Origin of the sequence: Methylophilus sp. (genome assembly GCF_052437885.1) — a bacterium.
Classification (GTDB): Bacteria; Pseudomonadota; Gammaproteobacteria; order Burkholderiales; family Methylophilaceae; genus Methylophilus.
In genome coordinates, this window is sequence record NZ_JBQVPB010000012.1 from 1 (window position 1) to 96966 (window position 96966).

The window sequence follows — 96966 nt, forward strand, 5'->3', positions numbered from 1 at the left end:
GACAGAAAATCTGTAGCCTCATTGCGTGACTTGTACCAGGCCCAGCTTTTGATAATGATGATGGCCCACACCACCACCGACAGCACGCCCAGCAGATACAGCACTAAATCTACGATGTCAGGTACCAAGTCCACAAACCACTCCAATAGTCAAAAAATCAAGCCTTTTACCTACAAATACGAAAAATCGGGAAAAACACCCATTGACATGAGGAATATTTCCTTTTATCGCGCTTACATATATTCATCGCTGGCAAAGCAAAAAACCTCATGTTTTTAACTTATATTTACATTTAAGGCTGAAAAAGTGTCATATGGCCGCGGGTACACGGGCATGGCTGGTTAAAGATGACTAGATCAAGGATGACTGGGCAGTAAAGAACTGACTGCGCCGCTTAAAGCGGATTCTGGCCGGAGATGGCAGGCGGCATATAGACAAAATACCATTCGCCGTAATAGCGTTTGTTATTCAGATGCTGCAGCTCACCGCGGTAACCTTTGGTCTTGAACGGCGGCTTATCCGACAAACTGTATATGCCCATGATGCCGCCACTGGGGGCTTCAACGATGCCCCAGCCTTCACGCTGCGTGACCGGGTCCAGATATGGCCGGCGCAAATGGCGACGCGGGCTGGGAAAACGCGCATCATTTAGCAACAGCTCCAAGGTCTGCGGAAAGGTCTTCACCAACCCCGGTGTCTGGTTGTAATAACGGCCGATGGCGTCTCTGTAGGCCAGGCCGACGCGAATCAACTCCTGCTCCCTTTCGCGTAACACCTGGGTCTGCCAGCGCATGGCCGCCTGCGCCATGACCAGACCACTCAGCATCACCAGCATGAACATGCCTATGAGCACGAACCCCAGGCGCGCATGTTTACCAGATGGCATAAGGCGTACCATCGCCGGAAAGCTGGCTGGAACCACTGTGCACATCAAATACGCTGCCCTGTTCGTCTATATTGGGCGGCAAGGTGATCACCCAGGTATCGTTACGCTCGGTCATAGGGTCGGGCGGAATGGCCTTCAGGTACTGCCGCTCTACCAGCTCTTCGAGGACTTCCGGGTAACGGTTCTTATCACTGTAGAACTTGTCTATGGCGTCGCGCATGGTCAGCAGGTCATGGCGCAAGGTGGTTTCCTTGGAGCGCTGCAACATATGCATGAATTTAGGGCTGACGATAGTCAGCAGCATGGCCAGGATAGCCAGCACCACCAGCATCTCTATCAGGGTGAATCCGCGTCTCATCTGTTACCACTCACTGTATGGCTGCTGGTTGATGCCGATAGCACCCGAGCGGGAAGCCACGTCATAGACATCCTGGGCCATCTCGTCCACGCCACCGTCATAAGCGCGTATGTGCCAGGTCTGGGCGTTACTCAATGTGACATCAGGGGCGAACGGGTCGCGCGGGATGCGCCTTAAAAAAAACATTTTTTTCTTTTTCGTGTCTTTTGCATTTTCAACGCCGGTCACCAGTATCCTCAGGTTGGGCGGGTAGCCGCTACCGTCGGCAGTCTTCTTGATCAGGCCCTGGTCGACTGCGTCTTTATAGGCATCCAGCGCATCACGTATCTGCCACAAGGCGCGTTTCAGTTCGCGCTCTTTTTCGCGCTTGCTGTTCAGCTGCACCACCGGGCTGGCCGAAGTCACCAGCAAGGCCAGCAGCGCCAGCGTCACCAGCAACTCCACCAGTGTGAATCCCCTGCTGCTGCGTGGCACTGACATCATCATGCTGTTCACCGGCCTATGGCTGCACAGTGCCGGTATCGGTGCTGTTCATGATCTGCGCACCAAAGCCGCCATCTGTACGTGCATTAATGTTTTGCGTAGATTGCGGCGTGACCTGTGGTGGCGCCAGCGGTTCTGCCGCCTGCACCGTGCGCGCACCACCTGCAGACACCGGGTTGGCAGTGGCCGCCACCCCGGATGGGATCAGGCTATACACCGCATTGGCCGGGCTGATATTGTGCATGATGCGTGGCGTGATCAGCAGCACGATCTCGTTCTTGCGCTTGTCCTGATTATTGTTGCTGAACAGCTTGCCTATGAAGGGCAGGCTGCCCAGCCCCGGTACCCGGCGTTGCGTCTTCTGTTCGTCATCGCGGAACAGGCCAGCCAGGATCTGCGTCTCGTTATTGCGTAACTGCAAGGTGGTATTGGCGTTACGGCTGCCTATGGTGTAAGCCAGCACGCCGGTACTGGTGGTCACCTGGTCGGTGATATTGCTCACCTCCATGCCGACCTTGATGCTGACCTGATCCTGCATCTGTATCACAGGTTCTACATCGAGCTTGATGCCTACCTCAATATAGTTCACATTCTGGCTGACAAAGCCCTGAGCGCTGGCGACGCTGGTCAACACCGGGATCTTGTCGCCGACATGGATCTTCGCGCGGTCACGGTTTTTCACGCGTATCTTGGGGCTGGCCAGCAGGTTGGTATCGGTGTCCTGATGTAACAGGTTGAGCACGATGGCCGGGTCATTGATGGTGAATACGCCCAGGTTGCCATTAAAATTGCGCAGCTCTGTCAGCGACAGCTTGCCTGCCTGCGGCTGGGTGCCGTTGGTATTACCGAGGGCATTACCCTGCACGCCGACCCCGATCTGGCTGGGGTATTGTATGCCCAGGTTCTCCAGGTTGCGGCGGTTGATCTCCATCACCTCCACTTCCAGCATGACTTCAGGCTCGTTGAGGTCTTGCGAGGCGATCAGTTTCTCGGCGACCTTGATCCTGTCCATGGTATCGCGTATCACCAGCGTATTCAGTTTCTCATCTATATACAGGTCGCTGGCACGCAATACGGTCTTCATCAGGTTCAATGCCCGCTTGGCATCCATATGATTCAGGTAAAAACTGCGCACAAACAGTTCTTCATATTGCGCGGCTCGCGACAGCGGATAGATCAGCAAGGTGTTCTGATTCAGCACTTTCTTGCCTAGCTGGTGGCTGGTGAGTATGACGTCCAGCGCCTGCTCTATCGGTGTATCGCGCAAGAACACACTGACACGTATGCCTTCACTCAACTCCTGGTCGAACGAAAAATTCAGGTCGGCGGCTTTGCCCAGGTACTCGAAGGCATTTTTAACCGGCGTGTTCTTCAGCTCCAGCGTGATCTTCTTTTTCAGCGACGATTGCACCGGCCGCACTATGCCCACGCGCTCACTTTTTTTCTGTTCCAGTTGCTCGAACAGTTTGCGGGCTTCTACATGTGCAGGCTGCTCGGCCAGCACATTGCGTAACAAGAACTCGCCGCCGGCAAAGTCTTCTGCGGCAATGGCGGTTTTGACCAGCTCCATTTGTGCTGCATGTTTCTGCATGATGGCGACTTTTTGCAAGCCGTCACTGGCGGCGCGGTTGCCGGGCGCAGCCTGTAACACCTGCTGGTAGATCTCCGCTGCTGCCGGGTACTGTTGCGCCGCCAGCAGACTGTCGCCCTGTTGCAACTGCTTTTGCAGCTTTTTCTCTTGCAGCAGGGTGAGCCAGTTTTTATATTGCGGTTGCCGCGGGTTGGCCTCCACCAGCGGCTGCAACAGTTTGATCGCTTCATCATCCTGCCCGCGCGCGGCGTAGATCCTGGCCTGTTCCAGCGTGGCATCGCCGGGCGTGGCGGTGGGGAACAGATTGCTGCAACTGACCAGCAGCAAGGGGCTTAACCACAGGCAGAGCCTGGGCATGGGCCAGGGCCTGAACAGGGACAAGGGCTTGACCAGTGCGCTCAGCCAGCGCCCGCTATTTTTTCTATTTATGATCTGCTTATTCAAAACACCACCCCATTATCCAACCCATGATCCAACCTGATCTCAAAGCGCTCAGCCGCATGCTGCAAAATGACTTTCTGTTGATCCAGCACCGCCACCTTCCAGCCTTCAGCGAACTGGTCACCCTCATGTAATACATATTGTTGCCGGCCATCGGTCAAAAACACCGTCCAGCGCCCGTCTTCCTGCAGGCGGCCAGCATAGGTATACGGGCTGACCGGCACGGCGGCGACAGCCATCGGGGCTGTGTCTGCCACAGGTATCACCATCGCATCAAATAGATTCACGCCGTCCTGTTCCTCTGCCACTGGCAAGGCCTTGGCAGCGGCTGCCTGGTGTTCTGCCAGCAACTGCGGCATGGCCTGCGCCAAAGGCATGCGCGCTCGCACACGAGTAGCGACAGTGCTGCTGGCGACAGCCGCTGGCTGCTCTGCCTGCTCTACCCACCAGCAGGCCAGCAAGGTCAGCCCCAGGGCGCCCAGCATGATCCAGCGCCGCATCATGCCGGCTCCCGCCTGCGGGTATACAGACTGAATTCAATATAGGCTTCAACAGTTGTCTGCATCACATCGCTACGTTGCAGTTTGAACTGGCTTAACGCCAGACTGGGGTAGGCCTGCAATACCCGGTTGAGGAATTGTCGCACCTGCAGATAATCGCCTTTCAACGGCAGCTTGATGCGTTGTATCTGCAAAGTCGTATGCTCTATAGCGACAGATTGGAACTCGGCGCGCTCGAAGATCATGCCCAGGGCATCGGCCTGGGCCAGAATCTCGGCGCTGATGCGGTTGGCCTGCTCTTCTGGCGGCCATTGTTGCAGCGCCTGGGCGGCAGAAGCTGCCGCAGTGGCTGCCGGAGAGACTATCTGCGTGGCGCTGACCCTTGCAGCCACAGGCAGTTGCTGTAAGGCCTGCTGCAATTGATGGCGCTTAAACACAGCGTGACCCAATAGCGCCGCCAGTGCCAATACCACCACCAGCATGGCGCTCACCCAGCGCTGCCCCGAGCTGCCCTGCTGCCAGCGAAAAATCAAACGCTGCACCTGTAGTTTCAATAGCGCCATCCGGCCTCCAGCTGCAAGGTGGTCATCATTACTCCGTTCACATCGGTCGCTTCACTGGCATTCAGTTTCACGTCCGCCAGGCCGGATTGCTGCTTGAGGCGCTCAACCAATGCCCAGCCCTGCTGGCGATGCGGCGCCAGCACCGTCATGCGTATATGCTTGCGTTTGGCATCGGGTGCCAGTTGCATCCAGTACAGCTGTGGCTGCTGCACTTTTTCCAGCGTATTCAGCAGGGGTATCCAGGGGGTCTGTATATGTGATCGCGCTTCGGCAATCTCTGCGCTGCTCGCCTGCCTGCTGGCCAAATCTGGTTTGCTGATGGTCTCGCCTGCCGGGGAAATAATGGCCTGCCGCGCCTGCAGCTGCTTTTGCAAGGCTGCATTCTCACCTGCCAGCTGGCTATAAACACCCGCCAGCACGCCAGCCACCAGCAGCAATAGCAGCCCTGCCGCCAGCGTGCCTGGCCCCGGTGCCTGACCGCGCGCATGATTCAATGACAGCCGCCGCATCATGCCAGCCTCCTGCGCAATTGCTGGTGAAAAGCTGCACCCAGCCAGTGGCCAGGTTGCACATCCACCAGGCTGAATGGCGCCAGCGCGTCGGCGGTCACGCCACTCCATTGCGCCTGTGGCAGATATACCGGCAACGCGGCCCAGTCCGGGTGCATGACCTGTTCGCGCAACAAATACTGGCTCAGGCTGTCTCGCCATTGCCCATCGACCGGCAGATAGCGTACCTGTTGCCATTGCCCCTGCACCAGGCAGCCTATGGTCAGGCTGGCGGACTCGCGGCTGATGATCCAGCCTGCATCAGCCAGCTTTTGCTGACGCATGTGATGCAAGGCCTGGTTTACCGCCAGCATCCAGGCCGGTGCGATCACCCCCGGTGTCAAACGCAGTTCGGCAAACAATGCATGCAGCTGCTGTGCCAGCCCGGGCGGCATGGCACTGACCAGGGTGTTCTGCCCATAGCCGCCGGCCTGAGCCTGACTCTCCCACCCTTGCAGTTCCAGGCCGAAAGACTGCTGCAGGCCATGGCTGTAATAAGCCTGTTTTTCGGCGGCACTGCGTATCTGTTCTTGCCAGGGCAGCACCAGCCAGCGCGTATACTGGTCGGAAAGAGCTATTACCACATGCCAGCGCTGACCTGTGAGCGGGCCGAGCACCTCGCGCAAGGTCTGCCATAACGCTTCCGGCGGCAGTGCATCCTGCGCTTTGCCGGGCAAAGGGTAATGTTGATGGCTTAACAATGTGCGTGGGCCGCCCGGCCGCAGCTGGCGTTCAAAGCTGAATATCTCCAGCGCATCGCAACTCACCACCATCCTCAGCTCAGGCGCAAGCAGTGCCTGCCACCAGCGGCGGCTGTCAGCAAAATGGCAATCGATGCCGGGATCAGGATAATGCTGTAACACGGTTGATCTCCTGCAAGGTGGTTTCACCGGCCTGCACCAGGGCCATGCCTGCTTCACGCATGCTGCGGGTGCCTGATCTTGCCGCCAGCGCCTTGATCTGGCTGATAGGCGCTTTGGCGACTATCAATTCGCGCATGCCATCATCGAATAACAGCAATTCGGCGATGCCTTTACGCCCCTTGTAACCTGTGCCGTGGCACTGGCCGCAGCCCTGGCCTTTCTTAAACCTGAAGTGAGCACTGGCCTTGGCATCCAGGCCGGACTTTAACAGCAGGTCCGGCTCAGGCTGGTCGTCCACTTTGCAGAACGGGCAGATCACGCGTATCAGGCGCTGCGCAAGAATGACGTTCACCGCCGACACAAAGCTATAGGCATCCACCCCCATATTGGTAAAACGGCCTATCACGTCAAATACATTATTGGCATGCACGGTGGTCAGCACCAGGTGGCCGGTCAGCGCCGATTGCACGGCGATCTGCGCGGTTTCGCCATCGCGTATCTCGCCGACCATGATCTTGTCCGGGTCATGCCGCAAAATGGAGCGCAGGCCACGTGCAAAGGTGAGGCCTTTTTTCTCGTTGACCGGGATCTGCAGCACACCGGGCAGCTGGTATTCGACCGGGTCTTCAATGGTGACTATCTTGTCCTGGCCGGTATTGATCTCGGAGATCATGCCGTACAAAGTGGTGGTCTTGCCACTGCCGGTGGGGCCGGTCACCAGGAACATGCCATACGGCGCCTCGGCCTGCGTGCGTATCTGCGTGAGCATGGCCGGGGCAAACCCCAGCACTTCCAGGCTGATGCCCTGCGCTTCACTGAGTGCCTTGCGATCGAGTACACGCAGGACTGCATCCTCGCCTATCACGCTGGGCATGATAGAGACGCGCAGATCTATCTCGCGTCCCAGTGCATGCACTTTGCAGCGGCCATCCTGCGGGATGCGGCGTTCGGCGATATCCAGTTCCGACATCACCTTGATCCTGGAGATCGCCTGCTCTGCCTGCATGACACCGCTCAGACCACCGACTTCATTGAGTACGCCATCAATGCGATATTTCACGCGCAGGCCGTGTATGGTGGATTCGAGATGAATATCGCTGGCGCCGGCTTTGAGCGCGTCGTATAGCGTCGAACGCACAAAACGCACCACCGGGCTGCTGTCTTCGCTGATGGATTTAAGTGACAGCTGTTCTACCGGCACCTGGTCTTCACTGCCCGGCCCGTCTTCGGTGTGCATCTGGTCCAGCGCACGCATTTGCGATTCGTGGAACTGCAGACAGGTGGCGATATCGTTGCGGTGCGCCAGACACCATTGCACCGGCACGCGCACGCTATTCTGCAGGCGCAGCTGCAGGCCGTGATCAAACGGGTCTGCGATCACCAGCCTCACCTGGCCCTCCTGGTTCTGCATCAGCACCGCCTGCATGGCCACCGCTGCATTAAAGCTCAAGCGGTCGAACAGCGGCTGCATGGCATTCAGGTCCAGCGCAGTCACTGGCGGGTAGTGCATCAGGCGCGACAAAGCCAGCACAAATGCATCTGGCGATAATGTGGATAATTCTTCCAGCACTTCTATCAGCGGGCGCCCGCTCTGCGCAGCCAGGCGATTGGCTGCTGACAACATGTCTGCTGTCAGCGCATGCGCTTCTGTGCCGGCCAATGGCAGATCCTGCATATTCATTCCATGTTCCCCGGATCTTGCGTAGCCATCACGCTATTGCACTCCTGCCTGTGGGTTGCCTTCATGCGATGGCGCTCCTGATTTTGAGTAGCCATCATTCGATAGCGCCCCTGATTTTGAGGAGCCATCATTCGATGGTTCCTGCCAACTCAAAGATCGGCATATACATCAACACCACCACCAGGCCGACGATCAGTCCTATCAATACCATCAGGGCAGGTTCCAGCAACTTGCTCAGCCACTCGACCCGCCGTGCCGTATCCTCGTCATAAAAAACACCTATGCGGCCCAGCATCTCATCCATCTGCCCGGTGCGCTCGCCCACGCGCAGCATGCGGTTGGCGATAGAGGTCGTCAGGCCGTGCGCTTCCATAGAAGAAGAAAGTTGTTTGCCTTCGCGCACTTCACTGGTCACACGCTGCAGTACTTGCTGTAACTCTTGCGGCAGCAAAGATTGCACCATACCCAGTGCGGTGAGCAAGGGAATTCCTCCCTGCAACAGCATCCCCAGCGTGCGGTAGAACCGCGCCAGCTGGTAAATGCGCAAGGCCTCACCCAGGCTGGGGATACTCCAGACCCGCTGCATGACCCAGACCTTGCTGGCCGGGCGCGTAAAGATAAGCCACAGCAGCACGCTGATGCCCAGGGTGCCCATCAGCACCCATTCACCATGCCCCTGCAGCAACTGACCCCAGCGCAACAGCATGCGGCTGGCCCAGGGCAGGTTATCGCCGCCACTTTCGTAAATAGTGCTGAAACGTGGCACCACATAGCCGAGCAAGAACAGCACCACCATGCCGCCGACCACGATCAGCAACACCGGGTAGATAGAAGCAGAAATGATCTTCTTGCGGATGGCATCGACTTGCGCCTGATAGGCGACATGCCGGCGCAAGGCCTGCGCCATATCGCCGGTGCGCTCACTGGCACGTATCAATGCGACATACAGGGCGCTGAACACCTGCGGTTGCAGCGCCAGTGCCTGTGACAGTGGCAGGCCTTCGTAGAGCGAGACACTCAGCCGGGTCAGCACATGACGTGACTGCTCGTGCTGCTCTTTCTCGGCCAGGCCTTCTATCGCTTCGATCAGGCTGAGCCCGGATTCCAGCAATGCCAGCAGCTCCTGGCTGAACAGGCTCAGGTTAAAACTCTGCTTGTTGAATGGCCATTGCGGCAGCCAGCCAGCGCCATCGGCCTGGCGGATCTGCAAGATGCCATAGCCTTGTGCCTGCGCCTGCTGGCGCGCAGATTGCTGGTCAGCCGCCTCCAGCGACAGCCAGCTGACCTGCGTGCCTTGCATGACTTTAAGCTCGAATTTCATGCCTGCCTGCTTTCTTTACCGGCATGCTGCACCATGACAATTACAGCCTGACAACTACAGACTGCCATCACCAGTTACCGACATCACTATCCGCATCCTGCCCGCCGCTGACGCCGTCACTGCCCAGGCTCCACACATCATAATCGCCATGCTCGCCAGGGTAACGGTACTGATATTGCCTGCCCCACGGGTCGGCCGGCACGCCTTTGGCCAGGTAGGGGCCTTGCCATTTAGCCTCGTTGTCAGGGTTACGATTGAGCGCGGCCAGGCCCTGCTCGCTGCTCGGGTAATGGCCTACATCCAGGCGGTAAGTATCCAGCGCGCGTGACAGCGCTTCTATCTGTGCCTTGGCAGTCTTGGTTTCAGACTTGCCGATCTGGGCAAAGTATTTGGGCCCTACATAGCCTGCCAGCAAACCGATGATCACCATCACCACCAGTAATTCCAGCAGGGTGAAGCCCGTTTGTTTGATTGTTTTCATGACACTGATTTTTTTCATAAGATAGTCCCTGCGCTCACACTTTATTTTTTTGCTATAAATAACTGGCTGACCCGGCCTAATGTGTCCGGCGTCAGTAGCCCGCTGCTGAATTGCAGATTCACCCAGTCGCTGATCAGGCTGTAATATGCCTTGGTCAGCGACAGTTGATTGTTAAATAACTTCTGCTGCGCATCCAGCACTTCATGATTGGTTTTAAAGCCGGCCTGAAAGCCTTTTTGCGTGCCATCAAGCGCCACTTTTGCCGACTTTACCGCCTGCTGGTAAGCGGTGATGGATTGCTGCTGCGCGATCAGGTTCTGGTAATACTTGCGCACATTGAATTCGATCTCGCGCGACTTGGCGGTCAGGGTCTCTTCACTGGCGGTGAGGCGGCTGGCACTCTGACGCACATTGGCACTCACGTAGCCACCGGCAAATAAAGGCACATTCATTTGCAGGGCGATGGTGGAAGTATCAAAGCGCGAGCCCAGCGTATTGTTGCTGTCGTTCTGGCTGTATGAACGCACGCCGACCAGGTCCAGCGTCGGGTAATGGCCGGCCTGTTTTTTTTCCACATCTTTTCTGGCGACATCGATATCCAGGCTGGCAGCCATCAATGCCGGGTGATGCTGGCGCGCAGTCTCTATCCAGCGTTCTACACTGTGCTCGCTGCCGGAGAGGGTATTCAAGCCATCGACCATCAGCTCGGCTGACAGTGCAGGCGGTGTGCCGGTCAGTATCTGCATGCTTTGCTGGCTGGAAAGCAGGTCGTTGGCCGCCTGTATCTTCTCGACCCTGGCAATATCCAGGTTAGATTGCGCTTCATTCACCTCAACCACCGTGCCACTGCCGCGCTGATAGCGTTGCTCGGCCTGCCGCAATTGCTGGTTCACTGCCTCCAGCTTGCTGGTCTGCAAGGCCACCCGTTCTTGCGCATACAGGGTCTCCAGGTATACCGACACCAGTTTGAGGATAAGCTTGGCATTCTCCTGTTCCAGCAGTGACTCCTGCGCGGTGACATAGGATTTGGCACCGCTGTAAATGGCGAAGGTCTCCTTGTTGTATAAAGGCTGCCTGACTGTCAGGCTGTAGTTCTCAAGCTCGTAATTGATGTCAGAGTTGAGCGCGCCTATGCTGGTCTGCGTGGTGCGGTCGGTATTGCCGCGCCCTCTCATCAGCCCCAGTTGCACTTTGGGGTAAAACAGCGCTTTGGCCTTGGTCAGCTCTTCACGCTCGGCTTCGGTATTGGCGAGTGCGGCACGAAAATCGGCATTGTGGCTGACGGCCAGCTGATACAGGCCATTCAGGTCATCTTGCGCCTGCGCAGCTAATCCGCACATAAGCACGCACAGCAACAGGCCCAAACCAGATAACGCGTTTAATCGGTGACCCCAGGGCATTACTCTTCCTTCATTGAAGCGGCTAAACGTTTACTCAGTGGATGCAGCCAGTAATCCCATAGCGTACGTTCACCGGTTTTGATCACCACCTGCACCGGCATGCCGGGTTGCAACTGGCGGCCTTGCAGGGCTTTAGTGCCTTTTTCGGTCAGCACTATCCTGGCCAGGTAGTAGCTCTGGCTGCCTTCTACGGTCGCCGCAGGTTTGCTGAGCAAGTCTTTTGAAACCGATTTCAGCTGGCCTTCTGCCAGCAGTTGCGGGCTGTTGGCAAAAGTGGAGAAGCGAACGTCGGCGGCCTGGCCGGTGTGTATCTTGTCTATCAGATGCGGCGGGATCTGCGCATCAACGATCAATGCCTCACCAGAAGGCACGATATCCATCAGTTTCTGCCCGGGCTGGATCACGGCGCCGGTAGTGTGCACCTGCAAACCGACTACCTGGCCGGATGCCGGGGAACGGATCTCGGTACGGCCCAGCTCGTCGCGCAGCGCCAGCACCTTTTGCGCATCGGCTTCCACCTGCAGTTTCACCTGTGCCATTTCAGCGTCTATCTCTTTGCGTTCCAGCTGGTTGCGCTGATTGATCTGCTGTTGCAACTCCATGATCGCGCGCTGGGAACGGATGATATTCGCCTGCGTATTGGCTCGCTCGCCATGCAGCGCCGCCACACGCTGCTCAAGGTCGTTCTGCTGGTTGCGCGGCGCATAGCCTTCGGCGGTCAGGCCGCGCACCCCTTGCAACTGGTCTTCTAGCAGCCGCAGTTGTGACTCGTGGCTGGAAAGCATGCCCTGGTAACCCTGCACCATGGCCTGGTATCCGGCGATGGATTCGCGTTTGCCGGCAATGTCGGCGGCCAGGGCAGAAGTCCTGGCGGCCAGCAATTGTGTCTGATTGCGCATTTGCTGCTGTATCAAAGGGTCTTGCTGCTGCGCGAGCAGATCAGGGTGAAACGCGATCACGCTGTGCTGCGACTGCTCGGCGCGCAAGCGGTCTTCCTGCGCCCGCAGCCCGGCATAGCGCTGGCGCACTTCTTCGTAGCGCGCCTTGCTCGCCATATCATCCAGCTTGAATAACACATCGCCGGCCTGCACCTCTTGCCCTTCGTGCACCAGCAAGGCACTGACTATGCCGCCAGACAAGTGCTGCACCACTTTGTGGTTGCTCTCTATGCTGATCTGGCCTTCGGTAGGCACGCCTTCATCCAGCGGGGCGTAGGCGGCCCAGAGCACGAAACCGACCACACCGGCCAGCAGGATGGCAGCGCCTTTTCTGGTGTGACTGCTGTTTTGCGCATAGCTTTCAATGGCATGTACATTGCCAGGCCCGGTATCTGCGTGTGTAGGGTTCAACTGCATGGGATTTAACTGCATAGGGATACACTCATGTGGGTTGCGCGGTCATGTCAGAAGCAACTGCTTGTGGTGCAGCAGACTGCAATTGATTCAGATAGGCGATGGCGGCATCACGCGGGCCGTGATGTACCACTTCGCCACGTTTGAAGATCAGCAGGTCATCGGTGACTTTCAGCACGCCAGAGCGATGCGTCACCACCACTATGGTGGTCTGCAAGCCTTTCAAGGCTTGCAGCAATTCCATCAGCCGTGCCTCGCCAAACTCATCCAGACTGGCGTTAGGTTCATCCAGCACCAGCAAAGGCGGCTCTTTATAAATGGCGCGCGCCAGCCCCAGCAGCTGGCGCTGGCCGCCGGACAATGGCAGGCCTTGCTCATCCAGGCGGGTATCGTAACCATGCGACAAGCGCAGTATCGCTTCGTGCAGGCCTACGCGCTGGCAGGCCTGGATGATATGCTGGCTTTCGAGCGCGCCGAACCTGGCCACATTCTCGGCGATGCTGCCTTCCAGCAATGACACCTGCTGCGGCAGATAGCCTATGCCAGTCAGCAGTGTGCGGGCATTGCCGGCCTGTATGGCAGACTGGTTGATCTGGTAGCTGCCCGCATGCGGCGTGACCACCCCTACCAGCAAACGCGCCAGCGTGCTTTTGCCGGAACCGGAAGGCCCCATGATGCACAGCAAGCGGCCGGGCGAGATGCTCAGGTTGAGGTTATTGAGGATGCGCCGCGCTTGCAGCTCTACCGCCACGCCCTCCAGCTGCAGATGGTAAGGTCTCTGCAGCGGCTGTATGGCCGGCAGGGTTTGCAGATGCTGCTGGCGGCTTGCCAGCATGGCTTGCAGATCGCTGGCAGCGGCATTGGCCTGCAACCATTGCCGCCAGCTATGCACGATCACATCGAACGGCTGCAGTGCACGGGCAATGAGTACATTAGAAGCGATCATGGAACCGACGCTGATCTGGCCTTTGATAGTCAGCCAGGCGGCGATCGCCAGCATCAGCGATTGCATGGTGTAACGCACCCATTTATTAACGAACTGGCTACGGTCACTGGCGGCCAGCCACACGTTCTCAGCCTGCGACTGTTCGGCCAGCAAGGCCTGCCAGCGCTGGCGCAAGGTGTGCGACATGCCCAGCACATGGCTGGTCTGCAGATGACGTATCTTTTGCTGGATAAAGTTCTCGGTCTGCTGCTTGCTGTGTTGCGCCTGCCGGGCCGGGCCGGCGATCACTTGCTGGTTCCACCACGCCACCAGGCACTGGATCAGGCAAAACACGATAGCGGTCGCCCCCAGTACAGGGTGCAGCACAAACAGCACAGCGATATACACCACACTCCATGGCATATCCAGCATGGCAAACAAACCTTGCCCGGTCATAAACTGCCTGACTGTGGTCAGTTGTTGCAAAGACTGCACCGGCGACTGGCGTTGAGTGGTGCGGGTATCAAAAATGGCGGAGAAGACCTGCTTGCCATAAGTGAGATCGAACTGCACGCCGGTTTTGATCGCATACAGATTGCGCAACCAGTCCGCACCTGCCATCAGCAATAACAGACCGGCAGTCAGCGCGGTGACCGCCACCAGGGTCAGGGTGTTACGGCTTTGCATGACGCGGTCATACAATTGCAGCATGTACAGGGTAGGCACCAGCATCAGCACATTGGTCAACAGGCTGAGCCAGGCCATCTGCATGAATTGCCGGCGGAACGGCTTGATCAGCACCCACAATGAATATTGACTGACTGGTTTCATGGCTGCGCGACTTTCACTGCTTTTGCTGTGGCTGAACCTACTTTGGTTGCTTCGGCCTTGCCTGCTTCAGGCTTGACTGTTTCGGACTGAAAGCTCGCCAGCACATCATGCGGCTTGCCATAACGTATCATCTGCCCCTGGCGCATCACCAGCATAAAGTCAGCGCTATTCAGGATATGCTGCAGGTGGCTGATAATGATAAAGGTCGTACCCTGCTGTTTCAGGCGCGCGATAGCCAGCTGAAAAATGCGCTCGGCAGCGGTATCCAGATTGGCATTCGGTTCATCCAGCACCACGATGCGCGGCTTGCCATACAGTGCACGCGCCAGGCCAAGCAACTGCCGCTCACCACCAGACAGCGGCACGCCGGATTGCCCTATCAGGGTATCCAGTCCTTGCGGCAACTGAGCGATCCAGTCGGATAAACCCAGTAGCTCTATCACCTCGGACAAGGCCTGCGGGTCTGGGCTGTTAAAGCGGCAGATATTATCGACCATACGGCCATCGAACAGGTCTACTTCCTGCGCCAGATAACCCACATATGGCCCCAGCCGAGTTTTGTCCCAGCCATGCACATCTACGCCGTCGTAACGCACACGGCCACTGGTAGGCGCGACCAGCCCCACCAGCAATTTTGCCAAGGTGGTTTTGCCCGAGGCCGAAGCGCCGGCCACCACCAGCACCTGCCCGGCAGGCAAACTGAATTGCACCTGGCGGATAAACACTTCTGCTTGCACCTTACCTGCTTGCGGTTGCGCATAAGTCAGCTGGTCTACCGAGACTTCACCGCTAGGTGGCGGCAGCACCAGGCCTGCGCTTTTTTGCGCAGCGCCGGCAAACAGGCTTTCTATGCGCTGAAAAGCGGTCCAAGCCTGCTCATAGGTTTTCCAGTTGCCCACACACTGCACCAGCGGTGACAGCACGCGTGCCGCCAGGATAGAGGCGACTATCATCATGGCGCCGCCATTGAACAGTTCGCCGGCAATAAACAGGTAACACGCCAGGCCCAGGATCAGGCTGGTCTGCATGGTCTGCAACCAGCGCGAAGCCGCCGCATTCTTGCCTGCCAGCTCAGAAGCCTGCGCCTGTTGCCATAAAAAGCCATGCTGACTTTGCAACCAGCGCTGCTCCACCGGCACTATCATCTGCATGGCCTGCATCGCATCCGCATGCCGGCTGATGCTGGCAAAGTAGCGCTGCGATTCCATGGCGTGCTGATTGGCCTGCTTCATCATGGGCGCCACGCGCGCCTGGTTCTGCAGGGTCAACACCAGTTGCACCAATAGCCCTAACAAGGTGAGCACACCCAATGCCGGGTGGATCAGGAACACAGCCAGCAGAAAGATCAGGCAGAAAGGTGCATCCATCAGGCCTAGCAGGGCCGAAGAATGCAAGGTGCTTTTCAGGCTAGAAAAATCAGCAAACACTTGCTGTGCCGGAAACTCCGGCATGGATAATTTGGCGGTAAACACACGCTCGAATAAACGCTGTTGCAGTGATTGTTCAAAGTGGTGAGAGGCGGCTTGCAGCAGGCGGCGGCGTTGCCATTCCAGCGCTTCCATCACCAGGTAGGCAAAAGCTGCCATCAGGGTCAGCATCAATAATGTAGACACATTACGGCTGTTGATGACACGGTCATACACCTCCAGCATATACCAGGAGGGGACTAAAATCAGCAGGTTGGTGACGACGCCAAACAGCCACACTTTGCGCCAGGTGGGCCAAAGTTCGGACATGACTTGTTTGATGGTTTCGGATTGCGACAACATGTTCACCAGGGTATTTCTTTAACAAAAAACTGCGGATGCTAGGCCATCCACAGCTATCGCAATTAAACGATGATAAAGTCAGAAGTCGACAATGTATTCACACCAGTCAGAATCGCAATGTCTACCTTGGCGCCGCTACCATTACCGTCAGCGTCGTAGCTGAGTGTCTTGGTTGTGGTGTTGTAAACCAGGTAATCATTGGCATCCTGTGCAGTACCAGTCGCATTCACACGCAACATGCTGGCGTTAAAGCCAACCAGATTGCTGTACTGGTCAAGATGCAATTCCAGCTTGTCAGTACCACGGGTGAAGTCAGTGATGGTGTCTACACCAGTCAGGTTGAACGCAGTGTTGGTGTAAGTCTGCACAGTGGTTGCAGAACCTGTCACCACTTGCTCGTACACTTTGCCGAATACAAACTTGTCAGCACCGCCACCACCAGTCAGCGTATCGTTACCACCGTTGCCAACAAACACGTCAGCCTTGCTGGTACCGATAAAGGTCTGCTGGTTGGCATTACCTTCAAAACGCAGGCCATTGGTAGTCACGCCAGAAGCATCCACCACCACATTGTTGATAGTGCCGCCGTTGTTACCCAGGGTGTTGGAGAGGTCAGCCACTGTACCGTTGGCTTTAAAGTAGTAGTGGTCATTCAGCAGTTGCAAGTCTGTATTTTCTACATTCAAGCGACCAACCGTACCGCCCACCTGCACCACTTCCATAGACTTGAAGTTGTCGTTATTGAGCACAACAGTACCGTTCGCCTTGGTGTTGGCACCGATACCTGTAGTGATACGCAGCGTATCCACGCCATCACCACCCACAATCACATCATGCTTGGCGCCAGTAGCGATCCACTCTTTGTTACCGTCATCTGCCTTGGAAGTCGTGCCTTGCACACCACTACCAAAACCGCCGATCACAAAAATGTCATTGCCTTCGCCACCATCCAGGTAGTCAGCACCGCCATGACCGATCAGCAGGTCATTGCCGCCGTTACCGTAAGCAATGTCATCACCCAGACGCATGGTCGCATAATCAACACCTTCGCTACCGATCAAGGTCTCGCTGGCACCGGCTGACTCGTTAGCACCGTCCACACGGGTAAAGCTGCCTGCTACACCTTCGCTGGCGTCATAGATGATATCAACGTTATGGAACAGATTAGCAACAGAGTAATCGTCAAACTCGATAGACGCTTTGTCATACTCTACTTCAACCGCACCGACGATAGTGCTTGCAGGCTCAAACTCAGCCTCTTCAAACTCAAGCTCTATGGTCACTGTCTCAGCAGGGCCGCCTGCTACACCATAAATATGGGTACCTGGATTCAGGAAACCCAGACTTAATGATTCACCATTTGCTTCTAGTTGATCGGCTGATAAAGTAATGTTTACACCACTCGCCAGCTCGATCCGCTCAATGCCCAGGAAAGTGATGTTTTCATATTCCCCGGACTGAGTGAATGCCAGTGTATCAACCGCGTTGTAACCAGCAATAGTGGTCGCGAAGGTGCTGATGGCAGAAGAACCTGGGCGTGTCACAATGTTTAAACGAACATCAGTTTCAATCTCTTCCGACATTTCCTGATCTTCAATTTCAACATATTGATTAGTGACAGTATCAAAAACCAGCAACTCGCCCTCTTCCTCACCACCCTCCTCTTCTTCACCCTCTAGCTCGCTTACATTGATGTAGCGTGCGGCATCCCCATTATTGTCCAGTCCAGAAACACCACCTTTAATATATAAATTAACGGCATTTTCTTCTGAAGTAATGACGAAAGTATCATTACCTTCGGCACCGATCAAGAAATCATCACTGGTGGCCAAATACACATTGCCATCGATTGTTTCATCACCAGCAGATGCGCCTTGCCCTTCTATATAATCAGCGCCTGCACCGCCGGTTAATATGTCATCACCGCCGCCAGCAAAAATCGTGTCATCGCCTGCATTACCAGAGATCACATCATTACCATCACCCGCCGCGATGTAATCGTTACCAGCGCCACCATCCACGACATTATTGCCATTACCAGCATCGATCACATCATTGCCAGCGCCGCCAGAAATAATGTCATCGCCTTCTCCTCCCAGTAACAAGTCATCACCACTACCTGCAACAATCACATCATTACCATCACCGCCATCAATAAAATTCCCCAGATTATTGCCATAGATATAATCAGCATTAATGGTGCCTGTGTACTCGGTTTCTGTTGCGTTGAATATCTTAATAGCCATTTTGAACTCCTTAATTTAAGCGAACACGCTCTATTCGTTGGCAAGGCAAATCACTTGCCTTGCCAAGGGCTTTTTATATTTACTGACTCAATCAGAACGGTTGAGTATGTGCAGGTGCAGCAGCACCGCCCGGTGCAACAAAACCAGATACAGTCACTTCAATGAAGTTTTGATCTGCAGATGGATTTGAACCATCGGTACTTTGCTCCTGGAATGTCTGACGTAAACGAATCGCATCCGTCACGGTTGCTGGTGCTGCAGTAGTGCATGTAGTGCGAATATAGAACATGGCAGATGATGCAGTGGTGGAGGTATCATCGTCACGCGCATTGATGTCAGTCGTGAACTCTACCCAGTTATTATTCAAATCAGCGGTTTGCTGTGCAGCGGAAGCGCTACCTGGCCAAGAATTCAAGCCATTGATAGAAGGATTGCTACCCAGTCCAGTTTGTGGGATATCCTGGTCGCCAACGCGATGTTGAACAGATGTGTAAGCGCGTCCAGCACGGAATAAAACCTCTGATGTGCCTGTCATTCTGGCATAGGCGACCTCTACATCTCGTGCAACAGGTGTACTTGGGGTACTGACGTCAACAAAACCAGCTCTTGCGACTCCATTTGCCTCGAAGTATTGATTACCCACAGCTGTGGTGTTGTAATCATTTGCAGTTGCAGTGAATTTAGTGCCGTAGATGCACATCGGTGTAGGCGTAACTGGTGCTGTTGCTGCAGGCTTGCGCCAAACCACATCGAGTACAGTACCTATGCTCTTGTTTGTATTACCTGAGTAGATATTATTCAAAGTCACCGGGCGGCTTGCTGAAGTGACCAATCCATAGCCAGAAATAGGAGAAGAAAGATCACCGGCAGGATTCGGAGTTAAATAGCACTCATTTGAGGGAGCGGTAGTAGGATTGCGATTGCTCAAACCTGAACCAAAATCACCTGTATCGTTGCATCTGACATACGCGGTAGTCGCGCCTGACACTGTTGGATGCGGGAAAGGTGTTGTGGTGGGCAAAGCGGTAAATCCTGGCGCCGCTAAAGCAGCGACAGAATATGCAACACTGCCTAATACTGCTAATCTTAATGTTACATTTTTCATGTCTAACTCCTTGAAAAGAAGGTACAATTAGCAGGCATTTGTGGCTGCCTGCAACACCAATTAATTGCATCGTTAGTCCTTGCAAGTTCTAAACCGATAGCAATTGAATACGGGTTATTTATTGGCAGTCCACAAATGCCTCCTCAACATAATGAATTACCACCTATTAACTGCTGCACTAGATCCACTCAATCTCTCACGCTGCCGGAAGTGAAGTTCTCCCGGGCAAGGCATCTTTAATCCGGCACAAAATGCCAGTTCAAACTGAACCAGACACCGCGTGGAGCGCCTGGTGCAACAAAATTCGTGCTTAGCCAATCACCAGAATTATGGTTGTAGCCATCTGACCCTACGGCACCATTGATAGATGGAGAGAATGGATTCACACCCAAACGCCCTGCACTAAAATACTCTTTGTCAAACAGGTTGTTTACCAACAGCGTAGCCGTCCATTCCTTATTGAATCGATAGCTTGTTTGAAAGTTGAATACGGTATATCCCGGAATCTTTCCTGGATTGGACGAAGGCTGACGATAGACTGTCTGAAAACCATTAGGATTGAATGTTTGAATAATCACAGGCCTTGCTACCCCTGGCCGATGCTCATTGTTTTCATTGCCGCGCAAGTAAGACCAGGAATGCATTACCGCACTAAGGCCCACTCTCCAGTCGGGAGTCAGGTCATAGCTAAAGTTTGCATTAAGGTTATGTAGAGAGACGCCAGGAATACGATCTCCAGGCTCTACGGTAATTTCGCCAGAGGTCGTCTCGCCCGTACCTGCGATCACAATGGGTGTAGTTGCACTGCTGTTAGCATCGCCACCAGTGACAAAAGTACTTCTGAATTTGGCATCGGTTAATGCATAGTTGAGTCCAAACCGGGCTTTACCCGCCTCTCCACTCAGCCCCATTTCAATGCCTTGCCTGCGTGTTTTACCAATCGTGTCAAAAAAGTTCTGGTTACCAAAATAAGTGACCATGTAGATATCATTTTTCAACTCTGTGCGGTAATAGCCCAAGTTCCATTGCAGAGACTCGCCCCAGCGACCACGGGCACCGACATCGAATGTCTCAGCTCTTACCTGTGGCAGATAAGGGTCACCAGATAAGCCGCTAGGCAATTGGCAGGAACGCCCCAATGCAACACTTCTGGGCATGTAAATGATATTTCCGTTTGGATCGGTACCGAACCGGGTAGGCGTCTTATCCAATGCACATCCCAGTTCAACGACACTAGGCGTGCGAGTGCCCTGCGCCCAATTGGCATATAGATTCAAATCTTCCCTGGCTTGCCATGTCGCACCTAGTGATGGATTGAGAGAGTAGTAACTGAATTTCTCATGCTCTGCTGGAAGTACATATATCCCCGGAATGGCACTGGTATAGCCTGTTCCCGGGCAGATACCATTCTGGCAAAACCCGAATTGAGCCGGGTCATTCAGATATCTGTTTAAAGTGACTTCGGACTGCCCAAAATCACGCGCGGCTAAAGTTGTGCTCACTTGTGTTGCGTTATAACGCAGCGCCCCTGTCACATGGACAGTTTCTTTGGGGCTCCAGGTCTCACTCACATACAAGCTTTTAGTGATAGAGTTGCCATCAAAATTATTATTTCGAATATCAAAATCAGCGGCCGCAAACATATCTAATGCACGATCCGGCCCCAATGAACCATTACGTTTACTATCAAAGAATCCCAACCGTTGCGAGTTGTTATACTCCGCATAAGCACTGTCGATAGACGCGCCCACCATGAGCTTATGTTTTGCCAGATTCCAGTTGAATTGAACTGAAGCACCATCCACTTTTTGGTTGATATTATTATTGTTGATAACAGCTGTCGGGATACCATCAACTACACCAGTACCACCATCTGTAATACCGTCGATAGCCACCGGGCCATTGGGTCCTATCAGTGGGTTGTAGTATTTGGTGACTGCCGCGCCGGTCTGGGTAGCTAAACAGTTGGCACCATTTCTAGCTTCCTTAAACGCGACCAAATGCATGACACCATCTGGCGTATAAAAGTATGAGTGGGCAAGCGCGCCGAGAATGCTATAGCCAAATCCAACCCCAAAACTTCCAGGAGTCGAATCGACAGCAAACTCCTTTTCAAATACCTGCCCGGTGAATTGAGCAGAGGCAGAGAAATTGGAATATGGGGTTTCTGGCAGCGAGATATCCGGGCCATCTATATTCGCTTTAAGCAATGGAGATGGATTTGCCCAGTAGGCCAAATTGGATTGCGCCAGGGCTAAAAAAGCTGATCCTTCAGGCGTACCTGTAAGTGTTTGGTTAAACGCATCCGCATCCAGCAAACTGGTATCTACGTTACCGTTGAACAATTCACTTAAAAATGGGCTGCTGGACAGATCATTCGGGTCTGGTACATCGATCACCACATAGTCTGAAAGACCATATTGAGCTGCCTGACCAGTACTATCAAATAAACAAGTATATTCCTGGCCATTTGCAAAGTTCTGGCTAAGTGCCTGCCCTCTGTAGTCTGTATAAACATCAGCATTTTTTTGCTGGCGGCGGCTATTTCTTCGATAAACCTGACCGGTCACGGTAAAAGTATCATTGACAAAATAGTTGCCCGACAATTGAAACTGGGAAAGACGGTTTTTAGTTTCATCAGGGCTGGTAAATACACTACTGCGATCTTGCTCATAAAAATTAGTGGGAACGACACCGTTCCCGGTAAGGTCATTGCCAACTAATAATGTACTTAAATTAAGATCTAGTTTATCGCCACGGTAACTAGCCTTACCAAAAAACTGATTCACCTTACTGGGTGAGTTATCGCGCCAACCATCTTCCAGAAAAAAATTACCCGCACCAAATAACGCAACCGTGCCGTTATTCCAGCCTGCCTCGCCCTGCAGATACTTTCGTCCATAGGAACCAGCAAGAATAGTTGCGTCGGTGCCCGCATTATTAAACCCGTCTTTGGTTTTTACTGAAAATGCGCCACCTAAGGTACCCAACCCAAAAATAGGATTTGAGCCCGGGAATACATCGACGCTGGCCAAGGCATTCATAGGGATCATGTCCCAGTTCACGACGTCACCAAAGGGTTCATTCACCCGAATACCATCAAAGAACACAGACAGGCCTTGTGGTGTACCAATTTGCGGCCCGGCAGTAAACCCACGATACTGCACATCCATTTGAAACGGGTTGCCCTGGTAATCATTGACCGTGACCGACTGCAGTTTTCGGTTCATCAAGTCTGTGATACTTAATGAATGGGACTCTTTGATTTCCTTAGCCGAAATGCTTTGTACGTTGCCCGGTATTTCTTCTTTAGTTAAACCTAAGCCTGGCAATGGCCCAATTTCGTAAAATCGTTTGGCTCGAACTTCGACCTTGTCCAATTGAACATTCTTATCCTCAACTTTAGGCGCTTTCTGGATATAGACACTATCACCCTCTACTTTTGGAGCTAATCCTGTCTCAAGCAGCAATCGACGCAAGGCCTCTTGCCGCGTCATACGCCCCCGCACTTCTGGTGCAGTTTTGCCAGAAACCAGGTCATTGGGGAAAGAGATACTCATGCCGGTGGCTTTGCCTAATGCATGCAACGAATTAGCCAATGGCTGTTGCGGAATATCAATGTTGATAGGTACACTGAATGTCTCCTCCTGTTGTTTAGGCAACTGTTTGTTCAATGCTTCAGCACACGCGAGTTGTACTGAAAGCCCCCCCCAGACTGCAAACAATGTGTACATTGCACATTGTTTAAATTTTATGATCTGCATCACCTGAATCTCCCTCTATATAGACTCATCTCTGGGAGAGAGAAAAACCTGACGTCGTTTACCTATATTTACATTTATTGCCAAGCACATGATTTTTCCAGACCAGCTGTATCCAGCTTTTTGAAATATTGAGGGATAAAACTGACGCCCCACTGCCAAGCTTTTATGAGCCACGAATCAATGGTGGGGTTTATGACGTTCATACATACGCTTACTGTTGGGAAATAACAGGCACAAAAAAAAGTGCCCGCAGGCACCTTTAATTGGAATTGATTGCCGAGCTACCGGCTTTTAACCAGCGTGTATTGCGGTGTGTCCTTGATGGTGACCGGGGCGATATTTGGCAGGCCGCGCAGGAACTGGTCTACATCGCGGATATTGATATCTGCTGAAATATTACGGATATCCTTACCCAGTGAATGCACAGGCTTTTGGCGGTAACGAGAAACCGTGGTGGCGATCTCGTTGATATCCGCGCGGTCAAACACCAGCCGGCCATTGAGGAAAGAGAAGGCATCCGCTGCCGGGCGATTCACCAGCACAGTGGCATGGTTAGGGAAAACCTCTACCACCTGACCATTGGTGATCACGCGGGTCTCGGCTTCAATATTCAGTGTCTCCTGGACTTTGGGCTCTACTTTGACAGTGCCGTGGTCTACACTCACACGCACTAATTGCTGTAATTTATTGACGGCGAATCTGGTGCCTAGCACGGTGACACGCGCGGTGTCAGTCTCCACAACAAATGGGCGGTCCGGGTCTTTAGTCACTTCAAAAATGGCTTCACCTTCTTTAAGCAACACATGGCGCTGATGCCGGTAATAAGTCACTTCCATATCGCTCTTGGCGCTGAGGGTGACGCGTGTGCCATCATCCAGCGTTTTAAAGGCGATCTGCCCCACCGGGTTTTGCGCAGCCATTTGCATCACCGGGGTTGCCTGCCAATCCAGATATTGCTGGTGAAAGACAACACTCATGATGCACAGCAGGCTGACCAGAAACAATTGGCCGACACGGCGTTGCCTGTTTTTTCGGCGCGCTTCCTGCGCCAGAAACGCATGCTGCTCGGCTTCATCCGCCAGGGTAGAAAGTGACTCGGGCGAGCTCATTCTATGCATGGCGCGCGTGATACTTTCATACTCGGAAGCGTGCCTGGGGTCATCTGCCAGCCAACGTTCAAATGCATCACGCTCAGGAGTACCCTGAGAATGCTCGCGCATCCTTAGATACCATCGTGCTGCCATTTCACTGACTGTCATCGGTTTAAGCATGGTTAAGATTAATGTGCCATTTTTTGTTGGAATGCGCGGATATCTAGCATAGCACGAATGAGATGTTTTTCGACCATACTGGTACTAATCCCCAGGTGGGTAGAAATGTCGTTTTGTTTCATTTCATCCACATGGTACAGCCAGAACACCTGGCGACACTTTTTAGGCAGTAAATCGATGATGCGCTGCAGGTTATACAGCATCTGCCGCGTCTCATAGATCTGCTCAGGCGAGCATTCGAGGATCATCGCAGTTTCGTCTATCTGGTCTTCTTCGACAAAACGGGTGCGATAACGATATTCATCCACCATCAGGTGATTGACGATACCATTGAGAAAGGCTTCAGGGGCAGATTCGCGCGCTGGATTACTAGACACGGCAAAAAACACCAGCGCATCATGCAGAATATCTTTGGCGCGTTGCACGCAGGCCGTCCTGCGGCCTATGCGTCTGAGCTCCACTGTATAAGCCCACTTCAAATCGATTCCGCACCATGCAAGTGTGTCGCTCATATTCCCACCACTAAGATTTTACATTTGGATTTTTACATTTACGCAAACAACTGCAAAACGCGTGCCATTACATTTATTTGCAATAAGAGACTGATTCTCAATTATAAAAAACTTTACTAGGGAATTTTTCCCGACTTAATTCGGGTTGAATACAACCATTTTCACAAAAAATGGTTTTTTACAGCCAAATTAAACCAGTTTTGTAAAAACATTGTTATGAATCTTAGGTATGAACTTTATTTACATAAAGCATATGCCCCCCCACAAAAGCACATACACTTCCCTTTGAAACTTTGATTCAATTTATGAATCGATAAGTCGTATCAATTGCATATACTCTACTTATCGCGTCAGTAGTCAGAATGCGAAACCCCACACAACCCGTATCGCGAATAAGCCAGTAGAAAGTAAAGCCTATGTTGATAAGAGCACTCATTCCCCTGCTGGCTTTACTCGCTGGATCCTGCGCCCAGCAATCAATCACCACCACCAATACTTATGAAAAGGCCATGCCATTTTCTAAAGCCGAAATTAAAAAAGTGGAAGCTAATCAAGAAGGGGTATGTGCTAAATATTCAAGCAAAGCCAACATACGCATAAAGCGGATGAAAGCAATCAACGCAGCCATGAATGAGCCAGGCTTAACGCAAAAGCAGAAAAGTGAAAGATATGATTACTCGATGGCACATCTGAATGACGGGCTGGAAGATTCCGAACAGTTAAAAGATAAGTGTGACGCGTTGAATAAAAAACTGGATGAAATGTATCAGGCAAACCATATCGCTGGCGATAAATATTTAGATCAGCGCAAAGGTAAGTGACCAGAAGCTGCACATCTGCTTGAAATACAGTCTTTGGGCGGCCCTTAGCCAGGGTCGTTTTGAGAGATCCCAAAGTAAGATATGAAAAACCGCCTCAATGAAAGATTTTGTGGATTTCATACTTACTCGCCTGCATATTCAACTCTCTGAACTTCGAACTTGGCAGGATTAATAAAGGCACTTACCCCATGGTAGTAAAAATCAACTTGCCCCGTGACTCTTAAAATAGCATTCCGGTTCTTAGAAAAAGTGTCTTTTGGCATACGATCTAACCAAAGCTTCAATAGCTGATTTTTTTCAAAGACTTGCCCATCAACTTTAATATCGATAGCTTCATCTAACTTCAGTGCCTCATAAGAGACTAACCTTTCATTTACATCCAAACCTTCTGCCATGACAAACTTGCCAAGAAAAGTGACAGTTTTCCCTACCTCAATCATCTGCCTATCGCCAGCGTTGGCAATCATTGACATTGCGGAAAGAACAAACAGTAGCGCGAACTGAATTAGATTTTTCATTTTAAAATTGAACGGGAAGGTGTCTTTGCCATTGGTTAGTTATTGCACCGAGCCTTCATTGCTTTTCCGCCACTCTAGATTTTTCAAAGCATCCTCACTCAACACCTTATCCCATAGGAATATTTTTCCATCATCAACATTGATAAAAACAGAACTTACACCCGGATTATTCGCATAAAAATCCTCTGCGGAGAAATAAGAGTAGATCTTCGCTTTCTCAAGCCCTCCATCTCTTGGCACCCATAAGCCACCTTGATACTCAAAAGTCTTGCTGTGACTTTCTGGCATCGTAAAAACACATTTGCCTGGCCCACGGTAAAAAGTCCCCGCTTCGTCTTGCAGCTCGGCTTTATATATCCCTTCACGGAGGCCCTCTTTAAAGTTATAAAGTCCGCGCTTTCCTGAATATGTGAAATCCTGCTTAACGATCAAATGCTCTGCACTAGCGTATGGAGTAAAACTTTTAGGGTCTCTAGCAGTAGAGCAGCCAGCTAGAAGCAACAGTCCAAGTGAGGTAACAAGTAATTTTCTTACGGCTGTTCTGAATGAGAGCTTTGACATGTTTATTCTTTGTTATAGATTGAAATTGGCAATTAGTCAGTCGAGATACTACCTCATTTTGCCTTTTTCTATTTTTAGCACTTCGCAATGACTTACTCTGTGTAAGCTTTCGGGATCTATAGACGCAAAAAAGCCCGTAACTCATTGATTTACGGGCTAAGTTGGACGTTTTTTAACTTCTTTGGATGTATACATGGTGCCGGGAGCCGGAATCGAACCGGCACGCCTTGCGGCGCTGGATTTTGAGTCCAGTGCGTCTACCAGTTCCGCCATCCCGGCATGGGATATAATGTAGGACATCAAAGACCGCTATTATAACTGTAATTTTGATTTATGAGAACTCTAGATTTCGATTTTTATCTCCCGCCACACCTGATTGCACAACATCCGTTACCCAATCGCTCACAAAGTCGCCTGCTGGAAGTCAACGCGATTGACGAGACTATCCAGGACAATTTTTTCAGCCAGATCAGCGAGCATTTTGCAGCTGGTGACGTGCTGGTGCTCAATGATACCAAAGTGATCAAAGCACGATTGTTTGGACAAAAATCCACCGGCGGTAATATTGAGGTGATGATAGACCGTGTATTTGAGTTGCAGGAAGCCTATGCGCAGATCAAATCATCGCGCTCACCTAAAGCTGGCGGCGTGCTGCACCTGGCAGGGGGTTATCAGGCTGAGGTGCTGGGGCGCCATGCTGATATGTTCCATATCCGGCTGTTAGGTAATGATTCCTGGTATGACTTTCTGGAGCGTTATGGTCAGCTGCCATTGCCGCCTTATATTGAACATGCGGCGGATACTGCGGATGACACCCGCTACCAGACGGTGTTCGCCAGGCATGCCGGTGCAGTGGCGGCGCCGACTGCGGGGCTGCATTTTGATGAAGCATTGCTGAAGAAGCTCACCGACCAGGGCGTGCATGTACGCTACGTGACCCTGCATGTAGGGGCAGGTACTTTTCAGCCGGTGAAGGTAGACAATATCGCCGAGCATCATATGCATAGCGAGGTGTATCATCTGCCGGAAGAAACCATCACCGCCATACTGCACGCACGCTCAGCCGGCAAGCGCGTGACCGCAGTGGGGACGACCTCATTGCGCACGCTGGAAAGCGCTGCTCGTGCAGGAAAACTGTTTGCACACCATGGCGAGACCGATATTTTCATCACCCCCGGTTTTGAGTTTCAACTGGTAGACCGCCTGATCACCAATTTCCATTTACCTAAAAGCACCTTAATGATGTTAGTCTCGGCCTTTGGCGGCTATGATCTGCTTAAGCGCGCCTATGCGCATGCCATTCAGGAGTCGTACCGTTTCTTTAGTTATGGCGATGCCATGCTGATCACACGGCTACCTCTACAAAAAATTAAACCGGCACAAAAAATCAAGTAGCTTAAAACTTGTCGTTTAAAATAGCGTCTACACAGCACATATAAAAACAGGATCACGGAGATATGCAATTTAAAACAAACACACTGGGCGGGCTGGCACTGCTATGCCTGTCGCTCACCAGCCAGGCGGAGATTCTGCCGGAAGCTGAAGTCGGCATTAAGATCCCGCTCGTCAAAAAACCCACCACGCGGCCTATGACGGCGGCTTATTTGCCTAGCAACCAGCATTACTATATTGCTGATGGCGGCCTGGCGCCTTTGGGCACCGAGTTTGAAGCACCCATCTCAAAATCCGAGGTGCACGCTTATACCGCCAGCGGCCAATATGTGAATTCCGCGCGGCCGGGCTTTGATAACCGCTCGCTGTATTACAACGCCAATTCCGGCAAACTGGAAACCATCACTTATAACATTTCCACCGCTGCAGGTTTTTCACCTAACACCGGCATTTTCGGCCTGGAAGTGAACGAAAAAGGCGAAATCCTCACCAGTTCCAGCGATATCAGCCAGTTTAACCCTGCCTTTGGCGATGCCGGCACCATGCCAAGCTATGACCCTGCCAGCAAGCTTTATTATGCCAAGCAAGAACACGGCGACCTGGTGTTTGTGGTGGACAGCAATCAACGCGAAAAGCTCAAGCAGATCAAACTAGACTTCAGCAAGGCGCAGGTAGCACATGATGATGTCAGTGACCATTTTGTCGGCTTTACCGGCGTGGCAGGCAATGAGCTGGCTCTGCTCGACGTGGACCATAAAGCGGTACTGATTTTTGACCTGGCTGGCCAGTATGTCGGCAAAAGCGCCTTGCCAAAAACCATGAAGCTGCGCTCACACAACCATTACAACGGCGCCGGCTACAGCAACGGCATGCTCTTTGTTTACCACGAGAACGAAGGCGAGTTCGGCACTTATTACGGATTCAAAGTCGTGAAATAACAATGTCGCCAGCAACAAAAAACCGCGCAACGGCGCGGTTTTTTTTATGATCAAGCCAGTGCCTACTGGCTGGCGATATTCAGTTTTAACGGGGTATCGTAATGCCAGTGGTTGCGCCAGGCACCCACCACCAGATTAGGGTATTCCGGCTTGCCCAGGCTGCCGTTATAACGCCCTAGCGCACGGTAATAATCGCCACGCTCTATATCCAGATAGTGGCGCAAGATGGTGCAACCGTAACGCAGGTTCAGGCGCATATCAAACAGGTTATGCTCGTTGGCACCTATGCTTTTCACCCAGAACGGCATCACTTGCATATAGCCGCGGGCGCCTACACTGGAAAGTGCATATTTCTTGAAACCGCTTTCAACCTGTATCAGCCCCAGCACCAGTTGCGGGTCCAGCCCGGCACGTGTCGCCTCATAATACACAGATTTCAGAAAGTCTTCGCGGTATTGGCTATCCGGCATGCGTTTTGCCAGCCTGAGCGACATCTCCTGCAACCATTGTTGCGCCGTCTGCTCGCTGTCAAACAACAGGCGGGGTGCCGCCAGGTCAGTGACAGATTTTTGCATCAGCGATTTAACGCTGTTGGCTAAAGGCTCTTCTTGCTGGTTGCCGGCCATGGCCAGTGACGACCACAACAACAGGCCGGCCATCACTAGCGCAGAAGGTAACACACGGGTGCTATTCATCTTACCTATTCTATCCATTTCAGAAGCGGTTCAGACGTCAAACAGAATGACTAAAAGCTTCCAGTTATTGACCAAGTTTGTCACGTAAAAACGCAACACTGTCAGTCACTTGCAAGTTTTGTGCCTCAGTATCGGTGCGGCCCTTATATTCCACGTTTCCTTCAGCCAGGCCACGGTCACCGATCACGATACGGTGGGGGATACCGAGCAGGTCACTTTCGGCAAACATCACCCCCGGGCGCTCGCCCCTGTCATCCAGCAGCACATCGACACCGGCTTGCTGTAACTGCTGGTAGAGCGCGAATGCCGCCTGTTTGACCGCATCACTCTTATCCAGGCCTATAGGGCAGATCACCACATCAAACGGCGCCATGCTACGCGGGAAGATAATGCCTTTATCATCATGGCCCTGCTCGATCGCCGCACCGACGATACGTGACACGCCTATGCCATAACAGCCCATTTCCATCACTTGCGACTGACCGTTTTCGTCCAGATAAGTCGCCTGCATGGCCTCGGAATATTTGGTACGCAACTGGAAGATATGGCCGACTTCAATCCCGCGGCACAAACTCAGCGTGCCTTTGCCATCCGGGCTGGCATCGCCTTCCACTACATTACGGATATCGGCGACCAGCACAGGCTCAGGAAGATCGCGGCCAAAATTGACACCCGCCAGATGGAACTTCGGTTTATTGGCGCCACAGACAAAATCGCTTAACACGGCGACAGAGCGGTCTGCGATCACACGCACATTGGCATTGACAGCGACCGGGCCGATAAAGCCGGGAGGGCAGTTCAGGTTGGCGCGAATCTCTTCTTCAGTCGCCAGGCGGAAGTTCTGCACGCCAGGCACTTTACCGAACTTGACTTCATTCAACTGGTGATCACCACGCAGCAAGGCCAGCGTGAACACTTCATCCACTATCAGGGCCACCGATTTCACGGTTTTGCTCACGGCTATGTCCAGCAGCTTGGCCACATCCTCACAGGTGGTCTGCTTGGGCGTATCCACTTCACGCATGGTTTCGGCCGCCGCCGCGCGGCTACCCGTCGGCACACCCTCAGCCATCTCGACGTTGGCGGCGTAATCAGATTGCTCACAGTAAGCCAGGGCATCTTCGCCGCTATCTGCCAGCACATGAAACTCCTGCGAACCATCACCACCGATGGCACCAGAATCAGCTTTCACCGCGCGAAACTTGAGGCCCAGACGGGTGAACACATTGCTGTAAGCAGTGTGCATGCCGTTGTAGGTATTCACCAGGCAATCAACGCTGGTGTGGAAAGAATAAGCATCTTTCATCAGGAACTCGCGCGCGCGCATCACGCCAAAGCGCGGGCGGATCTCGTCACGGAATTTGGTCTGCACCTGGTAAAAATTCAGCGGCAACTGTTTGTAGCTGCTGATCTCTTTACGCGCGATGTCAGTGATCACTTCTTCATGGGTAGGGCCGAAACAGAAATCGCGCTCGTGCCTGTCCTTGATCTTCAACATCTGCGGACCAAACACCGCCCAGCGGCCGGTTTCTTCCCACAGTTCTTTCGGTTGCACGGCTGGCAGCAGCAATTCCAGGGCACCGGCTTTGTTCATTTCGTCGCGCACTATGTTTTCTACTTTGCGTAACACACGCAGGCCCAGCGGCATCCAGCTATATAAACCACTGCCCAGTTTTTTGATAAGGCCAGCCCGGACCATCAGTTTATGGCTGATCAGTTCGGCATCCGAAGGAGCTTCTTTTTGGGTAGCAATGAAAAATTGTGATGCGCGCATAAGAATGGAGTTCTAACAGGATTCTAAAGGCCGAATTTTAGCCTTTATTGCGGCGCTAGTCAGCAGTAAACAGGTCAGCAAGTAAACAAGTCAGCAAATAAGCTGGCTTTATTCGCGGTGACGGATAGGGCTGTCGGCGGGTATGTAGCCATCCTTCCATAGCGCCATCGGTACTATGGTCGCGGCATGGCCGTTGTCGTAAAACCAGCTATCGACCGCAAACTCTGCCTGGCTGTCATTTTCGCGTATCACCGCCGCGCTGTGCGGCCAGCCGGTAAAGAAGAATTTGCGGGTGCGCGTATCTGTAATCGTGTGTAAGCGTATCAGGCCTGCCTGTTGCATCAGGCGCATATAGGTGGTGCTGTTGATGGCCTCATCGTTACAGTCTTGCTGGTGCTGGTAATCGCTATTGTCAAAGGTGCCGGCGCGGTCTGCAGTGGTGCCTATCTTGGTGCCTATGATATCTTCGAGCATGCCTATCGCTTGTGCGATCTGCTGACGTTCCTGTTCAGCGTTTTCAGCCTGCGGGGTAAATATCTGCACCACGTTATCCCACTCGGGCGGGGTCAGTTGCAATTGATCAGAGCGGGTACAGCCGCCACCCTGGCAGATCTCGAATGCCTGCAGGCTGGGCTGGCTATGGTAGATGCGGGAGATATCTTTCAGATCTGCCTGGGCAGTGCTGCCCCAGGCAAACAGCAGGCTACAGCACCAGTACGTGATTGCAGAGCTCGTTGCGCGGCGTCGCTTCGGGAGGAAAGTGTGCAGCCAGGTGCTGGCCGATGGCAGTAATGCCGTGTGTGACGCCCTGTTCAAACTGCCCACTTCTAAACATCCCTTCCATTTGCTGGCAGATCTGCTGCCAGCCCGGCTCACGCACATGTTGATGTATGCCACGGTCGGCGACGATTTCTACATCTTTGTCCGCCAGCATCAGATAGACCAGCACGCCGTTGTTGTGTTCAGTATCCCAGATATTCAGCTGGCCGAACAGTTGTATCGCCCGTTGCCGCGGTGACATGCCCTGCAAGATGCAGGAAAGCGGCAAGCCTGACTCTATGACGACCCGCACCTCACCGGCGTGCAGATGTTCGCTGGCTGTGATCGCCTGCTCTATCTGCTGCAAAGCGGCCTGCGAGAAGTGTCGTTTGACCTGCCACGGATGACTGCTGAGATGACGCAGAAAGCGCCTGAAAGGATGTACCGGCTTCATTACCAATCTCCTGACGCGCCACCGCCACCAAAACCGCCACCGCCACCGCTGAATATATCGCGGCCACCGCCTCCACCAAAGCTGCCGGGAAATCCGCCGCCTATGGGCAAGCCACCCTGTCCACCACCCATGGCCAGGGTGAAGATGAATGCGGCCAGGCCTACCAGGCCCATGACCAGCAAGCCTGCGCCGAAGAAACCCGCCAGCACGGCAAGCGCACCCCCAGTCGCGGCACTGCCAAAAAAGGCACCAAACATGCCGCGCAGTATGGCGCCGCCTATGATGGCGGCAAACATCAGGATAGGTAACCAGTGCATCAGGCCCTGCTGTGCAGCGGCTGGCTGACGCTGGGCAGGTGCGGGCAACTGTTCACCCTGTATCAGTTTGATCAGCGTGTCTGTCGCCAGGTGCAGGCCCTGGTAAAACTGGCCTTGCTTGAATGCCGGCGAAAGCTGTTCGGCGATGATGCGCTTGGCGACCACATCGGGGATGGCACCTTCAAGACCGTAGCCGACTTCTATGCGCATTTTACGGTCTTGTTTGGCGATGATGACGATCACACCGTCATCCTCCTTTTCGCGGCCTATTTTCCAGGCATCCGCCAGGCGGATACCGAATTGCGCGATATCTTCCGGCTGTGTGCTGGGCAAGATCAATACCGCGATCTGCGAGCCTGTCTGTTGCGAGAATTGCGTCAACTTCTCGTTGAGTGCGGTCTGCTCTTCCGCCGAGAGTGTCTGTGTCAGGTCAGTGACGGCACTGGTGAGCGGCGGGATCTCCACCAGCCCGTTGGCGGCATGCGCACTCAGGCCTGCCAGCAGCAGGCCGCCTGTCACCAGCGTGCGCAGCCAGCCTGATACCATTGCTTTAACAGCCCTCATCAACCACGCATCCTATCGATTACTTGTCGCCAAAGTCTACTTTTGGCGCAGATGAGATCTCTTTTTCATTCTCTACGGTAAAGGACGGTTTCGGCTGGTAGTTAAACATCATGGCGGTCAGGTTATTCGGGAAACTGCGCACGGTGATGTTGTATTGTTTAACCGCCTCGATATAGCGGTTGCGCGCAACGGTGACGCGGTTCTCAGTACCTTCCAGTTGTGCCTGCAGATCACGGAAACTGGCATCGGCTTTCAGGTTAGGATAATTCTCTGACACTACCATCAACCGCGATAACGCGCTGGTCAACTGGCCTTGTGCCGCCTGGAATTTCGCAAACGCTTCCGGGTCATTCAGCAACTCCGGCGTCACCTGCATGCTGCCCACCTTGGCACGCGCTGCGGTCACTTCAGTCAGCACTTTTTCTTCATGGCTGGCATAGCCTTTCACGGTAGACACCAGGTTAGGCACCAGGTCGGCACGGCGCTGGTACTGGTTCAATACTTCTGCCCAGCTCGCCTTGGCTTCTTCATCCAGTGATTGAAACTGGTTATAGCCACAGCCGGACAGGGTCAACATACCAGCCAGCAGCACGATCTTGAAAAATTGACGCATCAGATATTCCTCTCAAATGGATGTCGTTTAGATGGGGGCTGGGCGATTCGCTTCAAGCAGCCCGATTTTTTTATTTTTCTGCCTGTATTATTGTGCAGACAGCAGCAGACACAGATCATGCCAGACCTGCTTTTTTAGTAAAGGGTTTTCCAGCATGGCCTGCGGATGGTGGGTGACCACATAGCTGACCTCTGCATGCGTCAGCAAGCTGCCTCTGAGAATGTTGATATCGGCATGACTGGTGCCGAGGAAAGTATTGGCAGCCTGCAGGCCGAACAGCACGCAAAAGCGGCTTTGCACCTGGCTGGCCTGCAACGCTTGCTCAGAAACATGTAGGGTTTCGGGCGGTAATTTCAAGGCCTGCACGATGTTTTGCAACAATTGGTTTTGCAGCAATTGCTGCGCAGCGGCATCAGCAGCTTGCGGGCACAGAACCAGCCAGGGGGTATCGATCAATGGCTGGGAAACGACTTCTTCAGGCTGATCTTCAGTAGTGACTACCGGCGGGGCCAGCTGCTCTTCAGCCGGTGCCAAGGCAACGCCAGGCTCGACCATCACAGGCTCGACCATCACAGGCTCAGCCGTGACAGGCGCAGCGACCACCGTCGTCGCAACCACGGCCTCAGGCACGACGTCTGCAGTCTGTGCTGGCTGAAGTTCAGCAATCGATGTGACTACTTCCGGCAAGCTATCAGCCTGTATCGGTGCGCGCAAACGCCACACCGGCAACAATTCCAGTTCGCGCAGCATATCTTCGCGTGCCAGACTCATGCCGTGCCTTTACCTATACTAGTCATAATGTGACCCACAGCGCGACTTCTCATAATGCCAGACCCATCAGCACGGCATCTTCGCGCCCCTGGCTGGTAGGATAATAATGGCGACGGATACCCATTTCACAAAAGCCCATCGCCTCGTACAAACTGATCGCTTTGCGATTGCTAGTGCGCACTTCGAGAAACATATTGCCGGCAAGCCGTTGCCTGGCAACTGTGATCATCTGCGCCAGCATAGACCGGCCCAGACCCTGGCCCTGATAGTGCTGGCTGACGCTGATATTCAGCAGATGTGCTTCATCCAGCACCATCATGAGCAGCGCATAAGCGACGATTTCGCCCGACATTTCCATCACCCAGGCGCAGTAGCCGGAATCCAGCGAATCCTTGAAGTTACCGTAAGTCCACGGGTGGCTGTAAATCGTCGGCTCGATACGGCAGACCGCGATCAGGTCCTCGTAGGACATCAGGCGAAATTGTGGCTGCTGTTGCGGTAGTGCACTCATGGTCAATGGTTTAAAAAAATCTGGCTCTACAAAAATTTGGCCTGGCCCTACAAAACCTGGCCTTGCGCGCGCTCGGCTGCGGTCAGCGCCACCCGGTTGCGAATATATAGCGGTGCAGCCTGCTCTGCCGACTGGGTGTCACCCGCGGCAAATCGCGGCGTGGCAAGCGTGAGCATGGCAGTTGCCGTCGGCATGATGTCTGCGCGCACCTGGCTGACCTGTGACTGATATTGCGCGCTCAGTGCTTCAGCAAATACCGCCCAGCCAGAACCGGCAGCTAGCCAGCTGTCGTCTTCTATGGCTGGCACCTCATGTGGTTTGCACACCATGGGCGGCGACACTTCCAGCCAGCCATGTTGCTGCCTGACCAATGCTGCATGATACACCTCGCCCATGCGGGCATCGAGACATACCAGTATCTTTTCTGCCTGCGTTTCAACCCAGGCTGCCTGCGCCACCGCCTGCACAGAGCTGATGCCCAGCACGGGCAAACCAGCGCCAAATGCCAGCCCCTGGGTGACGCCGACCGCTACCCGCACCCCGGTGAACGCCCCCGGACCAGTACCATAGACCAGGCCATCCAGCTCAGCCAGTTGCATGCCGGCTGCGGCCAGCAGGCGCTGTATCTCAGGCAGGATACGCTGTGAAGCGGCAGGGCCGGTGGCCTCATGAAATGCGCTGACACCGGCCGCAGTTTGCGCGGCCAGGGACAGGAATTCGGTAGAACATTCGATTGCCAGTAGTTTCATGATATTTAAGTTGCGTCGCAGACTAGCGCGGGGCACATGCTCCAGCCTTAATAACTGTGTTTAGCCGCAGGAAACTCGCCGCATTTGACCGCCTGCACATAGTTTAGCAGTGCCTGCGCTACATTGCCTGACTGGCCCAGAAAATCCTGGGCAAAGCGCGGCGCTTTGTATGCCTGCGGATCTGTTTCGGCCGGGCCGCTGTAAATACCCAGTAGATCGTGCAGCACCAGCACCTGGCCGCTACAGCCTGGCCCGGCACCAATGCCTATGGTGGGCACCGAGATTTGTTCTGTAATGCGGGTCGCCAGCGCGGCGGGCACCATTTCAAACAGCACCATGCTGGCACCTGCGTCGGCCATGGCCTGGGCATCTGCCAGCATGGCGCTGGCTGCCTGTTCGGTCTTGCCCTGTATCTTGTAGCCGCCTAGTTTTTCAACCGATTGTGGCGTGAACCCCAAGTGGGCACACACTGGGATACCGTGCGCGACCAGGTGGCGCGCGGTGTCTACCATATGGCCACCGCCCTCTATCTTGACGATATGTGCGCCTGCCTGCATCAGGGCCTGCGCATTGGCCAGCGCCAGCGCCAGGTCATGCTCATAACTATCTACCGGCATATCACTCATGATCACCGTCTGCGGCGCACCTCTGGCGACGATGCGGGTGTGGTAGAGCATATCCTGCATTTTCACTTCCAGCGTGCTAGCCGCGCCCTGTATCACCATGCCCAGCGAATCGCCGACCAGCAATACATCTACCCCGGCCAGCGCCATCAGCTTGGCAAAGGTAGCGTCGTAGCAAGTGAGCATGGCGATCTTTTCGCCGGCTTTTGCGCGTGTAAGGAGAGCATTCAGCATAGTGTCAGCAATGATAATGTGGCGCAGCAAATACGCAAAGCCGCCGCGGTGCGGCATGCAGGCATTTGCTAATGCGCTCAGAAATTGGGATTAAAGTACTCGCGGCTGCTTTTGATCTGGTTGATGCGCTCAATCAACAGATTGAAGGCTTCCGGGTCTTTAATGATATTGAGTTTTTCATTATTGACGATCAGCAGCGGCGAGGCGTCATAAGTATGGAAAAACTCACTATAGGCCTCGGCCAGGCGGGCGATATATTCGCGCGGCATGTCCTGCTCATAACTGATATTGCGCTCTTCGATACGGCCCACCAGCGCATCGATAGGGGTTTGCAGATACACCACCAGATCAGGCTTGGGTGCTTTCAGCTGCAGGTGGTGGTAGATCTGGTGATACAGGGAGTACTCTTCGTCATCCAGGTTCAGGCGCGCGAACAGCGGGTCTTTTTCGAGAAAGAAGTCAGACACCGTAGGCTGGCCGAACATGTCGCGCTGGGCCATATCTTCAATCTGGCGCGAACGCTGGAACAGGAAAAACAGCTGCGTCGGCAAGGCATACCGCTGGGCATCCTGGTAAAAGCGGGTCAGAAACGGATTAGATTCAGCTTTTTCCGACAGCAGTTCTACCGAGAACTTGTCTGCCAGCATACGCGCCAGCGTAGTTTTGCCACTGCCTATCGGGCCTTCGATTACAACATAAGGAAAACGGGTAAACATTGTTATTGCTCGTTCAGCTAATTTAATCAGTGATCCAGTTTTTGCGCGTCCAGTTTCCGCACATCAGCATGCGGGGATTCTGTTGCCCATTCTACAACAGTCTGCCCTTGCGGCAGTATAAAGTCAGGCACAATTTCAGCCAGCGGCAAAATAACGAAAGCGCGCTCATGCATGCGCGGGTGCGGCAATGTCAGTTGTTCTGTCGCCAGCTGCAGACCGGCATAATCGAGCAGGTCGAGGTCCAGGATACGCGGTGCATTGGGGAATGGCCGCTCACGGCCAAAGGTCTGCTCTATGTCCAGCAATAATTGCATCAGCTCGGGCGCCGGTATCTCGGTAACCACCTGTATCACCGCATTGATAAAGTCCGGCTGGTTGTCATAGCCGACCGGCGCAGTCGCATACAGGCTGGAAGCGTGCAGCAAGCGCAGGCCAGTCGTGGCCGCCAGCACCTGTATAGCTTTAGACACTTGTTGTTCAGGCTGCTGCAGATTGCTGCCCAACGCGATCAAGGCCAGGGCCATTATGCCGACTCACCATTGCCGGCTGCCGGTTTTTTCTTGCGCGGACGGCGGCGGCGCTTCGCCGGACCGCTGTCAGGCAGCAGCATATTGGTGCGTTCTTCAGTGCCGGCATCGGCAAAACGTGTCCACCAGGCACCCAGCTCTTCAGGCAACTCACCCGAAGCACAACGCAACAGCAGGAAGTCATAGCCGGCCCTATATTTCGGGTTAGTCAGCAAGGCGTATGGGCGCTTGCCGGAACGCTGCTCAAACCGCGGCTGCATGGCCCAGATCTCTTTCATGGTGGCAGTGTAGCGATTGTGTATCGCCATCTTTTCACCCTGCTTGTCTATGATCTCATTCATGGCCGCATGCAGCGCCGGGATCACAGACTCACCGCGCTTCTGGTTCTCTTCCCAGGCTTGCAGCACCTCATGCCAGAGCAAGGTGGCGAACAGGAAACTGGGGTTAGATGATTTGCCTGCGAGGATGCGATCATCGGTGTTTTTCAGCGCCAGCATGACGAATTTCTCGCCCAGCGGTTGCTCCAGCACCACATCCAGCAAAGGTAACAGCCCATGATGCAGATGCTGGGCGCGCAGTGCGCCTATGCTTTCAATGGCGTGGCCGGATAAAAACAGCTTCAGCATCTCGTCAAACAGGCGGCTGGGCGGCACATCTTCCAGCAGATCTGCCAGTTGGCGGATAGGCGCTTCTGTGGTCTGTTCGAGCTTGAGGCCCAGTTTGGCAGAAAGGCGCACCGCCCGCAGCATGCGCACCGGGTCTTCCTGATAGCGTTTGACCGGGTCACCGATGATGCGCAAGGTTTTGGCACGGATATCTGCCACGCCGTGATGGAAATCCAGCACCTCATGGCGCTTGGGGTCGTAATACAGCGCATTGGCGGTGAAATCGCGTCTGACCGAATCTTCTTCGATAGAGCCAAAAATATTGTCGCGTATGATACGGCCGCTATCGTTGGTCTCACCATCGCCTTCACTCTGGTGATGGCCGCGGAAAGTAGACACCTCTATGGTCTCCTGCCCCCACAGCACATGTACCAGGCGAAAGCGGCGGCCTATGATACGCGAGCGGCGAAACGTTTTATGCACCTGTTCCGGCGTGGCGTCGGTGGCGATATCAAAGTCTTTGGGCGGATGGTTGAGCAGCAGGTCGCGCACGGCGCCGCCGACGATATAAGCCTGGAAACCGGCTTTTTGCAGACCATCGCAGGTTTTCAATGCCGCCTGACTGATCAGCTTGTGGTTGATTTTATGTTTACTGGCAGGGATCACCAGCACAGCTGACGACTTGCCACGCCTGGCTGCCGGGTCTGAATCCTGGTCTGTAGACTGACCACGCTTGCCAAATACTTTTTGCAGAAATTGTTTAATCATTACTCAGTGCACACAGGCGCTAATCGCGCATTACAGTTTATGTTGGTTGTTCCACAGCACATCCGGTAGCCCGGCATGCCTGTTCAAGGTACGGCATAGTACAAACAGCAGGTCAGACAAGCGGTTCAGGTATTGCAGATTCACCGCTGTCACCGGCGATTGTGCGTGCAGGGCATGCAGCACACGCTCGGCGCGCCTGCAGACCGTGCGCGCCAGGTGGCACACCGCAGCGGCACGGCTGCCTCCCGGCAATATAAATTCTTTCAACGGACTCAGCTCGGCATTCCAGCCATCCAGGGTCTGCTCCAAAACAGCCACACGGCCTGCCTGCATAAAAACATGACCAGGCATGCTCAGTTCGCCACCCATATCAAACAGATCATGCTGGATAGCCTGCAAACTGTCACGTACATCCTCAGGCAAGTCTTCTGCCATCAACATGCCGAGTACGGCATTCAGCTCATCCACCTCGCCCATGGCCTGCACACGCAGGTCAGACTTGCTGACACGTGAGCCATCGCCCAGGCCAGTGGTGCCAGCATCTCCGGTACGTGTATAAATCCTGCTCAGCCGGTTGGCCATTCCTATAACCCGTTTGAAATCCTATATAATCCGCTCATTATAAATCATACCGTGCCATTTCGATGTGCCCAGCGATTGCAGTGAACGCCCCGGTCGGCGTGATGGATTCAGGCGTAGGCGGATTGACCGTCCTCAAACACCTCACACGCCAGCTTGCGCACGAGCATTTCATCTATTATGCCGATAGTGCCTATGCACCTTATGGCAATCAATCTGCGGTAAAAATCCAGCAGCGCTGTTTTGCCATCGCCGACATATTGATCGCGCAAGGCGCCAAAGCGCTGGTGGTCGCCTGCAATACAGCCACCGCCGCCGCCATCAGCCCGTTGCGTGAGCACTACTCCCTGTCTATCATAGGCATGGAGCCCGCCGTTAAACCCGCCGCTGCCGCCAGTAAAAACAGCATCATAGGCGTGCTCGCCACCACCGGCACCTTGAAAAGCGCACAGTTTGCCGCCTTGCTCGAACACTACGGCCACGGCGTACAAGTGGTGACGCAAGCCTGCGTCGGCCTGGTGGAGTGTATAGAGCAGGGGCAGCTGGACCAGGCACACACCCTCGCCCTGCTTGAAACTTATTGCCAGCCACTCATAGATGCGGGTGCTGACACCATCGTTCTCGGCTGCACCCACTACCCTTTTGTACGTGCGCATATCCAGAAGATCGTCGGGCCCCAGGTCACGCTGATCGATACCGGCGCCGCCGTTGCCAAGCGTTTACAGCAGATACTGGAAGAACAAAACCTGCTCAACCCGGCTACCAGTGCTGATGCGGGCAATGCACAACATGCAACAAGCAGTGTAAAACCGATATTCTTAACCAGCGGTTCACAAGAAACACAGCGGGTGATGCAGCAGCTCTGGCAAATACTTTAAACAATATAAACAAAACCCACGCCATGCGTGGGTTTGTTCTATGGATCAGGCTTTAGTGATGGTGCACCTGTGTGCCAGGCTTGAGCTTGAATTTGGTGCCGCAATAAGGGCAAGCCACTTGCCCGGTTTTTGCCACATCCAGAAATACCCGCGGATGCGAAGCCCATAAAGCCACTTCTTTGGTCGGGCAATGCAATGGCAGATCATGGCCATCGACTTCAAACTCTTTTACATCAGACATTCAGTTTCTCCCGCACACAGCCATTTAAAACAGAGACTTAAACCAAGGTCAGCCAGTGCTGATATTTGGCGTTTTTGCCTTTAACCACATCAAAGTACAGGCTTTGCAATTTTTCAGTGATAGGGCCGCGTGTACCTTCACCAATGGCACGGTTATCCAGTTCACGGATAGGGGTGACTTCAGCTGCGGTACCAGTAAAGAAAGCCTCGTCGGCACTGTAGACTTCATCGCGCGTGATGCGTTTTTCGATCACTTCCAGGCCCAGTTCGTCTTTCGCCAGTGTGATGATGGTGTCGCGGGTGATGCCTTCCAGCGCAGAAGTCAGGTCAGGCGTATAGAGCTTGCCGTTACGGATAATGAAAATGTTCTCGCCTGAACCTTCAGCCACGAAACCATCCACGTCCAGCAGCAGTGCTTCCTGGTAGCCATCTTGCGCCGCTTCCTGGTGCGCCAGTATGCTGTTCATGTAGTTGCCGTTTGCTTTGGCCTTACACATGGTGATGTTGACGTGATGGCGGGCAAACGACGAAGTCTTGACGCGTATGCCTTTGGTGATCGCCTCTTCACCCATATAAGCACCCCAGCTCCAGGCACCGACGATGACGTGGGTAGACAATGTCTTGGCAGAAATACCCATGGCCTCGGCACCATAAAACGCCATAGGACGCATATAAGCTGATTCGAGCTTGTTTTCACGCACGGCGGCTTTTTGCGCTTCAACCAGGGTCGCTTTATCAAACGGCATTTTCATGCCCAGGATATGCGCACTGCGGAACAAGCGGTCGGTATGCTCTTTCAAACGGAAGATAGCCGCGCCTTTGTCTGTTTTGTAAGCGCGCACGCCTTCAAATACGCCCATGCCATAATGCAGGGTGTGGGTTAATACATGGGTAGTGGCATCACGCCAGTTGACCATCTTGCCGTCGTACCAGATAACGCCGTCACGGTCTGCCATCGAACTCGGTATTGCCATTTAAACTCGCCTCTAATCCGTCTATCGTCAAAAACCATTATTGTAAACCAATCTGCACTCTTTTCGCCTATGCTAAAATCCAATTCAATGATGATTTACAAGGATTTTTGTATGCGCGCTCGTTTCTTGTGGCTTTGCTTTACCGCAGCATTGCTGACTGGCCTGCTCACAGGTTGTCAAGCTGACAAAACCGCCAGCTTTATCGGCACCGACCTCACCGGCACCCAATTCGGCAAACCACTGAGCCTGACTGACCACACCGGCAGATTGCGCAGCATAGATGACTTCAAAGGCAAAGTGATCGTACTGTTTTTTGGCTATACCCACTGCCCGGATGTCTGCCCTACCACCATGAGCGACCTCAAACAGACCATGAAACTGCTGGGTGACAAGGCCAATGATGTACAGGTATTGTTCGTCACCGTAGACCCCGAGCGTGACACGCAGGAGATCCTGGCGCAATTCGTGCCTGGGTTTGATGCCAGATTTATCGGCCTGCGCGGCACCCCGGCTGAAGTCGCCGCCAACCTGGCAGAATATAAAGTCTACGCCGCCAAGGTAGCCGAGGCTGGTAAATCCGGCTACACCATGGACCACAGCGCCGGACTGTATGTATTCGATAAAACCGGCGCCCCGCGCATCTACCTGGGTTATGGCGAAAAACCTGCCAATATCGCCCATGACCTGCAATTGCTCATGTAGCCGCATACGGGTGGTGAAATAGCGTCACACAGCGAAATCACGAACGATTCTTGTTTAGATTTTTATTTAAAAACTCATTTTAAATCAATAAGTTAACTAACAATTTCTATTGCATCGCCGGCATTTTCCTGTATCATGCACTGCATTAAAGTACACACAGGAGCCGATGATGAAAGGCGATAAGAAAATTGTAGATATCCTGAATGATTTACTGGCCGGCGAGTTAACAGCCACCGACCAGTATCTGATTCACGGTGAAATGTATGCTGACATGGGTTTGGGCGTGATCTCCCAGCGCATACTGCACGAATCGTTGCATGAACGCGAACACGCCCGCGCGCTGATTCAACGCATACTGTTTCTCGAAGGCACTCCCAATCTCGCCAAGCGTGACCCCATACACATCGGTAAAGACGTCAAATCCATGCTGGAATCTGACCTGGCCCTGGAATATGCCGTGGTCAAACACCTGAAAAAAGCCATGGAAGCCTGTGAGCAGGCGCAAGACTTTGTCACGCGTGAAATGCTGCTGGTGCAACTGGAAGACACGGAAATGGACCATGCCTACTGGCTGGAAAAACAATTAAGCCTGATCAAACTGATAGGCATAGAAAACTACTGCCAGAGCCAGATGGGCGATGGCCCGGTGGCCGTTTAAGGAGCCCGTATGAAAGGCGAAAAACACATTATCAGCACTTTGAACAAAGTGCTCAAAAACCAGCTGACCTCTATCAACCAGTATTTCCTGCATGCACGCATGTTCAGAAAATGGGGTCTGGAAAAACTCAACGATTACCAGTACAAACAATCTATCCGCGTCATGAAAGAAGCGGACGAAGTGATAGAACGTATCCTGTTTCTGGATGGCCTGCCTAACCTGCAAAACCTAGGCAAATTGCTGATAGGTGAAGAAGTGATAGAGTGCCTGCAAGGCGACCTCAGCTTTGAAAAAGATGTGCAGCATCCACAACTGGTAGAAGCGATCGCCGAGGCAGAAAAATTGCAGGATTACGTGACCCGTGACCTGCTGACCGAACTGCTGGAAGCCTGCGAAGAAGCCATAGACTGGCTGGAGACGCAACAGCGACTGATCGCAGATGTGACCTTGCCGAACTACCTGCAAACCCAGATAGAATCCGACTAGCCTCTGCCTGCTTGTTTGTACACCTGAACAAAGCCGCTTTTGCGGCTTTTTTCACGCCCTGGCGGAACCAATCTGACCTTGACAGAATCCCAATAAATGATAATAATTATCATTAGTAACTTAACTACTAGTAATTTCATTTGGGAACATATGTACGTTTGCGTGTGTAATGCAGTGACCGAGCGCCAGGTGCACCAGGCAGTCAGGCAAGGCGCCAAAACCGTTAAGCATTTGAAAGAACAGCTGGGTGTAGGTGCAGAATGCGGCAAATGTGTCAGCTGCGCTAAAGCGTGCCTGAAAGAAGCGCATGCCGAGCAGCATCCTGGCCTGGTCAAAAAACTGATACAGTTAACGCCGGTGCAATTGGGCGCAGTCTAGGCGTAGCTGTTACATCGAATATTGCTAAAGGGGCTTATCAGCCCCTTTTTGCATTTTATGGATTAGCGTTTGCAGCCGGCAGCGCGGGCACTTACAATCGCTTTCCTGTCATTCATATTAGCGACCCTGGCTTCACCCGACTAAAGACCGCCATGCCTGAGACCCCAGCCAGCCCATTACACGGGCGCATACTGATATTGTTATTACTGCCGCCGCTGTTCTGGGCGGGTAATTTTATTGCCGGACGTGCCATCAACGCCCTGGTGCCGCCGGTCACGCTCTCCCTGATACGCTGGAGCATCGCCGGCCTGTGCCTGCTGCCATTCGCCCTGAAGCCATTCTTGCGCGACCGCGTCCATTACTACAGCTATCGCTGGCATATTCTGGGCACCGCCATCACCGGCGTTGCTGCCTTCAATTTACTGGTGTACTGGGGCTTGCACACCACCAGCGCCACAAACGGCATCATCCTCAATTCATTCATCCCCTTTCTGGTGGCGATATTCGGTTTTTTGTTTTATCGGCAAAACCTGACTGCCAGCCAACTGCTAGGCCTGCTGGTGTCACTCAGCGGCGTATTGCTGGTGGTTTCGCATGGTGACTTGCAAGTACTGCTGACATTGGCTTTCGCCGAAGGCGATGTGATCATTTTTCTGGCGATGGTGTTCTGGGCCTTATATACCTTATGGGTGAAACAGATCCCCGCCACTATCGACCGCAGCGGGCTGATGCTATGTCAGGTGATGATCGCGCTGGTGCTGCTGTTGCCGCTGACCCTGTGGGAAAGCCAGACCAGCTCGGTGCACCTGGATGATACGCACACCTGGTGGATACTGGCCTATATCGGTATTTTTCCGTCCGTGATCGCATTGCTGGCTTATTCCCGAGCCGTGACACTGGTAGGCTCTGTGCGTGCCAGCGTGTTTATCCATGCCATGCCTATCTTTGGCTCCATACTTTCCAGCCTGCTGTTACGCGAAGCATTCCACTTGTATCAACTTATGGGTATGCTGACCATATTCACTGGCATCTGGCTGGCCAACAGGACCAGGCGGCCAACTGCCAGCACCCGTTAAATTCAAAGGAGAAGCGAGATGACTACTGCATTCAATCCGGAACTGGACCTTATCCTGGAACGCGAAGTCGATGCCTCTCCTGCAGAACTCTGGCAGGCGTGGACCACGCCTGAGCACCTCAAACAATGGTTCTGCCCGCAGCCATGGAAAACCGTGGAATGCGAGATCGAGCTCAAGCCCGGCGGGCGTTTTTACACCGTGATGCAATCGCCGGAAGGCCAGCAGTTCCCGAATACCGGCTGCTATCTTGAGATCATCCCCGGGCAGAAACTAAGCTGGACCAATGCCCTGCAACCCGGCTTCCGGCCGGTAAACAGCCCTGAGCTGTCGCCAGGCCACGAGTGTGCTGAACTGTTGATGACGGCCAGTATCACGCTGCAGGCCAGCGCTAAGGGTACGCGCTATACAGCGCTTGTGCAGCACCCGAATACGGCGTCAAAACAACGGCATGAGGCCATGGGCTTTGAGGCCGGCTGGAGCGCGGTACTGGACCAGCTGGTGGCGGCCATCAAGCAGTCACGCTGAACGCCGCAATCAGGTGATCGACAAAGGTGGTCAGCTTGGCTTGCGACTGGCGGTTACGCGGATACACCGCATGTATAGGCCTGGCCGGCGGTGTGTAAGCAGGCAGCAACTCCGTCAGCCGTCCCGCCTCTATATCTGCTTTTAACAAGGCCCTGGGCGTTAAAATGATCCCCAGCCCTTTGACTGCCGCCACCCGCAAGGCCTGGCTATTGTCTGACTCAAAACGCAGGGCCGCAGCAAGGTTCAAGTCGGGGCTGACCTGCTTCCAGCCGCCCTGACTATGCCAATTACTGAAACCCAGGCATTGATGCTGCAATAGATCCTCAGGGGTCTGCGGCACACCATGCTGCTGCAAATAGGCGGGAGCAGCACAAATGGCGACTTCAAACATGCTCAGCTTGCGCGCGATCAGTGACGAATCAGCCAGCTTGCCGATGCGGATAGCCACGTCATAGCCTTCATCGACAATATCCACATACCTGTCTGTCAGCGACAGCTGCAGATTCACCTCCGGGTAGGCGTGCAGGTAATCACACACCAGCGGCGCCAGTGTCAGCGAGCCGAACCAGACTGATGCACTCACGCGCAGCAGGCCTTGCGGCTGACTGCTCATGGCTTCGACACCGGCTTCAGCCGCCGCCAGCTGCGCCATGATCTGTTTGCACTGCTGGTAATAGGTTTGCCCGGCTTCGGTCAGATGCTGGCGCCGGGTGGTGCGCTGCAGCAATGGCGTGCCCAGCCGCTTTTCCAGGGCACTGATATGCTTGCTCACCATAGAGGGCGTCATCTTGAGCAAACTGGCCGAGACGGTAAAACTTCCGCTTTCCACCGCAGTCACAAAGACTTGCATGCTTAAAAACCTATCCATATTGATGACTTTAAAGAAAATATATTTTTAATATTACATGATTTATCTGCATTAATTAATCAAGCACAATGCCTGCACCTTATTATTCAGATGGAGTAACGTATGAAAATCTTACTTATCGGTGCCAACGGCACTATAGGCAAACTGGTAAAGCAGAATCTTGCACCGCGCCACGAGATCATTGAAGTCGGCAAAACCAGCGGCCAGTTCCAGGTGGATATCAGCAATGAGAGCAGTATCCGTCAACTATTCGCGCAGGTCGGCAAAGTGGATGCCATCGTGGTGACTGCCGGCGATGTGCATTTCGGCGCCATGAAAGACATGACCTCAGACCAGTTCAGCCTGGGCCTGAACAGCAAATTATTGGGCCAGGTGAATATCACCCTGATAGGCCAGCATTACCTGAACGAAGGCGGCTCCATTACTTTGACCAGCGGCAGCCTGAGCCACAACCCGACTTTTGGCGGCAGCAATTTCTCCACCGTGAATGCGGCAGTCGATGGCTTTGTCAAAGGCGCAGCGCTGGAGTTAAAACAAGACCGTCGTATCAATGTGGTCAGCCCTACGGTGCTGGAAGAATCATGGCATATCTATGGCGCGGCTTTCCCAGGGCTGGAAGCAGCGCCGGGTGCCAAAGTGGCGCTCGCCTACCAGAGAAGTGTGGAAGGGTTTGAGACCGGCCAGGAATATCGCGTCTGGTAATTTGCAGGCAGGCACGCATGGCGCGCGCCGTTGATCACGCGATGCGGTGCAAGATAGACGACAGTGACTTCAGTTCTTTTTCCGCCTGCTCATGATTGGGAAACAGGCTGGCCTGCACCGCATAGAACTTGGCAGAATGGTTCATCTCCCTGAGATGGGCCATTTCATGGCAGATCACATACTGGATGATGTGCGGTGGCGCCTGGATCAGGCGCCAGTTCAGGCGTATCTGCTTGCGGCTATTGCAACTGCCCCAGCGTGAACGCGCATTCGACAGCGCTACAGAATTCACTTTTTCACCCATCTGCGCCGCCACCAACTCTACCCGCCGCTTAAAATCCGGCAAGGCCTGCTGGGCGAACCACTGCAATACTTTGCGGGCGACAAACGCCGGCTGGTCTACCTGCGGCGAGCGCACCAGCAACTGGTTACCCTGCAGCACCACCGCTTTACTGGTGGCATGATGTTGCAGGGTGAGCACGATATCCTGGCCCATAAACAGCAAGGGTTCGCCATCCACCCACTGCATGGGGCTGACCTGGTTGACTTCCCGCAAGGCGAGTTTTTGCTGTATCCAGCGCGCTTTTTGCAGCAACACCTGTTGCAGCTGGCTGGCAGCTATGCGTTTCGGCGCATGCACCACCAGGCCCTGGGCAGTGATCTTAAGGCCTATGGTCCTGCGCACACGCAGGTCTAGCTGGTAGGGAATGGTTTGCCCATCAGGCAATTGCAGCAGCTGCTCTATCATACGGCGGCGGTCACAAAGACTGCATCTCGGTTTCTATCCAGTCTTCCACCAGTTTGTTGACCGCATCCGGCTTGAGGCCGCTGGTATCTATGGGCGCGCCTATCACCACCTGGATGACACCAGGATGTTTCAGCATAGAACTCTTGCGCCAGAAACGGCCGGCATTATGCGCCACCGGCACCACGCTGCTGTTGCTATGGCTGGCCAGCCAGGCGCCGCCGATATGGTATTTACCGCGTGACCCCGGCGGCGTGCGTGTGCCTTCAGGAAAAATAACCACCCATAAGCCGCGCTTCAGCCTGTTTTTGCCGTGATTAACCAGCTTTTTCAAAGCCTCGCGGCCTGAGCTGCGGTCTATGGGGATAGAGCCTACCGCCCACAACGCCCAGCCAAGAAATGGCAATAGCAGTAACTCTCTTTTCAGCACCCACACCTGGGGCGGGAAGATGCATTGCAGCGCGATGGTTTCCCATGCCGATTGATGTTTGCACAAAATGACTGCCGGTGTGGCAGGGATATGCTCGCGGCCTTTGACTTCATAGCGCAGATTGCAGGTGACTTTCAGCCACCACAACACCGCGTTTGCCCAAAGACTCACCCAGCGCGAGCGCGTCACGGCTGAAGGCAAGGGGAGCAATAGCAGCGCCAGCAGCGAGAATGGCACAGTCAGCGCGAACAGCCCGACATAAAACAACAGAGAACGTACGTACAGCAGTGCATGACGCATCATCTGTCTCCCGCAATGATATCCTGCACGGCTGCAGCCAGGTCGGCCACCACTATGGTATTAGGTGGCACAGTTGAAAGGTTGTTGGTTTCTTCGCCCTTGCCGGTGCGCACCAGGTATGGCTGGCAACCTGCTTTGGCAAAGGCCTGCAGATCACGCAAGGCATCACCCACGCCGGGCACTTTGTTGAGCTCAAGATTAAAGCGCAGGCCTATCTCTTCTATCATGCCGGTTTTAGGTTTGCGGCAGTCACAACGGTCATCGGCCGCATGCGGACAATAGAATACGGCATCTATGCGCCCCCCCACCTGTGCGACGGCTTTGTGCATTTTTTCGTGTATGGCATTCAGGGTGGCCATATCAAAATAGCCGCGTGCGATGCCGGACTGGTTGGTGGCGACAGCCACGCGGTAACCGCGCTGGTTCAGTAAAGCGATCGCTTCCAGGCTGCCGGGGATAGGGATCCACTCGTTGGGATTTTTAATAAAGGTCGCACTGTCCTGGTTAATCACACCATCGCGATCAAGGATAACGAGTTTCATCTAGGCTCTCCGGCATTCCCGCTGCACGGGAATGTCTTACATTAACTGGCTAATTTCGACAGGTCTGCCACGCGGTTCATGGCCTGGTGCAAGGTCGCCAGCAAGCCCAGCCGGTTCGCTTTCAGGGCCGGGTCTTCGGCGTTGACCATGACCTGGTCAAAGAAAGTATCCACCGGCGCTTTCAGCGCAGCCAGCGTTTGCAGCGAAGCCGCGTAATCGCCGGCTTCAAATAACTGGTCCGCTTTTGGCTTGCTCGCGGCCAGCGCCTGATGCAGCGCCTGTTCGGCGGCTTCCTGCAGCAGTTCGGGCTTCACTTCTGCCTTCACTTCGCCTTCGACTTTTTTCAGGATATTGCTGACCCGCTTGTTGGCAGCTGCCAGCGCAGGGGCTTCCGGCAAACTGGCGAATGCCTGTACCGCTGCCAAACGGCGCGGCACTTCTGACAACTGCGCAGGGGACAGCGACAGCACGGCATCGACTTCCTGTGCACTGGCGCCCTGATCACGCAGGTTCACTGCCAGTCTATCAAAACAGAAGGTCTGGATAGCCTCGGCAACTTCACCATTGCCATTGGCATTGAATATGCTCAGGGCCTGCGCGATCAGCTGGTCAAAGGCCAATGGCAGATCGGTTTCCATCAGCATGCGCAAAATACCCAGTGCCTGGCGGCGCAGGGCGAACGGGTCTTTATCACCGGTCGGTTTTTCACCGATGCTGAACAGGCCGACCAGCGTTTCCAGTTTATCGGCCAGTGCGACCACCACACCGACCTGGCTGCGTGGCAGGTCATCCCCGGCAAAGCGCGGGCGGTAATGGTCTTCTATGGCATAGGCTACATCATCAGCCAGCCCTTCGTGTTGGGCGTAGTAACGGCCCATAATACCTTGCAGTTCCGGGAATTCACCCACCATATCGGTCAGCAGATCCACTTTAGACAGACGTGCCGCTTGTGCCACTTTAGCAACAAATCCATCGCCACCAATCTGCTGCGCGATCGCAGAAGCAATCGCTACCACACGTTCGTTACGTTCACCTTGTGAGCCTAGCTTGTTGTGGTAAACCACTTTTGCCAAACCGGGCAAACGGCTGTCCAGGGTCTTTTTCCTATCCTGGTCAAAGAAGAACTTGGCATCTGCCAGGCGCGGGCGTACCACACGCTCATTGCCGCCTATCACCTTGCTGGCATCGGCCGGGTTGATATTGGAAACGATGAGGAATTTGTTGGTCAGCTTGCCTTGTGCATCCAGCAAGGGAAAGTATTTCTGGTTGGCCTTCATGGTCAGGATCAGACACTCTTGCGGCACCGCCAGAAACTCCTGTTCAAACTGGCCCAGCAACACGTTGGGGCGCTCCACCAGCGCAGTCACCTCATCGAGCAAGGCATCATCGTCGATAGGCTTCAGGTTCTGCGCAGCCGCTGCTGCCTGCAGTTGCCTGACGATCTCGGCACGCCGCGCATCAAAGCTGGCGATTACCGCGCCCTCATCCGCTAACTGTTGCGCATAGCTATCGGCAGAACTGAAAGTCACGACTGGATTTTTTGCCTCAAAGCGGTGGCCCTGCGTGCTGTTACCGGCCGTCAGGCCCAGGGTGGTGACAGCGACCACTTCAGCGCCGTGCAAAGCGACCAGGCCATGCGCCGGGCGCACAAAGTTGACACTCTGCCAGCCATCGTTGATCTGGTAAGTCATCACTTTAGGGATAGGCAATTTAGCCAGCGTTTCATCCAGGGCTTTCTGCAAGCCTTCCTGCAGGCTGGCGCCGGCCTGGGTCACATCCAGGAACAGGATATCAGCTTTGCCATCATGCTCTTTGCGCAGCCTGGCAACCGCAGACTCATCCTCACCCAGCGCCTGCAGTTTTTTTAACAAGGCAGGGCTGGCCTGGCCATTGGCATCCAGGCCTACCGTGGCAGGCATCAGCTTTTGCGCGACCTGCTTATCAGCCGCTTTGGCAGAGACATTCTCAATATGCGCAGCCAGGCGTCGCGGCGATGCAAATGTAGTGACCGCAGCGCCTGCAGCCAGCAAGCCAGATCCTTGCAAGCTATCAGCCAGTACGCCGCTGAAAGACTCTCCCAGCTTGCGCAGCACTTTAGGCGGCAGTTCTTCTACAAATAATTCAACTAACAGATTGCGGGTACTCATGCGGCGGCTTTCTTGTTTTGTTCGGCTTTATCGCTGGCCAGTTTGTCTATCACTTCGTCGGCCCAGGCTTTTGGTGCCATGGGGAAACCCATGCGGGCGCGGCTATCCAGATAGCTGGCAGCCACTGCGCGGGCCAGGTTACGGATACGGCCTATGTAGGCAGCCCGCTCGGTCACCGAAATGGCGCCGCGTGCATCCAGCAGGTTAAAGGTGTGCGCGGCTTTCAATACTTGTTCATAGCCAGGCAAGGCCAGTTTCTCTTCCATCAGGTGTTTGGCCTGTTTTTCGTGGGCGTTAAAGGCGGTCAGCAGGAAATCGACATCGCTATGTTCAAAGTTGTAGGCAGACTGTTCTTTTTCATTCTGCAAGAACACGTCACCGTATTTCACGCCTGGCGAATATTCCAGGTCGTAGACATTTTCTACGCCTTGCAGGTACATGGCCAGGCGTTCCAGGCCATAGGTGATCTCGCCGGTGATAGGCTTGCAATTGATACCGCCCACTTGCTGGAAGTAGGTGAACTGCGTGACTTCCATACCGTTGAGCCAGACCTCCCAGCCCAGGCCCCAGGCGCCCAAGGTAGGGTTTTCCCAGTCATCTTCGACAAAACGGATATCGTTCTCTTTGAGGTTGAAACCCAAAGCTTCCAGCGAACCCAGGTATAGCTCCAGGATATTGGCGGGGGCCGGTTTCAGCACCACCTGGAATTGATAATAATGCTGCAAACGGTTGGGGTTCTCGCCATAACGGCCGTCCTTGGGGCGGCGGCTAGGCTGCACATAGGCGGCTTTCCATGGCTCTGGGCCTAAAGCACGCAGGAAGGTGGCAGTGTGGCTGGTGCCGGCACCGACTTCCATGTCATAGGGTTGCAGCAAGGTACAACCTTGTTTATCCCAGTATTCTTGTAGTTTTAAAATGATTTGTTGAAAGGTCAGCACCATTTTGCCTGATCCGATGAAATGCAAAAGGCAGATTTTACCTGAATAAGGGACAGGTACGAAATGATTCGCCCTGCCGGCGTAGCGGATCAGGTGCTCATCACGGCAGGCACAGCCGCATGCTGGCAGGCGGCCATCGCCATGGCAGCGACTACGCTTGCACTACACTGCGGAATGGCCATGGCTTACCGCTTTTTGACTATGCAGGCTACGCTTTGGCTTTGTAGCGAACGGCGGCGGCCAGCGCTATCACGCTCAACAGGATAAACAGGGTGTTGCCCCACCGCACATAGGGGGTGGTGCCCTGATAGCTTTGCGCTTTGCCTACCAGGATCAGGCCATCATCGTGTGGCGCATGCTGCCTGACCTGTCCATCGTGGCCAATAATGGCCGTGGCGCCAGTATTGGTGCTGCGTAATACCATACGCCCGGTCTCTATCGCCCTCACCTGGCTGAACTGCATATGCTGTTCTGCCGCAAACGAACGGCCGTACCAGGCGTCATTGCTGATATTCACCAGCAATTCGGCTTCTGGCAACTGTAGTGCGATCTCTTCGCCGAACACATCTTCATAGCAGATATTAACGCCGACTTTTTGCCCGGCGATCTGCAACGGCTTTCTGGAAGTGCCGCGCGACAGATCACTGAGCGGCATATGCAACCAGTCCCGGTAGATCCAGCCAAACACGCTTTTTAAGGGGATATATTCACCAAACGGCACCAGATGGCTTTTGGAATAGGCTTGCCCGGGTGAGGCACCGATACTGATGGCGCTGTTGTAGTAATTGTTATTTTTAGCCTCGACCACCCCGAGCAGAATATCGCCTTGCTGACTCAGCGCATGCTGTTTCAGGGCGGCCATATACGAAGGGTCTATCTGCTCGGCCAATATGGGTAGTGCGGTTTCCGGCAGAATGATCAGCTTTGCTTCTGCCATGCGCACCATATCCAGATATTGCCTCAGGGTGCGCTCGGCCTGCTCGGGTGACCATTTAATGGTTTGGCTGATATTGCCTTGTAACAGTGCGACACTGATGGGCTGACCGACCGGCTGGCTCCATGGAATAAATGCCAACAGGCTGCCAGTCACCAATAGCCCCACTGTCAGCATCAATGCGCGCAGCCGGTGTGCGGCATGCAGCCAGGCACAGACCAGACTGGCAGAGATGCCGGCTGTCAATGCCGAGACCCCATAGACGCCTATCACCGGCAGAAACCCCACCAGGGGACTGGATGGTGCCTGCGAGTAGCCCAGAGTCAGCCAGGGAAAGCCGGTAAAGATCCAGCTACGCACCCAGTCTGACACTGCCCATAACACAGGCGCGACCCACAACAGATTGCCTAGCCGCTTTGCCAGATAGCCAGCCACTGCCGGAAACAAAGCCATAAAGGCACACAGACAAAAGGTACTGAAACCGGCAAACCACCAGGGCATGCCGCCAAAATCATGCAGGCTGATATAGATCCAGTAAATGCCTACGCAATATAGCCCCAGGCCGAAAGCCAGGCCGATCTTGAACACCTGACCTGTGGTTCGGGCCGCTTGCCACAACCCCAGCAAGCCTGCCAGCGTCAGCCATGGCAGCCAGAACAGATAATAAGGGGCAAAGCCCAATACGGTCAGCGCGCCTAACAATATGGCCAAGGCAGCACGTTGCAAGAGTGGTGCCTGCTGCGCCCAGTGTACTAATGTTTTAAATGCGAGTGGATTCAATGCAGAGGTATTCAATGCGAGCCTTTCACGGGCTGAATATCGGCTTTTGCCAGCCAGGTTAAAAAATCCGCTGATTGCATGACTTGCCACTCGATGACCCTGGCCCTGGCAATGGGGTCGCCCTCATCCACAGCCTCGGCCGGCATCGCCGGATGGCACATCAGCACCGGCGGCAGGGTATGTGCGCTGGCAGACGCGTGCTGTTTTAACTGCCTGGACCAGTGCAGCCAGTGTGCCTGGTAAGCCGCAGCATCCCCCTGAAAATCGTAGACCCCCAGCAAACGCGGCGATACCCTGAAACCCAGCTGTTGCGCTTTTGTTTGCAGCGCGCTCGCCCCCAGCCAGTGAATCACGCGCGCCTTGAAACCGCTGTGTTCAGGCGGGCTGGAGATGCGTAGCCACGGACGCTGCGGCGCAGGCAAGTTTGCATAGCGCTGCTGCATTTCTGCCAGCAGCAGATCACGTATGCCCGCCAGCTGGTGCACATGTAAATGTCCATCCACATAGTCGGGCGGCGTGCCCAGCGCCTGCTCAAAGGCATCCAGCTGCTGGCGGATATTGTCGCGGATAGCGCGCTGGTCTAACAAGCCGAACAAGCTGCGTAAAACCAGTGCCGGGTGCGATAAGCGCATAGACTGCGAGAACTGGGTGAAATCCAGGTGCAAGCCTATATCTGCCCGGGCACGGATATCAGGGCTCAGCTGCGCGGCACTTTGCGGCCAGGCAGGGCTGAGCGTCATGCAGGAAGTCGCTGTCAGCACCCCGCGCTCTATCAGGTCGAGAATGGCGGCATCGATGGCGGCTGACTGTGCATAATCATCGGCACAGATAATGACTTTAGCCATGCCTGCGCCTAACCATGACTGCACCTAACAATGCCTTGCCACTAACCATAACTGCCTTAGCCATGACTGCCTTAGCCATGATGAAAAGCCCAGAAACGGCTGAGCAGCCAGGTGCTGATCGCCACCAGCACCATCACCACACCCAACACGAACCAGAAAGGCAATGGCGTGTAAGTGAGTGCCAACCACAATAGCAGCTGGTTAGCGAAAAAACCCAGCAGCGCCACGGCTAAAAACCTGGGGAAAGCCTGGCGGTGCCTGGCCAGGGTGCCGCGAAACGACCACCTGCGATGGCCTATATAACTGACAGGAAAAGCCACCACAAAACCCAGCCAGTTGGCATAGGCCGGCTGCCAGCCCAGGGCATGCGCCAGCAAGGCAATCACATAGTGTACAGCGGCGGCCAATGCACCTATGCTGACAAATCCCAATAGCGAAGCCTGCATGGTCGATCAGGTTTCACTTGCCGGTTTACGGCGGCGCGGTGCCGGCTTTTTGGCTGGCGCAGGAGTAGCGGCGGCGGAGGTGAGCGCTGGCGTTCGCACGGAAGAGGGCGCGGCCGGTTGCACCACCTCAGCGACGATAAATGGCGGCCGCCCTTTCACTTCATCATAGACGCGCGCAAGATATTCACCGAGTATGCCTATAAACAGCAATTGCACACCGGAGAAGAACATCATGCTGGCGACCACGGTAGGCCAGCCAGGGATGGATTCGTGGAAAAACAGGGTATCAACCACCACCACCGCGCCATAAGCAAAGGCGATCAGGGCCAGCACCACCCCGGTCAGGCTTGCCAGTCTCAGGGGCAGCACCGAAAAACTGGTGATGCCAGTCCAGGCCAGTGCAATCAATTTGAGTTTAGAGTAAGCGCTCTCGCCATGCAGCCTGGGCAAAGGCGTATAAGGGATACCTATAGACTTGTATCCCACCCAGGCATAAATACCTTTCATGAAGCGGTTACGCTCAGGCAAGGCACACAAGGCATCGACCACTTTGCGGTCCATCAAGCGGAAGTCTCCGGCGTCGCGCGGGATCTCGATATGGCTGCTGGCACTCATCATGCGGTAAAACGCGCGCGAGCCCCACAGTTTGAAAGAGGACTCCTGTTCGCGGTCCTGACGCACCGCATACACCATATCATTGCCTTCACGCCATTTTTCCAGCATGCTCAGCATCAGTTCAGAAGCGTGCTGGCCATCGGCATCCATACAGATCACGCAATCGCCTTTGGCATAGCTCAGCCCGGCACTGATGGCGTTTTCCTTGCCAAAGTTCCTGGAGAATCTGACCAGGGTGACATGATGGATATCCACCAGCGTCTGCACCACTTGCGCAGTGTGGTCACGGCTGCCATCATCGACCACCACGATATCCCAGTGCGGCGACATTTGCTGCAACACACCACTGATGTTCTGCAATGTGCTGGCGATATTTTTTTCTTCGTTATAAGCCGGCACCATCACCGTGATATGCGGCTGTGCGGCAGGGCGTGCTGTATCTATGATAGTCATGGCATTACATCTGGTAATGAACTGATGGGATTGTAGCGGATTAAGCTAGTTTTTGGCGGGTGTCGCCAACCTGTCCTTGCCTTGTAGCTGGCGCCGGTCTTTCACCACCGCCAGCGACATGCCCTGACGCTGGATATTGATGATCACTTTACCCTGCATGACTTCATGGCAATGCATATTGGTGGTGGACAGGTAAAAATCGGCTTCTTCCCACTTGCGTGTCACGCTGAAACGGCCGTCCAGATATGGCTCTATCTGCGGTGTATCCACGCAGGCCCCTACCCAGTAAGGCCCGGGTCGTGCAGGCAATTTCATATCCAGCAACTGATCGGCCGCTGCGCGCAGGGCGCTGGACCAGTAATCGTCCTCCCACTTGAACTGCGCCTGTTTCTGGTCGCCTGCCAGCCGGTTGAGTCGCACATATTCATAAGGGTGCAGCTGCACGATATCGACCAGGGTGACCAGCATCAAACCCGCCATCACCCCAGCCCACAAGCCCTGGTACATGGCAGCGCCAGCCAGCTTGCTGTTGGCCAGTGCCTGCCAGACTGTCACCACCGACCAGGCAGAGAGGATAGCCAGCAAGGGCAGCAGGAAAGTGAAGTGACGCACGCCGTTGTAGAGCGCGGGCTTGTCGTTGAGCACAAATGCCAGAGGAAACACTATACCTAGCAACAGCGTGTGCAAGATGATGCGCGTTTGCATATCCGCTGTTGCGCAGGCTTTGCGGCATAGCAGCCACAGCACAGGCAAGGCGGCCAAGCCCAGCAAGGCGGCTTCCGGCAGTTTCACCGCCAGGTACTGGAACAGATAGCTGCGCGGTACGTCACCGATGTTGTACATGACGCCATTAGCCATGGTTTGCATATTAAAATCAAAATGCGAGAACGACTCAGCCGCTTCCAGCATATTGTCTATATCGATCACGCTCCAGGGCCAACAGATCGCCATGAACACGAATGCCAGCACTGCGGCTGGCAGCAACACCAGCACCATACGCAATAAGCGGGAGAACACCGGCGAGCCGTGGTGCCGATGATCCAGCCAGGCCCGCCACCCTACCAGCAGGATCAGGTAGATGACAGCGAAGGCACCCCCTACGCGCAAGCCCAATGCGCCGCCGACAGCAAACCCCAGCAACACGATGGCTCTGCCACTGACGTTTTCCATATCGCGTACCACCAATGCCGTGGCATATAGCGCCCACAGCATGCAGGTGGCAAATGGCACATCCTTGGTATGGGTGAACATGGTGCCAGACCAGGAGACGGTCAGCAGCAACAGCGCCATAGACAGCAAGGCCAGACGCTGGCCGCCTAGCAGATGGGCAAAGCGGGAAACACCATAGAAACCAAGCAGGCCAAACAAGGCAGAGAGCAGGTGGCGTATATCCCAGATCATGATGGGAATATACGGGTCCAGCGCGGCGGCGATGATATCGAACAGGCCGCCATACAGGTAAAGATTGCGGTAATGAAATGCGTCCTGGTCAGTAAAGCCGGAGCGGTACCAGTCCAGTAACATCTGCCCGTAAGTATGCTGCACATACTCGTCATTACTGATGCCATGCTGCCTGAAGGTCAGCGCGACCCAGCCTATCAAACCCAGCCAGAACAGGCGCGTCAGCCAGGTCAGCGTTGAGGCAGAATAAAAGTGGGCAGGCGCAGGTTTCATAGGCACGACGAACATGAAAAACGAACTCGCAAGCGTATCACGACGCCAGGCCTTAGGATAGAGCGCGCCCGCCCCTACGCCCAAAATTCATTTAAACAATGTGGGCGGCAGGCGGTTTTACTAATTGCCGGGGTCTGTGTGTACCGAAAAGCGGTAGCCCGAGCCACGCACGGTTTGTATCATGTCCTGATGGTTAGACGCCACCAGTGCGTTACGCAGACGACGGATATGCACATCGACTGTGCGATCCTCTACAAAAACGCGGTCGCCCCAGACTTTATCCAGCAACTGGGTGCGGCTGTGCACGCGTTCAGGGTTAGTCATAAAAAAGTGCAGCAGCTTGAACTCGGTCGGGCCTAGCGGTATATGCACATTGTGGCCGGTGACGCGGTGGGTGGTCGGGTCCAGGTGCAGGCCAGCGATCTCTATCGGGTCATCCGTCATCTGCGGTGCACGTCTACGCAATACCGCCTTGATACGCGCATTCAATTCACGTGGACTGAAAGGCTTGGTCACGTAGTCATCCGCCCCGACTTCCAGGCCGCGCACTTTATCAAACTCGTCGCCCCTGGCGGTGAGCATGATGATAGGCACTTCCTTGGTCAGGCTGTCGGATTTCAGGCGGCGCGCAAACTCTATACCGCTCATGCCTGGCAACATCCAGTCGAGCAGGATCAGATCCGGCATGGTTTCACGCAATAACATTTGCGCATGTTCAACACTGGTTGCACGAATCGCGTGATGTCCGGCCTGCTTAATATTCAATGCAAGCAATTCCTGAATCGCCGGCTCATCTTCTACAACCAAAATATTTGCTGCTGCCATGACACTCCCTTTTAAGCAATATTCAACAAAAGTACTTCTGTATTTGCTCGCCAGTTTATGAATGTATTATGACATTTTAATGACATACTCACATAAATTTAAATTCTGCCGGATTGCCTTTTAGGCCAAATTGTAACAAGATGTAACCGCTTAAAATTAAAGGGGTGTTACATGTTGTTCAATCTGTCAAAAGAACATATCACGGCAGGTAAAGGTTTTAATCGCTGGCTGGTACCGCCAGCCGCATTAGCAGTACATTTATCGATAGGTATGGCGTATGGTTTCAGCGTGTTCTGGAAACCCCTGGGCACCGCCCTGACTGGGCCAGATGATGCCCCTCTCGCAGCCTGTGCTGCAGGTGCCACTACTTTTGCCGACAAACTGGCCGGCACCGGCGAGGCGCTGTTTGCCACCGATTGCAACTGGACCCAGTTCGACCTTGGCTGGATGTATACCCTGTTTTTCGTGCTGCTAGGTTGCTCGGCGGCGCTGTGGGGTGGCTGGCTGGAACGGGCAGGCCCGCGCAAGGCCGGCCTGGTCGCCACACTCTGCTGGTGCGGTGGCCTGCTGATCTCGGCTTTTGGTGTGTATCACCACCAGCTATGGATGATGTGGCTGGGCAGTGGCATCATAGGCGGCATAGGCCTGGGCCTGGGCTATATCTCGCCGGTGTCTACCCTGATCAAATGGTTTCCTGACCGCCGTGGCATGGCCACCGGCATGGCCATCATGGGCTTTGGTGGCGGCGCCATGATAGGCTCACCACTGGCGACCAAGCTGATGAGCGTATTCGCCACACCTAGCGCGCCTGGCGTTTGGCAAACATTTGTCGTGCTCGCCATCGTCTATACCATCTTCATGACTTGCGGCTCCCTGGGCTACCGCATTCCGGCCGCCAACTGGAAACCCGAAGGCTGGACACCGCCGGACCAGCAGCACAAACGCATGGTGGTGAACAAGCATGTGCACCTGAAAAACGCGCATAAAACACCGCAGTTCTGGCTGCTATGGCTGATCCTGTGCATGAACGTCTCGGCTGCCATCGGCATCATAGGTGCCGCCGCGCCCATGTTGCAGGAGACTTTTGGCGGCAAACTGATAGGGCAGCCGACGTTGAGTTTTGCCGATATCAAGGCGGATGAAACGCTGACGGTCGCTGCGGCAGCGGTAGGTGCCGGCTTCGTCGGCCTGATCTCGGTATTTAATATCTTTGGCCGCATAGGCTGGGCCACCTCTTCAGACAAACTCGGGCGGCGCAACACCTACTTTATCTTTTTTGTGCTGGGCGCATTGATGTATATCACGGCCACTTATGCTGCCAACCATCATCAGCTGGCCTTGTTCCTGGTCGCCTTCTGCGTGATCGCCTCCATGTACGGCGGCGGCTTTGCCACTATCCCGGCCTATCTGGCTGACCTGTTCGGCACCCAGTTTGTCGGCGCTATCCATGGCCGCCTGCTCACTGCCTGGTCCACTGCCGGCATCGTCGGGCCGGTGATCGTCAACTATATGCACGATGTGCGTCTGGAAGCGAAAACACCGTTTGCAGATATTTACGCGCCCATCTTCCTGACTCTGGCCGCGCTACTCGGCATAGGCTTTGTTGCCAACCTGCTGGTAAGGCCGGTCGCCAGCAAATACTTTATGACAGACGCCGAGCTGGCCGCTGAGCAATCGCTGGGCAAAGCCAAAGACGTGAATGCTAAAGTGGTCAAACTTGCCGCTGATGGCAAACCCAGCCCGGCATGGCTGGTCAGGCTGGCATGGCTGGCGGTATTGATACCCATCACCTATGGTATCTCCATGACCGTGCAAAAGGCCTGGGCGCTGTTCGCCTAGCGCAGATCACCGCCAGCGTTGATGGCATAACCAGTCTGAAAAGTGGCGTCCAGGCACACTTTTTAGACTGGCCTACATTCAATCAAACGCGAGGTGGGCCGTTTGGGTTAAAATAGCGGTTTTAAGCATTAGCCCACGGATTCCCAAGTGAACAAAATCTCCCCAAATCTGGATGGTACCGGCAAAAAGATCGGTATCGTTCTCTCACGTTTTAATGACAATATCGGTGCCGGCCTGCTGCAAGCCTGCGAGCAGGAACTGTTGAAACTGGGCGTGAAAGCCGAAGACATCACGCTGGCCACTGTGCCAGGCGCACTGGAAACGCCTCTGGTGTTGCAACACATGGCACTGACTGAGTCGTATGACGCGCTGATCGCACTGGGTGCCATCATACGCGGCGAGACCTATCACTTTGAGGTGGTTTCCAATGAATCGGCACGCGGCATCTCTGAAGTTCAGCGTGACACCGGCGTACCTGTCGCCAATGCCATCCTCACTACTGAAAACGATGAACAGGCCGAAGCGCGTATCGCAGTCAAAGGCGCTGAAGCAGCACAAGTCGCGATTGAAATGACTAATCTGGTAAACGCACTATGAGCCAGGACCAGACCCCAGCGCCAGATAAACCGCAATCTTCGGCGAGCAAAGGCAAAAGCAGTAAAAACCGCCGAAAATCACGCGAACTGGCCCTAAAAGCGCTCTATCGCAACCGCATGAATGCCGGCGATGTGAAACAGTTACGCCTGGACAGCCTGGATGACCCGGATTACAACAAGGCGGACGAAGCTTACTTTAAACAATTGCTGACCGGGGTACTCGACCACACCGCGGATGTAGATAATATGATCAGCCAGTTTATCGACCGCCAGCTGGACGAACTCAGCCCTATTGAACATGCCATTCTGCGCATTTCAGGTTATGAACTGATGTTTGATGTCAGCATCCCCTACCGCGTAGTGATCAATGAAGGCGTAGAGCTGGCCAAAACCTTTGGTGGCATCGATGGCCACAAGTATATCAACGGTGTACTGGACAAGATCGCTGCGCAGGCCAGGCCCAATGAGTTTGGTCAGCAACTGCGCAAATAAGGCAAGAATCACTGTCTGCAACGCTGTTCCAGCATGATGACGTAAAAAAAGCGCCCACTTTAAAGCGGGCGCTTTTTTATTGACCCTGGCAGTGTTTGCCTCACGCCAGCAATGGTAATGTGACCAGCTCCATGGCTTTATCATTCAGGCGGCAAACGACGGCGGTGTCATGCCAGTCCCCCAGCACCCAGCGTTGGCAGGCATGCCCATCCACCGTTAACGTATGCACATCAGGCCGGTGCGTATGTCCGTGCAGCAACACCTCAGGATAATCGTGTTCACGCATCAGTTGCAGCACAGCCGCTGGATTGACATCCATGATAGCGACAGGCTGCATGGCTTTGTTTTGCGTGCTTTGGCTACGCGCCTGCCCGGCGAAGGCGATACGGGCAGCCAGCGACTGGGCAAGAAAAGCCTGCTGCCACTGCGTGCTGCGCACCTGGCTGCGGAACTGCTGGTAAGCCAGATCATCAGTGCACAAGGCATCGCCATGCGACAGCAGGATACGTTTTGCCCCACACTGTATCATGGTCGGGTCAGCCAGCAACTGCAGGCCACAGGCTTGGGCAAACTGTGCGCCTATCAAAAAGTCGCGGTTACCGTGCATGAAATAAAGTTTGACGCCGCTGGCCGACAAGCGGCTTAAAGCGTCGACCACCGGCCGGAATTCGGCGCCATGCTCAGCGTCCTCCAGCACATCATCACCCACCCACACCTCAACAAAATCGCCCAGGATATAGAGCGCTTCGGCCTGTGTGACCTCAGCCTGCAGCCAATGCAAAAAAGCCTGCGTTACCGCAGGCCTTTGCGCACTCAGGTGCAGATCTGAAATGATCCAGGTAGTCATGCCTTAAGCAAGGACAACTGCTTTTTCGATGATCACAGGCTCAACAGGCACATCCTGGTGACCGGCACGGTTAGCAGTGGCCACGGTTTTGATCTTGTCAACGACATCAGTCCCTTCAACCACTTTGGCAAACACACAGTAGCCCCAGCCCTGGGTAGTCGCTGAAGTGAAATTGAGAAAATCATTGTCTTTCACGTTGATGAAAAACTGCGCTGAAGCAGAATCGGGCACCATGGTGCGTGCCATTGCCAGCGTGTATTTGTCGTTGGATAAACCGTTATCTGCTTCGTTCTTGATAGTGGCATCGGTTGCTTTTTGCTTCATGTTGGCATCAAAACCACCACCCTGGATCATAAAGTCATTGATTACGCGATGAAAGATCACGCCATCGTAAAAACCTTTTTCAACATAGCTTAAAAAGTTAGCTACTGTGATGGGTGCTTTATCAGCAAATAATTCGATAGTGATATCGCCAAAGTTGGTAGTGAGTTTTACCAAAACATTCTCCGTTAATTGATTTGAATTGACGCTTCAGTGTCATGCAGCAACACTAAAGCGGCTTGAATAGAGTGAAGATTACTTGCCGCCGACTATAGTCGCGCGCTTGATGATCACAGTGCGGATAGGCACGTCAGACATACCACGCTGGTTGCCGGTAGGCAGGTTACTGATCTTGAATACCACGTCCATGCCCGAAACCACTTTACCAAACACGCAATAGCCTATCATGCTGGCTTCCGGGCTGGTGTAATTCAAAAACTGGTTATCCGCCACATTCAGGTAAAACTGTGCCGTGGCAGAATTAGGGTCTTGTGTACGTGCCATGGCAATGGTACCAGTCGTGTTGAGCAGGCCGTTGTTGGACTCATTGACTATGGGTGCGCGGGTAGGCTTTTCGGCATAATCACGGTCAAAGCCGCCACCTTGCACCATAAAGCGGCTGATCACCCGGTGAAACACCGTATTGGTATAAAAGCCTTCTTTTACATATTGCAGAAAATTCTCTACCGTCTTGGGCGCTTTGTCGGCATAGACTTCTACCGTGAAATTGCCCTGGTTGGTTTCAAATGTGACTTGCGTTGCAGCAGTCACGGATGACATCGCTGTCATCGTACACAATAAAAATAAACCTATCAGTTTACGCATCAAGCTGACCCTTCATATAAGATTTTCCATTGCCCGTTTTCCTGTACCCAATACTGGCGTTTTTTCATGACGTTGCGTAAGGCAGGGCTGATATATTCCTGCTCAAAATCAACCACCACCATATTTTTGGCCGAATTCGGATAAGTAAACATGCTGACTTCCGACAGGTTGATACTTACCTTAGGCTTGTTCGCCTGTATCTGGCGCTTGTAACCTGACCACTTGCTCAGGCCACCCTCAGAATAAAAGAAATCGCCGGCATAATGCGCCAGATACGCATCGGTGTTCTGCGACACCCAATCCTTGCGCCAGTCTTCCAGCGCCACTTTCAGGGCAGACTTCGCCTGCGCCTGCTGCTTGAGCGACTCAGGGCTGATCCACTGAAAATTGACCCCTATCACTACCGGCGTGTTGCCAAGCTGCAAAATGTCCTGCAAGGCTTTCATGTCCGGATTGGAAAGCACCACACAACCATCACTGGCCCGCGGCGGACGGCTGTAAGTATCACGCGGTGTACCATGTATCCAGATGCCGGAACCAGTCTTGCGCTCGTAGCTATCGATCTCGTTCGGGTAGTTGAGCGGGTAAGCAGCGTCACCATATAGATCAGGCAATGGACGATTAAGTTTCCGCGACGCGAAGTAAACGCCTATAGGGGTGCGTTTATCGCCCTGGTCTTTTTTACCGATGCCGTTCTTGCCGATAGTGACATAGTAATCCGCCAGATACTTGAGTGTATCTTTGTGGCTTTTTTCGTAGACATACAAACGCGAGCGCGCAGTATCGACGAACAACACATGGGTTTGCTTTTCAGACAGCTCTACCAGCAGGTTAGGCTGGGTCAGGCCACGATCCTGGTCGAAATAATTGCGGATACGGGTCTCGGCTTCGTCTTTGAGATCCTGTATACGGTTGAGATTGGCTGCATTGGCATCGCCAAAGCCATTGAGGATACGGGCTTTGGCTGAGAGCAGATCTCCATGAATGAGGTGGGCAAGCGCGAAGTTGGGAGAGATCTTCAACAACTGGTCTACGTAATCCAGCGCCTGTTGCAGTCGGCCTTCCTTGATGGCCTGCAGAGTCTGCACCAGCATGCGTTCTACGCTGCCGGTGTTCTTATTTTGTATGAACAGGCGCGTGGTCAACGCCTCATGGTTCACCGCGGTTGCGTTCCACGGCAATAGCGCAGCGCTCACAAATGCGATACAGCAATATTTTCTCAAACTTCTCATGCCGATATTATACATTCGTTAATTCAAAAACTGCGCGCAACTCGCTGAATTCGCTGGATATTTCCGGCTTTTACGACCAAATTCAGCGCACACATGCCTTAAAACTTGCCTACCCGCTCCTGCTTGATCAACCAGCGTGAACCTTCTTTAACCAGATTCAGGGTTTTATTGGAGTTGGCATCCAGGCCTGTCGCCTTGTAAACCTGCCTGAAAGTGGCTTTTGCCGATGTCTGGCTTTCCATCTTCACAGAAATATTCTGCAGATTCACTGAGATCTTGGCCGGACGGCTGACTCGGTCACGCCGGGTGGTTTCCCATTGTTTGCGTGTCTCACCGGCGGGGGTCTTGAAATCGCGGGCATAACTATCCAGGTAGCGATCCACGTTTTGTGCTGCCCAGGCATCTGCCCACGCATTGACCGCCTCGATGACAGCCTGCTCCTGCTGGTCCACTGCCGGTTTGGATTCAGCCGGCTTGGCTTCAACCGGCTTACTTTCCGTTACCACAGGTTTTTTGCTCTCGACCACAGCAGGCGGCGTAGCCACAGTTGGCGCCGGATTCGCTGGCGGGGTCACAGTCGGGGTACTGCTGCCCGGCGGCATCACAGGGGCGCTAGCTGCCGGCGGGTTGGCAGGCACCGCAGTGGCCGGACGGGCGACTGCACGTTTACCGCCGAACAGATCGGTGATCATGGCCAGTTTGTTTTGTGCACGGCTGTTGGAAGTATCCAGCTTGAGCGCCTTGTCATAAGCTTCAGAAGCCATGCGCGCATAGATATCACCCAGATTCTCATGGGCGGTGGCATAGCTAGGGTGGGTCTTGATGGCAGACTCAAGCGCTTTACGCGCTTTGTCATACTGGCCCTGATCTGCATATAAAACGGCCAGGTTATTGTAGGGTTCCGGCAGGTTGGGAAACTTCTCGGACAGGTCAGTGAATGCTTTGATGGCATCATCACGCTTGCCCAGTTCGACCAGAATGACGCCGCGCATAAACATGGCTTCAGCATTCTTGGGGTTGGCAGACAGGTAGGTGTTGACTTTATCGAGTGCCGCCGCCTGGTTACCCTGCTCTGACAGCTGATTGATTTCGCGAAGTTCGACGTTGGTTTGGCCGGCCATCACCACATGAGACAAAGCGGCCTGACTGAAAATGACACTGAATACCAGCAAGTATTTTTTTAATGTTGCATTCATGAGTTAATTACCTGAGCAATCGTTGATTTTTAGCAGTATGTTATACTTGAATTGTACAAGAGACAGTGCAGATTTAGGTGATTATTACGCAATGATTTCTATATCTATTCGCGTTTTAAGCATTTGCCTGACAACAAACAAGCGGATTGTCACAATGTTAAGCCAGGCACAAAAAAACATTTGTTCAACGCTTGCCAAACACTCCCTTATTTCTGCTAATTTTATCACGCATTAATCCACATTACATTTGTTAGCATGTTAAAACTACACAACACCCTTACCCGCAGCAAGCAAGATTTCAAGCCTATCCAGCCCAATAAAGTACGCATGTATGTCTGTGGCATGACAGTGTATGACTTTTGTCATTTGGGCCATGCACGGGTGATGGTGGTGTTTGACATGGTCGCACGCTGGTTCCGCGCCAGCGGTTACGACGTGACTTATGTGCGTAACATCACCGATATTGACGACAAAATCATCAAACGTGCCAGTGAAAACAACGAATCCATATTAAGTCTGACCCAGCGTTTCATCACCGCCATGGACGAAGATTCAGCCAAGCTGGGCATCATACGCCCGGATATCGAGCCGCGTGCCACCGAGCACGTGCAAGGTATGCTGGACATGATCAGCCAGCTGATCGCAAAAGGTTTTGCCTACCAGGCCGACAATGGCGACGTGTTTTATAAAGTGCGCAGCTTTAATGATTACGGCAAATTATCCGGCAAAACACTGGATGACTTGCGCGCTGGCGAGCGGGTAGACGTGGACGGCCACAAACACGACCCGCTGGATTTTGTATTATGGAAATCGGCCAAAGCCGGCGAACCTTACTGGGAATCGCCCTGGGGCAATGGCCGCCCGGGCTGGCATATCGAATGTTCGGCCATGAGCGCCGAGCTGCTGGGCCAGCACTTTGATATTCATGGCGGTGGCCAGGACCTGCAGTTTCCGCACCACGAAAACGAGATCGCGCAATCCGAAGCCACCCATGGTTGCACCATGGCTAACTACTGGCTGCACAATGGCTTTGTGCGTGTAGATGACGAGAAAATGTCCAAATCGCTGGGCAATTTTTTCACCATCCGTGAAGTGCTGGAAAAATACGACCCTGAAGTGGTGCGCTTTTTTATCCTGCGTGCACATTACCGCAGCCCGCTCAATTACTCGGACAAACATCTGGACGATGCCAAAGCTTCATTAACGCGCTTATACACCGCACTGCGTGGCGTGGATGTGCCTAACACAGATCAAGTGCCGACCATAGACATAGACTGGCAACAGGCGCAGGCCGCCAGATTCAAAGCCGCCATGGACGACGACTTTAATACCGCAGAAGCACTGGCTGTATTGTTTGAACTGGCCAATGACCTGAACAAGGACAGATCGCAGCACACTGCCGCATTATTGAAACAATTGGCCGGTATTGTCGGCTTGTTGCAACGTGACCCGCAAGCTTTTATGCAGGGTGATATCCAGGGTGACGATGCGACCGGCGAACTGGACATCGACAGCCTGATCACTGCGCGCATCAGTGCCAAAAAAGCCAAAGACTTTGCCGAAGCGGACCGCATCCGCAAAGCCTTGTCTGACGCAGGCATAGTACTGGAAGATACCGCACAAGGCACCACCTGGCGCCGCGCCTGACATGATTAAAAAACTGTTCTTTTGAGATAGTGAAGGAAAACGGATGCCCGTTAAATTAAGCGCGCCCCTGGCGCAAGATCTATTACCTGTTGCAGGTGTACAACTCGGTTTCACGCAAGCACATATCCGCAAACCCAACCGCAAGGATGTGCTGGTCATCACCGTGCCCGAGGGCAGCAGCGTATCCGGCGTGTTCACCCTGAACCGCTTTTGTGCGGCGCCGGTGACAGTCTGCAAAGAACACCTGCAACTGGGCAACGGCATACGCGCCTTACTGGTCAACACCGGCTGTGCCAATGCCGGCACCGGCCAGCAAGGGCTGAATGATGCCCGAGCCAGCTGCATCGCCGTTGCCCAGGCGCTGAATATCAGCCCGACGCAGGTATTACCATTCTCGACCGGGGTGATCCTGGAAACCCTGCCTATGGAAAGATTACTGGCCGGCATCCCCGCTGCGGTGGCGAATCTGCAAACGGATAGCTGGCTGAATGCTGCCGAAGCGATCATGACCACCGATATCGTCGCCAAAGGCACTTCGCGCACACTCACCATAGGTGGCAAGTCGGTGACCATCACCGGCATCAGCAAAGGCTCAGGCATGATACATCCCAACATGGCGACCATGCTGGGTTACATCGCGACCGACGCCGCGATCAGCCAGGCCGCTTTGGACAAGATCATCCAGCACGCGGTGAACAGGTCATTCAACTGTATCACCGTCGATGGCGACACCAGCACCAACGACAGCCTGATCCTGATGGCGACCGGCCAGGCCGGCAACGCTGAGATCACTGAACAAAGTGCTGACTTCACCAGCCTGCGTGATGCACTGACAGAGGTAGCCACAGAACTTGCACAAGCCATTGTGCGTGATGGCGAAGGCGCGACCAAGTTTATGACTATTCAGGTCCAAGCAGGTAAAGACGAGGAAGAATGCCGCAAAGTCGCCTACGCGATCGCACATTCACCGCTGATCAAGACCGCGTTCTTTGCTTCTGACCCTAACCTGGGGCGTATCCTGGCAGCGATAGGCTATGCCGGGGTGGATGACCTGGACGTGAATACCCTGCAGCTTTACCTGGGCGATGTACTGGTGGCTGAAAAAGGTGGCCGTGCAGCGGCCTATGTTGAAGAACAGGGCGCGGCGGTGATGAAGGAAAGCGATATTCTGGTGCGTGTCGTGCTGAATCGCGGATCGGCAGATGCCACGGTATGGACATGCGATTTTTCGTATGACTACGTGAAGATCAACGCAGACTATAGATCGTAGATTAAATCGCAGGCTCATATTACAACGCCGCTTGTTGCCTTGTTGCTATCAAGCGGCGTTTCATTTCGCCTCTAGGCGAAATAAAAGAATGAAATCATCCAAAAAAATACCAATTACAACTTCAAGCAGATGCAACATGCCCCACCAAGCTACGCATGACCCTTGCCTAAATCACCCTCTGCGAAACCCCACCCCAAATTTCTAAAGCGACCCTACTAATGCTCCTCCACCACTTTCCCGCGCCCCCGCTTGATCTCCCCCCGCTGCAACTTGCCCGCCACCCTGCGCTTTTGTGATGCCCGCGTCGGCCGTGTCGCAAAACGTGTAGCGTGTACATGATTGGCGGCATTCACAATGGCATGCAAGCGATCTACAGCATCTCTCTTGTTAGCATCCTGCGTGCGATATTGCTGCGCTTTTATCACCAATACACCGTCGGCTGTAATCCGGTTATCTTTACTCTCCAGCAGCCTAGCCTTTAGCCAGGCACTCAGTGATGAGGCGGATATGTCGAAGCGCAAATGAATGGCGGATGAGACCTTGTTTACATTTTGCCCCCCGGCACCTTGTGCGCGTATGGCGGTAAGTTCAAATTCAGATGCTGCAATCAAAATCATATTCAAGACAAATTTACTTGCCCTACATCTAATGACTTTGCCGCCACCTTGGCTCTAGAAATCATATTTGAAACTTCCTTATTTGCCCGAATATCTAAAATTTCGATATCCGGGTGACGTATTGCAAACACCCTGAATATTTCATCGGCAAAAGCCTGCCCTACACTATCAACGCCTGTAAAATCAAAAATCACCGTTTTAAATCGGTCGACTCTATTCAACACTCGCTTAGCCTGAGAGCGCGAAACCAGCAAGTCATCGCCATACTGCGCCAACTTAACAGGCACCACCGTTTTATTAAATCCAAACCCATCAACTGTCGCGTACTCATCAAATACTTTTTTAAGTTTTCGTGAAGTATGATTATTTAACTTCATAATCACCGTAGTACCTCGCAACCCATCAGTTTCTAAAATCCAATCTTCTTTTTTGCCAAACTCGTGCGAAAAATAGACCCCTCCAGAAAAAATGGCATAGTCATCACAGGCTCTAGAACTAAAAAAAATGCCCTCGCCCGTATGGTTGGCAGGGTCGGTAGTAAATTTTCCTTTAGCCAGTTCCAACACAGCATGACGTTCATCTATTAGATCGAGCTGTTTTTGAATTTTTTTAAAAATACCTATACCGTCATCTTGAATTTCAATTCTGGTATTAACAGCTGACTTACTCACTCGAACAACTACAGATTTTCCAGATGAGTGGTCAATGACATTATTAAGCATTTCAGTGAAGCAATAGTCCCAAATATTTATTACGTTATCAGGCAACTTACCTAATTTGGGGCGTATGTCTTGCAGCCAAACCGTATCTTCTGCAATCCCTTGCTCTAAAGTATATTTCTTCTCGAAAGCCACCTGTGCTTTCAAAGTGTAGACTCTAGCCTTGGTATTGCCCGCTATTGACAATACATCTTCTTCTACCAACTTTTGAAGATGTTTATTTGCAGCTTGCCGGGAAATATTAAATTTTTCTGAAACCCTTTTACTTATGTCTGAAGGGTATTTTTCAACATTAGAGAGTATGAATGAGCGGCACTCTTCACTACTTTTCCGAATAACTGACATTAAGACCCCCTCAACAGATGCCAAACCAATGACAGATCATTGTCAACCAATCCACGATTTATTGTCAACTTAAGGGAAAAATATTGTCAACCTTAAGCAGTATCGTTATTCGCTCTGACTGAAAAAAAGGCTTCAACCTCATCTATTTTTCGTGTGCGTTTAAAGGGTGGCAAGCTCTGCCAGATGCGTCGTCCGTAAGGTTTATCCACCAACCGGGGGTCACAGATCACCAGCACGCCGGAATCGCTCTCGTCGCGGATCAGGCGCCCGGCCCCCTGCTTGAGGGTGATGACGGCATAGGGTAGCTGATATTCCATAAAGGCATTTTTGCCTTCGGTATTCATTTTATCTATACGCGCTGACAGCACCGGGTCATCTGGTGGTGCAAACGGCAATTTATCGATGATCACGCAGGAAAGCGCTTCGCCACGCACATCTACGCCTTCCCAAAAACTCTGTGAGCCGACCAGCACCGCATTGCCATGTGCGCGGAACCTGTCCAGCAGCTCGGTACGGTTACTTTCGCCCTGCATCAGCAATGGATATTCCATCCCCTGCTCGGCAAAGGCCTGCTTGAGCAAGGCATGCACTTCGCGCATGGCCCGTAGCGAGGTGCACAGTACAAAAGCCCGCCCGCGGCTGGCTTGCAGCACTGGCAGGGCGATAGCGGCTACCGCAGCCGGATAGGCGATGCTGTTCGGTTCCGGCATGCCTTCGGGCACATATAAAAGTGCTTGCTGGTCATAATCGAACGGGCTATGCCAATGCCGGGTTTGCGCAGCCAGCAGGCCCATCTGCCCCTGGTAGTGGTTGAAATCGTTTTTTACCGCCAGGGTCGCGGAGGTGAATATCCAGGCGCGTGGTTGCGCATTCAGCTGTTTGCCAAAGCCGTCTGCCACACTGAGCGGAGTCGCATGCAGTTGTACGCTCTGGCTGAATACTTCTACCCAGCGCACCAGGTTGGCCTGGTTGCCTTTGTGCCAGGCTTCCAGCAAGGCGAGCAGGGCCTCGCCCCGTTGCCAGCACTTTTCCAGCAAGGGGTCGCGGGCAGCCTGGGTCTCCAGCACCTTGGTCAGCGTCGCCAGGGATTCCAGCAGGTGCTGATAGGTATCAGCGAAATTCTTCAATGACTGTGCTTTTTGCACCGGCATGCGCGCACCTTCAAACTGGAATACCAGGCGGAAATCGCGGCAGGCTTTTTCCAGCGGCGTCACCGCTTCAGCCAGGGCGACACAATCCTTGGCTATGGTCAGGTAGGCCATCTGGCTATCCCTGGCCAGATCCATCAACTGCGAGGTAGATATATCCTCACCAAAGAATAGCCCGGCCACTTCGGGCAACTGGTGGGCCTCGTCGAAGACCACGGTATTGGCACTGGGCAGCAGTTCCGCCACTCCTTCGTCCCTGAGCATGACATCGGCAAAGAACAGGTGGTGATTGACCACCACCACATCGGCCGCCAGCGCCTGTTTGCGCGCCTCCATGACAAAACACTGTTTGTAGAACTGGCAGTCCTGGCCTACGCAATTATCACGCGTCGAGGTCACCTGCTGCCAGACAGTCGCCTGTTCTGGCACTTCGACCAGCTCGGCCTTGTCGCCGCTAGTGCTGTTCTCGGCAAAACTTTGCAGAATGGGGATATATTGCGCGTCTTCGCGTGATTGAAAACGGCCTTCCTGGCTGGCGCGTAACAAATGGTAATGGCAGATATAGTTCGCCCGGCCTTTAAGCATGGCGACAGAGACCGGCACTTTGAGTGCTTCGCGCACAGCAGGCAGGTCGCGCTGATAAAGCTGGTCCTGCAAGGTCTTGGTGCCGGTGGAAATGATCACTTTGCCACCTGACAACAGCGCTGGCACCAGGTAAGCATAGGTTTTACCTGTACCAGTGCCGGCTTCAGCCACCAACTGCTGCTGGTGCTCAATGGCATCGGCGATGGCCTGCGCCATTTCCTGCTGTTGCGGGCGACTTTTAAAGCCCGGCATGGTCTGTACCAGACTTCCGTTCTCTGAGAATGCTGTCGTGACTTGCTGCATTAAGGACATCTGATAATTATCCCATGCGCGACCCTGAATGATGCAGTTTTTTAATGATTTACTAAGATGAATGACGTATAAAAATAGCTGAAAACTTGCATCTGTGATTGAAGTATGGCAAGGTTTAGGCCGTTATACTTATTTCTGACACAACAATAACCAATACCAACCTTTGATTGTGATGAATAAATTAGTTCTTCGACTCGCTGCGCTGTTAATCACGGCACCTCTCATCAGCACCGTTTGCATCTCCCAAGGCCACGCCGCCCCAGGTGAGGATAAGCGCTGGCAGAATGCTTATAGCTATTCGCAGGAAGAGGTACTGGACAGTCAAACCGGACTCTCCGGCTCCTGGTCAGAAAAAGTAGAAGAAATCATGATTCGGGCACTGAGCCTGACTGGTGTAGGTTATAAGTACGGTGGACGTACTCCTGAAACCGGCTTTGATTGCAGTGGTTTTGTGCAATACGTATTCAAGCATGCGGCGCAGATCTCGCTGCCGCCATCCGCACGCACCATCAGCGAGTTGGGCGATACTGTCAAACGTGACGATCTTCAGCCTGGCGATTTAGTATTTTTTAACACACTCAAATCTGCCTTTTCTCATGTCGGCATCTATGTAGGCAATAATCAGTTTATTCATGCGCCACGGGCGGGCGCTAAAGTGCGTGTTGAAAACATGGATGAACGTTACTGGCGCACCCGCTACAACGGCGCGAAACGCATGGAAGTCGAAACGGGTAACTAAGAAGGCAATTTGGGAATAATTAAGCTTGTTACTTAATTATTGACCCGCACTTTTTACCGGGCTATCACTGTGCCCAAGTGAACGCTCCGGATCAATCAAATCTCTAATCAATTGCTTCAATTCTTTTGCTTCAGGAAAACGCCCCGCTTCTTTGCGTGAAAAAATCAATTTTCCATTACAGCGGATGTCCAGAATACCTCCAGTGCCGGGCACCAGATTCACTGATCCCAAATCGGCATCAAACGTGGTCAGCAGCTCTTGCGCCAGCCAGGCAGCACGTAATAGCCAACGACACTGTGTACAAAACTCGATTTCTACGATAGGCTTTTGCATAATTACACTCTAATAAACTATTTGCGAGAAGAGTATAGTCAATTTTATTGAAATAGCGGAAAATGAACTTAACATGATTGTTTCCACTCTCTCAAAACAGGCTGACTTCAACTGAATGTCACTTGACTCTTTTTACAGTAATATTCATACGATAGTATTCTTCGCTTAATTGATCACACAAGGCTGGTATGCGTTCCAAATTTGAAAAATTTAGCTTGCTTGGCGCAGGCGTTTTTGTAGGTATTCTGGTAAGTATCAATATTTCTGCCTGGGCGGATAGAACCTCAGTTTCGCAACTGCCGATTGACGAGCTGCGCGTATTCGCCGAAGTATTTGCCAAGGTCAAATCTGACTATGTCGAACCGGTTGAAGATAAGAAACTGATCAACGAAGCGCTGGCCGGCATGTTGCAAGGCCTTGACCCACACTCCACCTTTATGGATGCCGATGCCTACAAAGAGTTGCAGGCCGGCACGCAGGGCGAATTTGGCGGCCTGGGCATAGAAGTGGCCATGGAAGATGGCCTGGTCAAAGTCGTCACGCCTATCGAAGATAGCCCGGCTTACAAGGCAGGCCTGAAATCCGGCGACCTGATCATGAAACTGGATGACACGCAGGTGCGTGGCCTGACACTGAACGATGCCGTGAAACGCATGCGTGGTGTGCCGGATACCAAGATCACGCTGACCGTGGTGCGTAAAGGCGAGGACAAACCGCTGACCTTTACCCTGACCCGCGCCATCATCAAGGCGCAAAGCGTGAAGAACAAGCTGATAGAGCAGGATTATGGCTATGTGCGTATCACCCAGTTCCAGGAACGTACCGGTGAAGATCTGGCCAAGGCACTGAAAGCCTTGCGCACTGACAACAAGGCGCCGTTCAAAGGCCTGGTGCTGGACCTGCGTAACAACCCTGGTGGCCTGCTGGATGCTGCAGTAGGTGTCTCTGCTGCTTTCCTGCCTAAAGATGACCTGGTGGTTTACACAGAGGGCCGTGTGGCGGACTCTAAAATGCGCTTGAATGCGACGCCTATGGATTATGCTCGCCGTGGCAAGTCTGACTACCTGAAAGACCTGCCGGAAGAGTATAAATCAGTGCCTATCGTAGTGCTGATCAATGCAGGTTCTGCGTCAGCTTCTGAGATTGTGGCCGGTGCACTGCAAGACCACAAACGCGCCACCATCATGGGCATACAGAGTTTCGGCAAGGGCTCGGTACAAACCATCCTGCCTATGAACAATGGCAGTGCGATCAAGTTGACCACCGCACGCTACTTCACGCCTAACGGCCGTTCTATCCAGGCCAAAGGCATAGTGCCTGACATCATCATCGACGATGGTTCAGACCCGAGCCTGAGCTTGCACGAAGCAGACCTCAAGCGCCATTTATCCAACCCTAGCGATATTGCAAAAGCCAATGCCGAAAAAGCGACTGAAGATGCAAAAACACGTGTAGGCGGCGATAAACCAAAGGATGAGAAGTTTGCCGAGACCCGCGGCCCTATCGAGCCGGCCAGCAAGGATGACTTCCAGTTTGTGCAGGCGATGAATCAGCTGAAAGGCTTGCCAGTACAAAAAGCACCTGAAGCGGTGAAAGCTAGTGCCAACAAACCGGCCAGCTCTGAAAAACCAGCTGCAGAAAAACCTGCTGACAAACCAGCAACGACTGATAAACCAGCAAAAACCAAAAAACCATGATGACCATGCCACTGCCTGCATTATGCACAAGCGCCTGCAGGCAGTGGCGATTCACAGGGAGTAAGCAATGACTTTGCCACCACTCACACTGGACAAGGCGATTGCTGTGCTGGACATGGGCTTACGCACGGTGTTCAGCCAGGCGATCCCTAGTCGCCCTTATCCGCAAGCAGAAACCGCAGACGATAGCACCCTGTCTGACAGCGAGCGCAAACACGCAGCCGCCCTGATGCGCATCAACCACGTAGGCGAAGTCTGTGCCCAGGCTTTATATAGCGGCCAGGCCCTGGTTTCGCGCGACCCGGCCAATGTCGAAGCGCTGAAACAAGCCTCTCGCGAAGAAGTCGATCACCTTGCATGGTGTGAGCGACGTATAGGCGAGCTTGGCGGCCGTAAAAGCCTGCTGAACCCTTTATGGTTTGGCGCAAGCTTTGGCCTGGGCGTGACGGCAGGCCTGCTGGGCGACAAATGGAACCTGGGTTTTCTGGCCGAAACCGAGCACCAGGTCTCTGCGCATCTGGGTGATCACTTGCATGAGCTACCTGCGCAAGACCACGCCTCACGCGCCATAGTCACACAGATGAAACAAGACGAGGAGCACCATGCCGAGACTGCGGAACATCTGGGTGGCGCTACGCTACCAGCCCCGGTCAAACTGGCTATGCGACTCGCTTCTAAAGTGATGACGCGTACCGCGTATCATTTATAGTGTTCCCATATAGTATTCCCATATAGAATTTGTAGTCACCTAGAGTCAACCATGCAAAAATTTAGTGATAACTTACTCACCCTGGACAATGCGGATCATGTGAAACGCATTGAGCTGTTCGATGAGAAAAGCCAGCCTGCGGGCCAGATAGAGAACAAACCCGGCACCCAGGGTTCTATCAAGGTCTACCACCATTTGTTCAAGATCTATGGCGAGATCAACAGCGATGCCGCGGTAGAAGGCCTGGCACTGTATGCAGAACATACTGAAGATGCCGAGAACCATCCAGGCAAACATCCCAATATAGACCGTTTGCTGACGGTGCTGGATAAAGAACAGACACTCTCCATCAAACTGGTCACCAACTAAGTACAGATACTTTTAAAAAAAATAGCCTCCGTTCTGGAGGCTATTTTTTTGGCAGCGCATGCTGATCAGAACATCAGTTCAGGCAGTCGCTGACCGCAGTGTGCTGGCGATAGGTGGATGGTAAATAAACTCCAGCAAATGCCCTACGCTGTCCAGGCAATAAAAACCGCGTGAGCCATCACGGTGGGTTTTTGGTGCTTCGGTGATGCGCACGCCATGGCTTTGCATATGGCTGAACCAGCCATCTACTGCCGCCTGATCGGTCAAGGCAAAACCGATATGGTCCAGGCGTTGCAAAGGGTCGGCCTTGTAATCCACCCGGTGCAAGGCGAACACATCGCCATGATTGGTCAGGTAGACATTGTCCGGGTCTGGTTGCCATTCGATGTGCATGCCGACGACGCGCGTGTAAAAATCCACCGCAGCCTCCAGGTCCTGGATAAACAGCGCCACATGGCGTATACCTATCATGCCAGCTGGAATAGTCATCGTTTACTCGACACTGGGGGTTCTGATCTCGAAATCGTGCGTGATCTCGCAGGCCTTTTGCAGCATGATGCTAGCAGAACAATACTTCTCGGCCGACAGGCTGACGGCACGCGCCACCTGCTGTTCGTTCAGGTTCTCACCGGTGACCACGAAATGCACATGGATCTTGGTGAATACTTTGGGGATAGTCTCGGCGCGTTCAGCTGCGATCTCGGCGACGCAATCGACGATAGGCTGGCGTGATTTTTTTAAGATCGTCACCACATCGAATGCGGTACATGAGCCCATGCCTATCAGCAGCATTTCCATAGGCCGCATGCCTATGTTACGGCCGCCATTTTCCGGCGCACCATCCAGCACGACTGCGTGCCCGGTTTCAGACTCGCCGACAAAGCTGACGCCGTCTATCCATTTCACTGTGACTTGCATTGTGACTTTCCCATCGCTTTATTCAGTGGTTACTGTGTGCATGCGCCAAAATATCCGACGCATACACAGGCTGATTTTTTATTTAACGTTCAGCAGCTCAACATCAAACACCAGTGTCGCATTTGGCGGGATAGCGCCGCCGGCACCACGCGCGCCATAACCCAATTCAGAAGGGATGATCAAGGTGCGTTTACCGCCTATCTTCATGCCTTGCACGCCTTCATCCCAGCCTTGAATGACCTGGCCACCGCCAAGGAAAAAATTGAATGGCGAGTTGCGGTCCAGGCTGCTGTCGAACTTCTGGCCCTTGAAGTCTTTTGCATTGGCGTCGTACAACCAGCCGGTGTAATGCACAGTGACGTTAAAGCCGACTTCGGCTTCACGGCCATTACCGACAACGGTATCGATTTTTTGCAGTTCGGTGATATTGGCAGACACTTGTGTATTTTCCTTAGTGTTAGTTGAGTTTGATTGCGCCTGGCAACCCGCTATCGCTAAAAGCAACACCATGCCCAAGCTTATTTTTTTCATTCCTGATTTCACATTAGCTCCTAGAAAACGACCATTATCATACGCGTTTTTGCTTCAAAACACTTGCTTAAAATACTTGCGCCACTTCCACTAGCGGCCTTCTATCACAGCTTTGATCAAGCCATCCTGGATAGTGCGCGAGGCTGCTGCCTGCGCGTGATTCACCAGCATGACCACCGCATACCGCTTACCCTGTGTATCCTGCACATAGCCGGCAATGCTGCTGACGCCTTCCAGCGAGCCGGTTTTGAGATAGGCCATGCCCTGGCTGGCCGGGTCAGGCAGGCGATTCTTCAGTGTACCATCCAGGCCCAGCATAGGCAGCGAAGCCATGAGCACCGGCATCACCGGACGTTGATAGGCTGTGACGAGTAATTGTGCCAGATGTTCCGCACTGATGCGCTCATTGCGCGACAGCCCGGAACCGTTTTCCAGCACCAGCTCAGCAAACGACAACCCCTGTTTGTGCAATACCTGCTTCAGCGCCAGGGCACTGTGACTTTCATCCACGGGTGCGTAGCCTGCCTCCATGCCTATGGTCAGCAGCAACTGCCGCGTCATGACATTATTGCTCCATTTATTGATGTCCCTGACCACCGCATCCAGCGGCGCGGACCACCAGGTGGTGACCAGGCTGGCGCTGGCGGGTAATACTGCGGCCTGCACCTGGCCATCCAGCCGCCCGCCCAGTTGTGCCCACAATTTTTTCAACGTGTAGACCGCATATTGCTGCTGGCTGAACACACTTAATTCAAGATAACGTTCATCACATTGTTCCGGCAAGCTGCCGCTAAAAGTCACCGTTGCACCATCAGCGGTCGCCACCACCCCATAACGCAGGTTGCTACGCCAATCTGCGCAAGGCCCTTTGCTGACCTGCACGGTATTCACCAGTTTGATCTGCGGCAACTCGAATTCCGGCGTGATATTCACCAGCGGTTTGCTGCCTTCTTTCACCACGCCAAACCTGAAACTGCTATGCGCACCATTCACCAGCAATGCATAGGGGTTCACGTTGTAAGCGCGCCATGGCTCGTCATCCAGTATGGGTCGCTGGCTAAGCTCAGGCACGTAAACGCTCGCGTCTAGCAGCAGCTTGCCTTTGATATGTTTGATGCCCTGTTGCTGCACCTGCTGCAACAAACGCCAAAGCTCGGCATTATTCAGGCTAGGGTCGCCATAGCCTTTGATGATGAGGTCGCCTTCCAGCACCCCTTGCCTGACTGGCCCGTTGCGGTAGACCTCGGTTTTCCAGCGATAGGCAGGCGTCAGTGCTTCAAGTGCGGCATAGGTGGTCACCAGTTTCATCACACTGGCCGGGTTCATGGCCTTGGCCTGGTTATGGCTGATCAGTGGTGGCTCACCGTTCAGGGGCTGGACAACGATGGCGACGCTATCCTGCGGCAATTGCGCTTTGCTCAATGCTTCTTGCAGCGACACCGGCAAAGCCGCCTGCGTGACGCCAGCCCACAGGCAGCAACATAACAGGCAGCCCAATATCAGACTCCGGCGCAGATCTAGTTGCATGCAATCGTTTCTACCAGAGTGGCTTTTGTTGCCTGCACCAGATGGTCTATCTCTGCGGCATCCAGACAGTAGGGCGGCATCCAGTACACGGTATTGCCTATCGGGCGCAGCAATAAACCATGCCGCAATGCGGCCGCATAACTATCGCGGGCGAATTGCGAATTGACGCTGTCGACCTCAAACGCTGTGATCATGCCGCGCTGGCGGATATGCTTTAGCGGCAGATCATAAGCCTGCACTGCCGCCCATAGCTGCTGCGCGGTCTGCTGGTTATTGCCTAGCACATCAGAGCGCTCGAACAGTTGCAGGGTCGCCAGTGCCGCACTGCACGCCAGCGGATTACCCGTGTAACTGTGGCTATGCAAAAAACCTTTGCCGGTCTGCTCATGGTAGAAAGCCTGGTAAACCTTATCGCTAGTGAGTACCACCGACAACGGCAGATAACCGCCGGTAATGCCTTTGGAAAGGCAGATAAAGTCGGCGATATCACTGACCTTGCCACCCGCCTGCTCACAGGCAAACAGGGTGCCGGTACGGCCAAAGCCCACCGCGATCTCATCGGCGATCAGGTGGATGTCATAACGGCTGCAAACCTCGCGCGCTCTGCGCAGATAAAGCGGATGGTACATCGCCATGCCTGCCGCCCCCTGCACCAGCGGCTCGATAATGAACGCCGCCAATTCGGTGTGATGCTCGGCGACATAGGCTTCCAGTGCTTGGGCACAGCGCACGGCGAACGCTTCTGCAGACTCTCCCGCTTCAGCCAGGCGGCTATCCGGGCTGGGCATCTGTGCCGACTGGCAGATCAGCGGCGCATAAGTATCTTTGAAGATCGCCACATCGGTGACGCCAAGCGCACCCAGGGTCTCGCCGTGGTAACTGTTTTGCAAACTGATGAACCTGGTTTTTTGCGGCTGGTCGTGATTGCGCCAATAATGAAAACTCATTTTTAGCGCGATCTCAGTCGCACTGGCACCATCCGAGCCATAAAAGGCGTGGCCCAGGCCAGTCAGCGCAGACAGTTTTTCTGACAGTTCCACCACAGGCGCATGGGTGAACCCGGCCAGCATCACATGCTCCAGCTGGTCTAACTGGGCTTTGATCGCGTCTTTGATCGCAGGCTGGTTATGCCCGAACAGATTGACCCACCAACTGCTGACGGCATCCAGGTAGCCTTTACCGTCGCTATCAAACAGCCAGGCGCCTTCGCCGCGTGCAACAGGCAGCAGAGGTGTGCGTTCGTGATGTTTCATCTGCGTGCATGGGTGCCAGACGGCTTGCAGGCTGCGTTGTAATAAATCCTGATTTCCGCTCATGCCGCTATTTTAAACCAAGCGCAAACTGCATGCTTGGTTTAAAATAGCGCCTTAAATCAAGTTGTTACACTGAATATAGACCTCCTGTCATGCAAAAGACCCGCAAACACCTAGAACTGCTCGCCCCGGCCAAGAATGCTGATTTTGGCATAGAGGCCATCAATCACGGCGCCGATGCCGTGTATATCGGCGGCCCGGCGTTCGGTGCGCGCGCCAAGGCACCGAATACGGTGGCGGATATCACCAGGCTGGTGCAGCATGCGCACAAGTTCCATGCCGAAGTGTTTGTCGCGCTGAATACCATCTTTCATGACAACGAGTTGGAGGGCGTGCGCCAACTGGTGCATCAACTGTATGACTCGGGCGTGGATGCGCTGATCGTGCAGGATATGGGTTTGCTGGAACTGGATCTGCCGCCTATACAACTGCATGCCAGCACGCAGACGGATATCCGCACCGTACCAAAGGCCCAGTTTCTAGACCAGGTAGGGTTTAGCCAGATAGTACTGGCGCGCGAGCTGGATATCGCCACGGTGAAAAAGATCGCCGACGCGACGACCGCCAACCTGGAATACTTTATCCACGGCGCCCTGTGCGTGGCCTTTAGCGGGCAATGTTTTATCAGCCACGCGCATACTGGCCGCAGTGCCAACCGCGGCGAGTGTTCACAGGAGTGTCGCCTGCCCTACACGCTGGAAGACCAGAAGGGCCGCATCCTGGGTAAGGACAAGCATTATTTATCCATGAAAGACAACGACCAGAGCGCCAACCTGCGGGCACTGATAGGCGCCGGCGTCAGCAGCTTTAAGATCGAAGGCCGCTACAAAGACTTGCCGTATGTGAAAAATGCCACTGCGCACTACCGCCGGCTGCTGGATGATATCCTGCAGGAGATGCCGCTGGATCTGCAAGCCAAAGGCTACACCAAGTCTTCTGCCGGACATGCCAGCTACACCTTCACCCCGCAGCCGGAAAAAACCTTTAACCGCAGCGCGACCGACTATTTTGCCAATGGCCGACAGGCCGATATAGGCGCGTTTGATACGCCTAAGTTTTCAGGTGAAGCCCTGGGCAATGTACGCAAAGTCGGCAAAGACTTTATCGATGTCAGCACCGAAATTGAATTGCATAACGGTGATGGCGTGTGCTTTTTTGATGTACATAAAGAGCTGGTCGGCCTGCGCATCAATACCGTACAAACGCTGGATACACAGACGCAACGCTTGTTCCCCAACGAGATGCCTGCCGATATCCGCAACAACACATTGATCTACCGCAACCGTGACCATGCCTTTATGCGCCTGCTAGAAAAAGATTCGGCCACGCGCAAGATAGGCCTGGACGTGGTGCTGAGCGAGGCCAGTGATGGTTTGATGCTGACACTGAGCGATGAACAAGGCTTTAGCGCCACCGCACAATGCACAGTTGAAAAGCAGGTCGCCAACGACACCGCCAAAGCGGAAACCTCGCTGCGTGAAAACCTGGCCAAGTTAGGTAATACCGACTTTGTTGCCAGCGAGATCCACCTGGCACTGAGCCAGATGTGGTTCCTGCCGGCTTCGGTGATCAACCATCTGCGCCGTGATGCGGTGGAGCAATTGATCGCTGTGCGCGCCCTGAGCTATGCGCGCCCGCCGCGCCGTGCCAAAGCGCAACCAGCCGCCATTTACCCGGAAGACACTTTGAGCTATCTGGCGAATGTCTATAACCAGAAGGCGCGGGACTTTTACCACCACCACGGGGTGAAACTGATCGCCAGCGCCTACGAGGCTAACGAGACCCTGGACGAAGTGCCGGTGATGATCACCAAACACTGCCTGCGGTTCAGCCATGGTTTGTGCCCGAAAGAAGCCAAGGGTGTGATAGGCGTACAGGGCACTGTCACCGCCGAACCCATGACCCTGATCAGCGGCAACGACAGATACACACTCAAATTCGACTGCAAACCCTGCGAGATGCATGTGATGGGCAAAGTGCGCAAAAACATCCTGCAAATGGCACCACCGCAGCCGATCGCGTTTTTTGACAAACGCCCGGCATAAGCCACTATCGCCAGTGCGAATTGCCAAGGCGATTTTTTTCAGGCAAGCTCGGTAACAAGAACTGATGCTGAAAAGTGATGGCCATGAACGAATATACCTACCTGCTTAAAGTCGCGATCGCCCTGCTGGCCATCGTCAACCCCATAGGCAGCCTGCCGATATTCATCAGCGCCACCAGCGGCTGGAGCAAAGCCGAACGTGCCCGCACTGCACGCACGGTGGGTATGACAGTCATGATAGTGCTATGCGTCTCGGCGTTTATCGGCGACAAAGTGCTGGATTTTTTTGGCATCACCATCCCCTCATTCCAGGTCGGTGGCGGCATCTTGCTGTTATTGATCTCCATCTCCATGATGCACGGCAAACAAAGCGGCACGCGCCAGACCGTAGAAGAAGCGCAAGACCTTTCCGAGCGCGAAGTGATCGCCATCGTGCCGCTGAGCATTCCCCTGCTTGCCGGGCCAGGCGCGATCTCGAGCATGATACTCACTGCGCAACAACACCCGGGCTTTTGGGGGCATCTGAGCCTGATCATCCCGGTCGCCCTGATCTCATTATTTATCTGGGGCCTGTTATTGCTGTCTGATGCCATCACCGATTACCTGGGCATCATAGGTATCAATATCGTCACCCGCCTGATGGGGCTGATCCTGGCGGCCATGTCTGTGGAATTTATTGCGCACGGATTGACAGGCCTGTTTCCGCAGCTGGCAGGCTGATCGCAGCAAACAGCTACGCGCGGCTTTAGTTTTTCGCTTTAAGATAATTACCGCAATCAATCACTTAGCGTTAAAATAGCGCTTTTAACGAAACCCGCGCATTTTGAATTCACCCGCTTCTTCCAAGTCATCCCTGCAGTGGAAACCCAATGTCACCGTGGCTGCGATCATAGAGCTGGAAGGCAAGTTCTTGCTGGTGGAAGAAACCACAGAGCGTGGCAATCGCTTTAACCAGCCCGCCGGGCATCTCGAAGAAAACGAGACCATCATTGCAGCAGCGATCCGTGAAACGCTGGAAGAAACAGCGTATGATTTTACGCCGCAAGCCCTGGTAGGCATCTACCACTGGCAACACCCTGTCAATGGCATCACCTACCTGCGTTTTGCCTTTAGCGGCCAGCTTGGGGCACATCACCCCCAACGGACACTGGATGACGGCATACTGCGCACAGTGTGGAAAAGTGAAGCCGAGATCGCCGCCGCTGGCGAGCTGATGCGCAGCCCGCAGGTGCTGTTATGCGTGCAGGATTACCTCGCGGGTAAACGTTATTCTTTAGACATTTTGCAACATCTGGGCCAGGCATTATGAGTAAGCCACATGTGATCGTCGGTCTGTCCGGCGGCGTTGATTCTTCAGTGACTGCTTTGCTGCTAAAACAGCAAGGCTACCAGGTGACCGGCCTGTTTATGAAAAACTGGGAAGACGACGACACCGATGAATACTGCTCCTCCAAGCAGGATCTGATCGATGCGGTGTCTGCTGCCGACAAGATAGGCATAGACATTGAGGCCGTGAATTTCAGCGAAGAATACAAAGAGCGAGTATTCACTAACTTCCTGCAGGAGTATCAGGCCGGCCGTACACCTAACCCGGATATCCTGTGTAATGCCGAAATCAAATTCAAGGCTTTTCTTGATCATGCCATGACCTTGGGCGCAGATATGATCGCGACCGGCCACTATGCGCAGGTGCGAGAAAACCCGCTCCAGGCGGGCAATTACCAGTTGCTGAAAGCCGATGATGGCACCAAGGATCAAAGCTATTTCCTATCGCGCCTGAACCAGGCACAGTTGTCAAAAACACTGTTCCCCCTGGGCACTTACCTCAAACGTGAAGTGCGTGAGATTGCACGTCAGCATGGCCTGGCCAATGCCGAGAAAAAAGACTCTACTGGCATCTGTTTTATCGGCGAGCGGCCGTTCCAGGAATTTTTGCAACGCTACCTGCCACGGCAGCCTGGCATCATGCGCACGCCAGAAGGTAAAGTGGTCGGCGAGCATGAAGGCCTGATGTATTACACCCTGGGTCAACGCCAAGGCCTGAAGATAGGCGGCAGCCGCGACAGCAACGGCGAGCCCTGGTTTGTCGCCGCCAAACTCATGGCAGAGAATGAACTGATCGTAGTGCAAGGGCACGACCACCCGCTGCTTAAAAGCGATGGCCTGGTCGCCGGGCAGTTACACTGGATCAGCGGCGAACAGCCACGCACCAACTGGGTCTACGCGGCGAAAACCCGCTACCGCCAGCCGGATGCGCCGTGCGAAGTAGATGCGGTCAATGACGAAGAAGCGACCATACGCTTTGGTCAGCACCAATGGGCGATCACGCCGGGGCAAAGCGTGGTAGTTTACGAAAGCAATGTCTGCCTGGGTGGTGGTATCATTAACGGCGCGATTTGATTGACCCAAAGGCATAGTTATTGCTTATGTTTTCCTAATAAACAATCACTCACTGCGAAAGTGACAAGGAATGACACCTGATGGCCTATATACTCAAAAATAAAGAAGGTGCGATTATTGCCTCCAGCCCGGATACGCAAGTCTCCGCAGACTGGGAGCTGATAGAAAATTCAGATACCGAGTACTTGAGCTTTCTCGACGAAGAGCTCAAAAAAAATCATACCTTCCGTGAAAGTGATATCCAGTTAGCCCGGGTGCTGGAAGATCTGATCAATATACTGATAGAACGCAGCCTGATCAGCTATACCGATTTCCCAAGTGCAGCGCAAAAACGCCTGAATGAACGCCAGACTTTGCGTCACAAAAACAATCTGCATGCCCTGCTCAGTGACGATGACGTCGCACCGCTTTAAACCTTTCTCCCATTAAAGATCCAGCGCACGGACTTTTACCGTGCCGGCAGACGCAGGTAGCTCAACCCACCTGCGCCAGTTCGCTGACAATTCATTACTCGCTCACTGATACGCCTGCAAGCCATCACCCGCATGCACGCGATTGATCGCAGACCTTGTGCTATTCAGCCTCTACAAACTGATTTTCTGCCTGTCATCACGCCATCTTTACATTGATAATAATTCTCATTACCTTTTAATCAGGTAAAATAACCATACAACAATACTAATCGTTTTTGAGAGGATGAAGCATGTTCAAGCATTTACATCGCGCCTCGTTACTCGCCTGCCTGGTATCGAGTAACGCATGGGCCGGTTATTACCCCATGTATGCGAGTTGGGATCAACCAGATGGCCTGGGTTCGGCGATCACGCTGACCTACAGTTATAGCAATCTGCTGGCTGGCGGCATAGTCGATGCCAGCGGACAATCTTTTTCGGCAGCGACACTGCGCAGCGCCTTTGAGCAGGCGTTCACTGATTACGCGTCTATCCTGCCCATACACTTCGTTGAAGTGGCGGATAAAGGCCCGTTGCCGGAAACAGGCGAATATGACCCGACCGGCCTGGCAGATATCAGGATAGGTGTAGTCGCCAATATCCGCGATGCCAATGCCTATGCTTATTTCCCGCAAGATACCGAAACCAGTGGCCTGGCCGGTGACGTGATATTCAATGGCCAGCGTTTTGGTTATGGCTGGAGCCCGGTTTTATTCTATGCGGTCGCGCAGCATGAGCTGGGCCACTCGCTAGGCATGGGCCATTACGTGGAATCTGAGGGCGCAGTGAATGCGGCATCAGCCGACTCTGCTTATAGTGGGCCTGTTTTTCCTTTAAATAGCCTGATGATCAGCGCGCTGCAAACTGTGTATGGCGCAGGTACCGGCTCCGTGACACCGCTATCAGCGACAGCAGTGCCGGAACCAGGCAGCTGGGCATTGTTGCTGGCAGGCTTATCCACCTTGTTATTGAGCGGAAGAAGAAAATCATGAAAAAACTGCACATTCTGCTGGTTGCGGCAGGATTACTTGCCGCCCTGCCGGCACACGCACTGACTATCACATTTGACTATACTTACGATAGCAGAGGCTTCTTCACCGACCTTGCCACGGGCACACCGCTGCTTGAGCGCAGAGCTATCCTTGATCAGGCGGCTTCCTTTTACAGCGGGTTCACAGACTCACTGACGGCAATCGCGCCACAGGCAGGCGACAGCTGGTCGGTACAAATGACACACCCCAGCCTGGCTGGTGCGGCTGTCACTTTAAACAACCTCAACATAGCGGCAGACACACTGCGTATTTATGTAGGCGGTTCCAGCTCGGCACCCGGCGTATTAGGCTTCGCCAACACTGGTTACAACCTGGTTGCCACCGGCTCAGATGCATTTGTAGACGCAGTGACTACACGCGGGCAAGCGAATACCACTGGGCCTGCCGCAACAGATTATGCGGTCTGGGGCGGGATGATCTGGTTCAATGCTGCCCATGACTGGTACTTTGGTAGTGATACCAGCGGCTTGACGGCTGGCCGCCCGGATTTTCTCACCACTGCCACCCACGAGATCGGGCATATCCTTGGTTTTGGCGAAGCAGACTCATGGCAGGCACAAATCGAAAATGGCTATTTCACGGGCGCAGCGTCGGTTGCAAGCTATGGTGGTGCAGTCCCGGTCGACCAGTACGGCAGCCATTGGGCAGCAGGTGTTTCCAGCACCTATGACGGCAGCCCTCAGGGCACACTGATGGACCCAAGCACGGTCAGGGGCCAGCGTGAATTGCCGACGGCACTGGATTACGCAGCGTTTAAAGATATTGGGTGGCAAGTGCAGGCCACAGCCGTACCAGAACCAGAGAGTGTTGTTTTGCTGGTGGCCGGCATAGGCTTGATCAGCTTGGCTGCACGCCGCAGGCAAGCTGCAGCGTAAAATGCACGCATGAAAAAGCCCCGGTAGTCGCCGGGGCTTTTTTTATCTGCTGAATAAAAGTCTGAAGACTATAGAGCTTAATAAGTCAGATCGACCATAAACTTGACGTTACGGCCTGGCGCAAATAAACCTATGCCGCCAAAAGTACCATCCAGGTTATACAACTCATTCTTCAGGTTTTCGCCTATCAGTCTGAATGTCACTTGCTCGCTGGCTTTCCAGCGCGCGCCCACATTCCATAACTCATAACCGTCCTGCACCCCGAATCGGTATGGGCTAGTCAGAGTACCATTACCGCTGACAATAATGTCCCGGTCTGAAACGCGTCTGTAGGTCAGATTGACATCCAGATTCTTGGTCAGCTCGGTGCCTATATTGATATTGAAAGCGTTGCCAGGTGCGGTAAACAGCGGAGCACTCACCAGATCCTGATGACCAGTCACTATCTCACCTTTGATTCGGGAGTAGCCTGCACGCGCATACCATCCTTTGTATTGCAAAAAGCTCTCGATCTCGACACCATTTCTACGCTCCCATCCATCCTGCGTCACCCGCCCATCATCCTCACCCAATGATGAGAGCAACCTTGAAGTATGAATGTGATAGAAATTGAGCTTGCCAGAGAACCATACATCAGAGCCTAACAGATGTGGATTCTGATAACTGACCCCGGCTTCGGTCGACTCTGACAACTGCGGCTTGTAGTAATCACCACAGATCTGTGACGGTCTTCCCTGTGTAGGCATGAACGGTGACCGGCAAAAACCGAATGGGCCCTGTGTGAAATACTCATCGATCAAAGGTGGCCTAAAGCCTTGCCCATAATTACTGTAAAGCGTCAGCTTCTCGGGATCTTTTCTATCAAAAAAATCGTAGGCCAAGCCTAAACTCCAGGTTTCCTGTTTAAACTCGATCTCACTGGCCTGGCCAAAGGGGCTCAATAGCCTCAACGTGCCACCCTCAGCTTCCACCTTATATTTATCGATCCGGTATCCAGGGATCACACTCACCTGACCGATCTCTAATTTGGACTGTAGATAAAGCGCATGAAAGGTTTTGGTGCCTGAAGGCACAGCCGGGTTGAAACCACCGACCGGGCTGAGCACAGGGTTATCAAACACACGGGTGACATCGCGGTGACTATAATTATATTGATAGCCAGTGAGTAATGAGGCATTGAAAAAACCCTTCTCGGCGAAGATCATCTCATTGCTGACATCAACCGTTCTGGTTTTAAAGTTATAGGTATCAGTCGCATTGCCTTTACATCTGTTGGTCTGGCTGGGGTCAGGCGTGTATACGATGCCGACGCAGCCCGCAGGGTCAGCCTGGTTCACAACATTAGAAAGGCCGGGGGGCACAAAGTCCTGCACATCGGAATGACCGGCACCTACAATCGCCTTAAGATTCACCCATCGGTTAGGATTGTATTTCAGGGTTTCAGACCAGGTGAGGTCATCCACAGAACGGATCACATAGCCAAAGAAACCAGGCGTTGCCGAGTTGACATCATATTGCTGCAGCCCCGAATCCTCGAATTTGACGATAGAAGTCACCAGCTGCAGGTCTTCAGTGGGGAACAAGCTGAATTTCAACAGATGCGAAACCGACTGCATGGCGGAGTTTGCAAGTTTAGAGCCATCGCCCAAGGTGATATTGTTGGCATCACGGTTTGAATAGTTATACAGGATATCGACACGCTCATCAGGTCTGGCGAACAGCAAATAGGAGCGTGAATACTCGTCACTGTTATTGCCATAACCAAATTTGGCTTTGGCACCATATTTCTGGCCTGGTCTCAAAAAATCCTCGGCGTCTTTGGTATTGGCAATAACAGTACCGCCTAATGACCCTGAGCCGCTGGCGATCTGCGGCCCACGCTGTATCTCTATGCTTTTCAATAGCTCAGGCTCAATAAAAGTGCCGCCCATGCGATATTTTTCAAAGCCCTTGGGGACGCCATCCACTTTGACCAGCACATCTTCATTGTCTGCATAACCGCGAATATTGAAAGACATGCCACTGGGGCGCGGGCCACCGTTGATGGACACGCCGGGGGCGGATCTCACCGCATCAAAGATGTTACTTGGCTGACTACGCTGCAACTGATCAGAGGTGATAGTCGTGATAGGCAGTGTGCGGTTGATACCAGAATCTTCAATGACCCTTTTATCTTTGACAGACACTTCGGGCAAGGTCTCAACCTTGTCTGCTTCAGCCTGCTTGTCTGTAGACGTTTGGGGCTTTTCTGCCACAGCTGGCGAGAGTGTGTTCACCGCTTTATTTTCCGTAGCGTCTGCTGCGGTATCTTCTGCCGCGGCTACAGGTTGCGCCAGTATGCATAAAGCTGCCAAAACAACCAGCCCGCACAGCCACATGCCTGGGATGTTTTTTGTTTTTGTGTATCGCCAGTAATCGTCAGGGCTTGCCAACATGGAGTGTTTTACTTATTCAATTAAATATTCAGGTAAAACAAAAGGGCCATAAAAGCCCCTTTGTTATTAAAGCTGCTAACCTAAATTAGGCTTTTTTGGAAGAACGACGTGCAACAAATGCCATCAGACCCAGGCCCAGTGCCATCAGACTGAATGATTCAGGTTCTGGTACTGCTGCTACTGGCACAGAAACTGTCGCCAATGCCACTTGATCCAGACTCATGTGAGGGCCGATCGCGGCAAAGTTGAATGTGTACAGGCTAGCGGCTGAAACATCTTCCCATTTCCAGTACACTTCTTGCGCAGCGCCGCCGAATGGACCGCCTGCAGCGCCACCATCCCACACCACTGAAGTGGCTGAAGCACCATTCAGAGTAGCGGTAGTGCTGGCAACTTCACCAATGGTGCCTATACGCAGATAAACATCGAACAAACCAGTCGTCGCGCCACCACCCAGAGTTGCAGTGAATGTTGTGGTGCCAGTAAAGCTGTAGATGTTGCCACCCAGGCCGCCACCAGTCACAAACCCGTTGCCGGATGTTTCACGCAAAGAAGCAGCAGTCGCACCACTGAAACCGGCATCCGGAGTCGTGTCATTGACTGTTTCGATAGCACTCCACTGTGCAAATGAGGCAGTCGTCTCACTGCCCCATGGGGTTGCAGAGTTCCAGGTAGCCGCTGCAGCAAATGCAGAACCACTGAATGCCATACCTAAAGCGATAACCAAAGCTGATAATTTCATTTTATAAATCTCCTCTTAAGACGCATGAGTCCCTTCCTCTTGAAGGTGATACGCCATATACCTCAAAAATAAGCCTCACGGTCTCACACCGTTGAGTATTCAATTTCCATGCGTTTGCTGCATGGACAAACACCTTTACCGCTTATGTGAGCCAGCTGCGGCTTGCGGAGGATGCCTGGTGCGCGATAAAGACCCCTGGTGTAGACAGGCCCTTTATCGCTCAACCCAGGCTTAAGTCTTAAACCTGACGGCGGCGTGCTGCAAAACCGATCAAGCCCAATCCGGCAAGGATCATGGCATATGACTCTGGCTCAGGCACTGCTGTCACTGCGACCACTTGATTGAACACATCGCTCTGTGTCAGGCGGGCTGCGTAAGTCTGGCTGTGTGCAACAACATCGAAAGACACATTGAATGATGAGATATTGCTGTAACCGCTCAGATCCCACTGGAATGCATACAGATTGATGTAGACAGGCTCTTCGGTACCGCCAGCGGTGGTGGTGCCGTTCTCGCCCTTGGTCGTCAGTTCGGCCCAGTTGGCAGTCAGCTGCGTGGTTGTGTTATTGCTGAAAGTCAGGTTCAGCGTAGGGAAGTAGTTAGTCACTTCTAAAGCACCAGCTGCATGCGTTGAAGCGCCACCAACTGTGGTTGTATTGCCCACGGTAGGCTGATAGAAATCGTAACCATTGGCACCACCGATTTCGAGCTGGAACACCACATTGGCCAGATTATCTACTGGCGCAGTTTCAAACACGCCCAGTTTGCCGCCGTTAAGATTGAAAGCACCGCTGATAGAGCCAGCATAAAGGCTATCGCTAGCTGGGGAAGCGCCACCTGTGGCACCATTGTTCACTTTTCTGAAAGTCGCTGAATTGTCAGCGTCAGATTTAACCTGTGACACTACATTAGGCAGTGGTGCAAAGCCTGGGAAGCTACCACCAGGAATACCAGCGATAGTGACAGACTGACCATCTACTGTTTTAGTTTTGGAAGTGGCGCTCAGGTTGTACCAGCCGTCATCCTTTGTATTACCATCCAGAGCCTTGGCGACCGGGATAGCATCCTGAATGCCAGTAGGAAGCGCAGCGAATGCTGGCGCGATATTCAGGCTGAATGCAGCCAGCGCAGCGATGGTGAGTGGTTTAAAACTTATTTCTTTAATCATTGCCTTCTCCATAGTAAGTACGGGCACAAGCCCATTAATCCAGCCACCCCCCTTCTCCTAGTTAGAGGTAGCCGGCATGCTCGTTTGCAGCAGATGCTGTTCGGCAGGACATCAGCCCTGCCGATAAACGAATCTTTTTTAATGTCTTGTTGAGTACTTGATCGAAGGCGAGACCATGCTTATGTATAAAGCATGAATACCACGTAGAAACCCAGAGAAACCCAGGTAGAAAAACATGGTGCCATGGATAATGCCGTTGACCCTTCCTCATGAAGGCGCTGTCAGGCGAACTACTCAACTTAACATTTCCACGGCCCCATGCCGTCGGAATTTTTTGGGGAGATATCCCCGGGTTAAAACAAATGACTAGCTGAGGTGGCGTTATTTGCTCTCAACTAATTCTGCAGCAGGCTGAAAGTCCACTACAAATCGATACTGCTTACCGCAATCAATAATGACTTCTTTCTGACCGCGCTTTAAAAGACGTATATCCACTCTAATGCTGCCAAAACCGTCATGCGCTATCAGCTCATCGACTAATTCAAGCAATCTTTTTTTTACTGGCATGCTGGCATCTGACATGAATGATTTACCACTGATGAACACATTATTTGTTAAATGATAACAATTATCATTTGGATTATCAATGCAAATCAGGGAACTTATTGTAATCAATAGAACTTTTTACAACAATTAACGTTTGAGGTTGTTAGTGCTTGTTTGGAAAGGCAAAATTGAAGAATCAAACCTGAAATTCTGCCAGGTGCGATCGCGGTTTTGGCCGTAAAAGTGAGTGAGGGGTTTAGCGCGAAGCTAGCGTTTGTGGCACGAAAAGCCGTTTGATCAGGGCTGCGGCATGGTCTGCTTAAAGCTGGGGCGCTTGATCAGCACGCCATAATGTTTGGCCAGGCTGGGAAACTTCTCCTGCCAGTATTTACCTTCCAGCTGCGTACTCTTGAAGCGCAGGTCAATGTAACCCAGGGTGGTGCCCAGGGCGATATCGGCCAGGCTGAATGTCTCGTTGACACACCATTTTTTCTTGAGCAGGTCGTTATCCAGTGCGGTCAGGCCGGCAATGACTTTCGCCATCTGCTTCTGTATCCATGCGCCAGACTGTAACGACTCTGCCTTGCGCTGCTCCTGCATCACTGCCACTGCGGCATCACAGACACCATCCGCCAGCGCCTCCCAGCGACGCACCCTGATCTTGGCCAGATGGTCCTGCGGGATCAGGTGGGCGACCGGCGTCCTATGATCCAGGTATTCGACGATCACACGCGAATCGTAGAGCGCTTCGCCATCATCCAGCACCAGCACAGGTACTTTACCCAAGGGGTTATATTGACTCACCGGGCAATCAGGGTCCGAGAGCACCACACTGGTCAATGTCAGGTCCACATGTTTTTCGATAGCGACAATGCGAACCTTACGTGCATAAGGACTGTTTACCGTATATAAAAGCTGCATAGTGAGTTAACCAGAGTGAATGGAGATAGTTTGTTGGGAAAATAGCCAGTAACGAAATACTGCTGTTTTTCGGTCGCTATTTATTATAATAGCTTTTGGCATGGGCTTAGAATGGTCACATGCAGAATTTTACAAATCATGCAGATACCCTGATGGCACAATCTACGCTTTATTCAACCTTGCCCGCCTACCTGAATGCCAGTTTGATCGCAGAGCAGGTCAAAACAACACTTGCCGAAGACATAGGCAAAGGCGACCTCACTGCTGCACTGATACCGGCCGGTACCCGCGCCTCAGCCACCATCATCAGCCGTGTAGCAGCCACCATTTGTGGCTGCGCCTGGGTACAGCAGTGTTTTGAGCAACTGGACCCTGGCATCAGCCTGGACTGGCAGGTCAATGACGGCGACCACGTGCAAGCCAACCAGCCACTGGTGGTGATCAATGGCGACGCGCGCGCCATGCTCAGCGCCGAGCGCCCGGCCTTAAACTTTTTACAGACGCTGTCAGCCGTTGCCACCCACACCCGCCACTATGCAGATGCCATTAGCGGCTTGCCGGCCAAGATACTGGACACCCGCAAGACCTTGCCCGGGCTGAGGCTGGCACAAAAATATGCAGTACTCACCGGTGGTGGCGCCAATCAGCGCCTCGCGCTGTATGACGGCATACTCATCAAAGAAAACCATATTGCTGCCGCCGGCTCCATTGCCGCCGTGCTGCAAGCAGCTTTTGCATTGCAGCAGACCAATAATATTCAGATCGAAGTCGAAAATCTGGATGAGTTACAACAAGCCCTGACTGCTGGCGCAAAAAGCATACTGCTGGATAACTTCAGCCTGGATGATTTACGCCAGGCGGTCAAGATCAACGACAGCCGCGCCCTGCTGGAAGCCTCAGGCAATGTAGACCTGAGTAGCGTGCGCGCGATCGCAGAAACCGGCGTTGACCGGATCTCGATCGGTGGTTTGACCAAACATATACAGGCGATCGATTTAAGCATGCGCATACAGATGTCGCTATAGCTTTAAAGGTGCTAAGCGCCCTGAATACAAACCCGTTTAACCAACATCTCAACGTGGTGGTATTAAACGGGTCCTTATCTGACGCGCCGCGTCGCGCAGTCAGCGTGGGAGAGTTCCGCAGCTACGCCTATATAGACGCCGCCATAAGCTGCGTAAACGCGGCTGGGGGCGGCAAATAACAGCGTTTAAAAAACCATCGCGAGCTATGCTCTTGCGGTGACTTTCTAATTGGTATTTGTTTTGATGGTTCGGTGCTCTGTTTCGGCATTTTATTTCGCCTCTAGGCGAGTTACTTTTCTTTGCTTGCCCAAAGAAAACGTAACCAAAAGAAATGCACCCTAGCTTCCGCTTGTTTCCTGCGTTGCTCGTCAGCGTGGGCGTCCAACGAAACTCGCCCTAGCGGCTTGCACAAGACGCAAGCCACCGCGGAACTCGAACAGACGCTGGCCGACCCCTCCCACGCTGACTGCGCTACTCGGCGCGTCAGATAGGGGCCCATTAAAACCCACCACGATGACACAATGATTGAACTCAAGGGGCAGAGGGCGCTAAGCACCTGTGTCATCCAAGACCAACCCGCCAACCATCTTTCTGCTTTGCTTTTGATTTGTTTATTGCGCTGGTCGAGCGGGATGCAATGCAAGAGTCTCACCTCACTAACCGCGTAGTGTCTTTCCGGGTCCCCTATCTGACGCGCCGAGTAGCGGAGTCAAAATAAGGAGAAAGGGAGCGACTGTCTGAGCTCCGCGGTGGCCTGCGTCTTGTGCAGGCCGCTAGGGCGAGTTTCGTGACCGCTTATTTTGATGAGCAACGCAGGAAACAAGCGGAAGCTAGGGTGCCCTTTCTTTTGGTGTCTTTTCTTTGGGCACGCAAAGAAAAGACACTCGCCGAGGGGCGAAATAAAGTGCTGAAATAGAGCGCAAAACTATCCAAAGAAGTCATCCAAAGAATCACCGATTAGAACCTAACAACAAGTGCTTCATTCAACTAGCGCATTCGTACTACACGGGAAGAAGCTGGCTCCTCCCCGTCCAACCCATCGCTTACATATCCCAACGCAAATGCAACTGTGCCGTCATGCTCTCCAGCTCGCCCTGCGAGATCGCCTTCTGGTAGCTCATGCTGCCCGCCAGGCTCAGGCCATTCTTGAACATCAGGCGGCTAGCCAGCCCTACTTGCAGGCTGGTGCTGGCAAAATCGGCCTCTACCCGGCTTTGCGCTGCTGGCGTGCTGAAACGCACGCGCTGTTCGCCTTCACTGCGGTGCCACACGTTGAACAAGCCTTCTGTCACCCACGGCAAGCTGGCTTGTTTATCTTCCCATGCCAGTCTGGCCCCTAGCCTGCTCAGCACGCTATTGTCGCTATCCAGACTGGCCTTGGTCTCTCCAGACAGGTGCAGGTCTTTGTAGTCCTGTACCTGGTAGATCAGTTGCGCCTGTGGCTCAAAGGTCATGCTTTGGTTGAGCGGGATTGGCAGGCCTGCCTGTACGCTGGCAGCGACGCCATTGCTCTTGAGCGTGGCGTGATCGCCACTGCTGATGCTGCCTTTGCCATGGTTCACCTGCAAGGCAGTCTTGAGGTAAACCCCTTTCGGCAGTTGGCTGTGCAGGTATACGCCGCCCAGGTAGGTGGTCTGG

At 53.5% G+C, this 96966-nt stretch carries 98 protein-coding genes and 1 tRNA gene; 28 read left to right on the forward strand and 71 right to left on the reverse strand.

Annotation, left to right across the window (positions count from 1 at the left end; translation table 11 throughout):
• Positions 1 to 394: 394 nt before the first annotated feature.
• The 20 genes from ACT6RZ_RS11985 to ACT6RZ_RS12080 all read right to left on the reverse strand — a co-directional run bounded on the left by ACT6RZ_RS11985 (position 395) and on the right by ACT6RZ_RS12080 (position 24858).
• Complete coding sequence (locus ACT6RZ_RS11985; protein WP_444702334.1) at positions 395 to 886, reverse strand: type II secretion system protein; 492 nt, start codon at positions 884 to 886, stop codon at positions 395 to 397.
• The gene (locus ACT6RZ_RS11990; RefSeq protein WP_444702335.1) at positions 873 to 1244 is read right to left on the reverse strand and encodes a type II secretion system protein; all 372 of its coding nucleotides are present in this window, start codon (positions 1242 to 1244) and stop codon (positions 873 to 875) included. Before ACT6RZ_RS11990 ends, ACT6RZ_RS11985 begins: the two co-directional genes overlap by 14 nt.
• 3 nt (positions 1245 to 1247) lie before the next feature.
• Complete coding sequence (locus ACT6RZ_RS11995; RefSeq protein ID WP_444702422.1) at positions 1248 to 1727, reverse strand: prepilin-type N-terminal cleavage/methylation domain-containing protein; 480 nt, start codon at positions 1725 to 1727, stop codon at positions 1248 to 1250.
• Between the two features lie 16 nt (positions 1728 to 1743).
• A complete protein-coding gene (locus ACT6RZ_RS12000) occupies positions 1744 to 3675 on the reverse strand; it encodes a type II and III secretion system protein (protein WP_444702423.1) in 1932 nt (643 codons plus the stop codon).
• A gap of 83 nt (positions 3676 to 3758) precedes the next feature.
• Positions 3759 to 4262, reverse strand: a complete 504-nt coding sequence (locus ACT6RZ_RS12005) for a hypothetical protein (RefSeq protein ID WP_444702336.1) — start codon at positions 4260 to 4262, stop codon at positions 3759 to 3761.
• Positions 4259 to 4822 (reverse strand): hypothetical protein, encoded by a 564-nt coding sequence (locus ACT6RZ_RS12010; protein ID WP_444702337.1) that lies wholly within the window; start codon positions 4820 to 4822, stop codon positions 4259 to 4261. The genes ACT6RZ_RS12005 and ACT6RZ_RS12010 overlap by 4 nt, the downstream gene beginning before the upstream one ends.
• Positions 4810 to 5334, reverse strand: a complete 525-nt coding sequence (locus tag ACT6RZ_RS12015) for a hypothetical protein (RefSeq protein WP_444702338.1) — start codon at positions 5332 to 5334, stop codon at positions 4810 to 4812. The genes ACT6RZ_RS12010 and ACT6RZ_RS12015 overlap by 13 nt, the downstream gene beginning before the upstream one ends.
• Positions 5331 to 6233, reverse strand: a complete 903-nt coding sequence (locus ACT6RZ_RS12020) for a hypothetical protein (RefSeq protein ID WP_444702339.1) — start codon at positions 6231 to 6233, stop codon at positions 5331 to 5333. Before ACT6RZ_RS12020 ends, ACT6RZ_RS12015 begins: the two co-directional genes overlap by 4 nt.
• Complete coding sequence (locus ACT6RZ_RS12025) at positions 6214 to 7914, reverse strand: GspE/PulE family protein (protein ID WP_444702340.1); 1701 nt, start codon at positions 7912 to 7914, stop codon at positions 6214 to 6216. Before ACT6RZ_RS12025 ends, ACT6RZ_RS12020 begins: the two co-directional genes overlap by 20 nt.
• A gap of 127 nt (positions 7915 to 8041) precedes the next feature.
• Entirely contained in the window at positions 8042 to 9235 is a 1194-nt protein-coding gene (locus ACT6RZ_RS12030; protein ID WP_444702341.1) for a type II secretion system F family protein, read from the reverse strand.
• Between the two features lie 67 nt (positions 9236 to 9302).
• The gene (gene gspG, locus ACT6RZ_RS12035; protein ID WP_444702342.1) at positions 9303 to 9734 is read right to left on the reverse strand and encodes a type II secretion system major pseudopilin GspG; all 432 of its coding nucleotides are present in this window, start codon (positions 9732 to 9734) and stop codon (positions 9303 to 9305) included.
• A 23-nt stretch (positions 9735 to 9757) separates the two neighbouring features.
• Complete coding sequence (locus ACT6RZ_RS12040) at positions 9758 to 11056, reverse strand: TolC family outer membrane protein (RefSeq protein WP_444702343.1); 1299 nt, start codon at positions 11054 to 11056, stop codon at positions 9758 to 9760.
• A 59-nt stretch (positions 11057 to 11115) separates the two neighbouring features.
• Entirely contained in the window at positions 11116 to 12486 is a 1371-nt protein-coding gene (locus ACT6RZ_RS12045) for an HlyD family type I secretion periplasmic adaptor subunit (protein ID WP_444702344.1), read from the reverse strand.
• A 10-nt stretch (positions 12487 to 12496) separates the two neighbouring features.
• Positions 12497 to 14224 (reverse strand): type I secretion system permease/ATPase, encoded by a 1728-nt coding sequence (locus ACT6RZ_RS12050; RefSeq protein ID WP_444702345.1) that lies wholly within the window; start codon positions 14222 to 14224, stop codon positions 12497 to 12499.
• On the reverse strand, positions 14221 to 15993 hold the full coding sequence (locus ACT6RZ_RS12055; RefSeq protein ID WP_444702346.1) for a type I secretion system permease/ATPase: 1773 nt from the start codon (positions 15991 to 15993) through the stop codon (positions 14221 to 14223). Before ACT6RZ_RS12055 ends, ACT6RZ_RS12050 begins: the two co-directional genes overlap by 4 nt.
• Positions 15994 to 16055: 62 nt before the next feature.
• Positions 16056 to 18239 (reverse strand): calcium-binding protein, encoded by a 2184-nt coding sequence (locus ACT6RZ_RS12060; protein WP_444702347.1) that lies wholly within the window; start codon positions 18237 to 18239, stop codon positions 16056 to 16058.
• 91 nt (positions 18240 to 18330) lie between these two features.
• Positions 18331 to 19344 (reverse strand): hypothetical protein, encoded by a 1014-nt coding sequence (locus tag ACT6RZ_RS12065; protein WP_444702348.1) that lies wholly within the window; start codon positions 19342 to 19344, stop codon positions 18331 to 18333.
• Positions 19345 to 19580: 236 nt separating this feature from the next.
• Positions 19581 to 23108, reverse strand: a complete 3528-nt coding sequence (locus tag ACT6RZ_RS12070; RefSeq protein WP_444702424.1) for a TonB-dependent receptor domain-containing protein — start codon at positions 23106 to 23108, stop codon at positions 19581 to 19583.
• 281 nt (positions 23109 to 23389) lie between these two features.
• Positions 23390 to 24379, reverse strand: a complete 990-nt coding sequence (locus ACT6RZ_RS12075) for a FecR family protein (protein WP_444702349.1) — start codon at positions 24377 to 24379, stop codon at positions 23390 to 23392.
• An 8-nt stretch (positions 24380 to 24387) separates the two neighbouring features.
• A complete protein-coding gene (locus ACT6RZ_RS12080) occupies positions 24388 to 24858 on the reverse strand; it encodes an RNA polymerase sigma factor (RefSeq protein WP_444702350.1) in 471 nt (156 codons plus the stop codon).
• Between the two features lie 449 nt (positions 24859 to 25307).
• Here ACT6RZ_RS12080 and ACT6RZ_RS12085 point away from each other — a divergent pair, with 449 nt between their 5' ends.
• Positions 25308 to 25712: a hypothetical protein gene (locus ACT6RZ_RS12085; protein WP_444702351.1), complete on the forward strand. Its 405-nt coding sequence runs from the start codon at positions 25308 to 25310 to the stop codon at positions 25710 to 25712.
• Between the two features lie 122 nt (positions 25713 to 25834).
• Here the strand turns inward: ACT6RZ_RS12085 and ACT6RZ_RS12090 are convergent, their stop codons facing one another.
• The 3 genes from ACT6RZ_RS12090 to ACT6RZ_RS12100 form a co-directional block, all read right to left on the reverse strand.
• Entirely contained in the window at positions 25835 to 26230 is a 396-nt protein-coding gene (locus ACT6RZ_RS12090) for a hypothetical protein (protein WP_444702352.1), read from the reverse strand.
• Between the two features lie 39 nt (positions 26231 to 26269).
• The gene (locus ACT6RZ_RS12095) at positions 26270 to 26791 is read right to left on the reverse strand and encodes a hypothetical protein (RefSeq protein WP_444702353.1); all 522 of its coding nucleotides are present in this window, start codon (positions 26789 to 26791) and stop codon (positions 26270 to 26272) included.
• A gap of 194 nt (positions 26792 to 26985) precedes the next feature.
• A tRNA-Leu gene (locus ACT6RZ_RS12100) sits at positions 26986 to 27070 on the reverse strand.
• Positions 27071 to 27124: 54 nt separating this feature from the next.
• On the opposite strand from ACT6RZ_RS12100, the gene queA reads away from it, so the two are divergent.
• Together queA and ACT6RZ_RS12110 are read left to right on the forward strand one after the other, a co-directional pair.
• Complete coding sequence (queA, locus tag ACT6RZ_RS12105; protein WP_444702354.1) at positions 27125 to 28186, forward strand: tRNA preQ1(34) S-adenosylmethionine ribosyltransferase-isomerase QueA; 1062 nt, start codon at positions 27125 to 27127, stop codon at positions 28184 to 28186.
• 62 nt (positions 28187 to 28248) lie between these two features.
• Complete coding sequence (locus ACT6RZ_RS12110) at positions 28249 to 29121, forward strand: hypothetical protein (protein ID WP_444702355.1); 873 nt, start codon at positions 28249 to 28251, stop codon at positions 29119 to 29121.
• Between the two features lie 62 nt (positions 29122 to 29183).
• On the opposite strand, the gene ACT6RZ_RS12115 is transcribed toward ACT6RZ_RS12110, so the two are convergent.
• The 14 genes from ACT6RZ_RS12115 to ACT6RZ_RS12180 form a co-directional block, all read right to left on the reverse strand.
• Complete coding sequence (locus tag ACT6RZ_RS12115) at positions 29184 to 29816, reverse strand: lytic transglycosylase domain-containing protein (RefSeq protein ID WP_444702356.1); 633 nt, start codon at positions 29814 to 29816, stop codon at positions 29184 to 29186.
• Positions 29817 to 29880: 64 nt separating this feature from the next.
• Positions 29881 to 31590 carry a proline--tRNA ligase gene (locus ACT6RZ_RS12120; RefSeq protein WP_444702357.1) on the reverse strand — a complete coding sequence of 570 codons (1710 nt, stop codon included), beginning with the start codon at positions 31588 to 31590 and terminating at the stop codon, positions 29881 to 29883.
• A 108-nt stretch (positions 31591 to 31698) separates the two neighbouring features.
• Positions 31699 to 32406: a hypothetical protein gene (locus ACT6RZ_RS12125; RefSeq protein WP_444702358.1), complete on the reverse strand. Its 708-nt coding sequence runs from the start codon at positions 32404 to 32406 to the stop codon at positions 31699 to 31701.
• Positions 32294 to 32803, reverse strand: coding sequence for a TPM domain-containing protein (locus tag ACT6RZ_RS12130; RefSeq protein WP_444702359.1), 510 nt, complete (start codon positions 32801 to 32803; stop codon positions 32294 to 32296). The genes ACT6RZ_RS12125 and ACT6RZ_RS12130 overlap by 113 nt, the downstream gene beginning before the upstream one ends.
• Positions 32803 to 33666 carry a TPM domain-containing protein gene (locus tag ACT6RZ_RS12135; protein WP_444702360.1) on the reverse strand — a complete coding sequence of 288 codons (864 nt, stop codon included), beginning with the start codon at positions 33664 to 33666 and terminating at the stop codon, positions 32803 to 32805. Before ACT6RZ_RS12135 ends, ACT6RZ_RS12130 begins: the two co-directional genes overlap by 1 nt.
• A gap of 37 nt (positions 33667 to 33703) precedes the next feature.
• Positions 33704 to 34297 (reverse strand): LemA family protein, encoded by a 594-nt coding sequence (locus tag ACT6RZ_RS12140; protein ID WP_444702361.1) that lies wholly within the window; start codon positions 34295 to 34297, stop codon positions 33704 to 33706.
• 87 nt (positions 34298 to 34384) lie between these two features.
• Complete coding sequence (locus ACT6RZ_RS12145; RefSeq protein WP_444702362.1) at positions 34385 to 35068, reverse strand: hypothetical protein; 684 nt, start codon at positions 35066 to 35068, stop codon at positions 34385 to 34387.
• 49 nt (positions 35069 to 35117) lie between these two features.
• Entirely contained in the window at positions 35118 to 35579 is a 462-nt protein-coding gene (gene rimI / locus ACT6RZ_RS12150; protein ID WP_444702363.1) for a ribosomal protein S18-alanine N-acetyltransferase, read from the reverse strand.
• A gap of 47 nt (positions 35580 to 35626) precedes the next feature.
• Complete coding sequence (gene tsaB, locus ACT6RZ_RS12155) at positions 35627 to 36328, reverse strand: tRNA (adenosine(37)-N6)-threonylcarbamoyltransferase complex dimerization subunit type 1 TsaB (RefSeq protein ID WP_444702364.1); 702 nt, start codon at positions 36326 to 36328, stop codon at positions 35627 to 35629.
• Between the two features lie 47 nt (positions 36329 to 36375).
• Positions 36376 to 37185 carry a 3-methyl-2-oxobutanoate hydroxymethyltransferase gene (gene panB / locus ACT6RZ_RS12160; protein ID WP_444702365.1) on the reverse strand — a complete coding sequence of 270 codons (810 nt, stop codon included), beginning with the start codon at positions 37183 to 37185 and terminating at the stop codon, positions 36376 to 36378.
• Positions 37186 to 37262: 77 nt separating this feature from the next.
• Positions 37263 to 37901, reverse strand: coding sequence for a deoxynucleoside kinase (locus tag ACT6RZ_RS12165; RefSeq protein ID WP_444702366.1), 639 nt, complete (start codon positions 37899 to 37901; stop codon positions 37263 to 37265).
• A gap of 26 nt (positions 37902 to 37927) precedes the next feature.
• Complete coding sequence (gene folK, locus ACT6RZ_RS12170) at positions 37928 to 38425, reverse strand: 2-amino-4-hydroxy-6-hydroxymethyldihydropteridine diphosphokinase (RefSeq protein WP_444702367.1); 498 nt, start codon at positions 38423 to 38425, stop codon at positions 37928 to 37930.
• A complete protein-coding gene (pcnB, locus tag ACT6RZ_RS12175) occupies positions 38425 to 39801 on the reverse strand; it encodes a polynucleotide adenylyltransferase PcnB (protein ID WP_444702368.1) in 1377 nt (458 codons plus the stop codon). The genes folK and pcnB overlap by 1 nt, the downstream gene beginning before the upstream one ends.
• A 30-nt stretch (positions 39802 to 39831) precedes the next feature.
• Positions 39832 to 40383, reverse strand: coding sequence for a cob(I)yrinic acid a,c-diamide adenosyltransferase (locus tag ACT6RZ_RS12180; protein ID WP_444702369.1), 552 nt, complete (start codon positions 40381 to 40383; stop codon positions 39832 to 39834).
• A gap of 62 nt (positions 40384 to 40445) precedes the next feature.
• Between ACT6RZ_RS12180 and murI the strand changes: the two genes are divergently transcribed.
• Positions 40446 to 41258 (forward strand): glutamate racemase, encoded by an 813-nt coding sequence (gene murI / locus ACT6RZ_RS12185; protein WP_444702370.1) that lies wholly within the window; start codon positions 40446 to 40448, stop codon positions 41256 to 41258.
• 52 nt (positions 41259 to 41310) lie between these two features.
• On the opposite strand, the gene ACT6RZ_RS12190 is transcribed toward murI, so the two are convergent.
• Both ACT6RZ_RS12190 and ACT6RZ_RS12195 read right to left on the reverse strand, forming a co-directional pair.
• The gene (locus ACT6RZ_RS12190) at positions 41311 to 41499 is read right to left on the reverse strand and encodes a zinc-finger domain-containing protein (RefSeq protein WP_379057742.1); all 189 of its coding nucleotides are present in this window, start codon (positions 41497 to 41499) and stop codon (positions 41311 to 41313) included.
• 37 nt (positions 41500 to 41536) lie between these two features.
• The gene (locus tag ACT6RZ_RS12195) at positions 41537 to 42454 is read right to left on the reverse strand and encodes a branched-chain amino acid transaminase (RefSeq protein WP_444702425.1); all 918 of its coding nucleotides are present in this window, start codon (positions 42452 to 42454) and stop codon (positions 41537 to 41539) included.
• Between the two features lie 129 nt (positions 42455 to 42583).
• Between ACT6RZ_RS12195 and ACT6RZ_RS12200 the strand changes: the two genes are divergently transcribed.
• The 6 genes from ACT6RZ_RS12200 to ACT6RZ_RS12225 all read left to right on the forward strand — a co-directional run bounded on the left by ACT6RZ_RS12200 (position 42584) and on the right by ACT6RZ_RS12225 (position 46297).
• Complete coding sequence (locus ACT6RZ_RS12200; protein WP_444702371.1) at positions 42584 to 43174, forward strand: SCO family protein; 591 nt, start codon at positions 42584 to 42586, stop codon at positions 43172 to 43174.
• A gap of 169 nt (positions 43175 to 43343) precedes the next feature.
• Complete coding sequence (gene bfr, locus ACT6RZ_RS12205) at positions 43344 to 43832, forward strand: bacterioferritin (protein WP_444702372.1); 489 nt, start codon at positions 43344 to 43346, stop codon at positions 43830 to 43832.
• Between the two features lie 9 nt (positions 43833 to 43841).
• A complete protein-coding gene (bfr, locus tag ACT6RZ_RS12210) occupies positions 43842 to 44318 on the forward strand; it encodes a bacterioferritin (protein WP_444702373.1) in 477 nt (158 codons plus the stop codon).
• A gap of 150 nt (positions 44319 to 44468) precedes the next feature.
• Complete coding sequence (locus ACT6RZ_RS12215; RefSeq protein WP_442585593.1) at positions 44469 to 44696, forward strand: (2Fe-2S)-binding protein; 228 nt, start codon at positions 44469 to 44471, stop codon at positions 44694 to 44696.
• Positions 44697 to 44848: 152 nt separating this feature from the next.
• Positions 44849 to 45772: a DMT family transporter gene (locus ACT6RZ_RS12220; RefSeq protein ID WP_444702374.1), complete on the forward strand. Its 924-nt coding sequence runs from the start codon at positions 44849 to 44851 to the stop codon at positions 45770 to 45772.
• A gap of 18 nt (positions 45773 to 45790) precedes the next feature.
• Positions 45791 to 46297 carry an SRPBCC family protein gene (locus tag ACT6RZ_RS12225; protein ID WP_444702375.1) on the forward strand — a complete coding sequence of 169 codons (507 nt, stop codon included), beginning with the start codon at positions 45791 to 45793 and terminating at the stop codon, positions 46295 to 46297.
• On the opposite strand, the gene ACT6RZ_RS12230 is transcribed toward ACT6RZ_RS12225, so the two are convergent.
• Positions 46281 to 47147: a LysR family transcriptional regulator gene (locus tag ACT6RZ_RS12230; RefSeq protein ID WP_444702376.1), complete on the reverse strand. Its 867-nt coding sequence runs from the start codon at positions 47145 to 47147 to the stop codon at positions 46281 to 46283. The two genes, ACT6RZ_RS12225 and ACT6RZ_RS12230, sit on opposite strands and share 17 nt — an antisense overlap.
• Before the next feature lie 120 nt (positions 47148 to 47267).
• Here ACT6RZ_RS12230 and ACT6RZ_RS12235 point away from each other — a divergent pair, with 120 nt between their 5' ends.
• Positions 47268 to 47867 (forward strand): short chain dehydrogenase, encoded by a 600-nt coding sequence (locus ACT6RZ_RS12235; protein ID WP_444702377.1) that lies wholly within the window; start codon positions 47268 to 47270, stop codon positions 47865 to 47867.
• A 34-nt stretch (positions 47868 to 47901) separates the two neighbouring features.
• On the opposite strand, the gene ACT6RZ_RS12240 is transcribed toward ACT6RZ_RS12235, so the two are convergent.
• The 11 genes from ACT6RZ_RS12240 to phoB form a co-directional block, all read right to left on the reverse strand.
• Positions 47902 to 48615 carry a M48 family metallopeptidase gene (locus tag ACT6RZ_RS12240; protein WP_444702378.1) on the reverse strand — a complete coding sequence of 238 codons (714 nt, stop codon included), beginning with the start codon at positions 48613 to 48615 and terminating at the stop codon, positions 47902 to 47904.
• A gap of 10 nt (positions 48616 to 48625) precedes the next feature.
• Positions 48626 to 49342: a lysophospholipid acyltransferase family protein gene (locus ACT6RZ_RS12245; protein ID WP_444702379.1), complete on the reverse strand. Its 717-nt coding sequence runs from the start codon at positions 49340 to 49342 to the stop codon at positions 48626 to 48628.
• A complete protein-coding gene (gene gmhB, locus ACT6RZ_RS12250) occupies positions 49342 to 49884 on the reverse strand; it encodes a D-glycero-beta-D-manno-heptose 1,7-bisphosphate 7-phosphatase (protein WP_444702380.1) in 543 nt (180 codons plus the stop codon). The genes ACT6RZ_RS12245 and gmhB overlap by 1 nt, the downstream gene beginning before the upstream one ends.
• A 41-nt stretch (positions 49885 to 49925) precedes the next feature.
• Positions 49926 to 52031, reverse strand: a complete 2106-nt coding sequence (gene glyS / locus ACT6RZ_RS12255; RefSeq protein ID WP_444702381.1) for a glycine--tRNA ligase subunit beta — start codon at positions 52029 to 52031, stop codon at positions 49926 to 49928.
• Positions 52028 to 52969, reverse strand: a complete 942-nt coding sequence (gene glyQ / locus ACT6RZ_RS12260; RefSeq protein ID WP_444702382.1) for a glycine--tRNA ligase subunit alpha — start codon at positions 52967 to 52969, stop codon at positions 52028 to 52030. The genes glyS and glyQ overlap by 4 nt, the downstream gene beginning before the upstream one ends.
• Positions 52970 to 53177: 208 nt before the next feature.
• Positions 53178 to 54614: an apolipoprotein N-acyltransferase gene (gene lnt, locus ACT6RZ_RS12265; RefSeq protein WP_444702383.1), complete on the reverse strand. Its 1437-nt coding sequence runs from the start codon at positions 54612 to 54614 to the stop codon at positions 53178 to 53180.
• An 80-nt stretch (positions 54615 to 54694) separates the two neighbouring features.
• A complete protein-coding gene (locus ACT6RZ_RS12270) occupies positions 54695 to 55528 on the reverse strand; it encodes a ChbG/HpnK family deacetylase (protein WP_444702384.1) in 834 nt (277 codons plus the stop codon).
• A 71-nt stretch (positions 55529 to 55599) separates the two neighbouring features.
• Complete coding sequence (locus ACT6RZ_RS12275) at positions 55600 to 55974, reverse strand: GtrA family protein (protein ID WP_444702385.1); 375 nt, start codon at positions 55972 to 55974, stop codon at positions 55600 to 55602.
• Between the two features lie 6 nt (positions 55975 to 55980).
• On the reverse strand, positions 55981 to 57042 hold the full coding sequence (locus ACT6RZ_RS12280; RefSeq protein WP_444702386.1) for a glycosyltransferase family 2 protein: 1062 nt from the start codon (positions 57040 to 57042) through the stop codon (positions 55981 to 55983).
• Positions 57043 to 57087: 45 nt separating this feature from the next.
• On the reverse strand, positions 57088 to 58716 hold the full coding sequence (locus ACT6RZ_RS12285) for a glycosyltransferase family 39 protein (RefSeq protein WP_444702387.1): 1629 nt from the start codon (positions 58714 to 58716) through the stop codon (positions 57088 to 57090).
• A gap of 120 nt (positions 58717 to 58836) precedes the next feature.
• On the reverse strand, positions 58837 to 59541 hold the full coding sequence (phoB, locus tag ACT6RZ_RS12290; protein WP_379057720.1) for a phosphate regulon transcriptional regulator PhoB: 705 nt from the start codon (positions 59539 to 59541) through the stop codon (positions 58837 to 58839).
• Positions 59542 to 59712: 171 nt separating this feature from the next.
• On the opposite strand from phoB, the gene ACT6RZ_RS12295 reads away from it, so the two are divergent.
• The 3 genes from ACT6RZ_RS12295 (at position 59713) to nusB (ending at position 62468) form a co-directional block, all read left to right on the forward strand.
• A complete protein-coding gene (locus tag ACT6RZ_RS12295) occupies positions 59713 to 61380 on the forward strand; it encodes an OFA family MFS transporter (RefSeq protein WP_444702388.1) in 1668 nt (555 codons plus the stop codon).
• A 147-nt stretch (positions 61381 to 61527) separates the two neighbouring features.
• Positions 61528 to 61977, forward strand: a complete 450-nt coding sequence (gene ribH / locus ACT6RZ_RS12300) for a 6,7-dimethyl-8-ribityllumazine synthase (RefSeq protein ID WP_444702389.1) — start codon at positions 61528 to 61530, stop codon at positions 61975 to 61977.
• Entirely contained in the window at positions 61974 to 62468 is a 495-nt protein-coding gene (nusB, locus tag ACT6RZ_RS12305) for a transcription antitermination factor NusB (protein ID WP_444702390.1), read from the forward strand. Before ribH ends, nusB begins: the two co-directional genes overlap by 4 nt.
• 100 nt (positions 62469 to 62568) lie before the next feature.
• Here the strand turns inward: nusB and ACT6RZ_RS12310 are convergent, their stop codons facing one another.
• From ACT6RZ_RS12310 to ACT6RZ_RS12330, 5 genes are all read right to left on the reverse strand, one after another.
• Positions 62569 to 63315 carry a UDP-2,3-diacylglucosamine diphosphatase gene (locus tag ACT6RZ_RS12310; RefSeq protein WP_444702391.1) on the reverse strand — a complete coding sequence of 249 codons (747 nt, stop codon included), beginning with the start codon at positions 63313 to 63315 and terminating at the stop codon, positions 62569 to 62571.
• 3 nt (positions 63316 to 63318) lie between these two features.
• Positions 63319 to 63813, reverse strand: coding sequence for a peptidylprolyl isomerase (locus ACT6RZ_RS12315; protein WP_444702392.1), 495 nt, complete (start codon positions 63811 to 63813; stop codon positions 63319 to 63321).
• Between the two features lie 78 nt (positions 63814 to 63891).
• Entirely contained in the window at positions 63892 to 64461 is a 570-nt protein-coding gene (locus ACT6RZ_RS12320; protein ID WP_444702393.1) for a peptidylprolyl isomerase, read from the reverse strand.
• Positions 64461 to 65708, reverse strand: a complete 1248-nt coding sequence (locus ACT6RZ_RS12325; RefSeq protein ID WP_444702394.1) for a L,D-transpeptidase Cds6 family protein — start codon at positions 65706 to 65708, stop codon at positions 64461 to 64463. Before ACT6RZ_RS12325 ends, ACT6RZ_RS12320 begins: the two co-directional genes overlap by 1 nt.
• 83 nt (positions 65709 to 65791) lie before the next feature.
• Entirely contained in the window at positions 65792 to 66889 is a 1098-nt protein-coding gene (locus ACT6RZ_RS12330) for a tetratricopeptide repeat protein (RefSeq protein ID WP_444702395.1), read from the reverse strand.
• A gap of 255 nt (positions 66890 to 67144) precedes the next feature.
• On the opposite strand from ACT6RZ_RS12330, the gene cysS reads away from it, so the two are divergent.
• Both cysS and argJ read left to right on the forward strand, forming a co-directional pair.
• Positions 67145 to 68536 (forward strand): cysteine--tRNA ligase, encoded by a 1392-nt coding sequence (gene cysS, locus ACT6RZ_RS12335; RefSeq protein WP_444702396.1) that lies wholly within the window; start codon positions 67145 to 67147, stop codon positions 68534 to 68536.
• A gap of 43 nt (positions 68537 to 68579) precedes the next feature.
• A complete protein-coding gene (argJ, locus tag ACT6RZ_RS12340) occupies positions 68580 to 69806 on the forward strand; it encodes a bifunctional glutamate N-acetyltransferase/amino-acid acetyltransferase ArgJ (protein WP_444702397.1) in 1227 nt (408 codons plus the stop codon).
• Positions 69807 to 70021: 215 nt separating this feature from the next.
• Here argJ and arfB read toward each other — a convergent pair whose 3' ends face one another.
• From arfB to ACT6RZ_RS12355, 3 genes are all read right to left on the reverse strand, one after another.
• The gene (gene arfB, locus ACT6RZ_RS12345; protein WP_444702426.1) at positions 70022 to 70423 is read right to left on the reverse strand and encodes an alternative ribosome rescue aminoacyl-tRNA hydrolase ArfB; all 402 of its coding nucleotides are present in this window, start codon (positions 70421 to 70423) and stop codon (positions 70022 to 70024) included.
• A 2-nt stretch (positions 70424 to 70425) separates the two neighbouring features.
• A complete protein-coding gene (locus ACT6RZ_RS12350) occupies positions 70426 to 71487 on the reverse strand; it encodes an STAS-like domain-containing protein (RefSeq protein ID WP_444702398.1) in 1062 nt (353 codons plus the stop codon).
• A 92-nt stretch (positions 71488 to 71579) separates the two neighbouring features.
• The gene (locus ACT6RZ_RS12355; protein WP_444702399.1) at positions 71580 to 73523 is read right to left on the reverse strand and encodes an ATP-dependent DNA helicase; all 1944 of its coding nucleotides are present in this window, start codon (positions 73521 to 73523) and stop codon (positions 71580 to 71582) included.
• Between the two features lie 181 nt (positions 73524 to 73704).
• Between ACT6RZ_RS12355 and ACT6RZ_RS12360 the strand changes: the two genes are divergently transcribed.
• Positions 73705 to 74271, forward strand: a complete 567-nt coding sequence (locus tag ACT6RZ_RS12360; protein WP_444702400.1) for a C40 family peptidase — start codon at positions 73705 to 73707, stop codon at positions 74269 to 74271.
• Between the two features lie 36 nt (positions 74272 to 74307).
• On the opposite strand, the gene ACT6RZ_RS12365 is transcribed toward ACT6RZ_RS12360, so the two are convergent.
• The gene (locus tag ACT6RZ_RS12365) at positions 74308 to 74604 is read right to left on the reverse strand and encodes a SelT/SelW/SelH family protein (protein WP_444702401.1); all 297 of its coding nucleotides are present in this window, start codon (positions 74602 to 74604) and stop codon (positions 74308 to 74310) included.
• 188 nt (positions 74605 to 74792) lie between these two features.
• On the opposite strand from ACT6RZ_RS12365, the gene ACT6RZ_RS12370 reads away from it, so the two are divergent.
• The 3 genes from ACT6RZ_RS12370 to ACT6RZ_RS12380 all read left to right on the forward strand — a co-directional run bounded on the left by ACT6RZ_RS12370 (position 74793) and on the right by ACT6RZ_RS12380 (position 77379).
• Positions 74793 to 76301, forward strand: coding sequence for a S41 family peptidase (locus ACT6RZ_RS12370; protein WP_444702402.1), 1509 nt, complete (start codon positions 74793 to 74795; stop codon positions 76299 to 76301).
• A 67-nt stretch (positions 76302 to 76368) separates the two neighbouring features.
• Entirely contained in the window at positions 76369 to 77010 is a 642-nt protein-coding gene (coq7, locus tag ACT6RZ_RS12375) for a 2-polyprenyl-3-methyl-6-methoxy-1,4-benzoquinone monooxygenase (protein ID WP_444702403.1), read from the forward strand.
• A 51-nt stretch (positions 77011 to 77061) separates the two neighbouring features.
• Entirely contained in the window at positions 77062 to 77379 is a 318-nt protein-coding gene (locus tag ACT6RZ_RS12380; RefSeq protein WP_444702404.1) for a DUF2322 family protein, read from the forward strand.
• A gap of 78 nt (positions 77380 to 77457) precedes the next feature.
• On the opposite strand, the gene ACT6RZ_RS12385 is transcribed toward ACT6RZ_RS12380, so the two are convergent.
• The 5 genes from ACT6RZ_RS12385 to bioA form a co-directional block, all read right to left on the reverse strand.
• The gene (locus ACT6RZ_RS12385; RefSeq protein ID WP_444702405.1) at positions 77458 to 77868 is read right to left on the reverse strand and encodes a VOC family protein; all 411 of its coding nucleotides are present in this window, start codon (positions 77866 to 77868) and stop codon (positions 77458 to 77460) included.
• A 3-nt stretch (positions 77869 to 77871) separates the two neighbouring features.
• Positions 77872 to 78297: an OsmC family protein gene (locus ACT6RZ_RS12390; RefSeq protein WP_444702406.1), complete on the reverse strand. Its 426-nt coding sequence runs from the start codon at positions 78295 to 78297 to the stop codon at positions 77872 to 77874.
• Between the two features lie 78 nt (positions 78298 to 78375).
• A complete protein-coding gene (locus ACT6RZ_RS12395; protein WP_444702407.1) occupies positions 78376 to 78828 on the reverse strand; it encodes an FKBP-type peptidyl-prolyl cis-trans isomerase in 453 nt (150 codons plus the stop codon).
• A gap of 90 nt (positions 78829 to 78918) precedes the next feature.
• Entirely contained in the window at positions 78919 to 80355 is a 1437-nt protein-coding gene (gene dacB / locus ACT6RZ_RS12400) for a D-alanyl-D-alanine carboxypeptidase/D-alanyl-D-alanine endopeptidase (RefSeq protein ID WP_444702408.1), read from the reverse strand.
• Positions 80346 to 81671 (reverse strand): adenosylmethionine--8-amino-7-oxononanoate transaminase, encoded by a 1326-nt coding sequence (bioA, locus tag ACT6RZ_RS12405; protein ID WP_444702409.1) that lies wholly within the window; start codon positions 81669 to 81671, stop codon positions 80346 to 80348. The genes dacB and bioA overlap by 10 nt, the downstream gene beginning before the upstream one ends.
• A gap of 89 nt (positions 81672 to 81760) precedes the next feature.
• Between bioA and ACT6RZ_RS12410 the strand changes: the two genes are divergently transcribed.
• The 7 genes from ACT6RZ_RS12410 (at position 81761) to ACT6RZ_RS12440 (ending at position 88491) form a co-directional block, all read left to right on the forward strand.
• Positions 81761 to 83713 (forward strand): peptidase U32 family protein, encoded by a 1953-nt coding sequence (locus tag ACT6RZ_RS12410; RefSeq protein WP_444702410.1) that lies wholly within the window; start codon positions 81761 to 81763, stop codon positions 83711 to 83713.
• Between the two features lie 83 nt (positions 83714 to 83796).
• Positions 83797 to 84432 carry a MarC family protein gene (locus ACT6RZ_RS12415; RefSeq protein ID WP_444702411.1) on the forward strand — a complete coding sequence of 212 codons (636 nt, stop codon included), beginning with the start codon at positions 83797 to 83799 and terminating at the stop codon, positions 84430 to 84432.
• Between the two features lie 157 nt (positions 84433 to 84589).
• A complete protein-coding gene (locus ACT6RZ_RS12420; protein ID WP_444702427.1) occupies positions 84590 to 85021 on the forward strand; it encodes an NUDIX hydrolase in 432 nt (143 codons plus the stop codon).
• Positions 85018 to 86112, forward strand: a complete 1095-nt coding sequence (gene mnmA / locus ACT6RZ_RS12425; RefSeq protein WP_444702412.1) for a tRNA 2-thiouridine(34) synthase MnmA — start codon at positions 85018 to 85020, stop codon at positions 86110 to 86112. The genes ACT6RZ_RS12420 and mnmA overlap by 4 nt, the downstream gene beginning before the upstream one ends.
• Positions 86113 to 86192: 80 nt before the next feature.
• Entirely contained in the window at positions 86193 to 86525 is a 333-nt protein-coding gene (locus ACT6RZ_RS12430) for a hypothetical protein (protein WP_444702413.1), read from the forward strand.
• Positions 86526 to 86815: 290 nt separating this feature from the next.
• Complete coding sequence (locus ACT6RZ_RS12435; protein WP_444702414.1) at positions 86816 to 87556, forward strand: matrixin family metalloprotease; 741 nt, start codon at positions 86816 to 86818, stop codon at positions 87554 to 87556.
• A complete protein-coding gene (locus ACT6RZ_RS12440) occupies positions 87553 to 88491 on the forward strand; it encodes a PEP-CTERM sorting domain-containing protein (RefSeq protein WP_444702415.1) in 939 nt (312 codons plus the stop codon). The genes ACT6RZ_RS12435 and ACT6RZ_RS12440 overlap by 4 nt, the downstream gene beginning before the upstream one ends.
• Positions 88492 to 88568: 77 nt before the next feature.
• On the opposite strand, the gene ACT6RZ_RS12445 is transcribed toward ACT6RZ_RS12440, so the two are convergent.
• The 5 genes from ACT6RZ_RS12445 to ACT6RZ_RS12465 all read right to left on the reverse strand — a co-directional run bounded on the left by ACT6RZ_RS12445 (position 88569) and on the right by ACT6RZ_RS12465 (position 94303).
• The gene (locus tag ACT6RZ_RS12445; protein ID WP_444702416.1) at positions 88569 to 90926 is read right to left on the reverse strand and encodes a TonB-dependent receptor domain-containing protein; all 2358 of its coding nucleotides are present in this window, start codon (positions 90924 to 90926) and stop codon (positions 88569 to 88571) included.
• Positions 90927 to 91011: 85 nt separating this feature from the next.
• Positions 91012 to 91668 (reverse strand): PEP-CTERM sorting domain-containing protein, encoded by a 657-nt coding sequence (locus ACT6RZ_RS12450; RefSeq protein ID WP_444702417.1) that lies wholly within the window; start codon positions 91666 to 91668, stop codon positions 91012 to 91014.
• A gap of 238 nt (positions 91669 to 91906) precedes the next feature.
• Positions 91907 to 92836: a PEP-CTERM sorting domain-containing protein gene (locus ACT6RZ_RS12455; RefSeq protein ID WP_444702418.1), complete on the reverse strand. Its 930-nt coding sequence runs from the start codon at positions 92834 to 92836 to the stop codon at positions 91907 to 91909.
• A 381-nt stretch (positions 92837 to 93217) separates the two neighbouring features.
• On the reverse strand, positions 93218 to 93418 hold the full coding sequence (locus ACT6RZ_RS12460; protein WP_444702419.1) for a hypothetical protein: 201 nt from the start codon (positions 93416 to 93418) through the stop codon (positions 93218 to 93220).
• 261 nt (positions 93419 to 93679) lie between these two features.
• A complete protein-coding gene (locus ACT6RZ_RS12465) occupies positions 93680 to 94303 on the reverse strand; it encodes a glutathione S-transferase N-terminal domain-containing protein (protein ID WP_444702420.1) in 624 nt (207 codons plus the stop codon).
• 152 nt (positions 94304 to 94455) lie between these two features.
• Between ACT6RZ_RS12465 and nadC the strand changes: the two genes are divergently transcribed.
• A complete protein-coding gene (gene nadC / locus ACT6RZ_RS12470) occupies positions 94456 to 95328 on the forward strand; it encodes a carboxylating nicotinate-nucleotide diphosphorylase (protein WP_444702428.1) in 873 nt (290 codons plus the stop codon).
• 1043 nt (positions 95329 to 96371) lie between these two features.
• Here nadC and ACT6RZ_RS12475 read toward each other — a convergent pair.
• A partial coding sequence (locus ACT6RZ_RS12475; RefSeq protein WP_444702421.1) for an autotransporter domain-containing protein occupies positions 96372 to 96966 on the reverse strand: 595 nt, incomplete at its 5' end.

Bases quoted from the DNA above. Each gene is read 5' to 3' on its own strand.
- ACT6RZ_RS12115 (WP_444702356.1), bottom strand. From the start codon at position 29,816: ATGAATAGCACCCGTGTGTTACCTTCTGCGCTAGTGATGGCCGGCCTG.
- ACT6RZ_RS12230 (WP_444702376.1), bottom strand. From the start codon at position 47,147: ATGCAAGTCTTTGTGACTGCGGTGGAAAGCGGAAGTTTTACCGTCTCG.
- ACT6RZ_RS12060 (WP_444702347.1), bottom strand. From the start codon at position 18,239: ATGGCTATTAAGATATTCAACGCAACAGAAACCGAGTACACAGGCACC.
- mnmA (WP_444702412.1), top strand. From the start codon at position 85,018: ATGAGTAAGCCACATGTGATCGTCGGTCTGTCCGGCGGCGTTGATTCT.
- rimI (WP_444702363.1), bottom strand. From the start codon at position 35,579: ATGAGTGCACTACCGCAACAGCAGCCACAATTTCGCCTGATGTCCTAC.
- nadC (WP_444702428.1), top strand. From the start codon at position 94,456: ATGGCACAATCTACGCTTTATTCAACCTTGCCCGCCTACCTGAATGCC.
- ACT6RZ_RS12075 (WP_444702349.1), bottom strand. From the start codon at position 24,379: ATGCTTAAACCGATGACAGTCAGTGAAATGGCAGCACGATGGTATCTA.
- ACT6RZ_RS12180 (WP_444702369.1), bottom strand. From the start codon at position 40,383: ATGGCCAACCGGCTGAGCAGGATTTATACACGTACCGGAGATGCTGGC.
- pcnB (WP_444702368.1), bottom strand. From the start codon at position 39,801: ATGATTAAACAATTTCTGCAAAAAGTATTTGGCAAGCGTGGTCAGTCT.
- ACT6RZ_RS12085 (WP_444702351.1), top strand. From the start codon at position 25,308: ATGTTGATAAGAGCACTCATTCCCCTGCTGGCTTTACTCGCTGGATCC.
- phoB (WP_379057720.1), bottom strand. From the start codon at position 59,541: ATGGCAGCAGCAAATATTTTGGTTGTAGAAGATGAGCCGGCGATTCAG.
- panB (WP_444702365.1), bottom strand. From the start codon at position 37,185: ATGCTGAATGCTCTCCTTACACGCGCAAAAGCCGGCGAAAAGATCGCC.
- ACT6RZ_RS12025 (WP_444702340.1), bottom strand. From the start codon at position 7,914: ATGAATATGCAGGATCTGCCATTGGCCGGCACAGAAGCGCATGCGCTG.
- bioA (WP_444702409.1), bottom strand. From the start codon at position 81,671: ATGAGCGGAAATCAGGATTTATTACAACGCAGCCTGCAAGCCGTCTGG.
- ACT6RZ_RS12430 (WP_444702413.1), top strand. From the start codon at position 86,193: ATGGCCTATATACTCAAAAATAAAGAAGGTGCGATTATTGCCTCCAGC.
- ACT6RZ_RS12050 (WP_444702345.1), bottom strand. From the start codon at position 14,224: ATGAAACCAGTCAGTCAATATTCATTGTGGGTGCTGATCAAGCCGTTC.
- ACT6RZ_RS12215 (WP_442585593.1), top strand. From the start codon at position 44,469: ATGTACGTTTGCGTGTGTAATGCAGTGACCGAGCGCCAGGTGCACCAG.
- ACT6RZ_RS12325 (WP_444702394.1), bottom strand. From the start codon at position 65,708: ATGTATAATATCGGCATGAGAAGTTTGAGAAAATATTGCTGTATCGCA.
- ACT6RZ_RS12410 (WP_444702410.1), top strand. From the start codon at position 81,761: ATGCAAAAGACCCGCAAACACCTAGAACTGCTCGCCCCGGCCAAGAAT.
- queA (WP_444702354.1), top strand. From the start codon at position 27,125: ATGAGAACTCTAGATTTCGATTTTTATCTCCCGCCACACCTGATTGCA.
- ACT6RZ_RS12200 (WP_444702371.1), top strand. From the start codon at position 42,584: ATGCGCGCTCGTTTCTTGTGGCTTTGCTTTACCGCAGCATTGCTGACT.
- bfr (WP_444702373.1), top strand. From the start codon at position 43,842: ATGAAAGGCGAAAAACACATTATCAGCACTTTGAACAAAGTGCTCAAA.
- ACT6RZ_RS12220 (WP_444702374.1), top strand. From the start codon at position 44,849: ATGCCTGAGACCCCAGCCAGCCCATTACACGGGCGCATACTGATATTG.
- gspG (WP_444702342.1), bottom strand. From the start codon at position 9,734: ATGAAAAAAATCAGTGTCATGAAAACAATCAAACAAACGGGCTTCACC.
- ACT6RZ_RS12385 (WP_444702405.1), bottom strand. From the start codon at position 77,868: ATGACTATTCCAGCTGGCATGATAGGTATACGCCATGTGGCGCTGTTT.
- ACT6RZ_RS12360 (WP_444702400.1), top strand. From the start codon at position 73,705: ATGAATAAATTAGTTCTTCGACTCGCTGCGCTGTTAATCACGGCACCT.
- cysS (WP_444702396.1), top strand. From the start codon at position 67,145: ATGTTAAAACTACACAACACCCTTACCCGCAGCAAGCAAGATTTCAAG.
- ACT6RZ_RS12015 (WP_444702338.1), bottom strand. From the start codon at position 5,334: ATGATGCGGCGGCTGTCATTGAATCATGCGCGCGGTCAGGCACCGGGG.
- ACT6RZ_RS12005 (WP_444702336.1), bottom strand. From the start codon at position 4,262: ATGATGCGGCGCTGGATCATGCTGGGCGCCCTGGGGCTGACCTTGCTG.
- ACT6RZ_RS12195 (WP_444702425.1), bottom strand. From the start codon at position 42,454: ATGGCAGACCGTGACGGCGTTATCTGGTACGACGGCAAGATGGTCAAC.
- ACT6RZ_RS12225 (WP_444702375.1), top strand. From the start codon at position 45,791: ATGACTACTGCATTCAATCCGGAACTGGACCTTATCCTGGAACGCGAA.
- ACT6RZ_RS12460 (WP_444702419.1), bottom strand. From the start codon at position 93,418: ATGTCAGATGCCAGCATGCCAGTAAAAAAAAGATTGCTTGAATTAGTC.
- ACT6RZ_RS12240 (WP_444702378.1), bottom strand. From the start codon at position 48,615: ATGATAGAGCAGCTGCTGCAATTGCCTGATGGGCAAACCATTCCCTAC.
- ACT6RZ_RS12055 (WP_444702346.1), bottom strand. From the start codon at position 15,993: ATGTTGTCGCAATCCGAAACCATCAAACAAGTCATGTCCGAACTTTGG.
- arfB (WP_444702426.1), bottom strand. From the start codon at position 70,423: ATGATTTTGATTGCAGCATCTGAATTTGAACTTACCGCCATACGCGCA.
- ACT6RZ_RS12380 (WP_444702404.1), top strand. From the start codon at position 77,062: ATGCAAAAATTTAGTGATAACTTACTCACCCTGGACAATGCGGATCAT.
- nusB (WP_444702390.1), top strand. From the start codon at position 61,974: ATGAGCCAGGACCAGACCCCAGCGCCAGATAAACCGCAATCTTCGGCG.
- ACT6RZ_RS12390 (WP_444702406.1), bottom strand. From the start codon at position 78,297: ATGCAAGTCACAGTGAAATGGATAGACGGCGTCAGCTTTGTCGGCGAG.
- ACT6RZ_RS12040 (WP_444702343.1), bottom strand. From the start codon at position 11,056: ATGTGCGGATTAGCTGCGCAGGCGCAAGATGACCTGAATGGCCTGTAT.
- ACT6RZ_RS12245 (WP_444702379.1), bottom strand. From the start codon at position 49,342: ATGCGTCATGCACTGCTGTACGTACGTTCTCTGTTGTTTTATGTCGGG.
- ACT6RZ_RS12110 (WP_444702355.1), top strand. From the start codon at position 28,249: ATGCAATTTAAAACAAACACACTGGGCGGGCTGGCACTGCTATGCCTG.
- ACT6RZ_RS12365 (WP_444702401.1), bottom strand. From the start codon at position 74,604: ATGCAAAAGCCTATCGTAGAAATCGAGTTTTGTACACAGTGTCGTTGG.
- ACT6RZ_RS11985 (WP_444702334.1), bottom strand. From the start codon at position 886: ATGCCATCTGGTAAACATGCGCGCCTGGGGTTCGTGCTCATAGGCATG.
- ACT6RZ_RS12145 (WP_444702362.1), bottom strand. From the start codon at position 35,068: ATGAGTCTGGCACGCGAAGATATGCTGCGCGAACTGGAATTGTTGCCG.
- ACT6RZ_RS12045 (WP_444702344.1), bottom strand. From the start codon at position 12,486: ATGCAGTTAAATCCCATGCAGTTGAACCCTACACACGCAGATACCGGG.
- folK (WP_444702367.1), bottom strand. From the start codon at position 38,425: ATGGCCCTGGCCTTGATCGCGTTGGGCAGCAATCTGCAGCAGCCTGAA.
- argJ (WP_444702397.1), top strand. From the start codon at position 68,580: ATGCCCGTTAAATTAAGCGCGCCCCTGGCGCAAGATCTATTACCTGTT.
- ACT6RZ_RS12130 (WP_444702359.1), bottom strand. From the start codon at position 32,803: ATGAAGCCGGTACATCCTTTCAGGCGCTTTCTGCGTCATCTCAGCAGT.
- ACT6RZ_RS12455 (WP_444702418.1), bottom strand. From the start codon at position 92,836: ATGATTAAAGAAATAAGTTTTAAACCACTCACCATCGCTGCGCTGGCT.
- ACT6RZ_RS12165 (WP_444702366.1), bottom strand. From the start codon at position 37,901: ATGTTTACCCGTTTTCCTTATGTTGTAATCGAAGGCCCGATAGGCAGT.
- ACT6RZ_RS12320 (WP_444702393.1), bottom strand. From the start codon at position 64,461: ATGCGTAAACTGATAGGTTTATTTTTATTGTGTACGATGACAGCGATG.
- ACT6RZ_RS12355 (WP_444702399.1), bottom strand. From the start codon at position 73,523: ATGCAGCAAGTCACGACAGCATTCTCAGAGAACGGAAGTCTGGTACAG.
- glyS (WP_444702381.1), bottom strand. From the start codon at position 52,031: ATGAGTACCCGCAATCTGTTAGTTGAATTATTTGTAGAAGAACTGCCG.
- ACT6RZ_RS12270 (WP_444702384.1), bottom strand. From the start codon at position 55,528: ATGGCTAAAGTCATTATCTGTGCCGATGATTATGCACAGTCAGCCGCC.
- ACT6RZ_RS11990 (WP_444702335.1), bottom strand. From the start codon at position 1,244: ATGAGACGCGGATTCACCCTGATAGAGATGCTGGTGGTGCTGGCTATC.
- ACT6RZ_RS12190 (WP_379057742.1), bottom strand. From the start codon at position 41,499: ATGTCTGATGTAAAAGAGTTTGAAGTCGATGGCCATGATCTGCCATTG.
- ACT6RZ_RS12450 (WP_444702417.1), bottom strand. From the start codon at position 91,668: ATGAAATTATCAGCTTTGGTTATCGCTTTAGGTATGGCATTCAGTGGT.
- tsaB (WP_444702364.1), bottom strand. From the start codon at position 36,328: ATGAAACTACTGGCAATCGAATGTTCTACCGAATTCCTGTCCCTGGCC.
- gmhB (WP_444702380.1), bottom strand. From the start codon at position 49,884: ATGAAACTCGTTATCCTTGATCGCGATGGTGTGATTAACCAGGACAGT.
- ACT6RZ_RS12010 (WP_444702337.1), bottom strand. From the start codon at position 4,822: ATGGCGCTATTGAAACTACAGGTGCAGCGTTTGATTTTTCGCTGGCAG.
- ACT6RZ_RS12090 (WP_444702352.1), bottom strand. From the start codon at position 26,230: ATGAAAAATCTAATTCAGTTCGCGCTACTGTTTGTTCTTTCCGCAATG.
- ACT6RZ_RS12235 (WP_444702377.1), top strand. From the start codon at position 47,268: ATGAAAATCTTACTTATCGGTGCCAACGGCACTATAGGCAAACTGGTA.
- ACT6RZ_RS12140 (WP_444702361.1), bottom strand. From the start codon at position 34,297: ATGCGTCAATTTTTCAAGATCGTGCTGCTGGCTGGTATGTTGACCCTG.
- ACT6RZ_RS12350 (WP_444702398.1), bottom strand. From the start codon at position 71,487: ATGTCAGTTATTCGGAAAAGTAGTGAAGAGTGCCGCTCATTCATACTC.
- coq7 (WP_444702403.1), top strand. From the start codon at position 76,369: ATGACTTTGCCACCACTCACACTGGACAAGGCGATTGCTGTGCTGGAC.
- ACT6RZ_RS12000 (WP_444702423.1), bottom strand. From the start codon at position 3,675: ATGCCCAGGCTCTGCCTGTGGTTAAGCCCCTTGCTGCTGGTCAGTTGC.
- ACT6RZ_RS12275 (WP_444702385.1), bottom strand. From the start codon at position 55,974: ATGCAGGCTTCGCTATTGGGATTTGTCAGCATAGGTGCATTGGCCGCC.
- ACT6RZ_RS12465 (WP_444702420.1), bottom strand. From the start codon at position 94,303: ATGCAGCTTTTATATACGGTAAACAGTCCTTATGCACGTAAGGTTCGC.
- bfr (WP_444702372.1), top strand. From the start codon at position 43,344: ATGAAAGGCGATAAGAAAATTGTAGATATCCTGAATGATTTACTGGCC.
- ACT6RZ_RS12395 (WP_444702407.1), bottom strand. From the start codon at position 78,828: ATGAAAAAAATAAGCTTGGGCATGGTGTTGCTTTTAGCGATAGCGGGT.
- ACT6RZ_RS12445 (WP_444702416.1), bottom strand. From the start codon at position 90,926: ATGTTGGCAAGCCCTGACGATTACTGGCGATACACAAAAACAAAAAAC.
- ACT6RZ_RS12330 (WP_444702395.1), bottom strand. From the start codon at position 66,889: ATGAATGCAACATTAAAAAAATACTTGCTGGTATTCAGTGTCATTTTC.
- ACT6RZ_RS12295 (WP_444702388.1), top strand. From the start codon at position 59,713: ATGTTGTTCAATCTGTCAAAAGAACATATCACGGCAGGTAAAGGTTTT.
- murI (WP_444702370.1), top strand. From the start codon at position 40,446: ATGTGCCCAGCGATTGCAGTGAACGCCCCGGTCGGCGTGATGGATTCA.
- ACT6RZ_RS12370 (WP_444702402.1), top strand. From the start codon at position 74,793: ATGCGTTCCAAATTTGAAAAATTTAGCTTGCTTGGCGCAGGCGTTTTT.
- ACT6RZ_RS12095 (WP_444702353.1), bottom strand. From the start codon at position 26,791: ATGTCAAAGCTCTCATTCAGAACAGCCGTAAGAAAATTACTTGTTACC.
- ACT6RZ_RS12435 (WP_444702414.1), top strand. From the start codon at position 86,816: ATGTTCAAGCATTTACATCGCGCCTCGTTACTCGCCTGCCTGGTATCG.
- ACT6RZ_RS11995 (WP_444702422.1), bottom strand. From the start codon at position 1,727: ATGATGTCAGTGCCACGCAGCAGCAGGGGATTCACACTGGTGGAGTTG.
- ACT6RZ_RS12285 (WP_444702387.1), bottom strand. From the start codon at position 58,716: ATGAAACCTGCGCCTGCCCACTTTTATTCTGCCTCAACGCTGACCTGG.
- ACT6RZ_RS12310 (WP_444702391.1), bottom strand. From the start codon at position 63,315: ATGACTACCTGGATCATTTCAGATCTGCACCTGAGTGCGCAAAGGCCT.
- ACT6RZ_RS12280 (WP_444702386.1), bottom strand. From the start codon at position 57,042: ATGACTATCATAGATACAGCACGCCCTGCCGCACAGCCGCATATCACG.
- ACT6RZ_RS12135 (WP_444702360.1), bottom strand. From the start codon at position 33,666: ATGGTATCAGGCTGGCTGCGCACGCTGGTGACAGGCGGCCTGCTGCTG.
- ACT6RZ_RS12440 (WP_444702415.1), top strand. From the start codon at position 87,553: ATGAAAAAACTGCACATTCTGCTGGTTGCGGCAGGATTACTTGCCGCC.
- ACT6RZ_RS12065 (WP_444702348.1), bottom strand. From the start codon at position 19,344: ATGAAAAATGTAACATTAAGATTAGCAGTATTAGGCAGTGTTGCATAT.
- ACT6RZ_RS12120 (WP_444702357.1), bottom strand. From the start codon at position 31,590: ATGCGCGCATCACAATTTTTCATTGCTACCCAAAAAGAAGCTCCTTCG.
- ACT6RZ_RS12070 (WP_444702424.1), bottom strand. From the start codon at position 23,108: ATGCAGATCATAAAATTTAAACAATGTGCAATGTACACATTGTTTGCA.
- ACT6RZ_RS12415 (WP_444702411.1), top strand. From the start codon at position 83,797: ATGAACGAATATACCTACCTGCTTAAAGTCGCGATCGCCCTGCTGGCC.
- ACT6RZ_RS12030 (WP_444702341.1), bottom strand. From the start codon at position 9,235: ATGAAATTCGAGCTTAAAGTCATGCAAGGCACGCAGGTCAGCTGGCTG.
- dacB (WP_444702408.1), bottom strand. From the start codon at position 80,355: ATGCAACTAGATCTGCGCCGGAGTCTGATATTGGGCTGCCTGTTATGT.